The 115,343-nt window shown below is 73.3% G+C and carries 90 protein-coding genes, 1 tRNA gene and 5 pseudogenes (1 of these 96 running past the window's edge); 61 read left to right on the top strand and 35 right to left on the bottom strand.

What is annotated here, in order from left to right; translation table 11 throughout:
- Window positions 1-752: 752 nt before the first annotated feature.
- A complete protein-coding gene (locus AFB00_RS04935) occupies window positions 753-1,688 on the top strand; it encodes a hypothetical protein (protein WP_068796241.1) in 936 nt (311 codons plus the stop codon).
- A gap of 210 nt (window positions 1,689-1,898) precedes the next feature.
- Window positions 1,899-2,836, top strand: a pseudogene (locus tag AFB00_RS35995) (IS5 family transposase).
- On the opposite strand, the gene AFB00_RS04925 reads toward AFB00_RS35995, so the two are convergent.
- Window positions 2,833-4,425, bottom strand: a complete 1,593-nt coding sequence (locus tag AFB00_RS04925; RefSeq protein WP_068800018.1) for an acyl-CoA synthetase — start codon at window positions 4,423-4,425, stop codon at window positions 2,833-2,835. The pseudogene AFB00_RS35995 and the gene AFB00_RS04925 overlap by 4 nt on opposite strands.
- A 64-nt stretch (window positions 4,426-4,489) precedes the next feature.
- Complete coding sequence (locus AFB00_RS04920; RefSeq protein ID WP_068796240.1) at window positions 4,490-6,061, bottom strand: adenylate/guanylate cyclase domain-containing protein; 1,572 nt, start codon at window positions 6,059-6,061, stop codon at window positions 4,490-4,492.
- A 110-nt stretch (window positions 6,062-6,171) separates the two neighbouring features.
- Between AFB00_RS04920 and AFB00_RS04915 the strand changes: the two genes are divergently transcribed.
- Together AFB00_RS04915 and AFB00_RS04910 are read left to right on the top strand one after the other, a co-directional pair.
- The gene (locus tag AFB00_RS04915; protein WP_068796239.1) at window positions 6,172-7,131 is read left to right on the top strand and encodes a hypothetical protein; all 960 of its coding nucleotides are present in this window, start codon (window positions 6,172-6,174) and stop codon (window positions 7,129-7,131) included.
- Window positions 7,132-7,431: 300 nt separating this feature from the next.
- The gene (locus AFB00_RS04910; protein ID WP_068796238.1) at window positions 7,432-8,316 is read left to right on the top strand and encodes an alpha/beta hydrolase; all 885 of its coding nucleotides are present in this window, start codon (window positions 7,432-7,434) and stop codon (window positions 8,314-8,316) included.
- On the opposite strand, the pseudogene AFB00_RS31355 reads toward AFB00_RS04910, so the two are convergent.
- Both AFB00_RS31355 and AFB00_RS04890 read right to left on the bottom strand, forming a co-directional pair.
- Window positions 8,313-9,210 (bottom strand): annotated as a pseudogene (locus tag AFB00_RS31355) (IS5 family transposase). The gene AFB00_RS04910 and the pseudogene AFB00_RS31355 overlap by 4 nt on opposite strands.
- Before the next feature lie 1,488 nt (window positions 9,211-10,698).
- The gene (locus tag AFB00_RS04890; RefSeq protein WP_068796236.1) at window positions 10,699-11,190 is read right to left on the bottom strand and encodes a hypothetical protein; all 492 of its coding nucleotides are present in this window, start codon (window positions 11,188-11,190) and stop codon (window positions 10,699-10,701) included.
- 867 nt (window positions 11,191-12,057) lie between these two features.
- Here AFB00_RS04890 and AFB00_RS04885 point away from each other — a divergent pair.
- Window positions 12,058-13,221 (top strand): hypothetical protein, encoded by a 1,164-nt coding sequence (locus tag AFB00_RS04885; RefSeq protein WP_156819374.1) that lies wholly within the window; start codon window positions 12,058-12,060, stop codon window positions 13,219-13,221.
- A 34-nt stretch (window positions 13,222-13,255) separates the two neighbouring features.
- Entirely contained in the window at window positions 13,256-13,714 is a 459-nt protein-coding gene (locus AFB00_RS04880) for a DUF6924 domain-containing protein (protein ID WP_068796234.1), read from the top strand.
- A 66-nt stretch (window positions 13,715-13,780) separates the two neighbouring features.
- Here the strand turns inward: AFB00_RS04880 and AFB00_RS04875 are convergent, their stop codons facing one another.
- From AFB00_RS04875 to AFB00_RS04855, 5 genes are all read right to left on the bottom strand, one after another.
- The gene (locus tag AFB00_RS04875; RefSeq protein WP_068796233.1) at window positions 13,781-14,758 is read right to left on the bottom strand and encodes a lytic transglycosylase domain-containing protein; all 978 of its coding nucleotides are present in this window, start codon (window positions 14,756-14,758) and stop codon (window positions 13,781-13,783) included.
- Complete coding sequence (locus AFB00_RS04870) at window positions 14,755-15,705, bottom strand: replication-relaxation family protein (RefSeq protein ID WP_083275273.1); 951 nt, start codon at window positions 15,703-15,705, stop codon at window positions 14,755-14,757. The genes AFB00_RS04875 and AFB00_RS04870 overlap by 4 nt, the downstream gene beginning before the upstream one ends.
- A complete protein-coding gene (locus tag AFB00_RS04865; protein ID WP_068796232.1) occupies window positions 15,702-16,703 on the bottom strand; it encodes a TRM11 family SAM-dependent methyltransferase in 1,002 nt (333 codons plus the stop codon). Before AFB00_RS04865 ends, AFB00_RS04870 begins: the two co-directional genes overlap by 4 nt.
- Window positions 16,700-17,458: a hypothetical protein gene (locus tag AFB00_RS33840; protein WP_197519748.1), complete on the bottom strand. Its 759-nt coding sequence runs from the start codon at window positions 17,456-17,458 to the stop codon at window positions 16,700-16,702. The genes AFB00_RS04865 and AFB00_RS33840 overlap by 4 nt, the downstream gene beginning before the upstream one ends.
- A gap of 294 nt (window positions 17,459-17,752) precedes the next feature.
- Entirely contained in the window at window positions 17,753-18,583 is an 831-nt protein-coding gene (locus tag AFB00_RS04855; protein WP_068796054.1) for an HARBI1 family protein, read from the bottom strand.
- A 920-nt stretch (window positions 18,584-19,503) separates the two neighbouring features.
- Between AFB00_RS04855 and AFB00_RS04850 the strand changes: the two genes are divergently transcribed.
- From AFB00_RS04850 to AFB00_RS35990, 8 genes and pseudogenes are all read left to right on the top strand, one after another.
- Window positions 19,504-20,415 (top strand): hypothetical protein, encoded by a 912-nt coding sequence (locus tag AFB00_RS04850; protein ID WP_156819373.1) that lies wholly within the window; start codon window positions 19,504-19,506, stop codon window positions 20,413-20,415.
- A 62-nt stretch (window positions 20,416-20,477) separates the two neighbouring features.
- On the top strand, window positions 20,478-20,831 hold the full coding sequence (locus AFB00_RS04845) for a pilin (RefSeq protein ID WP_156819372.1): 354 nt from the start codon (window positions 20,478-20,480) through the stop codon (window positions 20,829-20,831).
- A 296-nt stretch (window positions 20,832-21,127) separates the two neighbouring features.
- Entirely contained in the window at window positions 21,128-22,936 is a 1,809-nt protein-coding gene (locus tag AFB00_RS04840) for a hypothetical protein (protein WP_068796228.1), read from the top strand.
- Window positions 22,933-23,961 (top strand): PrgI family protein, encoded by a 1,029-nt coding sequence (locus AFB00_RS04835; RefSeq protein ID WP_068796227.1) that lies wholly within the window; start codon window positions 22,933-22,935, stop codon window positions 23,959-23,961. The genes AFB00_RS04840 and AFB00_RS04835 overlap by 4 nt, the downstream gene beginning before the upstream one ends.
- The gene (locus AFB00_RS04830; protein WP_068796226.1) at window positions 23,958-25,940 is read left to right on the top strand and encodes a VirB4 family type IV secretion system protein; all 1,983 of its coding nucleotides are present in this window, start codon (window positions 23,958-23,960) and stop codon (window positions 25,938-25,940) included. The genes AFB00_RS04835 and AFB00_RS04830 overlap by 4 nt, the downstream gene beginning before the upstream one ends.
- 62 nt (window positions 25,941-26,002) lie before the next feature.
- The gene (locus AFB00_RS04825; RefSeq protein ID WP_068796225.1) at window positions 26,003-28,411 is read left to right on the top strand and encodes a type IV secretory system conjugative DNA transfer family protein; all 2,409 of its coding nucleotides are present in this window, start codon (window positions 26,003-26,005) and stop codon (window positions 28,409-28,411) included.
- 1,031 nt (window positions 28,412-29,442) lie between these two features.
- On the top strand, window positions 29,443-30,078 hold the full coding sequence (locus AFB00_RS04820; RefSeq protein ID WP_068796224.1) for a recombinase family protein: 636 nt from the start codon (window positions 29,443-29,445) through the stop codon (window positions 30,076-30,078).
- A gap of 273 nt (window positions 30,079-30,351) precedes the next feature.
- A pseudogene (locus tag AFB00_RS35990) lies at window positions 30,352-31,812 on the top strand (recombinase family protein); the annotation flags it as partial.
- 636 nt (window positions 31,813-32,448) lie between these two features.
- Here AFB00_RS35990 and AFB00_RS04815 read toward each other — a convergent pair.
- Together AFB00_RS04815 and AFB00_RS04810 are read right to left on the bottom strand one after the other, a co-directional pair.
- A tRNA-Arg gene (locus AFB00_RS04815) sits at window positions 32,449-32,520 on the bottom strand.
- 65 nt (window positions 32,521-32,585) lie between these two features.
- Window positions 32,586-34,703 carry a hypothetical protein gene (locus AFB00_RS04810; protein WP_083275270.1) on the bottom strand — a complete coding sequence of 706 codons (2,118 nt, stop codon included), beginning with the start codon at window positions 34,701-34,703 and terminating at the stop codon, window positions 32,586-32,588.
- 139 nt (window positions 34,704-34,842) lie between these two features.
- Between AFB00_RS04810 and argS the strand changes: the two genes are divergently transcribed.
- The 22 genes from argS to AFB00_RS04700 all read left to right on the top strand — a co-directional run bounded on the left by argS (window position 34,843) and on the right by AFB00_RS04700 (window position 59,088).
- Window positions 34,843-36,492: an arginine--tRNA ligase gene (argS, locus tag AFB00_RS04805; protein WP_068796223.1), complete on the top strand. Its 1,650-nt coding sequence runs from the start codon at window positions 34,843-34,845 to the stop codon at window positions 36,490-36,492.
- 5 nt (window positions 36,493-36,497) lie between these two features.
- On the top strand, window positions 36,498-37,946 hold the full coding sequence (gene lysA, locus AFB00_RS04800; RefSeq protein WP_068796222.1) for a diaminopimelate decarboxylase: 1,449 nt from the start codon (window positions 36,498-36,500) through the stop codon (window positions 37,944-37,946).
- 122 nt (window positions 37,947-38,068) lie between these two features.
- On the top strand, window positions 38,069-39,463 hold the full coding sequence (locus tag AFB00_RS04795) for a homoserine dehydrogenase (protein WP_068796221.1): 1,395 nt from the start codon (window positions 38,069-38,071) through the stop codon (window positions 39,461-39,463).
- Window positions 39,464-39,630: 167 nt separating this feature from the next.
- Entirely contained in the window at window positions 39,631-40,647 is a 1,017-nt protein-coding gene (gene thrC / locus AFB00_RS04790) for a threonine synthase (RefSeq protein ID WP_231974399.1), read from the top strand.
- Window positions 40,647-41,549 carry a homoserine kinase gene (gene thrB, locus AFB00_RS04785; protein ID WP_068796220.1) on the top strand — a complete coding sequence of 301 codons (903 nt, stop codon included), beginning with the start codon at window positions 40,647-40,649 and terminating at the stop codon, window positions 41,547-41,549. Before thrC ends, thrB begins: the two co-directional genes overlap by 1 nt.
- Window positions 41,550-41,905: 356 nt before the next feature.
- Window positions 41,906-44,182, top strand: a complete 2,277-nt coding sequence (gene rho / locus AFB00_RS04780) for a transcription termination factor Rho (protein WP_068796219.1) — start codon at window positions 41,906-41,908, stop codon at window positions 44,180-44,182.
- Between the two features lie 147 nt (window positions 44,183-44,329).
- A complete protein-coding gene (rpmE, locus tag AFB00_RS04775; RefSeq protein WP_068796218.1) occupies window positions 44,330-44,551 on the top strand; it encodes a 50S ribosomal protein L31 in 222 nt (73 codons plus the stop codon).
- A gap of 115 nt (window positions 44,552-44,666) precedes the next feature.
- Entirely contained in the window at window positions 44,667-45,743 is a 1,077-nt protein-coding gene (prfA, locus tag AFB00_RS04770) for a peptide chain release factor 1 (RefSeq protein ID WP_068796217.1), read from the top strand.
- Between the two features lie 13 nt (window positions 45,744-45,756).
- On the top strand, window positions 45,757-46,629 hold the full coding sequence (prmC, locus tag AFB00_RS04765) for a peptide chain release factor N(5)-glutamine methyltransferase (RefSeq protein WP_068796216.1): 873 nt from the start codon (window positions 45,757-45,759) through the stop codon (window positions 46,627-46,629).
- A 33-nt stretch (window positions 46,630-46,662) separates the two neighbouring features.
- Complete coding sequence (locus tag AFB00_RS04760) at window positions 46,663-47,325, top strand: L-threonylcarbamoyladenylate synthase (RefSeq protein WP_197519747.1); 663 nt, start codon at window positions 46,663-46,665, stop codon at window positions 47,323-47,325.
- Window positions 47,326-47,392: 67 nt separating this feature from the next.
- Entirely contained in the window at window positions 47,393-48,676 is a 1,284-nt protein-coding gene (glyA, locus tag AFB00_RS04755; protein WP_068796215.1) for a serine hydroxymethyltransferase, read from the top strand.
- Window positions 48,677-48,714: 38 nt separating this feature from the next.
- Window positions 48,715-50,442, top strand: a complete 1,728-nt coding sequence (locus tag AFB00_RS04750) for a glycosyltransferase family 4 protein (protein WP_068796214.1) — start codon at window positions 48,715-48,717, stop codon at window positions 50,440-50,442.
- A 305-nt stretch (window positions 50,443-50,747) separates the two neighbouring features.
- Window positions 50,748-51,203, top strand: a complete 456-nt coding sequence (locus AFB00_RS04745) for a hypothetical protein (RefSeq protein ID WP_068796213.1) — start codon at window positions 50,748-50,750, stop codon at window positions 51,201-51,203.
- A 337-nt stretch (window positions 51,204-51,540) separates the two neighbouring features.
- Window positions 51,541-52,314, top strand: coding sequence for a F0F1 ATP synthase subunit A (gene atpB / locus AFB00_RS04740; RefSeq protein WP_068796212.1), 774 nt, complete (start codon window positions 51,541-51,543; stop codon window positions 52,312-52,314).
- Window positions 52,315-52,413: 99 nt separating this feature from the next.
- Entirely contained in the window at window positions 52,414-52,662 is a 249-nt protein-coding gene (locus AFB00_RS04735) for an ATP F0F1 synthase subunit C (protein ID WP_068796211.1), read from the top strand.
- A gap of 52 nt (window positions 52,663-52,714) precedes the next feature.
- The gene (locus AFB00_RS04730) at window positions 52,715-53,260 is read left to right on the top strand and encodes a F0F1 ATP synthase subunit B (RefSeq protein WP_083275269.1); all 546 of its coding nucleotides are present in this window, start codon (window positions 52,715-52,717) and stop codon (window positions 53,258-53,260) included.
- Window positions 53,260-54,090 carry a F0F1 ATP synthase subunit delta gene (locus tag AFB00_RS04725; RefSeq protein WP_068796210.1) on the top strand — a complete coding sequence of 277 codons (831 nt, stop codon included), beginning with the start codon at window positions 53,260-53,262 and terminating at the stop codon, window positions 54,088-54,090. The genes AFB00_RS04730 and AFB00_RS04725 overlap by 1 nt, the downstream gene beginning before the upstream one ends.
- A gap of 73 nt (window positions 54,091-54,163) precedes the next feature.
- Window positions 54,164-55,801 (top strand): F0F1 ATP synthase subunit alpha, encoded by a 1,638-nt coding sequence (gene atpA / locus AFB00_RS04720; protein WP_068796209.1) that lies wholly within the window; start codon window positions 54,164-54,166, stop codon window positions 55,799-55,801.
- A 12-nt stretch (window positions 55,802-55,813) separates the two neighbouring features.
- Entirely contained in the window at window positions 55,814-56,797 is a 984-nt protein-coding gene (locus AFB00_RS04715; RefSeq protein WP_068796208.1) for a F0F1 ATP synthase subunit gamma, read from the top strand.
- Window positions 56,797-58,230, top strand: coding sequence for a F0F1 ATP synthase subunit beta (atpD, locus tag AFB00_RS04710; protein WP_068796207.1), 1,434 nt, complete (start codon window positions 56,797-56,799; stop codon window positions 58,228-58,230). Before AFB00_RS04715 ends, atpD begins: the two co-directional genes overlap by 1 nt.
- Window positions 58,231-58,247: 17 nt before the next feature.
- A complete protein-coding gene (locus tag AFB00_RS04705) occupies window positions 58,248-58,619 on the top strand; it encodes a F0F1 ATP synthase subunit epsilon (RefSeq protein ID WP_068796206.1) in 372 nt (123 codons plus the stop codon).
- 22 nt (window positions 58,620-58,641) lie between these two features.
- On the top strand, window positions 58,642-59,088 hold the full coding sequence (locus AFB00_RS04700) for a DUF2550 domain-containing protein (RefSeq protein ID WP_068800013.1): 447 nt from the start codon (window positions 58,642-58,644) through the stop codon (window positions 59,086-59,088).
- Between the two features lie 35 nt (window positions 59,089-59,123).
- Here the strand turns inward: AFB00_RS04700 and AFB00_RS04695 are convergent, their stop codons facing one another.
- Window positions 59,124-59,720 carry a cob(I)yrinic acid a,c-diamide adenosyltransferase gene (locus tag AFB00_RS04695; protein ID WP_068796205.1) on the bottom strand — a complete coding sequence of 199 codons (597 nt, stop codon included), beginning with the start codon at window positions 59,718-59,720 and terminating at the stop codon, window positions 59,124-59,126.
- A 122-nt stretch (window positions 59,721-59,842) separates the two neighbouring features.
- Here AFB00_RS04695 and murA point away from each other — a divergent pair, with 122 nt between their 5' ends.
- Window positions 59,843-61,111: a UDP-N-acetylglucosamine 1-carboxyvinyltransferase gene (gene murA, locus AFB00_RS04690; protein WP_068800012.1), complete on the top strand. Its 1,269-nt coding sequence runs from the start codon at window positions 59,843-59,845 to the stop codon at window positions 61,109-61,111.
- A gap of 228 nt (window positions 61,112-61,339) precedes the next feature.
- On the top strand, window positions 61,340-62,191 hold the full coding sequence (locus tag AFB00_RS04685; RefSeq protein ID WP_068796204.1) for a DUF1206 domain-containing protein: 852 nt from the start codon (window positions 61,340-61,342) through the stop codon (window positions 62,189-62,191).
- A 3-nt stretch (window positions 62,192-62,194) separates the two neighbouring features.
- Here the strand turns inward: AFB00_RS04685 and AFB00_RS04680 are convergent, their stop codons facing one another.
- On the bottom strand, window positions 62,195-62,533 hold the full coding sequence (locus AFB00_RS04680) for a hypothetical protein (protein WP_068796203.1): 339 nt from the start codon (window positions 62,531-62,533) through the stop codon (window positions 62,195-62,197).
- A gap of 215 nt (window positions 62,534-62,748) precedes the next feature.
- On the opposite strand from AFB00_RS04680, the gene AFB00_RS04675 reads away from it, so the two are divergent.
- Window positions 62,749-64,779, top strand: coding sequence for a protein meaA (locus AFB00_RS04675; protein WP_068796202.1), 2,031 nt, complete (start codon window positions 62,749-62,751; stop codon window positions 64,777-64,779).
- Window positions 64,780-64,789: 10 nt separating this feature from the next.
- Here the strand turns inward: AFB00_RS04675 and AFB00_RS31340 are convergent, their stop codons facing one another.
- The 3 genes from AFB00_RS31340 to AFB00_RS04660 are packed head-to-tail and all read right to left on the bottom strand — an operon-like array spanning window position 64,790 to window position 67,509.
- Complete coding sequence (locus tag AFB00_RS31340; protein ID WP_083275267.1) at window positions 64,790-65,776, bottom strand: hypothetical protein; 987 nt, start codon at window positions 65,774-65,776, stop codon at window positions 64,790-64,792.
- Window positions 65,777-65,810: 34 nt separating this feature from the next.
- Window positions 65,811-66,692 carry a transporter substrate-binding domain-containing protein gene (locus AFB00_RS04665; protein WP_068796201.1) on the bottom strand — a complete coding sequence of 294 codons (882 nt, stop codon included), beginning with the start codon at window positions 66,690-66,692 and terminating at the stop codon, window positions 65,811-65,813.
- 43 nt (window positions 66,693-66,735) lie between these two features.
- Window positions 66,736-67,509, bottom strand: coding sequence for an enoyl-CoA hydratase-related protein (locus tag AFB00_RS04660; RefSeq protein ID WP_068796200.1), 774 nt, complete (start codon window positions 67,507-67,509; stop codon window positions 66,736-66,738).
- 49 nt (window positions 67,510-67,558) lie between these two features.
- Between AFB00_RS04660 and AFB00_RS04655 the strand changes: the two genes are divergently transcribed.
- Both AFB00_RS04655 and AFB00_RS04650 read left to right on the top strand, forming a co-directional pair.
- Window positions 67,559-68,323, top strand: a complete 765-nt coding sequence (locus tag AFB00_RS04655) for a TetR/AcrR family transcriptional regulator (RefSeq protein WP_068796199.1) — start codon at window positions 67,559-67,561, stop codon at window positions 68,321-68,323.
- Between the two features lie 35 nt (window positions 68,324-68,358).
- Window positions 68,359-69,600, top strand: coding sequence for a cytochrome P450 family protein (locus tag AFB00_RS04650; protein ID WP_068796198.1), 1,242 nt, complete (start codon window positions 68,359-68,361; stop codon window positions 69,598-69,600).
- A 24-nt stretch (window positions 69,601-69,624) separates the two neighbouring features.
- On the opposite strand, the gene AFB00_RS04645 is transcribed toward AFB00_RS04650, so the two are convergent.
- Window positions 69,625-70,116, bottom strand: coding sequence for an NUDIX domain-containing protein (locus AFB00_RS04645; RefSeq protein WP_442965861.1), 492 nt, complete (start codon window positions 70,114-70,116; stop codon window positions 69,625-69,627).
- A gap of 87 nt (window positions 70,117-70,203) precedes the next feature.
- On the opposite strand from AFB00_RS04645, the gene nucS reads away from it, so the two are divergent.
- The gene (gene nucS, locus AFB00_RS04640; protein WP_068800010.1) at window positions 70,204-70,863 is read left to right on the top strand and encodes an endonuclease NucS; all 660 of its coding nucleotides are present in this window, start codon (window positions 70,204-70,206) and stop codon (window positions 70,861-70,863) included.
- A 15-nt stretch (window positions 70,864-70,878) separates the two neighbouring features.
- Here the strand turns inward: nucS and AFB00_RS04635 are convergent, their stop codons facing one another.
- Entirely contained in the window at window positions 70,879-71,796 is a 918-nt protein-coding gene (locus AFB00_RS04635; RefSeq protein ID WP_068796196.1) for an aminoglycoside phosphotransferase family protein, read from the bottom strand.
- Between the two features lie 305 nt (window positions 71,797-72,101).
- On the opposite strand from AFB00_RS04635, the gene AFB00_RS34585 reads away from it, so the two are divergent.
- On the top strand, window positions 72,102-73,682 hold the full coding sequence (locus AFB00_RS34585) for an HNH endonuclease (RefSeq protein ID WP_068796195.1): 1,581 nt from the start codon (window positions 72,102-72,104) through the stop codon (window positions 73,680-73,682).
- Window positions 73,683-73,705: 23 nt separating this feature from the next.
- On the opposite strand, the gene AFB00_RS04625 is transcribed toward AFB00_RS34585, so the two are convergent.
- The gene (locus tag AFB00_RS04625) at window positions 73,706-74,431 is read right to left on the bottom strand and encodes a sulfite exporter TauE/SafE family protein (protein ID WP_156819371.1); all 726 of its coding nucleotides are present in this window, start codon (window positions 74,429-74,431) and stop codon (window positions 73,706-73,708) included.
- Between the two features lie 332 nt (window positions 74,432-74,763).
- Between AFB00_RS04625 and AFB00_RS04620 the strand changes: the two genes are divergently transcribed.
- The 5 genes from AFB00_RS04620 (at window position 74,764) to AFB00_RS04600 (ending at window position 79,302) form a co-directional block, all read left to right on the top strand.
- Complete coding sequence (locus AFB00_RS04620; RefSeq protein ID WP_068796194.1) at window positions 74,764-75,126, top strand: YidH family protein; 363 nt, start codon at window positions 74,764-74,766, stop codon at window positions 75,124-75,126.
- Complete coding sequence (locus AFB00_RS04615) at window positions 75,123-75,446, top strand: DUF202 domain-containing protein (RefSeq protein WP_068796193.1); 324 nt, start codon at window positions 75,123-75,125, stop codon at window positions 75,444-75,446. Before AFB00_RS04620 ends, AFB00_RS04615 begins: the two co-directional genes overlap by 4 nt.
- A 120-nt stretch (window positions 75,447-75,566) precedes the next feature.
- Window positions 75,567-77,045, top strand: a complete 1,479-nt coding sequence (locus AFB00_RS04610; RefSeq protein WP_068796192.1) for an aldehyde dehydrogenase family protein — start codon at window positions 75,567-75,569, stop codon at window positions 77,043-77,045.
- Window positions 77,046-77,179: 134 nt separating this feature from the next.
- Entirely contained in the window at window positions 77,180-78,964 is a 1,785-nt protein-coding gene (locus AFB00_RS04605; RefSeq protein WP_068796191.1) for a 3-hydroxyacyl-CoA dehydrogenase family protein, read from the top strand.
- Between the two features lie 23 nt (window positions 78,965-78,987).
- The gene (locus AFB00_RS04600; protein WP_068796190.1) at window positions 78,988-79,302 is read left to right on the top strand and encodes a hypothetical protein; all 315 of its coding nucleotides are present in this window, start codon (window positions 78,988-78,990) and stop codon (window positions 79,300-79,302) included.
- Between the two features lie 16 nt (window positions 79,303-79,318).
- Here AFB00_RS04600 and AFB00_RS04595 read toward each other — a convergent pair whose 3' ends face one another.
- From AFB00_RS04595 to mce, 3 genes are all read right to left on the bottom strand, one after another.
- Complete coding sequence (locus AFB00_RS04595; protein WP_068796189.1) at window positions 79,319-80,602, bottom strand: hypothetical protein; 1,284 nt, start codon at window positions 80,600-80,602, stop codon at window positions 79,319-79,321.
- 132 nt (window positions 80,603-80,734) lie between these two features.
- Window positions 80,735-82,066, bottom strand: a complete 1,332-nt coding sequence (gene ccrA, locus AFB00_RS04590; RefSeq protein WP_068796188.1) for a crotonyl-CoA carboxylase/reductase — start codon at window positions 82,064-82,066, stop codon at window positions 80,735-80,737.
- A gap of 160 nt (window positions 82,067-82,226) precedes the next feature.
- Entirely contained in the window at window positions 82,227-82,694 is a 468-nt protein-coding gene (gene mce, locus AFB00_RS04585) for a methylmalonyl-CoA epimerase (RefSeq protein WP_068796187.1), read from the bottom strand.
- A 140-nt stretch (window positions 82,695-82,834) separates the two neighbouring features.
- Between mce and AFB00_RS04580 the strand changes: the two genes are divergently transcribed.
- Window positions 82,835-84,022, top strand: coding sequence for an acetyl-CoA C-acetyltransferase (locus AFB00_RS04580; protein WP_068796186.1), 1,188 nt, complete (start codon window positions 82,835-82,837; stop codon window positions 84,020-84,022).
- 42 nt (window positions 84,023-84,064) lie between these two features.
- Complete coding sequence (gene meaB / locus AFB00_RS04575) at window positions 84,065-85,021, top strand: methylmalonyl Co-A mutase-associated GTPase MeaB (protein WP_068796185.1); 957 nt, start codon at window positions 84,065-84,067, stop codon at window positions 85,019-85,021.
- Window positions 85,022-85,043: 22 nt separating this feature from the next.
- Here the strand turns inward: meaB and AFB00_RS32930 are convergent, their stop codons facing one another.
- Window positions 85,044-85,991 (bottom strand): helix-turn-helix domain-containing protein, encoded by a 948-nt coding sequence (locus AFB00_RS32930; protein WP_068796184.1) that lies wholly within the window; start codon window positions 85,989-85,991, stop codon window positions 85,044-85,046.
- A gap of 98 nt (window positions 85,992-86,089) precedes the next feature.
- On the opposite strand from AFB00_RS32930, the gene AFB00_RS32925 reads away from it, so the two are divergent.
- Complete coding sequence (locus tag AFB00_RS32925; RefSeq protein ID WP_068796183.1) at window positions 86,090-86,287, top strand: hypothetical protein; 198 nt, start codon at window positions 86,090-86,092, stop codon at window positions 86,285-86,287.
- Between the two features lie 22 nt (window positions 86,288-86,309).
- Here AFB00_RS32925 and AFB00_RS04560 read toward each other — a convergent pair whose 3' ends face one another.
- Window positions 86,310-86,813 carry a MarR family winged helix-turn-helix transcriptional regulator gene (locus tag AFB00_RS04560; RefSeq protein ID WP_068796182.1) on the bottom strand — a complete coding sequence of 168 codons (504 nt, stop codon included), beginning with the start codon at window positions 86,811-86,813 and terminating at the stop codon, window positions 86,310-86,312.
- Between the two features lie 78 nt (window positions 86,814-86,891).
- Between AFB00_RS04560 and AFB00_RS04555 the strand changes: the two genes are divergently transcribed.
- Together AFB00_RS04555 and AFB00_RS04550 are read left to right on the top strand one after the other, a co-directional pair.
- Window positions 86,892-87,206, top strand: coding sequence for a thiamine-binding protein (locus AFB00_RS04555; protein ID WP_068796181.1), 315 nt, complete (start codon window positions 86,892-86,894; stop codon window positions 87,204-87,206).
- A complete protein-coding gene (locus AFB00_RS04550; RefSeq protein WP_068796180.1) occupies window positions 87,203-88,096 on the top strand; it encodes an esterase/lipase family protein in 894 nt (297 codons plus the stop codon). The genes AFB00_RS04555 and AFB00_RS04550 overlap by 4 nt, the downstream gene beginning before the upstream one ends.
- Window positions 88,097-88,211: 115 nt before the next feature.
- Here the strand turns inward: AFB00_RS04550 and AFB00_RS04545 are convergent, their stop codons facing one another.
- Window positions 88,212-88,463 carry a hypothetical protein gene (locus AFB00_RS04545; RefSeq protein ID WP_156819370.1) on the bottom strand — a complete coding sequence of 84 codons (252 nt, stop codon included), beginning with the start codon at window positions 88,461-88,463 and terminating at the stop codon, window positions 88,212-88,214.
- Between the two features lie 312 nt (window positions 88,464-88,775).
- On the opposite strand from AFB00_RS04545, the gene AFB00_RS04540 reads away from it, so the two are divergent.
- From AFB00_RS04540 to AFB00_RS04530, 3 genes and pseudogenes are all read left to right on the top strand, one after another.
- Window positions 88,776-89,723 carry a tetratricopeptide repeat protein gene (locus tag AFB00_RS04540; RefSeq protein WP_231974217.1) on the top strand — a complete coding sequence of 316 codons (948 nt, stop codon included), beginning with the start codon at window positions 88,776-88,778 and terminating at the stop codon, window positions 89,721-89,723.
- 377 nt (window positions 89,724-90,100) lie between these two features.
- Window positions 90,101-90,775: pseudogene (locus tag AFB00_RS35985) on the top strand (glycosyltransferase family 87 protein); the annotation flags it as partial.
- A 466-nt stretch (window positions 90,776-91,241) separates the two neighbouring features.
- The gene (locus AFB00_RS04530) at window positions 91,242-92,453 is read left to right on the top strand and encodes an MFS transporter (RefSeq protein WP_068796176.1); all 1,212 of its coding nucleotides are present in this window, start codon (window positions 91,242-91,244) and stop codon (window positions 92,451-92,453) included.
- 667 nt (window positions 92,454-93,120) lie between these two features.
- Here the strand turns inward: AFB00_RS04530 and glgB are convergent.
- The 6 genes and pseudogenes from glgB to AFB00_RS04500 form a co-directional block, all read right to left on the bottom strand.
- Window positions 93,121-95,331: pseudogene (gene glgB, locus AFB00_RS04525) on the bottom strand (1,4-alpha-glucan branching protein GlgB); the annotation flags it as partial.
- Window positions 95,332-95,488: 157 nt separating this feature from the next.
- Window positions 95,489-96,376: an alpha/beta fold hydrolase gene (locus tag AFB00_RS04520; protein ID WP_068796175.1), complete on the bottom strand. Its 888-nt coding sequence runs from the start codon at window positions 96,374-96,376 to the stop codon at window positions 95,489-95,491.
- Entirely contained in the window at window positions 96,366-97,541 is a 1,176-nt protein-coding gene (locus AFB00_RS04515) for a glycosyltransferase (protein ID WP_068796174.1), read from the bottom strand. The genes AFB00_RS04520 and AFB00_RS04515 overlap by 11 nt, the downstream gene beginning before the upstream one ends.
- A gap of 5 nt (window positions 97,542-97,546) precedes the next feature.
- Window positions 97,547-98,791, bottom strand: a complete 1,245-nt coding sequence (locus AFB00_RS32920) for a glycosyltransferase (RefSeq protein WP_068796173.1) — start codon at window positions 98,789-98,791, stop codon at window positions 97,547-97,549.
- Window positions 98,779-99,426 carry a hypothetical protein gene (locus AFB00_RS04505; RefSeq protein WP_083275262.1) on the bottom strand — a complete coding sequence of 216 codons (648 nt, stop codon included), beginning with the start codon at window positions 99,424-99,426 and terminating at the stop codon, window positions 98,779-98,781. Before AFB00_RS04505 ends, AFB00_RS32920 begins: the two co-directional genes overlap by 13 nt.
- A gap of 130 nt (window positions 99,427-99,556) precedes the next feature.
- Window positions 99,557-101,044: a maltokinase N-terminal cap-like domain-containing protein gene (locus tag AFB00_RS04500; RefSeq protein ID WP_156819368.1), complete on the bottom strand. Its 1,488-nt coding sequence runs from the start codon at window positions 101,042-101,044 to the stop codon at window positions 99,557-99,559.
- Between the two features lie 312 nt (window positions 101,045-101,356).
- On the opposite strand from AFB00_RS04500, the gene treS reads away from it, so the two are divergent.
- Window positions 101,357-103,606, top strand: coding sequence for a maltose alpha-D-glucosyltransferase (gene treS / locus AFB00_RS04495; RefSeq protein WP_231974215.1), 2,250 nt, complete (start codon window positions 101,357-101,359; stop codon window positions 103,604-103,606).
- A 218-nt stretch (window positions 103,607-103,824) separates the two neighbouring features.
- On the opposite strand, the gene AFB00_RS04490 is transcribed toward treS, so the two are convergent.
- The gene (locus AFB00_RS04490; protein WP_060714430.1) at window positions 103,825-104,598 is read right to left on the bottom strand and encodes an HARBI1 family protein; all 774 of its coding nucleotides are present in this window, start codon (window positions 104,596-104,598) and stop codon (window positions 103,825-103,827) included.
- Window positions 104,599-104,788: 190 nt separating this feature from the next.
- Between AFB00_RS04490 and AFB00_RS04485 the strand changes: the two genes are divergently transcribed.
- Window positions 104,789-106,420, top strand: coding sequence for an ABC transporter ATP-binding protein (locus tag AFB00_RS04485; protein ID WP_197519746.1), 1,632 nt, complete (start codon window positions 104,789-104,791; stop codon window positions 106,418-106,420).
- 33 nt (window positions 106,421-106,453) lie between these two features.
- Here the strand turns inward: AFB00_RS04485 and AFB00_RS04480 are convergent, their stop codons facing one another.
- A complete protein-coding gene (locus tag AFB00_RS04480; RefSeq protein ID WP_068800006.1) occupies window positions 106,454-108,445 on the bottom strand; it encodes an alpha-1,4-glucan--maltose-1-phosphate maltosyltransferase in 1,992 nt (663 codons plus the stop codon).
- Between the two features lie 277 nt (window positions 108,446-108,722).
- On the opposite strand from AFB00_RS04480, the gene glgP reads away from it, so the two are divergent.
- On the top strand, window positions 108,723-111,332 hold the full coding sequence (glgP, locus tag AFB00_RS04475; RefSeq protein WP_068796170.1) for an alpha-glucan family phosphorylase: 2,610 nt from the start codon (window positions 108,723-108,725) through the stop codon (window positions 111,330-111,332).
- A gap of 40 nt (window positions 111,333-111,372) precedes the next feature.
- On the opposite strand, the gene AFB00_RS04470 is transcribed toward glgP, so the two are convergent.
- A complete protein-coding gene (locus AFB00_RS04470) occupies window positions 111,373-112,182 on the bottom strand; it encodes a hypothetical protein (protein WP_068796169.1) in 810 nt (269 codons plus the stop codon).
- Between the two features lie 141 nt (window positions 112,183-112,323).
- Entirely contained in the window at window positions 112,324-114,333 is a 2,010-nt protein-coding gene (gene glgX / locus AFB00_RS04465; protein WP_068796168.1) for a glycogen debranching protein GlgX, read from the bottom strand.
- Window positions 114,334-114,445: 112 nt separating this feature from the next.
- On the opposite strand from glgX, the gene AFB00_RS04460 reads away from it, so the two are divergent.
- Window positions 114,446-115,216 carry an ABC transporter ATP-binding protein gene (locus AFB00_RS04460; RefSeq protein ID WP_068800005.1) on the top strand — a complete coding sequence of 257 codons (771 nt, stop codon included), beginning with the start codon at window positions 114,446-114,448 and terminating at the stop codon, window positions 115,214-115,216.
- A gap of 20 nt (window positions 115,217-115,236) precedes the next feature.
- On the top strand, window positions 115,237-115,343 hold the 5' portion of the coding sequence (locus AFB00_RS04455; RefSeq protein ID WP_068796167.1) for an enoyl-CoA hydratase/isomerase family protein. Its footprint extends 673 nt past the window's final position; only the first 107 of its 780 coding nucleotides appear in the window; it begins with the start codon at window positions 115,237-115,239; the stop codon falls past the right edge of the window.

The raw sequence follows: 115,343 nt of genomic DNA, 5'->3' as shown, positions 1-115,343 counted from the left end.
GTCAGAAAAACGACGTCACAGTATTGTCAGGCGCAGTCGAGAAAATGTCGAAACCGGCGAGAAAGACTCCCGGTCGACGTTAACGCACGAGCCGATGAAACATCGGTACACGCCTTGCGTGCGGGAGCCCGGAGTCGCTCCGATGGGCAGGATCGAACGGTGTAGATGTTGATCGGCCGTTGTGAGATCGAGGCACGTCGCCTACAGGGGCGCCTACGAGAGCGCCTACAGGGGCGTCTACGGGGGCGCCGTAAGCCGCCCCCGCGGTCACTGCTCCCGGCCTGGTCAGCGCCGCCCTGGGGTGGCCGGGCCCGCCCCGACTCTCGATAGAGGTAGCTGCATCCTCTATCGCGCCCCGGGCCGAACGCGCCCCGCACACCCTGCCCTTGTCCGAGTCCGCTTCATCACTCTTCCCCGCTACATCAACCGTTTCCTTTCAATTACTTCCACGGATAAATCCGTTAGCTTTCCGGTACTGGATCCACCCCGCGCGTTGGCCGCGCCCATTCGGTCGCCCATTCGGCAGTCATCGCCCATCCCGCCGAATGCGTCCCGGAAAAGACTCGGGCGGCAGCGACCTATACAGCAATGATCAACTAGCTGAAAATACTTACCTACCAATCGCCGAAAAGCATTGCGAACCCCCCGAAAAGCGACTATCGTTGTTCTTGCAACACCGGCCCGGGACACTTGTTTCCCCGGGCGACACCGCGAAAGTTGACTAAGTCGCACATTCCACGAAGGGGATAGCCATGCCCAGGTCTGCCAGCACCACCCGTCGGGCCCGTTCCGCGGCGACCGACACCAACGACACCACGACCACCGACGGTGTCGCCGTCGACGCGGCGGCCGACTCGGCCCCCGCGGTGGACGACACCACGACCGACACCGCGACCGACACCGCGACCGACACCGCGACCGACACCACGACCGACACCGCGACCGACGTTGCGGCCGGTGAGCCGGGCGACACCAACGGCGCCACCGACGCCACCGACACGGGCAGCGTCGATGATGCGGACCTGTCGTCGGCGACGTGGGCGGATGCGATCGTGTGGCTTGCCTTGCAGTCAGGTAGCCGCCCGACGATGCCCGAAGTTGTCGTGGCGCAGTCGGTGTGGGACGCGTTGCACGCGTCGCCGAACGTGTCCGCGCGGCGGATGGCGGCCGACGCCGAAGACCGCGGGGTCGTCTTGGACGTCGCCGCTGTCGACCGGGTGCTCACCCGTTTTCAGCGGGTCGGGATCGTGACCGCCGACCAGGACGGGCAGGTCACCCGGTGGGCGCCGGTCACCCCGGGCGCGATCATCGCCAACGCCCGTAAGGCCGCGACGATGGCGGCCAGCGGGGCGACGTCGTCGGCGACGGCCGGGGGTCGCCAGACCAACGACGGCGGGACCGCGCTACTGCCGGGTCAGCTCAAGACGATGGTCGCGACCCACTTGCGTGACCACGCGGGTGAGGATTGGTCGCCCGGTGAGATCAGCAAGGCGATCGGTGGCAAGAGTCCCGGGGCGATCAAGAACTCGGCCGACCGGATGGTCGACGCGGGCACGGTCGTGGTCACCGCGGACCGGCCGCGCCGCTACCAGTGGGCCGACGACGTCACCGCCGACGACACGACTGACGACACGGCCGATGACGCCGGGTCCGACAGCGAGTCGGACTCGGACACCGACGGGCAGTGACCGCACCGGGTGCGGGGGCCGGGCCGGATCCTGACCGGCCCGGTCCCCGCACCCCGGTCACGCTACAACCCGGGGGTACAGCATCCCGGGGAACCGATGTGAACGGCCCCGACTCGGCGTTGCACCGCCGGGTCAGGGCCTAGGGCGTGTCTCCCATATGGGTGTCCGGACTGCCGGCAGGATGAGCCGGTGAGTTCGTCGAGGTTCGCGCTGCTCTCGGATGCTCAGTGGCAGTTGATCGGGCCGCTGCTGCCCTCCAACGCCGGGCGGCGTGGGCACCCGTTCGGCGAGGATCGCCGCGTGGTGGAGGGGATCATCTTCCGATACCGAACCGGGATCCCCTGGCGAGATCTGCCGCGGGAGCAGTTCGGGCCCTGGCAAACGGTGTGGAAGCGACACCGCCGCTACGCCGCTGACGGCACCTGGGACACCGTGCTGGCCGCACTGTTGGCCCAGGCCGACGCCAAGGGCGAGATCGACTGGACGGTGTTGACAGGTGTCGGTGGACGCCACGATCAACCGGGCGCACCAGCACGCCACGAACACCACCCGCCCCGAGCAGGACACAGGGGGCACGGTCGAACTACACGAAATCCCCTGACGGGTTCATGCCCAGCCCGCTCGGCGGACCGCGAGAACCCGCAGGTCACGGCATCGGCCGTTCCCGTGGCGGGCTGACGACGAAGATCCATGCCGCGGTCGACCGGCGGGGCCGGCCGCTGGCGGTGGTGGTGACCGGCGGGCAGCGCAACGACGGCGCCATGCTCGAGCAGGTCCTGGCCGACATCCGCGTCCCCCGCCTCGGCGCGGGACGGTCCCGCACCCGACCCGACGCCGTGGTGGCCGACCGGGCCTACTCATCCGGGGTCAACCGGCGCGCACTGGCCCGCCGCTCGATCACCACCGTCATCCCGCAGAAACGCGACGAGATCGCCGCCCGCAAACGCCGCGGCTCCCTCGGCGGCAGACCACCCGGACTCGACGTTGAGACCTACAAGGGCCGCAACGTCGTGGAACGCCACTTCGCCCTGACCAAGCAGTGGCGCGGGCTGGCCACCCGCTACGACAAACTCGCCATCACCTATCGCGCCGCCACCGTCCTCAGCGCCTGCATCACCTGGTCACGCCTATTGGGAGACATGCCCTAGCCGTTCCCGGCGATGCCGGAGTGCTCGGCCCGCAGCTCGCGCTTGAGGATCTTGCCGGAGGGGTTCTTCGGCAGCGCGCCGGCGAACACGACGTACTTGGGGCGCTTGTAGCCGGCGAGGCGCTCCCTGGCGTGCGCGTGCACCTGGTCCTCGGTGAGCGTCACGCCGTCGCGGGGCACCACGACCGCGGTCACCGCCTCGATCCAGTGCGGGTGCGAGACCCCGAACACCGCGACCTCGGCGACGCCGTCGAGCAGGTAGAGCGCCTCCTCCACCTCCCGGGAGGCGACGTTCTCCCCACCGGTCTTGATCATGTCCTTCTTCCGGTCGACCACCGAGAGGTAGCCGTCGGCGCTCATGACGCCGAGGTCGCCGGAGTGGAACCAGCCGTTCCGGAACGCCTCGGCGGTCTTGTCCTCATCGCGGTAGTAGCCGCGCGCGGCGTGCGGGGACCGGTGCACGATCTCGCCGACCTCGCCGGGCGGCAGCTCCTCGTCGTCGTCGCCGACGACCCGGGTCTCGGCGTTCAGCGAGGCGCGGCCCGCGGACCCGGCGCGCTCCAGCTGCTCGGCCGGGGACAGGATCGTGGCCAGCGGCGACATCTCGGTCTGCCCGTAGAAGTTCCACAGCGCCACGTCGGGGAGCCGCCGGGCCAGCTCGTGCAGCACCTCGACCGGCATCGCGGCCGCGCCGTAGTAGCCCTTGCGCAGGCTGGACAGGTCCCGGGTGTCGAAGTCCGGGTGCCGCAGCAGCGAGATCCACACCGTCGGCGGGCAGAACAGCTTGGTGACCCGCTCCCGCTCGATGGTCGCCAGCAGGGTGGCCGGGTCCGGCGCGGGCAGGATGATGCTGGTCGCGCCGAGGTAGACGTCGACGGAGAAGAAGCAGTCCAGCTGCGCGCAGTGGTACATCGGCAGCGAGTGCAGCTCGACGTCGTCCGGGGCCATGCCGCCGTCGACGATGCAGGAGACGTACTGCGACACCAGCGAGCGGCTGGTGAGCACGACGCCCTTCGGCCGGGACTCGGTGCCCGAGGTGTACATCAGGCGCAGCGGGTCGTCGTCACCGACGGCGACGTCGGGCTGCCCCGGGTCGCCGGTCCCGGCGATCCACCCGTCGAGGTCCGGCCAGTCCCCGCCCGCACCGATCCGCACCCGGACCGGGACCGGCACCTGGGCGAGGGCCTGCTCGGCGGTCGGGACCAGCGTGTCCTGGACGACGAACGCCCGCGCCCCGGAGTGGTCGAGGATGTAGGCGATCTCGCCGGCGGTGAGCATGAAGTTGACCGGGACGAGCACGACGCCGAGCCGGGCGGTGGCGAACACCAGCACCCCGTACTGACGGCTGTTGCGCGACAGCAGCGCGAGCCGGTCGCCCTTGGCCAGGCCGTGGCCGGCCAGCGCGGCCGCGCAGCGGTTCACCGCGGCGTCGAACTCGGCGAACGTCCAGCGGGTGTCGCCGTCGACGACGGCGGGCTTGTCCGGGTAGCGCAGTGCCGTGCGGTGCAGCAGGTCACCGACCGAGTGCCGGCGGGCCCGCGTGAGGGCGGCGATCGTCCGTTCGCTGAACTCCGGGGCGGCGCTGCTCATGGCGGCATCGTGCCCGACGGCGGTGGCCGGCGTCACGTCCTGACGGGGGCCGCCGCCCGGTTGGTCAGGACCCGGTCCGGACGCCGTCCGACGTGCCCGAGCCGTCCGGGGCCGGCTCCCCGTCCCCGCTCGGGACCGGGGTGCAGATCCCGGTCGGAGCGTCCCGGCCGCGCAGCGTGACCGGTTCGCCGGACCGCCACCGCGCGGCCTCGGCACCCGCGGCGGCGACCGCCCGCTCGGCGGCGACCACGCCGCCCGGCACCGACTTCGCCAGCTCGGTCAACCGGGCCGCCTCGTTCACCGGGTCGCCGATCACCGTGTACTCGTAGCGGCGCGGGTCGCCGATGTTGCCGGCGACGGCGTCCCCGGCCGAGACCCCGATCCCCGCCTCGATCTCCGGCATCTCGGCCTCCAGCCGGGCACCCAGCCTGCGGGCCGCGACCAGCGCGGCGCCGGGCGCGTCGTCGAGGCCGGTGGGGGCGCCGAAGACGGCGAGCGCGGCGTCGCCCTCGAACTTGTTGATCCAGCCGCCGGACCGCTCGACGCACTCGACGACGAGGCCGAAGAACCGGTTGAGCACCGCCACGACCTCCTCCGGCGGGCGGCGCTCGGCCATCGCCGTCGACCCGACGAGATCGACGAACAGCACCGCGACCGGGCGGAGCTCGCCACCGAGACGGACCTCGTCGCCCCGGGCCGCCGCGGCCTCGGCGACGTCCCGGCCGACGTGCCTGCCGAACAGGTCGCGGATCCGTTCGCGCTCGCGCAGGCCCTCGACCATGCCGTTCGTCCCGGCCTGCAGCTGCCCCAGCTCGGTGTTGTCGTAGACCGGCACCCGGACGTCGAGATCGCCGTCGGCCACCCTGGCCAGCGCCCGGCGCACCGAGAGCACCGGATCGGCGATGGCCCGGGCGGCACCGATCGTGGTCAGCAGACCGGCGCCGATCGCCGTCCCGCCCAGGGCCAGCATCGTGATCCCCAGCTGGGTGGGCGAGGAGTCGCCGAAGACCAGCGCGAGCAGCCCGGCGAGCATCAGCCCGGCGACCGGGACGGCGGTGCCCAGCGCCCAGAAACCCACCGACCGCATCATGACGCCGGTGACCAGGCGCCGCCGGCGCGGCGGGCGGCCGGACAGCACCCGGGCCGCCGCACGTCGCAGCATCCGCTCGACCAGCAGGAACGACAGCGCGCAGGTGGTGACCCCGCCGATCGCCACCGTCGCCGTCACCGAGAACGCGAGCCGCCCCGAGTAGCGCACGTTGAGCAGGCAGAACAGCACCGCGGCGAGGAACCAGAGCACGGCGACCACCGAGGTGATCCGGCCCGGGGCGTGCAGCACCAGCCGGCGTTCGGCCGTCTCCGGGTCCGCGGAGCGCCGGCGCACGGTCAGCGCGCGGCGGCCGAACCAGATCCCGATCGGGAGCGTCACGAGCAGGTAGCCGACGAGGACGACGAGGTTGACCAGCCGGATGCCGACCGCGTCCAGCAGCTCCTCGCGGGGCAGCACGAAGGCCGCGAGCACCAGGACGACCGCCGCCCCGCCGACGTTCGCCGTCGTGACGACGAGTGCCAGCAACGCGCGGACCGACAGACCGACGACCGGGCGCCCCGCCCGGGCCTGCCGTTGCTCCGCCATGCGCCGGAGTCTAGGCCGAAAGGGTGATCCGGGCCCGCGTCCGGTGAACCGCCACGCCCGGGCGAGACGTCCGGCAGGCTCCACGGTGGACCGGAGGCGGGGGGCGCGTGGTGGGACGACGGACGACCGGTGCGGCCCGGGGCGCGCTCGGGATCGGAGCGCTGGCCGCGGCGCTCGTCCTGGTACTGGTGCTCGGGGACTGGCCGTCCGGCGTGCTGACGGAGTTCTGGGCCGAGCACGCGATGCTCACCAACGTGGTGTCGTCGCTACTGTTCCTGCTGGTCGGCGCCACGCTGGTGGAGTGGTGGATCGCCCGGCAGGACGCCCGGCGCTACCGGATCATCGAGGTCACGGCCTACGGGGCGGTGGCCCGTGCGCCGCTCGCCGCCCGGCGCGCGCTGTGGGGCCTGCTGAACGGCGGGACGGGCTCGGGCGACGCCGACTTCGGGATCCGCGAGCACGAGCGCACCGAGATCGAGGCGGCGTTCGCCCGCCGGGGCCTCGCACCGGCCTCCGAGCTGGAGATCGTGCACCGGGTCGCACCGCTGCCCCCGGACGTCGAGCGGCTCGCCGTCCTGATCGGCGACGAGCGGTGGCGGCGGACCGCGCTGACCGTGATCCGCCGGGCCATCGACTCCGCACGGGTGATCACCGCACGCTGGGCCCAGGTGATGCTGTCCGCGCAGCGCAGTGCCGAGACGCTCGGCGCGATCGGCGTGGTGATCGAGGACCTGCGCCGGGTCCGCCGGATCCTGCACGAGCTCTCCGGACCCGGTGCCGATCCCGCCGACGTGGACCGGATCCGGGCGGCCGCGATCGCCTGGCGGACGGCGTTCGTCCACGCGGCGGACGCGTACGAGCACATCGCCGACGCCGCCCATCCCGACACCCACGAGAACTGGACCGAGCTGTTGATACAGCCGGCTGACCTGCGGGTCCTGCGGGTCCGGGACGGGACGCGCGAGTCCTGGAGCCCGGTCTACGGCCCGGACCGGCCCCCGGCCGTCGACCTGGCGTTCCTGGAACCGCCGGAGGACCCGCAACCCGGGTCCGGCTCGACCGGTGACTAGGAGCCGGCCGCGGTGATCGGAGATTCGGCTGCGTCCGGTGCCGGCAGCGGCACCGGACGTCGCCGACGTTCCGATCACCATGGTCCCGGGGCCGGGGCCGGGGCCGGGGCCGGGTGCGGGGCCGGGTGCGGGATCGGCGGGCGCGGCCGCGACGGATGTCGCGTGACACCGGATCGACGGGCGACCGTCTGCCGGTGCCCGCGCGTCGATCACGACGGAGACTGGCCCCGGACACCTGTCGTGTGCCGTGGCGCCCGCCGCAGCACACCGCAGTACACCGCCGTCGCGGAAGGACAGTGGATGAGCAGCATGCTGCACGGTTGCCTCGCCGACACCGACTACGTCGAGCTCACGGCGCAGTCCGGGCGCAGTTACGGCATCTGGGTGACCATGCCCCCCGGCCACACCGACGCCACGGGCCCCCTGCCCCTGATGTACGTGCTCGACGGCAACTGGACGGTGGGCGTCACCGCTCCCCTCGTCGTCGTCCAGGCCGACCCGTACCTGACGGTCGCCCCCTACATCCAGGTCAGCATCGGCTACGCGGGCGAGGACGCCGGGCACTGGGAGCGGCTGCGCAACCGCGACTTCGTGCCGCCGGGGGAACCCGTCGCCGAGGACATGGTGTCCACCCTCGAGGCGGCCCGGGACTCGGGCGCGATGTCGCAGGAGAAGATGGCCGCCTACCTCACCGAGCTCGCGGACACCCGGGCCGATCTCTTCCTCGACTTCCTGACCGACGAGCTCCACCCGCACCTCCGGTCCCGGTACCCGGTCGCCGATTCCGGGCACGGGCTCTTCGGCTACTCCTACGGCGGGCTCTTCGCCCTCTACGCGTGGCTGCGCGGCGCGGCGCCGTTCGCCAGCTTCGGTGCGGGCAGTCCCGGCGTCATCACCCCCGCCAGCCGGATCTTCACCATGATCGACGCCCTCCCGGCACGTCCCGCGGATCCGGTCGCCCCGCGGCTGCACGTCACCGTGAACGAGCTCGAGGCACTCGGGGACGTCGCGATCTACCGCAGGCTGGCGCAGAACGTGCTCGACGTCGTCGACCGGCTGCAGCGCACGGACCGGGCGCCGGACGTCACCCGGGCGCTGTTGCGGGAGACCCACGTGACCGGGCTGCAGGCGTCGTTCCTGGACTACCTCAAGGTGTGCCACTCGCGGCCCGGGGCCGGCGACTAGGGTGTGTCTCCCAATGCGCGGAGCCAGGTGACGATCGCCTTCAGGACGGCGCCGCCGCGGAAGGTCAGGGCGAGCTTGTCGTAACGGGTGGCCAGCCCGCGCCACTGCTTGACGTGGCAGAACCCGCACTCGACGACGTTGCGGTTTCGGTAGTCGACCGGATCGAATGCGGGCGGTCGGCCACCGCGTGAGCCCCGTCGTTTGCGGTGTCCCTGCTGGTCAGAGGGCTCCGGAATGACAGCGATGATCCGGCGCTCGCGCAGGTGCCGGCGGATCGCGCGTGAGGAGTAGGCCTTGTCCGCGCGCACGCGTTCAGGCCGGGTCCGGGGTCGTCCCGGGCCCGGTCGGGCGATGCTCAGGCGCGCCATCAGGTGCGGAAACATTGGCGAGTCGCCGCCCTGGCCGGGGCCGAGGAGGACCACCAGCGGGCGGCCGTGCCCGTCAACGAGCTGGTGGATCTTCGTCGACAGCCCTCCGCGGGACCGTCCCAGCGCGTGATCTGCTGGTTCGGCGAGCAGATTCGTGTAGTTCGATCCGGCCCCCTGTGTCGCGCTTGAGGGTCGCGGCGTGCTGGTGGGCACGGATGATCGTGGAGTCCACGCTGACCGCCCACCCGAGCACCTCGGCGGCGTCGGCCTCGACCAGAAGAGCAGCCAGGATGTGGTCCCAGGTGCCGTCGCCGCTGTAGCGGCGGTGCCGCTTCCACAACGTCTGCCACGGCCCGAACTCGGCTGGGACGTCGCGCCAGGGAAGCCCGCACCGATACCGGTAGATGATCCCCTCGAGCACCCGGCGGTCATCGCGGAACGGGCGCCCGCGACGACCCTCGGAGGAGGGCAACAGCGGCGCCAGACGGGCCCACTGGACATCAGTCAGGACAGCGGTACGCGGCACCGATCAAGCATCGCGCACCCCGCTCCGCCTATCTGGGAGACACGCCCTAACCGTTCATCCTGAACAGACCAGGAGTCCCGGCTATGTCCAAGCCTGCCAGCAGCACCCCTGACGATCACACCCCCGGTGTCGGTTTCGAGTCGCCAGGGCATCGAGTCGATTCGGCTCGCCCACCGCGGCACCGGCAGCATTGGCCGCTGCCGGTGACCGGTCGCCGTAGCGTGGTCGGGCACGCTGTGGTGATCTTCCTGTGCGGGGTCGCGTTCGCCGTCGCGATCATCACCGTCGTGATCATTGTTGGGGGGTGGTGACCGTGTCCGAGTCCGACTCGCTACGACGCGCCGTCATGGATGCCATGAACGCCCACTACCGCAACGCACCCGATGAACCACACGACCCCGACCAGGGCGGGGCCGGGTGCCCTGCCTGCCAACACGGCACCGGCGACCACGCCACCCTGACCCTGAACCCGGACGACACCGGGACCGGCGACGCCTGCCCCGCGTGCGGACAGGACGCGGCGACGTTCGTGCACACCCGGTCCGGGTGGACCGGGTACATGCACCCGACGTGTGCCGCCGCCCACGACGCCCACTTGACCCCGGCGTGTGTCGGGGCCGCCGACCTGTGTGGCGCCGGGGTGGGTGAGCGGTGCGAACCGTGGTGTCCGTCTTGGGCCACCGACCCCATATTCGGCGACTGACCAGCGGGGGACACTGTCCCCGGCACCATCCCGGCCGGGCCGGACACCGCGAACACGCGGGTGTCCGGCCCGGCCGTCGGCATGCGTAGGGACCCCCGGCCGCTGGCCGAACCGGTGCCCCCGGGGGGATCGGGCGGGTGCGGGCCGCCGGGGTGTGCCCCGGGGTCCGGCCGCGCTGGCACGGGGCGGGCAGGCGTTCGGCCGCTGGCAGGGCCGGGCAGGCGTTCGGCCGCTGGCAGGGCCGGGGCCGGGTCGCCGATCCGGCCCCGGCCCTGCCGCTGGTGTAGACCCGGCGGCCCGCATGGGCGTGCGCCGGTCACGACAGCGCACCGGTTGCCGGTGGCGGGCGGGTGGACGGCACCGGGCCCGTCGATGCGACGCAGCGCGGGGACCGGGTGCCGTTGGCGCGAGTCGGTCGACGAGCCCGACTCGAACCGACTCGCCCACCGATCCGCACCAGCCGTACCGCGGGCCGACCGGGCCCGTCTGCCGACTCCGACGGGGTGAGCGCCATGTGATCCGGCGCCGACCGGGCCCGGGAGCCAGACGCCGCCCCCTCAACACTCGATGACTTGCCTCAGTCGGCGGGATCGAGTTCCGTCTCGTCGCCGCCGGCGTAGCCGAGCAGACCGAGGCGCCCGCCGTCGCGGCTACGACGGCGGGCGCCCGGACCGCGGGCAACTCGGCCGAGATCGAACGTCCCCGAGCCTCCACAAACCTAGAGTCCACAATGGACTTTAGCTTTGTGGAGGGGCTCGGTGCGCCGTTCGCGCGGGGGAGGGGTGCTACTCGGCGGGCTCGGGCAGCAGCATCGAGCCCCAGTCCATGGTTTCGGTTGCGGCGGGGATGGCGCGGCCGGTGATGATGACGCCGCCGGGGATGGGGTCGGCGCCGTCGACGGGGTCGAGCCAGGAGGCGTGCATCCGGATCGGCTCGCCGTCGATGGTGCGGGAGGTGTCCCACGTGTCGGTGAGCATGTCGAACAGTTCGTAGGTTCCGGCGGGCAGGTACACCCCGGTCCGGTCGTGGGTCATGCTCGTGTTGTAGAGCTGGCCGTAGGTGTAGAAGCCCTCGTCGAGCCGGACCCGGGCGCTGCGCACGAGCTGGCCACCCTCCTCACCGGGCCGGAACAGATCAGAGATCTCATCGGTGGCGATGTTGGTCGACGCCGGTCCGGGCGGTAGCGCGGCATGAGCGGCGGAGGTGGGTACGAGGGCGAGCGCGACAGCCGTGACGAACACGGCCAGGACGGCGGCGAGGCGCCGGAATGCGAGCATGACGAGGTCTCCGATCAACGGTGGGGTGAGTTCGGCTCCCGGGTGAGTCCCGGGACCGTTCGAGGGCGGTCGGCGCGAGCGCGCCGGGACCGCGGACGTCCAGGCCGCACTCGCCCGCGGAAGCGGTGAGAGGTGTAGGCGGGGGCCTGGCGAGTTATGGGCCGAGGGTGGCCGGCTCGACATCAGCGCGTCGAGTGTCGCTGCTTGCCGTGGCCGTCCTTCGTGACGTTCTGGTCGGGATCGTTATCTGTGCCGGTCTGAGAGCGAACGATCCGAAACAACGTGAGTTTGTACTGACCGTCCTGCGGATCTTGAAGCCTCCCCGCAGGAGTTGCAGGCTTCCTCGGAGGTCGTCGTGATGTCGGGTTTGGGTGCAGCAGCGCCGTCGGCATGACGGCTCGTGTTCGGTGGCTGCGTGCCGGGTGGAGTAGTCACTCTTCGTCCGAGAGGGCGCATCGTCTGCGTCCCGAGGCGGGATGTATTCGACGTTGCGGAGCCTGCTCGGGTCACCGAAACTCAAGATCGACACATCGCCCTTGAATGCGTTCCGTTCGCGCCAAGTGACCTGCCGGTTGAGCGGCTCAAAGGATCGTGATGATGCTGTTACCGGCTATTACTCACGGTCATAGATGGAAACACTACGCGTATAAGCGACCGCGGGTCGCAGTGTCAGTCTTCAGGGTGGCGTTGACTTCGGGGTGACGGCTTGCTTAGCGTTCGACTCGTCCCGGGGCGTGCCGCAAAAATGCGGAAGCGCCCCATCCTCATGTCCGAAGGAGATCGACGTTGCGACGTCGACGCGCATTCGTTTCAACGGTTACTCTGATTGCTCTAGCCGCGATCCCGGCGATCGGTGGTGTCCCTGCTGTGGCCGAGCCGACTGCGCTGGTAGCTCAACAGGCGGAACCGCCGTTGCCTCGACCGGATCCGAACCGGGAGCGTGACGCGCCGCCACTCGTACGTGAGCCCGACTCGGCGCGAATGGCCGAGCCGACCGAGGAGTGCACGACCAGCGAGGATGGAACGGAAACGGCGTGCATTCGCCGTCTCGACCCCGAGGCCAGCGCGCAGCTGCGTCAAAGCGCGGCGCCGTCGATGGGGGCGCGCTACCCCACGTGTCGGACTCCACGGCAGATCTACTTCTTCCGCGACGAGGTGTGCGCCAACTTCGCCTACAGCTATGTGCTGACCCGGACGGTGAACGGGACTCCGACCGTCGTCGGGCGCGCTGATTTCGAGACCTGGCGCTACAGCTACACCAGTGCAGATCTAGCGAACTGGTCGCACGAGCTGGGAATGGAGGTCGTCGCCTCCAGCGGGGAGGCAGTCGGGGCGACCCTCGACGGGTTCGCTGTGGCCGGCGGAGCTTGCTCCACGGGTGCCGACTCGACGATCGGGGGAGTGGGTCTCGGGACCGGCAAGCAGTTCATCGGGACCGGCAACATCCGATCGAACTCGACCGAGATCGGATCGTGGGGCTACTGCTCGGCGAACTGGACGGTCTCGGCCACCGCGCCGAGCGGGGTCCGTGCCTCGATCACCGATTGGAACGAGCCGGGTGTCCGTTGCGACAACTATCTCAGCTACCAGACTCGTCGCCCCGGCTGTGTCGTCCCTCAGTACCCCGAGGCGGTCAGCTACGACGCGCTGCCTGATCTGGCCAACCACGTGCTCCAGGCCCAGCAGTCCGGGCTTCCCGGAGCGACCGTCGATAACCCGCTGGTCAAGGCCGACGACGCGACCACGGCTCGAAACCGGCAGTTGGCCTGTGGTGACGCCCCGAGCATCGCCGGGCGATCGTGCGATGAGTACCCCGTAGCGACCTCGAAGCAGGGGCTCACGGCCGGAGGGGAACGTAGGACGTTCGACCAGTGCAGCTTCCCGAACATCGGCGCCGGGAGCGGTGCGTCCGGCGTCAGCGTGTGTATGGTCCCCGAGCGGCAACAGTTCTCACAGGGTGGACTCAACTCGGCTTTCTTCCGTGAATGGCGAGTGTTCGTCGACGACCCGTTCCGCGTAGTCGTTCGATAGACATGCTCGGCACTCGAAACGACAAGGAGTTTACATGGATCAGCCGGATCGACGGTTGCACGACACGTTCGGCGTCCCACTGATACGAACGAGCTTCGACGACGAATCCGCCTGGCAACGCTGTGTCGATATCGTCACGACACCCTTGGAATCTGACGAGCTCGGCGTCAGCTTCCAAGGCGCCATCACCATGATCGACGACAGGTCGTTCACTGCTAGCCCGGTCGAGGCCCTCGCGGTCTTGGCGCGCCGTGATACACCCCAACGCCGTTTCCTATTTGTCTACGACAAGCAAAGCGAAACGGCAGACGGTGACGTGTCATCGCTACTGGCGGTGGACCTTTCGACAGAGCAGTACGACCGGTTCCGCCTCGCTGCACCGGAGATCCACCTCGTAGAGAACAACCTCAGTGGATTCAATATGGACTTTCGCGAGTTCCGGCAGGCAGCAGAACGCGACGCGTCGGGAGTGTATCGAGGATTCTCCGACTGATCTGACCGAGTGAGGATGCGCCGCTGTTCGCCGGTGGGCGGCGCACCCTCACGTCACGTCGGTCCGCTAGCGGGTCGATATGTGCAGATGGTCGTAGTGGCAGCCGGTGACCTCAGCGGGGTCCGGGCAGCCGTAGATCTCGGACTCGTAGACCGCCCAGGCGGGGGCCTCGGCACTCCAGATGCGGCCCTGCCAGATGACGTAGGTGACGCCGAGCCGTGCGGCGTTGCTGGTGAGCCAGTGGGCGAGTTGCCAGCCGCGGGTGACTTCGCCCGGATCGCTCGGGCTGACGAACACGTCGCAGGCTTTCCCGAGCGGGTGGTCACTGGTCGGGTTCTGTGGGTGCTCGTCCCAGCAGGACACGCCCCCGGTCAGGGCCCCGGCCCGGTCCAGCTCGGCGTACAGGTTGGCGAGGGTTGGGGTGATGAGTCCGCCGGTGCCGCTCGGGTCGGGGACGGTCGCGGCCTGGCCGCCCACCGCCGGGGCCGTGGGTGGTGTGGTGGCGTAGCGGTGGGCTTGGTCGAGGACGTCGGCGACGTAGGCGTCGGAGTGGTTGTAGGCCCAGAGGGCTTTCTCGATGTTGCCGGGCTCGTCGGGGCCGGCGCGGGCACCGGAGTCGCACAGGTAGGCCGCCGCGGTGTAGATCGCGTCGTGCGGGTCGTAGCGGCTCGGCGGAGTCGACCCTCCCGGTGGAGGTGGGAACTCGGCGATCACGGCGGCGAACGTCGGCGCGAGGAACTGCATCGGGCCTCCGGCGCCCGCAGGATTTTCGCCGGACGCCACTCCGGGGAGCGGTGATCGGCCGTGGTCGGTCTCGACCTTGCCCACCGCGGCCAGGACCGACCAGTCGAGGCCGGGACAGGTCGAGGCCGCTCGCCGGTACAGGTCGAGCATCGGTGCCGGTATGTCCGTGGTGGCCTCGCCACTGATCCCCGTACTGCTGCCGGGGATCGCGGTGGATACCGCGGCGACGGTCGCGCCGATGAACACGACCACGACCACGAGCAGCGTCCCGGCGGCGCCGAGGACGAGGCGGGCGCTCATGGGGTGCGCCGCCGGTGCGGCGGCAGCGGCGGGGGCGGAGGAAGGGCCGAGGAGTCCCGCGACCGCGACCGGTCCGGGGCGGCGACCCGGACCGGGACGGGGCGACGTGCGGCCAGCTCGGCGACGGTGACCCGCTGCGCGGTGCGGCCGGGCGGAACGACCGGGAGCCACACCCGGTCCGCCGCCGTCGACGTCGGTCCCGCGGCGGTGGGGGTGGCGGTGTAGACGGGGACGAGGTCCGGGCGCGCCAACCCCGCGAGCGCGGTGGCGAGGGCGTGGCGGGCCGAGGGTTCGCGCCTGGGGCGGGTGAGCCAGATCGAGACCGGGGTGATGAGCCCGGTTGCGGCGGCGAGGTCGTGGTAGCCGCGGAGCTTGCCCGCGACCCGTCCCAGGGTTTCGGTGCCGGTGTCGTACTCGAGGAACGTCTCCCACCACCCAGCTTGAGCGGTCAGACACAGGTAGGCGTCCGGGCGGACGTGGGTGCCGAAGCTCCGCGCGCAGCGGGCGGGCGACCACCAGGCGGTGAGCTCGATCGTGCCGGCGGCGGCGAGTCCGGTGATGACGTCGTGGGTGGCGACGTCGTGGCCGAGGGTGGCGCGGTCGGCGACGGCGAGCGCGCGGGCTCGGCCGCGGTAGCCGATCTGGGCGACGGTGTGCCCGTGCTCGGCGGCCAGGGCGGCGGCCCCGGTCGGGCCGAGCAGGTAGTGCCACGGCGCCGTCCCGAGCGGTCTGGTGAGGACGGGGCGGAACCGGTCGACGGCCTCGGCGCGGTGCAGGGTCAGGATGCGGCGTTGGACGCGGCGCAGACTCGCTCCCCATCCGAGCGCGGCGAGTTGCGGGGTGGTGAGGACGGTGTGTTCGGCGAGCATCGCCATGAGCCACCGGTCTCGTGGGGTGAGCGTCCCGAGGATCTCGGCGAACCGGGGACCTCCGCGGTGCGCGGTCACCGGGGGTCCCCGGCGTGGGGGCGGGTGAACACCGACACGTCCTCGTGCACGACCAGGGCTTGCGGCTGGCCGAGGCGCCGGGCCCGGACGACGTTGTGCCGGGCGAAGAAACTCGCCCGCAGCACCAACCGCGCCACCGGCCCCGCACCCGCACCCGCACCCTCACCGTCGGTGCCGGTGCCGGTGCCGGTGCCGGTGTCGGTGCCGGTGGAGTCGTCGAGGCGGGCGAGCAGGGACACGGCGCGGTCGGTGGGCACGAGCCCGGCCGCGTGCGCGGACGCGGTGATCTGGCCGGGCAGGTCGACGAGGACGCCGCGGTGGCGCCACGGCCGGGACACGATCACGACGTGCCCGCCGGGGCGCAGGACCCGCACCGCCGAGCGCAGCACGGCGGTCATCGACTCGGCCAACGCGCTGGGGACGTGGGCGAGGTTCGCTCGGCTGCGCGCCGCCGGGGTCGCGTAGTGGTGGTCAAATTTGATGATCGGGTCATCGGCGATCTGGTTGGATACCTGCCCGTGGACTCCGGCGCCGTAGGGCGGGGAGGTCACGATCAGTGACACCGCGCCGTCGGGGTAGTGCTCGGCGAGGAGCCGGTGCGCGGCGCGGGCGTCACCGCGTATCACCCGTGCATCGGCGTCGAATCCGTCCTCGCGCGCCATCGTGAGATTGGTGTCGGCGAGGCGGACCCACCGCGATTCCAGCTCGATCCCGACCGCGCGGCGCCCGGCCCGCACCGCCTGCACGAGTGTCGTCCCGATTCCACACATCGGGTCCAGGACGAGTTCCCCGGGCCGGGAGTAGGTGTCGATGATCTGTGCGGCGAGATCGGGCAGCATCCGCGCGGGATGCTCGACCGAATCTGGGGTGAGCCGGTCGCGGCGCTGGGCGAGAGGACTGCGCTGGGCGGACAACCAGACCCGGCCCGCGCCGCGGTCGAGCCGCCCGCTGGCCGGGCCGGACTCGGGTTGCGTCTCGTGGTCACCGTTGATGCTCACGGGTTCTCCCCCGGGGTGCTCGACGCGGCGTCCTCGGCCGTGGCGGGGGTCTGGAACAGCGACAGGTCCGGGCCCAGCGCCCAGGCGGCTCGGTCGGTCGCGTGGCGGGTGATGGTCACGATGTGTTGCAGGTGGGCGAGCCCGGCTGCGGTGGCGGCGGCGATCAGCTCGGGCCGCGGATCGAACAACCGGCCGTCCTCGTGGTGACTGAACGTGGCAACGGCGAGAACGCCGCTCGGGCCGAGATCGGCGGCTGCGGCGGCCAGCTGTCCGGGCTCGACCGGTCCGCGGCCGAGGTCGAGCAGCACATGGCGCCGCTCCGGCGGACTGTCGGATTCGGCGGTGCGGTCGGTGCCGATCGTGGCGGCATCGGGGATGCCCGTGAGTGACGGCGTCGGGCCGATCGGGGCCGCGTGCGCCTGCTCGGCGCACCCGGTTCCGCCGGTCGTGCTCGGCGTGCAGCGGTGCCTGAGACCCCGCCCGGCGGCCAGCGCACTACAGCCGCCGAGCGACCGGCCCGTCTCGTGCTCGGTGGGGCCGGCGGACGGCGAGCCTGCCGGGCCGCCGCCTCCTGCGACAGCGGCACTTCGGGGCCCGGCCGCCGAGTAGCCCCCGCCGGTGCCGGTGCCGGTGCCGGTGTCGGGGCTCGCGGCGCGCCGGGTCGTCGCGGACGGGACGGCGAGTGCGACCTGCAGCCGGGCTCGCAGTCCCGTCGTCGTTGCCGTTGCGCCCGGGTCGAGGACCCACACCGACACCGGCACCGGCTCCCGAACGGAGTCCCGGCCGGTAGTGGCCGCGAGGCTCACCGGCTCGCGGCCCGGCCCGGTGAGACGGCCCGCCGCGCGCCGGGCCCGCCGGGCGGCCCGTGTCGGCCCGGGAGCATCGACGCGACGGCGACCCGGACCACGCGATCCGTGAACACTCTTACCCATAGTTCCTGCACCTTCCTAACGGGAATCCGCAACGAAACGAGACGGCGAGCGCCGTAGCGGATACGGCGACACCTCGCAGGCCGCACAGACATTGAGGTGTTCTCAGTAGCGTGGTGATCATGTTGTGCGGTCGTATTCGGTGTGGAGTAACACGAGCGCGGCTGCGGTGATCGCGCCGGTGCGCCAGGGACAGAGGGTGACTCGCTGTAGCGTTGCGAAGGTGGTCTTGAGCAGGGCGTTTGCTCGTTCGGCGAGTGCTCGGGTGGCTGAGTGCAGGCTGTTGACGGTGCGCTGATCGACTGTTCGGCCGCCGGCGGGGATGGGTTTGATCGGCACGGTGAGTCGGTGGGCCTCACCTTCGTAGCCGAGATCGCCCAGCGCGGCGTGGTCATCATCGATCCAGTGATCGAGGTCTTCGAGCAGACCGGGGTGGGCTCGGGCACAGGTCACGTCGTGTTCGCGCCCGGGTCTTCCCGGGGATGTCCATAGCGGCCATCCATCCGGGGCGGACACGACCTGGACGTTCCCGCCGTGGCGGTGGTGTTTACCCGACCACCACAGGTCGACCCCCGCGGTGGGGCCGAGCGCGCGGCAGCGGTCGGTGGCGATCAGGGTGCCGTCCAGGTGAACGTGGGTGTGTCCGGCGAGGCGGGCGGCGAGCAGGGCACCGTGCAGCCCGGGTGCGGCGCTGGCGAGGACGTCGATGCCTTCGTGCAGGTAGCGATAGGTGGTCGCGGTACTGATCGCGTTGTCGCGGGCCAGGTGCCGGACCCGGGTGGCGTCGCAGAACCAGCGGATCACCAGCACTGCCTGGGCGAACGGGGTCAACGCCCGCCGCCGGGGGCGGGTACCGCGGCGACAGCGTTGAGCGGCCAGAAGCCGAGCCAGGTAGGCCACGGTGTGCTCCCCGATCGGGAGGACAGCGGTGTAGGTGACAGGATCGGACATGCGGGGCCTCGGAGAGTTCGTTGATCTTGGTCGACCAACTGCTCTACCGGGGCCCTGCCCCATGTCCTAGACATCTCCACTCCCTCGGCGTGTCGCAGCGGAACGACCACCACTACTGAGAACACCTCATTGACCGGCGAGGGGGCGAGACGGTGAAACCCTCGCGCCAGAGAAAGCGCGATTTCGGGCCCGAAAGTCACACCGGCCGCGCCACTTTCTCGACCCGATCGACGAACGGTCGGTAACACCCCACAGTGGCGCCATGTCGAATCGTGCTTGCGGTCCGCAAGCACAAGTCGAGGATTCGATACGAGGCGTTGATATCGGCCGCGATCAAGATCGTTCTCAAGATTTTTTGCCTGGACCGATACAGCGACGCTCGTTGATGCCTGCTTGCGGACGGCAAGCGTCCGATCCCGCGAGCGCCGTCGACCGGGGCGAGGAGGGTGCCTCTCGCCCCGTCGATCGGGATCGCAGCATGTGAAGCACGCTTGCGCTCGGCAAGCATGCTCCGGTCGACCGACGCCGAGCACCGGTCTCACCGTGCCCGCGGCGACCGTCACGACCGGCGGCGGACGGGCGAGCCGGGAGGGCTCGGCGGGGCCGTGCAAGCACTCCACAAGCATCCAGTAAGCAATCGTTCAGCATTTTGTAAGCACGCATGGAGTCTCCTGATCCGGCGCCACCAGCCCGGAACGCGACACCGGTCGGCGAGGCGCGTCCGGCCTCACTGCTTCGTGCTGACAGGAGTTTCTTCCATGACTCGACACCCCCACCCGGCGGCCGCCCGGACCGCGTCGATTCCTCGCCCCGCCGACCCGGCGGTATCTGTGTCCGCGCTCGATGGGATCCGGGTCTCGTGGGAATGGCTGTGCGCGTCCCCGCATCCGGTCACCGTCGACGGCACCGCGATTTCCGGTGTGCCGGATCGGCGTGTCCCGCTCGACGAACTGCGGGTTCTGCTGCTCGACCCGGCCACCTCTGTGGCGGTGCGCGATGCCGCGTGGCGCTACCTGATCGCCCGCTCGCGTGGCGAGGGTGCGACGTGGACGGTGGCGTGCGCGGGGATGGCGATGCCGATGCTCGCCGCGGCGCTGCGCGAGTGCACCTCGCGTGGTGCCGGCGACCGCGAGGACATCGCCTCGGCGATCGTGACCGGGTTCGTCGGCGCGCTGTGCACGGTCGCGCTCGACCGGACCGGGATCGCCTCGTCGCTGCGGTGGGCGGCGCTGCGGGCCGGACTCGGTGTCGTCCGCGACGCCCTCGACACCCCCGCTCCGCGCCCGCATGACGAGCTGATCGCCGACGTGCTCACCGGCCACGAGCCCGGCCCCGGGGCCGGTTCGGGGCAGGGCGGGGTGCGGTCCGGGTCGGGGCCGCGGTCGATGCCGCCGCCCCCGCGCTCGGCGCATCCGGATCTCGTCCTGGCCGCCGCGGTCACCGATGGCGTCCTCACCGCCGCCGAGGCCGACCTGATCGGCGAGACCCGCCTGCAGCGGGTGTCCCTGGTCGAGGTCGCCGCCCGCACCGGTACTCCGGTCGGCACGATCAAGATGCGCCGTCTGCGCGCCGAGCTGCGCCTCGTCGGACACCTCCTCGGCGCCGACGACACCGCCCCCGACCCCGCCGCGCCCGACCGTCGGGCATCCGGACACGAGCGCTCTGTGTCGCGGACCGTGACCGCCTCGGCGGGGACACGGGCCGAGCGGCTGTCCGCGGGCGGCCCGGACGCCGCGCGTGTCGAGAGTCGACGGTCACCGGAGGTGACCGGTCGTCGACGGCGCCGGACCCGCGGCGCTCGCCGGGCCGGGGTCGGGCAGGTGACCCGATGAGCACCCCTACGTCCCGCACCGAGCCGACCACACTCCGCCGAGGAAGGGCCCGGGGTGCGGCCGTGCGGCTACTGCTCGCCGCCACGCTCGGCGCCCTGGCCGTCCTCGTGCTCGGCCCTGGCGTCGCCCTGGCTGCGGTCGAGCAGGCGGTGGTCCCGATGCAGCAGCAGGCCCCGGCTCCGGCCGAGTCCCTGGACGCGGTCCTGACCAACATCCGCAACTGGATCATGGGAATCGCTACCGCATTGGCGACCGTGTTTCTCACGGTCGGAGCGGTGCGCTACATGGCCGCAGGTGGCGATCTCGGCGAGGTCGAGAAGGCGAAGACGGCATTTCGCTCGGCGGGTTTCGGCTATGCGATCGCGGTACTCGCCCCGGTTCTGGTCGGTGTTCTTCAGGGCATCGTGGGTGCCTGATGGCGGCCCCGACTCCGGCACCGGGCGAGCTGATTCGCACCCGGGTTCGAGCGGTCACGCTGCTACTGGCTGTAGTGGCGGTGGGGCTCGTCGGGCTCGCTGCGCCGGCCCCCGCCGAGCCCACCTCGGCAGCGGGTGTGCGAGCCGAGGTGGTCGCCGCCGGGGTCGCCCAGCCCGTCCCGCCACCGCCTCCCGCCCCACCGCCTCCGGCACCGGGCGCCCCGCCGCCTCCGGCACCGGGCGAGTCGACGCCCGCAGCGCAGTCGTCGTGCGGGATGTTCGACATACCGGCGTGTGTGTCCGAGGCGTTCACCGAGATGTTGGCTACCGCGGTCACCGAGGTGCTCAACCCCGCGTTGGAGATCCTGTCCAACTCGTTGTTGCAGACTCCGCGGCCCTCGACGATCCCGCGTCTGGCGTCGCTGTGGGACACCTCGTGGCAGATCGCGATGGCGGTCTACGCGACGGTGATCTGTGTCGGCGGCCTGATCGTGATGGCGCACCAGAGCGTCCAGTCCCGCCTCGGGGTCCGCGAGGTGCTGCCCCGGTTGATGGTGGGGTTCCTCGCCGGGTGGCTGACTCTGCCGCTGGCCGATATGGCGGTGTCGATCGCCAACGCAGTATCCGACGAGTTGGTCGGGCCGGTCGATGAACAGGCCGGGGTCGCCGGTCTGGCCGGGCTCGTGCGGGCCTCGGCCGAGCACCCGGCCCGCATCGGCGGCGTTCTGCCCTGGCCGATGCTCATGGCACTGGTCGCGATCGGGCTCCTGCTGCTCGCCGTCGTCGCGGGCTACATCGTGCGCGTCGTCGCGATCATCGTTCTCGTCGCCGCCGGACCGCTGGTCGTCATGTGGCACGCCCTCCCGCAAACCGACCCGCTGGCCCGCTGGTGGTGGCGCGCGCTGGCCGGGTTGCTCTCGATCCAGATCGTGCAGGCCCTCGTGATCGCCGTCGGGCTCGCCGTCGTGCTGCCCCCGACCGACACCCCGGCCCCTGATGCCCCGACCGCCGTCCTCGGCATCCCGTCCAACACCGCGGGATGGGTGACGTTGCTGATGGTCGGCGTCCTGCTGTGGGTCGTGCTCCGCGTCCCGGGATGGGTGTGGTCCGCGGTGAAGATCAATGCTGGAGGGAAGTCGACCGTGACCAAACTCGTCACCGCCGCCCTGCTCTACAAGACCGGCGGAGCCCTGCGCGGCGCCCTCGCCGGACGAGCCGCCACCCGCTCGACCCGCCCGACCGGTACGCGCGTCCCGTCCCAAGCAGGCCGCGGCCCGGCCGCCTCCGGCGAGGTGGCTCCGATCGAGCCGACCGGGCAGTGGATGTTGCCGCTGGGCAAACTCAAACGGCGCAAGAGCAAGGCCACGGTGACGCCGTGGGAGTACCCGCGCGGCGTCGAAGGAGCCCCGCGACCCGGCCCCGGGCAACTCGCCTTCGAGTTCCCCGACACCCCCTCGCGGTCGCCGCTGCTGCCGCAGTTCCAGGCCCCGGGCGAACCCGAGCCGCCGTTGCCGCGCCGCCAGAACGAGGCACCCGCCGCGATCGTCTTCCGCGGACCGGGCCCGCAGCGGCCGGACGCGTCGAGCTGGGCACGACGCGCCACCACCGCACCCCCACAGGTCCGATTCGGCGACGGCCGCACACCCACACCTGAGCCGCCGCCTCGCCGGGTACCGACGGCGCCGCCGCCGGTGCAGTTCCGCCCGCAGGCCCGTCCGCGCCCGATCGTGCCGAGTCCACCGCGGGCCACCGGCCCGGCCCCCGCGGTGCGGTTCACCCCCGCGGCGCCCGAGCCGACCCCGCTACCGCCACGGGCCCGCCCCACCGCCGCCCCGGCCCCGGTCCAGTTCGAGGCACCGCACCCGTCCCGGGCCGTGCGCCCCACCCCGCCCGTGCCGCAGTTCCGCGAGCCGACCCCACCCCCACCCGCCGTCCGGTCACCGCGGCCGAGCGCCCCGGTCACGCCGGTTCGATTCGACCCGCCCACTCGGTCGCGGCCCGCACCGCCGACGCCACCGGCGGCGGGACCGGCACCGGTCCCGCTGTTCCGCCCACCCACACCACCGACCCGCACTGACGACACCTCGGGGGAGGGGGCCCGATGACCGCGCCGGTTCAGGTTCCCGCGAACGTCGACCGGGAGGATCAACTCCTCGGCCCGCTGACGGCGAGGCAGCTGGTGATCGTCGGCTCGGCCGCCGTCGCGGTGTACGGGCTGTGGCAAGCGCTCGGCGCGGCGCACGTCGTGGTGTTCGCGGTGCTGTCGGCGCCGATCGCGCTCGCCGCGACCGCGCTCGCTGTCGGTCGCCGCGACGGCGTCGGCCTCGACCGCCTCCTCATCGCCGCGGTCCACCACCGCGTGCAGGTGCGCTCCGCGTCCCGCGCCGTCCAGGCTGCCGCCGGAGAGGGCACCGGACGCGTGGTGTCGACGCGAGTACCGGTGCGTGGGGTGCGTGCGGTCGGTCCGGACCGGCTCGGAGTCGTTGATCTCGGGTCGGCCGGCCTGGCGGTGGTGTGCTCGGTCGCGCCGGCCAACCTGAGTCTGCGCTCGGCGACCGAGCAGCACGCCGCCGTCTCCGGGTTCGCTCGGTGGTTGCACTCGCTTGCCGGTCCGGTGCAGCTCGTGACCCGCACCCGGCGCCTGGACTTGTCGGTGCCGATCGCACGCCTGCACGCCGCCGCGCCCCGCCTGGCCCACCCGGCGCTGACCCGCGCAGCTCTCGCCCACGCCGAACACCTCCAGGCCCTCGACGCCCACGCCGAGTTGCTGGATCACGAATTCTTGATCGTGTTCCGCGATCCGGCCCCGGCCCGCGAGGGGACCGTGTCCGCGGTCGGTGACGTGTTGCGCCGCCGCGCGGGGGAAGCGGTCGGGATGCTCGGCCCGCTCGGACTGCGGGTGACCCCGCTGTCCGACGCCGAGGCCGCCGCCGTCCTCCAGCGCGCGACCGCCCCAGCGGCCGGGCTACGTCGCGGTCCGAACCCGGCCCGCCGGGCGGATCTCGATCCGCCCACGGTCGAGATCCCGCGCCCGTTCCCGCCGTGGCCCATGCCGGGCCCACCACCGACCGGCGACGACCTCGACCACGAGCACGGCTTCCACCTCGGCCCGGAGGGACACCCGCGATGAAGGCTCTCCTACATTCCCGCGCACGACGTGCCGCACCCGAGCCGGAGCCGGGTGGCTGGTTCTCCCCGGACACGGTGCGCGTCGCCGCGCGTCGGGTCGCGCTCGACGGAGTGCGGTCCTGCACGCTGGTCGTCACCGGGCTACCCCGCGAGGTCCCCGGCGCCGGATGGCTCGCGCCGCTGACCGGTCATCCCGGTCTCGCCGACGTCTCGCTCCACGTCGCCCCGATCGACCCCGCGACCGCCGCCACGAGGTTGCGACGCCAGCTCGCACGGCTCGAAGCCGGGCGCCGCTCGGGGGCCGAGCACGGCCGGCTTCCCGACCCCGAGGTCGACGCCGCCACCGAGGACGCCCATGTTCTCGCCGAACGCGTCGCCCGCGGCGAGGCGCGTCTGTTCACGGTCACGTTGACGGTGACCGTGACGGCGCCGACGGAGGCGGGGCTCGATGATGAGCTCGCCGCGATCCGTGCGCTGCTGGCCTCGCTGTTGATGACCGGGCACCCGGCGACGTGGCGGGCGTGGCACGGGTGGGAGACCGGGCTCCCGCTGGGTATCGACCGGATCGGCACCGCCCGCATCCTCGACACTGCCGCGCTCGCGGCCGCGTTCCCGTTCGCGAGCCCGGACCTCCCGCCACCGTCCGGACCGGGCGAGGAGACGTCGATCCTCATCGGCCACAACCTCGCGTCGTCGTCGCTGGTGTTCTGGGACCGGTGGAGCCTGGACAACTACAACTCCGTGATCCTCGGCCGGTCCGGGGCGGGGAAGTCGTATCTGGTCAAGCTCGACGTCCTGCGTTCGCTCTACACCGGCACACAGGTGCAGGTGATCGACCCCGAAGACGAGTACACGCGCCTGGCCGAGGCGGTCGGCGGGACCGTCGTGCGGCTCGGGGCGCCGGGGGTGCGGGTCAATCCGCTCGACCTCGACGTCCATGTCTCCGGCGACGGGGCACGAACCGCGGCACCGGACGCGCTCGCCCGCCGCCGCTTGGTCGTGCACGAGTTCTTGTCGCTGGCCTTGTCCGGCGGTGAGGCGTTGTCGGCGTCGGAGGTCGCGGTCCTGGACGAGGCGATCACCCTCGCCTACACCCGGGCCGGGATCGGCGAGGACCCCGCGACCTGGACCCGCCCCGCACCACTGCTGGCCGACCTGCGGGCCGCGCTGCTCGACCGCCCTGACACCACGCCCGGTGTGATCAGCCGCGCCCTGAACCCCACCGAGGAGAACCCCGCCGGGCCGGAGGGGAACAGCGGAGCGAACGGCGACGCGGCGCCAATGCCGGATCCGGCCCGCCAGATAGCCGAGGATCTCGCGCGTCGTCTGCGCCCCTATGCCGATGGAAGCCACGCCGCCCTGTTCGGCGGGCCGACGTCGCATCCGCCGGGCGGTGACCTGGTCGTGTGGTCGCTCAAAGAGCTACCCGAGGCACTGCGCCCGCTGGGGACGATGCTCGTGCTTGATGCGGTGTGGCGGACGGTGATCCACCCGCACGACCGGCGCCGCCGCTTGGTGGTGGTCGACGAGGCGTGGATGCTGCTCCAGCACAGCGCGGGCGCGAGGTTCCTGCTGCGGGCGGCGAAATCGGCGCGCAAGCACTGGGCGGGTCTCGTGGTGGCGACTCAGGACACCGCCGACGTCCTGGCCTCGGATCTGGGTCGGGCGGTGATCACCAACTCGGCCACACAGATTCTTCTCCGGCAGGCGTCGCAGGCCATCGACACCGTGAGCCGCGTGTTCGGGCTGTCGGCCGGTGAGCAGTCGTTCCTCCTGTCCGCCGAGCGCGGCGACGGCCTGCTGACCGGCGGCGACGACCGACGGGTCGCGTTCGCCGCACTCGCTTCCGCCGAAGAGGACGCCCTGATCACGACGGACCCGGCGCAGCTCGCCGATCAGCACGCCGCCTCGCCGTTCTGGATCGACCTCGACCGTTCCGTCGCCGCCGGCGCACCCGAGACGCAGGCTCGGCCGTGGTGAATCCCCTCGCTCCACCAACGGCCAGCGTGGTGAGTTCCCTAGCGACTATCGCCACGAGCGCATTGCCGCTGCTTGTCGCCGCGGGCGCCGTCGCCGTCGTGGCGGCGGGGTTGGTGTGGACGGTGGCGGATCGGTGGGCGGTGCGGCGAGCGTGGGCGGGTGCGGCGCGGGTGGAGATCCTGGCCCCGCCCCGGGTCGACCCGGCCGGGGCGCCGGTGTTCTGGCAGCACCTCCTCGGGCTGCTGCGCCCCCGCTGGTCGCTGCGCCGGGCCCCGCATGTGGTGTTCGAGTACCAGTTCGACGCAGGCGGTCTACGGATCTCGGTGTGGGTGCCGGGCACCGTCGCGGCCGGGCAGGTCGCCGCCGCCGCGCGCAGCGCGTGGCCGGGCGCGCGGACCACCATCACCCCCGAGCCCCACCCCATCAGCACGGGTGCGGGGGAGGTGGCGGGTGCGCGGTTGCGGTTGGCTCGGCCTGCGGCGTTGCCGATCGCGACCGAGCACCGCACGGACCCGCTGCGCGCCCTGATCGGGGCCGCCACCCCCCTCACCGCCTCCGAACAGGTCCGGGTGCAGGTTCTGGCCCGGCCGATCTCCGGGGCGCGCCTCGCGCGGCTCGCCCGACCGGGAGCGACGGTCGACACCGGCGCTCGCCTGGCGAGCGTGGTCGCGGGCGGGGCGGCGACCCTGGCACAGGAGATCGTCGCGACCGCCGTGCACGGACCCGCCCACACCACCACCCGCCACCGACCACAGGCGACCACGACCGGGGCACGGCCCTCGGGCCCTGGGCGCCTGGTCACCTCGACACAAGACCGCGCCACCGCGACCAAAGCTCACGGAGCCGGGGGAGGGCACCTGGTCACTGTCCGCCTGGTTGCCGAGGTCGCTCCGCTCGGGCACGGCCGTGACGCCGCGCAAGTGGCGCGGGCCCGGGCCGTCCGACGGGCGAGGGCCGTCGCGTCCACGTTCGCCGAGTACTCCGCGCACAACTACTTCCGCCGCTGCCGGATCCGACGAGCAGGCCAGGTGATCGGGTCTCGGCGGCTGCGGCGTGGAGATCCGCTGTCGGTTGCCGAGGTCGCCGCTTTGGCGCATCTGCCCACTGACGAGCATGTCCCCGGCCTGCGCCGGGCCGGAGCCGCCGCGATCGCCCCGCCCCCGCAGGTCCCGACCGGCGGCCCCGGCGTGCGGGTCCTCGGCGATTCCGACGCCGTCACCGCCCGCCCGATCGGGCTGTCCGTGGCCGACGCGCGCCATCACTTGTGGGTCCTCGGCGCCACCGGCAGCGGAAAGTCCACGCTGCTCGTGCATCAGATCCTTGCCGACGCTGAAGCCGGACGTGCCGCGGTCGTGATCGACCCCAAGGGCGACATGATCACCGACACCCTCGCTCGGCTCCCCGCCGCCGCCCGAGCCCGCACCATCGTCATCGACCCGAGCCACCCCGGGCGCACACCGCGGCTGAACCCGCTCGACCCGCTCGGGCTGGCGTCGGTGCCCGGTGTCGGTGACGCCACGGTCGAACACGTCGTCTCGGTGTTCTCGCGGGTGTTCGCTGCCGCGTGGGGGCACCGCAGTGAGGATCTGCTCCGGGTCGCCTGTTTGACCCTGCGCGACAGGCCCGGTGTCGCCTCGCTGGATCAGATCCCCGACCTGCTCGGGGACCAGGCGGTGCGGGCCCGCACGCTCACCGGACTGGCCCCGAGTGCCCGGTTGTCGCAGTTCTGGGACGAGTTCGACCACCTGTCCGACGCGACCCGAGCCCAGATCAGCGCACCCCTGCTGAACAAACTCCGCTCGATCCTGCTCCGCCCGTTCGCCGAACACCTGCTCTGCGGCCCGTCCACCGTGGACCTGTCCGCGGTACTCGACCGCGGCGGGCTGTTGCTGGTCCGCCTGCCCAAGGCCGCACTCGGGGAGGACACCGTGCGGCTGGTCGGGTCGCTGCTCGTGGCCCAGGTGTGGGCCGCGGCGCTCGCCCGCGCCGGCCAACCCGAGCACACCCGCCTTGACGCGGCGTTCTACATCGACGAGTGCCACAACTTCCTGAACCTGCCCTACCGGCTCGAAGACATGCTCGCCGAGTCCCGCGGCTTCCGACTGTCGCTGATCCTCGCCCACCAACACCTCGGCCAAGTCACCCCGCCGCTACGCGACGCGTTGTTGGCCAACGCGCGGAACGCGGCGTTGTTCGGGCTCTCCCCGGCCGATGCCGCCGTGCTGGCTCGCCGCACCCTGCCCGAACTCAGCGCCCACGACCTCTCCCGCCTCGACGGCTTCCACGCCGCCGCCACCCTGCTCAACGCCGGAGCACCGACCCGTGCGTTCACGTTCCGCACCCGACCACTCCCACCGGCACCCGACACCCCGACCAAACCGGCCGCACCCCACCCGTCTCGTAGCCACCAGCTGCCCGGTAAGGGGTCTGACCACTCCGACCCCCGGCACGATGCCCGACCCCACACCTGACCCGCCCCATGAGGAGTCACCGCTATGACCAGCACCCGAGGCGCCCCCTCACAGCACCGGAGCGACGCTGCTGTGGCAGCCACCGGCGACAGCCGCTCCCACACGCGCGCCCCGCCCACCGAGCTGCCCTCGACGACCCTCTCCCGAGAGTGCACAACGGGTGTTGTTCAGACTTGACAGGAAACCGCAGAGCCGTAAGGCTGCAGTGTAAAATAAGTGGTGTCAGGCGGAAGCTTCCCGCCTGACACAGGTAGCACCCCTGCCCATGCAGACTGCGACGTCGCGGCAACGACGTTGGGTCGAGGCAGAGGAGCTACCTGGCTGTCAGAACCTCGGCATGTTGCTGGTTAGCCATTCGATGAGGCTGACAATTATTCGGAGCGCAGCAAGGGCCTGAATCGCGTGACCAAAGGTTACGCGTTTCGGGTTGCGCTCAGATTTTTTTCTGTGGCGGCTGTTCAAGTGCCGATCCTCCTCTCCCTGTGTTGCACGGAGCTGAACCACTCCCTCCTGGGCTCGGGGTGAATCACACGACTGTGGTTCACCGGTGCGAGCACGCTAGCGGTGCCGACCTCCGGGCGCCACCACCGCAGGCAGTCCCCATGCGTCGCCGAGTCAGCTGCCTTCTCACCGCGCCGGACGCAGCGGCCGCATCCGGACATACCGGGTTTGAACTGACTGTCACGGCACGGGTCGTCTAGCCCGTACCGCCCGCCGTACGGCTCGTTGTCGGGGCACCACGCTGGGCGCCGACATGTGCCGCTGCTGTCCGGCCTTCTTGGTCCGAGCTGCGACGTGCCCGCGTCTGTCGGCTACCAGGCGCCCCGGCTCGTGACTTGCCCTCATCTGGCTACGACACCCCGACCGATACCCGATCCGAGTAGGAGTCCGTCATGACCCAGGCTGCACGTGCCACTCGCACCACGACCCGCACCACGCCCGAGCCCGGTAGGCGCGGCGTCACCTCGCGGCCCGGCGGTCGCGGCGACTCCCGTAGGCCGGCGACCGCGAGCCGACGAGACGGGATCAGATTGGCCGCGACCGGCCGTATCGGTGATGACCTGCGCGCCCACGTACTGCAGGACCACCATGCCGAACTCGCCGCCCGATCCCGCACGGCGATCGTGCACCGCGTCGAAGCCGGACAGATCCCGCTCACGATGCCGTTCGGCTACCGGCGGGCCGTCTCCGGCCCGACCCTCGACGGCGGTGGTCCGATCACCGCGTGGGGTGCCTACGTCCCCGACGTCGAGCCGGAGACCGAGGCGACCCGGCTCGGGCGTGCCGGGCGGGCCCCGGCCTCGACGTGGGCGCTTGACGTGCACACCGCGTGGGTGGTCGCGGTGATCTACTCGTGGGCGATCTGCGGTGTGTCCCCGGAGTCCATCGCCGTCCGGCTCCGGACGTCGTGGCCGCTGCGCCCGACCCCGGTCACCGCGACCGGCCGTCCTCTGCCGTGGACCGCCACCCGTGTGCGTGCCGTCCTGCTCGATCCGTCGTATCTCGGCCGCTCGGTGTGGGGGCGTAGCCGACCGAGGGAGTCCTGGACGGTGTCGTCGACGATCACGCATCCGCCGCTGATCACTCCGAGTACGGCCGCCGACGTCGCTGCTGCGGTGCGGCGCCGCGCCGACCTGGGTGGCGACGTGCCCGGGTGGGGTCGGTGACGTCCCGACCGCCGGGCCGGGGTCGGGGGCCGGTCGGCCCGCCCCGGGGCCGCACACGGCCGGTCAGGGCCCCGAACGGGCGGGCCCGCATCACGGCCGATGACCAGCGGATCGCCCCGCCCACACCCCATGATCACCGTCCCGATTCCCCGTCATCTAATGCCGGTAAATCGGCCATCAATTGCTACGATTCGCAGACGGAAACGGTTCATCGGGAACGCGTCGAACCTCGTGTCGGGGCGAGAAAATCCGGGCGAGTTCGGGTGATCTCGGATGATGCCAGTGGCTCGTTGTCGCCGCAGGGGGAGATTCGTTCTCCTGAATCGGAGGCCGAGGCCGCGGTCGTGCGGAACGAGCAGGCGCGGGTGTTGTGGGAGATCAACGAATGGATGCACTCCCGCCGCCGGTGACGAGCAGGGGACCGGACGGCTGGACCGGGGAGCCTGGAGCGGATGGGAAGGGGTGTGGGGTGTGAACGGTAGGCGTGGTGGTGTGGCGCCGGAGGCGTTGCAGCTGTGGATGCAGCGCGACGCGGGCCCGGAGTCGGCCGGTGTCGGAGCTGCGGGCTCGGCCGTCCGGGTGGTGTTCCTGGGGCGGACTTCGGGGGATGAGCTTCAAGACCCGGTCGGGTCGATGCAGAGGCAGTTGAGCGTGGCGATGGCGGCGTTGCCGGAGTCGTGTGTGCTGGTCGGTCATTTCTACGATGTGGAGTCGGGCCGGATCGATCTGTCCGAGCGGGGCCGCGGGGTGAAAAGCGTCGAGGTCCCGATCCCGCGGGACGGCGGTGTGCTGGATCTGTTGGCTCGCGCCGAGTCGGCCGATCCGGGGTTCGATGCGGTGATCTGCGAGCAGATCGACCGGATCGCTCGGCGGGTGTATTTCGGGACGATGATCGAACATCGCCTTCAGGCGGCCGGGATCGCCCTGTGGGCGGCGGATGAGACCATCCGCCCGGGGGGTCGGGCGGAGGATGCGTTGCCCTCGACGGTGCTCACGCGGCGGGTGAAGCAGTCGGTGGCCGAGTGGTACGCCCTGGACATGCTCTCGCGGGCCCGGGACGGGTTCGAGACTCACACCGAGCAGGGTTACGCGGTCGGGAAGCCCCCGTACGGGTATCGGGGGGAGACGGTGAGCGTGAGCGGGAAGGCCATCGACTCCACAGCTCGCGGCGGGCACCGGGGGAAGGGCCGTGACGGGGTCCGCACCAAGACTCGTCTGCTGGTGGATCCGGTGGAGGGGGAGGTGGTGCGCCGGATCTTCGCCTGGCGGGTGGGGGAGCGGGTGTCGTATCAAGCCATCGCGGACCGGTTGAACCTCGATCTGGTGACCAACCGGCCGCCGACTCCTCCGGACCCGGATCGTGCGGTCGGGGCGTGGACGGCGGCGTCGGTGCGCGAGGTTCTCGTTCAGCCCAAGCACACCGGGTACATGGTGTGGAACAAGCAGGCGACCAAGACTCGGGGCGGGGCGTGGAACCCGTTGCAGGACTGGGTGTGGTCGAGCCGGCCGACGCACGAGCCGTTGATCGAGTTGCAGACCTGGATCGCCGCCCAGGAGGTCGCGGCGCGCCGGTTCGGGTCCCGCTCGGCGGCGGGGAAGAACTCCCACCCGCAGGCCGCGCGGTCCTACCGGCTGCGGTCGTATCTGTTCTGCCAGCTCTGCGGGCGGCGGATGTATGGCAAGTCGCGGCGGGGGCGGTCCTACTACGTGTGCGCTCCCAAGCGGGGCCAGCACATCCCCGACGGGCACCCGGCGAGCCTGTGGGTCGCCGAGGAGTCGTTGCTCGACGCGATCAACGGGTTCCTCGCCGATCACGTGTTCGGCACCTACCGCGCCGAGCTTCTGGGTGCCGCGGCCGGAGAGATCGCCGCCGCGGCTTCGGCTGACCACGCCCGGCAGGTCGAGGCGGCACAGAGGGCCATCGCCGATATCGACCGGCGGCGCGGCGCGCTCGTGCGGACCTTGGAGGTGACCGAGGCGATCGATCCGGAGCTGATCGCCGATATCGGGCGTCGCCGCCAGGAACTCGGCGCGGAACGTACCCAGCTCGCCGAGCACCTCGAGGGGCTGCGCACGGTCCAGGTGCAACAGTCGAACCCGGCACTGCTCGACCTGCTTCCCGTCGGCCGCTGCGAGCTGGACCAGCTACCCGAGACGCTGGCCCGGCGCCTGTTCGAGGTACTGCGCCTGGAGGCCCACGTCGACAAGATCAGCCGGGCGGTGCGGGTGCGGATCACCCTGACCGGCAACACCGTGCAGACTGCCCATGCTGCCAGCGTCGACGCACTGAACAGTGCAGCCGACGACGCCACAGGCGGTGGGGAAAGTCCCGGAAGTGGGGGAACCGACGACCGGTTCCCATCCTTGAAGTGCCCCCGGCAGGATTCGAACCTGCGCTCCCGCCTCCGGAGGGCGGTGCTCTATCCCCTGAGCTACGGGGGCCGTGCGATGGGAGAACAGTAGCGCACCCCCGTCCGCCCCTCACGCGGGGGTCGGTCCGTCCGCGATCACTGGCTGACCCACCACCCGTAGGCCCGGTAGTCCGGGTACGGGGCCAGGAACGGATGCTCCGAGCGCGTCCGCACCGTGACCTCCGGCCCGGTCACCAGCTCCCCGGGAACGGTGAACGACGACTGCCGCCACGGCATCCCCTCCGGCAGCGTCCAGGTCCCCGCGGGGCGCCCGTCGACGTCCACGGCGATCGTGCGGGTGCGATCCCCCGGGACGGGCGCGTCGGCGCCGATCCGCCCGGTCAGGGTGGCCGGGCGCCCGGGGACGAGGCCGCGCATCGTGAACGTCTCCCCGCCGACGATCCGGCGCCCGCTGTCGGCGACCACCCGGCCCCCGGCGTCGGCCCGGTCCAGCACGCTCTGCGGCTGCAGCCCGAGCACCGGGGGATCGGGGGTCCAGCCGTGGCCGGTCTCGTCGGCCATGTCGCCGACGTCGAGGTGGTCGGCGATCCGGCCCGGTACGGCGGCGTCCGGCGTCGCGCCGGAGCCGGCGAGCGTCCAGTCCGCCCGCCAGATGCTGACCCGGTCACAGCTCAGGTCGATCTGGCAGGTCTGCGGTGCGGTCGGGGAGACCGGCCGGGCCGGGGCGGTGAGCTGGAAGGTGATCACCGGTTCCGGGCCGAGCAGCGCGGCGCGGCCCAGGTCGGCGACCGGGATGCCGCCCCACCGGTCGAAGATCGCGAACCACTGCGGCCGGTCCTGCTCGGGCAGCCGGCGCAGCTGCTCGTAGAGGGTGCCGGGACCGTTCAGCGCCGGGGCGGCGAAGCCGTTCGTCGTCAGTCCGACGAGATCCACGGTGCGGTGGCCGCCGAACCAGGCCGCGGCACCGGCGTCGTTGATCGCGACGACGTCACCGGGCGGCACGTTCCCGGCGATCCACTGCGCCACGCTGACCGGGCCCTCCCGCATCGCCGACGCCTGCTGGCCGAGCCGGATCGCCCAGGTCGGCGTCACGACGACGGTGAACAGCAGCGCCACCGCGAGCAGCACGTGCCGGACGGCCCGGTGCGTGAGCACACCGGTGCCCAGCACCGCGAGCAGCAGGAACAACGGCAGGAACGGCTGCAGGTAGCGCAGGTCCTGCCACAGCGCCGTGCTCAGGGTGGAGACGCTGAGCAGCACCAGTGCCAGCCCGGCCCCGAGGGCGACGGCCAGCGTCCGCTCCCGGCGCAGCCCCAGCACGAGCAGCCCGAGCACCGCGAAGACCAGGGTGAACGGCGCGACGACGTCTTGGCCGGAGAGCCCGGACAGCGTCGCGACGAGTGCCTGGACGTTGCGCAGCGTGTGGTCGGCGATCTCGGCGGGCTGCCGGAGCAGGCCGGCGTGCAGCCACGACTTCGCCAGCACGCCGTTCGCCTGGGAGGTGCCGGTCAGGACCCGGTAGAGCAGCAGCTGCCCGGCGAAGACGACCGGCGGGGCCAGGACGAGCGCCGTCCACCGGGACCGCCACCGGCCGGTCCGCACCAGCGTCCACAGCATCGCCGCGACCAGTGCGGCGGCGAGGAGGAAGCCCTCCGGGCGGACGAGCGCGAGCAGCGCGGCCAGCACCGGCGTCCACCGGAAAGCGGGCCGTTCGCGCAGGTAGGACAGTACCGAACCGGTCAGCAGCGCGGCCAGCGGCCCGATCTCCATCCCGCTCGCACCGCCCCAGAGCAGCGGCCCGGACAGCGCGGTGAGCGCGCCCGCCGCGATCCCCGCGGTGCGCCCGCCGAGCCGGTACCCGGTGAGCGTGGTGAACGCCGCGGCGAGCGCCACGCACACCAGCCCGGTGCCGACGGCGAAGGCGAGCAGCCACTGCCCGTGGAACCCGACGGCGTGCGCGAGCCCCAGCAGCGCGGCGTAGAGCAGGCTGGACGCGCCGGTCGTGACCGGTTCACCCGGCTGGTAGCGCAGCGGCTCGCCCAGGCCGAACTGGCGGCCGTACTGCAGGTGGATGTAGACGTCGTCGAGCGGCGGTACGAGGTTCCCGCGGTTGTAGGCGAGCGACACGGCGACGAACGCCGCGCCGAGCAGCAGCGTCAGCAGCCCGGTGGCCGCGGCGACCGGACCGGGCCGCCCGGCGGCTGCGGCGAGCCGGGCCGGTGGCCCGCCGGCGGTCGCTGGACTGTCGGGCACGGGGTACCTCCGGCCGCGTCGGAACGCGCCTGGCCTGCGGGTCGGGGAGATCCCGACGGTACGCGGACGGCCCCGCCGTACCGGGCCGGGGCCGATACCAGGATGAAGGTGGCGCACAGCACCTCCTAGAATCGGGACGGTGAATCCCGACGTGCTCGCCGCCCTGGTCCGTGACGTCGCGACGGACGTCCTGAACCGACGCGGCCTGGACGTCGCCGCCCTCCCGGCCGACGCCGGCGTCGAACGCCCGCGCAACCCCGAGCACGGCGACTACGCCACCAACGTGGCGCTGCGCACCGCGAAGGCCGCCGGGGTGAACCCGCGCGAGCTGGCCGGGTGGCTGGCCGAGGGGCTGGCGGCCCGGGACGGGATCGCCGCCGCCGAGATCGCCGGGCCCGGCTTCATCAACCTGCGGCTCGCCGCGGACGCGCAGGGCGCGATCGTCGGTGAGGTGCTGGCCCGGGGCGAGCGGTACGGCACCGGCGACGAGCTGGCCGGCATCCGGATGAACCTGGAGTTCGTCTCCGCCAACCCGACCGGCCCGATCCACCTGGGCGGGACCCGCTGGGCCGCCGTGGGCGACGCGCTGGGCCGGGTGCTGGTCGCCCGGGGTGCCGAGGTGGCCCGCGAGTACTACATCAACGACGCCGGGGCCCAGATCGACCACTTCGCCGCCTCGCTGATCGCGGCGGCCACCGGCGCGCCCACCCCGGAGAACGGCTACGGCGGGGCGTACGTGGGCGAGATCGCCCGGCAGGTGACGGCGGCCGAGCCCGGGATCCTGGACCTGCCCGATGCCGAGCGGCACCAGGCGTTCCGCCGCACCGGCGTCGCGCTGATGCTCCAGGAGATGCGGCGGTCGCTGCACGAGTTCGGCACCGACTTCGACGTCTGGTTCAGCGAGCTCACCCTGCACGAGTCCGGCGCCGTCGGGGACTCGGTGCAGCAGCTCAAGGACAACGGCAGCCTGTACGAGAAGGACAACGCCTGGTGGCTGCGCTCCACCGAGCAGGGCGACGACAAGGACCGGGTCGTCATCAAGAGCGACGGCACCCCGGCCTACGTCGCCGGTGACATCGCCTACCTGCGCGACAAGCGGGCCCGCGGCTTCGACCGGTGCCTCTACATGCTCGGCGCCGACCACCACGGCTACACGGTGCGCCTCAAGGCGATCGCCGCCGCGTTCGGCGACGACCCCGCGATCGTCGAGGTGCTGATCGGGCAGATGGTGAACCTCGTGCGCGGCGGCGAACCGGTCCGGATGAGCAAGCGGGCCGGCACGATCGTCACCCTCGAGGACTTCGTCGACGCCGTCGGTGTCGACGCGGCCCGCTACTCGCTGGTGCGGTCCTCGGTCGACTCGACGCTCGACATCGACCTGGACCTGGTGTCCAGCCGCACCAACGAGAACCCGGTGTTCTACGTCCAGTACGCGCACGCCCGGCTGGCCTCGCTGGCCCGCAACGCCGCGGACCTCGGCGTCGAGCCGGGCGACGGGTACGGCCTGCTGACCCACGACCGCGAGGGCGACCTCATCCGGACGCTCGGGGAGTTCCCCGACGTCGTCCGGACCGCGGCCGAGCTGCGCGAACCGCACCGGGTCGCCCGCTACCTGGAGGCGCTGGCCGGCGCCTACCACAAGTTCTACGACTCCTGCCGCGTCCTGCCCCAGGGCGACGAGGACGTCTCCGACCTGCACCGGGCCCGGCTCGCACTGTGCGTCGCGGCCCGCCGGGTGCTCGCCAACGGCCTCGGCCTGCTCGGCGTCGGTGCCCCCGAACGGATGTGACCCCCATGCGCGCTCACCCCGCCGGCCCGCTGCACGCCGGCATCACCCCCGCACCCGAGTCCGCAGGCCCGCGACCGGAGTCGGCCGCCGAGCTGGACGCGCTCGCCCCGGCCGTCTGGCCGCGGCACGCCGCCCGCGGCGCCGACGGCGCGCTGCAGGCGGCCGGCGTCGACGTCCGGGATCTCGCGGCGCACTACGGCACGCCGGTGTTCGTGCTCGACGAGGCCGACTTCCGCGACCGCTGCGCGGAGTTCGCCGCCGCCTTCGGCGCCACCGCCGTGCACTACGCGGCGAAGGCGTTCCTGTGCACGGAGGTCGCCCGCTGGGTCGCCCAGGAGGGCCTCTCGCTCGACGTCTGCTCCGGCGGCGAGCTCGCCGTGGCGCTGCGTGCGGAGTTCCCGCCGGAGCGGATCGCGTTGCACGGCAACAACAAGTCGGCCGAGGAGCTGGCCGCGGCCGTCGACGCGGGGATCGGCGGCATCGTCGTCGACAGCTTCGACGAGATCGCCCGGCTGGAGTCCGTGGCCGCCGCGCGCGACGCGTCGGTGCCGGTACTGATCCGGCTGACCGTCGGCGTCGAGGCGCACACCCACGAGTACATCGCCACCGCGCACGAGGACCAGAAGTTCGGGTTCTCGATCGCCACCTCGGAGACCAAGGACTCCCCGGCGCTGGAGGCCGCCCGCCGGGTGCTGGCGGCCCGGCACCTGCGGCTGGTCGGCCTGCACTCCCACATCGGGTCGCAGATCTTCGACACCGAGGGGTTCGAGGCGGCGGCCCGGCGGGTGGTCAAGGTGCTCGCCGACCTGCACGCCGAGCACGGCGGCGACAACCTCGCGGCGCTGCGCACGCTGGACCTCGGCGGCGGCATCGGCATCGCCTACCGGCCGGGGGAGACCCCGCTGTCGATGCCGGCGCTCGCCGAGGAGCTGCGCGCGATCGTCAAGCGGGAGTGCGCCGCGTCCGGGCTGGACGTGCCGGCGATCGCGGTCGAGCCGGGCCGGGCGATCGCCGGGCCGGGCACGGTCACCGTCTACGAGGTCGGGACGGTCAAGGACGTCCCGCTCGGCGGGTACGCGCGGCGCTACGTCAGCGTCGACGGCGGGATGAGCGACAACATCCGCACCTCGCTCTACGACGCCGAGTACGACGTCCGGCTGGTGTCGCGCTCGTCCGAGCGCGACTCGGTGCCGGGCGGCGCCGAGCCGGTGCTGTCCCGGGTGGTGGGCAAGCACTGCGAGTCGGGTGACATCGTGGTGCGCGACTGCTGGCTGCCGGCCGACCTCGCACCCGGTGACCTGCTGGCGGTCGCGGCCACGGGCGCGTACTGCTACGCGATGGCATCCGGTTACAACCGGCTGCCGCGCCCCGCGGTCGTCGCGGTGCACGAAGGGGCCCACCGGCCGCTGTTGCGCCGCGAGACACTGGAGGACCAGTTCCGGTTCGAGGTGTGAACACCTACCGGCGGGTAGCGCGCCGGTCCGGGTGAGAACGGCCACCCGGCACTGTCCGGGACGGCCTGACCAGGAATGATCGGCGCCCGCTGCACGTGGCGTGGGGTTGGCGAGGAGGGCTTGTGACGAGGGTCGAGAGCGGTGCGGGCCGGCCGGCCGTCCGGGTGGCACTGCTGGGGTGCGGCACGGTCGGCACCGAGGTGGTCCGGCTGATCACCGACCAGGCCGACGAGCTGACGGCCCGGATCGGCGCCCCGGTCGAGCTGGCCGGTGTCGCGGTCCGGCGGCCGCACCGGCATCCGTGGCTGACCGGGAACTTCGGCCACCTGGTGACCACCGACGCGGCCGAGCTGGTCGCCCGGGACGACGTCGACGTCGTCGTCGAGGTCATCGGCGGCATCGAGCCGGTGCGCGGCTGGCTGCTGGAGGCGCTGAAGTCCGGCAAGTCGGTCGTCACCGCGAACAAGGCGCTGCTCGCCGAGGACGGCCCGACGCTCGCCGAGGCCGCGGACGCGTCCGGCGCCGACCTCTACTACGAGGCGGCCGTCGCCGGGGCCATCCCGCTGCTGCGCCCGCTGCGCGAGTCCCTCGCCGGTGACCGGATCACCCGGGTCGCCGGCATCGTCAACGGCACGTCGAACTTCATCCTCTCGGCGATGGCGGCCGGCGGCGCGTCCTATGCGGACGCACTGGAGGAGGCCACCCGGCTGGGGTACGCCGAGGCCGACCCGAGCGCCGACGTCGACGGCTACGACGCCGCCTCGAAGGCCGCGATCCTGGCCACGCTCGCCTTCCACACCCGGATCACCGCCTCCGACGTGCACCGCGAGGGCATGCGCGAGGTCAGCTCGGCCGAGGTCGCCGCCGCGCGCCGGCTGGGCTGCACGATCAAGCTGCTGGCGATCTGCGAGCGGGTCGTCGACACCGCGGCCGACGGGTCGGTCTCGGAGTCGGTCTCGGCCAGGGTCTACCCGGCGATGGTCCCGGACTCCCACCCCCTGGCCCGGGTGGACGGCGCGTTCAACGCGGTGTTCGTCGAGGCCGAGGCCGCCGGCCAGCTGATGTTCTACGGCCAGGGCGCCGGCGGGGCGCCGACCGCGTCGGCCGTGCTCGGTGACCTCGTCGCCGTCGCGCGCAACCGGGTCGGGGGTGGCCGCGGGCCGCGCGAGTCCGCCTACGCGAGCCTGCCGGTCCGCCCGATCGGCGAGGTCCCCACGCGCTACCACGTCGACCTCGAGGTCGCCGACCGCGAGGGCGTGCTGGCCGCGATCGCCGGCGAGTTCGCCCGGCACCGCGTCTCGATCGCCGCGGTGCGCCAGACCGGCGGCGTGAACGGCGCCGTCGACGGCGACTCCGGCCAGGCCCGGCTCACCGTCGTCACGCACTCGGCGCCGGAGGCGGCGCTCTCGGCCACCGTCTCCGCGCTGCTCGACCTCGACCACGTCAAGGGCGTGGCCGGCGTGCTGCGCGTCGAGGGCCTCGGCCGCACGGTCAGTGCGCTGGGGATGGGCGAGTGAACCCGGTGTCGTCCCGACCGAAGGAGGGTCCTCCCGTGACCGGCAGTGTGCAGAACGCCCGGGGGCCGGCCGCCGGCGCGACCGGGCCCGCCCCCCAGCGTCCGGGGGCCGTCGCACCGCCGCCGCCCGGTCACTGGCCCGGGATCATCGAGGCCTACCGCGACCGGATGCCGGTCCGGCCGGACTGGACGGTGGTGACCCTGGGCGAGGGCGGGACCCCGCTGCTCCCGGCGCCGCGGCTGTCCGAGCTGACCGGCTGCCAGGTGTACCTGAAGGTCGACGGGGCCAACCCGACCGGCTCGTTCAAGGACCGCGGGATGACCATGGCGGTCACCGCGGCGCTGGCCGACGGCAAGCAGAGCGTGCTCTGCGCGTCCACCGGGAACACGTCGGCGTCGGCCGCCGCCTACGCGACCCGGGCCGGGATGACGTGCGCGGTGCTCGTGCCGAGCGGCAAGATCGCGCTGGGCAAGCTGGCCCAGGCCGTCGCGAGCGGCGCCCGGATCCTGCAGATCGACGGCAACTTCGACGACTGCCTGGAGCTCGCCCGCAAGACCACGGCCGACTTCCCGGCGATCGCGCTGGTCAACTCGGTGAACCCGACCCGGATCGCGGGCCAGGCCTCGGCGGCCTACGAGATCTGCGACCAGCTCGGCCGCGCCCCGGACGTGCACTGCCTGCCGGTGGGCAACGCCGGCAACATCACCGCCTACTGGCAGGGCTACCGCGGCTACCACGCCGACGGCATCGTCTCCGGGCTCCCGCGGATGTTCGGCTTCCAGGCCGCCGGTGCCGCGCCGCTGGTGCACGGTGCACCGGTCAGCGCGCCGGAGACGATCGCGACCGCGATCCGGATCGGCGCCCCGGCGTCGTGGAAGGGCGCCACCACCGCCCGCGACGAGTCGGGCGGTCGCTTCGCCGCCGTCACCGACGACGAGATCCTGTCCGCCTACCGGATGCTGTCCGCGCAGGAGGGCGTGTTCGTGGAGCCGGCGTCGGCGTCCAGTGTGGCCGGGCTGCTCCAGTCGCACGCCGACGGCACCCTGCCCGCGGACTCCCTCGTCGTCTGCACGGTGACCGGGCACGGGCTCAAGGACCCGGACACCGCGCTGCTCACCGCGCCGGACCCGGAGATCGTCCCGATCGACCCGGGCGCCGTCGTGGCCGCGCTCGAGCTGGCCTGATGGGCCGCCCCACCCGCGTCCGGGTCCGCGTGCCCGGGTCGACGGCGAACCTCGGGCCGGGGTTCGACTGCCTCGGTATGGCGCTGGGCCTGTACGACGAGATCGACGTCGAGGTCCAGTCGTCGGCTGGGGTGTTCGTCGACGTCGCGGGGGAGGGGGCCCGGTTCGTCCCGCGCGACGAGCGGCACCTCGTCCTGCGGGCGATGCGGCAGGCGTTCGAGCTGTTCGGCGAGGCCCCCGAGGGGCTGCGACTGCGCTGCACCAACGCCGTACCGCACTCGCGTGGGCTGGGCAGCTCGGCCGCCGCCGCCGTCGCCGGGGTGACCGCGGCCGCGGTGCTCGCCGGGCGGGACGTCGAGCTGGAGCGCGACGTGCTGCTGCAGCTCGCGGCCGGGATGGAGGGGCACGCCGACAACGCGGCCGCCAGCCTGCTCGGCGGGTTCGTCGTCGCCTGGGAGGCGCCGGGCTCGGCCCGCCGGTTCCACGCCGAGAAGCTCGACGTCCATCCGGACGTGGCGCCGGTGGCCCTCGTGCCCGGGACCGAGTCCTCCACCCGGACCACCCGGGGCCTGCTCCCGGCGCAGGTCCCGCTGGCCGACGCCGCGCACACCGGCAGCCGCTGCGCGCTCGCGGTGCTCGCGCTCACCCGGCGGCCGGACCTGCTGCTCGCGGCCACCGAGGACCGGCTGCACCAGCCGTACCGGCGGCCGGCCTACCCGGCATCGCTGCGGCTGGTCGAGGCGCTGCGCGAACACGGTGTCGCCGCCGCGGTCTCCGGTGCCGGTCCGACGGTGCTGGCACTGACCACCGACGGCGCGGTGCCGGCCGGGGTGGACACCGAGGGGTTCGCGGTCCGGCCGCTCGGGGTGGACACCGAGGGCGTCCGGGTCGAGGTGCTCTGACCACCCGGTTCGTGCAGCTCGGAACGGTTGTGCGCGATGTGTCGTGGTGACGTGATGTTCCCGACGTCATCCGTCGGCGCGTCGGGCCGGGGGGTTGTTGCCGCCCCGGGGCGATACGTCTAGTCTCGCCCGTGCATGGCGAACCACGCGACGTCGGCGCAGTCTTGCAGCCGGGCCCCGCTCGCCCGATCTCCTTTCTGACCGGATTCGGAATCCCGAACGGGCGGCCCGACTCCCGCGATGTCGTCGTGGACTCCATCCTTGTAAATGCTGCCGGTGCGGGGTCTCCGCGCCGGTCGAGCGTGCGACATCCCCTGACCTGGACAGGACAACCGGGTCGGTCAGGAAGGAACTCTGTGAGCGAGACCGATCTCGCCGGTACCGGGACCACGTCGACCGAGACGGCTCCCCGCCGTCGCGGTGGACTGTCCGGCATGGTGCTGGCCGAGCTGCGTCAGCTGGCCACCGAGCTGAACATCCCGGACATCTCCGGGATGCGTAAGGGTGACCTCATCGCGGCGATCAAGGAGCGGCAGGGCGGCGCCGCCGCGGCCGCCCCGGCTGCCACGGCCGCCCCGGCGGCTCCGGCCAGGAAGAAGTCGAAGCCGAAGGCGGGGTCGGACGGCGCCGAGGCGCCGCAGCTGCCCCTCGGCGACACCGCGGCGCCCGCGCCGGCGGTGACCGCCGACGCCCCCGCTTCGAACGGTGCGCCCGCCGCGACCGGTGCGGCCGAGGAGGCCCCCGTTCCGCGCACCCGGCGCCGCCGCGCGGCGACCCGCCCGGCCGGGGCCCCGGAGGCCGCCGCCGAGCAGGCCACCGTGTCGGCCCCGGCCGAGGTCACGGCGCCGCCCGCTGCCGCGGCGGCTCCGGCCGACGCCCCGGAGCGGTCCGACGACCGCCCGGCCGACCGGCCCGACGAGTCGCAGGACGGCGGCGGCCGCCGCTCCCGTGGCCGCCGGCGCCAGGGCGAGGACAACGGCCAGCGTGACGCCGGCCAGCGCGACGCCCAGCCCGACACGAAGCCCGAGGCCAAGCCCGACGCCGGTGACGGTGAGGGCCGCGACGGCGACGGCCGCGACGGTGGCCGCCGCAACCGCAACGGCGGCAACGGCGGCACCAACGGCGCCGACGGCAACGACGGTGGCCGTGGCGGCAACGAGCGCGCCGAGAACGGCCGTGGCGGCCGTGCCTCCGGCGACGGCAACGACGGCGGCCGCGGCGGCCGTGGCGGCCGGGGTGGCCGCAACGAGCGCAACGACCGCAACGAGCGCCCGGACCGCGCCGAGCGTGGCGACCGGAACGAGCGCAACGACCGCGGCGAGCGCAACGACCGCGTGGACTTCGACGACACCGACGACGACGGCGACGGCCGTGGCCGCCGCGGCCGTCGCTTCCGCGACCGTCGCCGGGGCCGCGAGCGCGAGCGCGGCGACGGGCGCGGCAACGGCGGCAGCGGCGGGGGTGGCGTCGACACCGAGATCCGCGAGGACGACGTCCTGCTGCCGGTCGCCGGCATCGTCGACATCCTCGACAACTACGCGTTCGTGCGGACGACCGGCTACCTGTCCGGACCGACCGACGTCTACGTCTCGATGTCGATGGTGCGCAAGAACGGCCTGCGCCGCGGTGACGCGATCACCGGTGCGGTCCGCCAGCCCCGGGAGGGCGAGCAGCAGCGGCAGAAGTTCAACCCGCTGGTGCGGGTGGACTCGATCAACGGCCGCGACCCCGAGTCGGCGCGCAACCGGCCCGAGTTCACCAAGCTGACCCCGCTCTACCCGAACGAGCGGCTCCGCCTGGAGACCGAGCCCACCCAGCTGACCACCCGGGTCATCGACCTGGTCATGCCGGTCGGCAAGGGGCAGCGGGCGCTGATCGTGTCCCCGCCGAAGGCGGGCAAGACCACGATCATGCAGTCGATCGCGAACGCGATCACGACGAACAACCCCGAGTGCCACCTCATGGTCGTCCTGGTCGACGAGCGGCCGGAGGAGGTCACCGACATGCAGCGGTCGGTGAAGGGCGAGGTCATCGCCTCCACCTTCGACCGCCCGCCGTCGGACCACACCACGGTCGCCGAGCTCTCGATCGAGCGGGCGAAGCGACTGGTCGAGATGGGGCACGACGTCGTCGTGCTGCTGGACAACATCACGCGTCTCGGGCGGGCCTACAACCTGGCCGCTCCGGCGTCGGGCCGGATCCTGTCCGGTGGTGTCGACTCGACCGCCCTGTACCCGCCGAAGCGGTTCCTCGGTGCGGCGCGCAACATCGAGGACGGCGGCTCGCTGACGATCTTCGCCACCGCGCTGGTCGAGACCGGGTCCACGATGGACACGGTGATCTTCGAGGAGTTCAAGGGCACCGGCAACGCCGAGCTCAAGCTCGACCGCAAGATCGCCGACAAGCGGATCTTCCCGGCCGTCGACGTCGGTGACAGCAGCACCCGCAAGGAGGAGCTGCTGATGTCGCCGGACGAGCACGCGGTGATGGTGAAGCTCCGGCGGGTCCTCGCCGCGCTGGACGACCAGCAGGCGATCGACCTGGTCCTGGACCGGCTGAAGAAGACCAAGACCAACATCGAGTTCCTGATGCAGGTCGCGAAGAACGCGCCGGGTTCCGGCGAGGAGCAGTAGCACTCCGCCCGCAGCGCCGCCGGCGCTGTTCACCTCCGGCCCCGGTGGGAATTCCACCGGGGCCGTGGTGGTTCAATGGGACGTCAGCTTCCGGCACCGGTTCACCCTGGCCCGCCAGGGACCCGGGGCCATCGAGAGGAGAAAGCCATGCGCGAGGGCATCCACCCTCAGTACGTCGACACCCAGGTCACCTGTGGGTGCGGCAACCAGTTCAGCACCCGCAGCACCAAGGGCAACGGTGCGATCACCGTCGAGGTCTGCTCGGCCTGCCACCCGTTCTACACGGGCAAGCAGAAGATCCTGGACTCCGGTGGCCGGGTCGCCCGCTTCGAGGCCCGGTACGGGAAGCGCCAGCGCGCCGCTCAGTAGCTCCCGTGACGGCGCCCGTCCCCTCGCTCCGGCGAGGGGGCGGGCGCCGTTTCGCGTTCCGCTGCCGGGCCGCCCCGTCCGCGTTCCGCTCCCCCCGACCCCGAAGGACGCCGTCATGACCACCCAGTCGGTCGCCTCCCTGCTCGACGAGCACGCCGAGCTGGAGCAGCGGCTCGCCGACCCCGAGGTGCTGGCCGACCAGGTGCAGGCGCGCCGGCTCGGGCGTCGCTACGCCCAGCTGGGACCGGTCGTCCGCTGCGCGCACGAGCTCGGGCAGGCCCGGGCCGACCGGGACGCAGCCCGGGAGCTCGCGGCCGAGGACCGGGCGTTCGCGGCCGAGGCCGACGCCCTCGACGGCCGCATCGTCGAGCTGGAGACCGAGCTGACCGAACTGCTGGTCCCGCGCGACCCGCACGACACCGACGACGTCCTGATGGAGGTCAAGTCCGGTGAGGGCGGCGAGGAGTCGGCGTTGTTCGCCGGGGACCTGGTCCGGATGTACAGCCGCTACGCCGAGGGCCGCGGCTGGAAGGTCGAGGTGCTCGGGGCCACCCCGTCGGACCTGGGCGGGTTCAAGGACATCACGCTGTCGGTGCGGTCCCGGGACCCGGCCGACGGGGTGTGGGCCGCGCTCAAGTTCGAGGGCGGGGTGCACCGCGTCCAGCGGGTCCCGGTCACCGAGTCGCAGGGCCGCATCCACACCTCCGCGGCCGGGGTGCTGGTGTTCCCGGACGCCGAGGAGACCCCGGACGTCGAGATCCCGGACTCCGACATCCGGGTCGACGTCTACCGCGCCTCCGGGCACGGCGGGCAGAGTGTCAACACCACCGACTCGGCGGTGCGGCTCACCCACCTGCCCACCGGGATCGTCGTGACCTGCCAGAACGAGCGGTCGCAGCTGCAGAACAAGGCGCGCGCGATGGACGTCCTGCGGGCCCGGCTGCAGGCGAAGGCCGAGGCCGAGGCGGCCGAGGCGGCCTCGGAACAGCGCCGGTCCCAGGTCCGCACGGTCGACCGTTCCGAGCGGATCCGGACCTACAACTTCCCGGAGAACCGGATCTCCGACCACCGGGTCGGCTTCAAGGCGCACAATCTCTCGTCGGTGCTCGACGGCAACCTCGCCGACGTGCTCGCCGCCCTCACCGCGGCCGAGCGTGCCGACGCGATGGCCGGGGAGGGCGCGGGCGCGTGACCGGAGGAGACCGGTGAACAGGCTGCCGCTGCGGGTGGCGATCGCCGAGGCGGAGCGGGTGCTCGCCGCGGCCGGGGTCGCGTCCCCGCGGGTGGACGCCGAGCTGCTCGCCGCGCACGTGCTCGACACGAGCCGGTCGATGCTGCTGATGACGCCGCTCGTCGACTCCGACCTGATCGAGGACCTGCGTGCGCTCGTGGCCCGGCGGGCGACCCGGGAACCGTTGCAGCACATCCTCGGCACCGCCGTGCTCGGCCCGGTCGAGGTGGCCGTCGGCCCCGGGGTGTTCACCCCGCGCCCGGAGACCGAGCTGCTGTTCGAGTGGGGGCTCGCGAGGCTCACCGGCGTCCGCCGCCCGCGGGTGCTCGACCTGTGCACCGGGTCCGGCGCGCTGGCGCTGGCCTTCGCGGTGGCCCGGCCGGACGCCGAGGTGCACGTGCTGGAGGCCGATCCCTCGGCGCTGTCCTGGGCCCGGCGCAACATCGCGGCGCACGTCGAGGGCGGCGGGCGCCCGGTCGTCCTGCACGCCGCCGACGTCCGCTGGCCGGACCTGCTGATCGAGCTGGAGGGCGCCGTCGACCTGGTCGTCTGCAACCCGCCCTACGTCCCGGACGGCACCCCGGTGCCGCCCGAGGTGGAGCGCTGGGACCCGCCGGGTGCGGTCTTCGGCGGGCCGGACGGGACCGAGCTGATCGGCTCGGTCGTCCGCGGGGCCAGCGGCTGGCTGCGGCACGGCGGATGGCTGGCGATCGAGCACGACGACACCCACGGCGAGACGGTGCCGGCGTTGCTGCGCCGCCGCCGGACGCTGGGCGAGGTCACCGAGCACCACGATCTCACCGGGCGGCCGCGCTTCGTGACGGCCCGCCGCGTGCCCTGCGGCTGACCGCGTCCGGGTGCGGTCGTATCCTTCCCGACCGTGAGCGCACCGCATACCCAGCCGCTGTTCGACTGCAGCGATCCGGTGGAGCGGCAGCGTGGGCTGGCCGCCGCCGCCCGCGCCGCCCGGGGCGGTGACCTGGTCGTGCTGCCGACCGACACCGTGTACGGGATCGGCTGCGACGCGTTCAACGGCACGGCGGTGCGGTCGCTGCTGTCCGCGAAGCGCCGCGGCCCGGACATGCCGGTCGGCGTCCTCGTCGGCTCCTGGACGACGATCGACGGCCTGGTCACCTCGGTGCCGCAGTCCGCGCGGGCGTTGATCGAGGCGTTCTGGCCGGGCGAGGTCTCCCTGGTCCTGGAGCACGCGCCGTCGCTGGCCTGGGACCTGGGCAGCACCCGCGGGACGGTGATGCTGCGGATGCCGCTGCACCCGGTCGCGCTGGAGCTGCTGCGGGAGGTCGGGCCGATGGCCGTGTCGAGTGCGAACACCTCGGGGAACCCGCCGGCGTCGACGGTGAGTGAGGCGATCGCGCAGCTCACCTCGTCCGTGCGCGTCTACCTCGACGGCGGGCCCTCCGGCGATCCGGTGGCGTCCACGATCGTCGACCTCACCGGGGCGCGGCCCCGGCTGCTCCGCGAGGGCGGGGTGACGGCCGCGCAGATCGAGGAGGTCGTCGGCAGCGGGATCGACCGCAGCTGACGAACCCGATGTGATCGCCCCATCAGGTGGGCGATCGCCACGGCCCGGCCGGGTAGCGTGTCGCGGCGTGAGTGAGCAGACCTTCTGGGGCCCGGATTTCTCCGCACTGCAGCACCAGGATCCCGAGATCGCGGGAGTCGTGCTGGACGAGCTGGAGCGCCTGCGCGGCGGGCTCCAGCTGATCGCGAGCGAGAACCTGACCAGCCCGGCCGTCCTCGCGGCGCTCGGGTCCACGCTGTCGAACAAGTACGCCGAGGGCTACCCCGGCCGCCGCTACTACGGCGGGTGCGGTGTGGTCGACGAGGCCGAGAACATCGGCAACGCCCGGGCCGGGGAGCTGTTCGGCGCCGAGCACGTCAACCTGCAGCCGCACTCCGGTGCGAGCGCGAACCTCGCCGCCTACGCCGCGTTCGCCAAGCCCGGTGACACCGTGCTGGCGATGGACCTCAAGCAGGGTGGGCACCTCACCCACGGCAGCAAGGTCAACTTCTCCGGCCTGTGGTTCGACGCGGTCTCCTACACGGTCCGTGAGGACTCCGAGGTCATCGACTACGACCAGGTCCGCGACCTGGCCAAGCAGCACCAGCCGAAGATCATCATCGCCGGGGCGACGGCGTACCCGCGCCTGATCGACTTCGCGGTGTTCCGGGAGATCGCCGACGAGGTCGGCGCCAAGCTCATGGTCGACGCCGCGCACTTCATCGGCCTGGTGGCCGGGCAGGCGATCCCGTCGCCGGTGCCCTACGCCGACGTCGTCACCGCCACCACGCACAAGGTCCTGCGCGGCCCGCGCGGCGGCATGGTGCTCTGCCGCGCCGAGCACGCCAAGGCCATCGACAAGGCCGTCTTCCCGTTCTCCCAGGGCGGCCCGCTCATGCACGCCGTCGCGGCGAAGGCCGTCGCGATGCGGGAGGCGGCGCAGCCGGAGTACCGGGCCTACGCCCGCCAGGTCGTCGCGAACGCGCAGGCGCTGGCGGCGAGCCTGGAGAGCGAGGGCATGCGCGCCGTGTCCGGCGGTACCGACACCCACCTCGCGCTGCTGGACCTGCGGCCGATCGGGGTCACCGGGTCCGAGGCCGAGACCCGCTGCGACCGGGCCGGCATCACGCTGAACAAGAACGCGATCCCGTACGACCCGGCGCCGCCGATGAAGCCCTCCGGCATCCGGGTCGGCTCGCCGAGCATCACCACCCAGGGGATGACCGAGGCGGACATGACCGAGGTCGGCTCGCTGCTGGCCCGCGCGGTCCGCGCCGAGCACGACACGACGGCCGGTGACGCGGAGCTGTCCGCGGTCGCCGAGGCGGTCGGCGCGCTCGTCCGGAAGGCACCGGCCTACCCTCGGGGGTGACCTTAAACCCCGAGTCGGACCGGAGAGGCGCACCCGACGTGCCGGTGGACCAGCTGACCTACGGACTCCCGATCCGGGAGTTCCTGCTCGTCGGGCTGGTCTCGGCCGTGGTGACGCTGCTGCTCACCGGTCCGGTCCGGATGCTGGCGCTGAAGGCGGGCGCCGTGGCCTGGCCGCGGGGGCGGGACGTGCACGTCACCCCGACCCCGCGGTGGGGCGGCCTCGCCATGTTCGGCGGGGTGCTCGGGGGCCTGCTGCTGTCGCTGCAGCTGCCCGCGCTGCGGCTGGCCTACTTCGAGCAGAGCACCGAGGTCATCGGGGTCGTCGCGGCGACCGCGCTGATCGTCGTGGTCGGCATGCTCGACGACCGCTACGACCTCGACGCGATCACCAAGTTCGCCGCCCAGGTGACGGCGGGTGGTCTGCTGGTGCTCTACGGCGTGCAGTGGTTCGCGATCTGGATCCCGCTCGGCGGCGGCGGGGTCGGGATCTCCGGCTCGACGCTGATCCTCGGGCAGAGCCAGTCGGTCCTGTTCACCGTGCTGCTGACCGTCGGCCTGGTCAACGCGATGAACTTCGTGGATGGCCTGGACGGTCTCGCCGCCGGGATCGGCCTGCTCACCACCTTGGCGACGGCGGTCTTCTGCATCGGCCTGATCAGCGACAACGGCAACGATCCCGCGGCGTTCACCCCGGCGCTGATGGCGGTCGTCGTGGCCGGGGCCTGTCTGGGGTTCCTGCCGCACAACTTCAACCCGGCCCGGATCTTCATGGGCGACACCGGGTCGATGATGATCGGGGTGATGCTGTCCGCCGCGGTCACCAGCGCGTCGGGCCGCATCCTCCCGGACGAGGGCACCGGCGCCACCGACTACCTCGCGCTGATCGCCCCGCTGTTCGTGCTCGTCGGCATCGTCTTCATCCCGGTGCTCGACCTGCTGCTCGCCGTGGTGCGCCGGACCCGGGCCGGCACCAGCCCGTTCAGCCCGGACAAGATGCACCTGCACCACCGGTTGCTGCAGGTCGGTCACAGCCAGCGGCGGGCGGTGCTGCTGGTCTACCTCTGGGTCGCGGTGATCGCGTTCGGCGCGGTCGCGCTGGCGCTGGTGCCGCGGACCGGGCTGGTGCTCTCGGCCACCGGGGTCGCGCTGCTGGTGGTGTTCGTGGCCTCGACCGTGCCGCACCGGTCGCGCAAGCGTGCCGCGGCCGCGCTGGCGCGGGCCACCGGCGGTGCGCCCGCCCCGGGTGACGCGGTGCCGACCGCGGGCGAGGTGGTCGGGACGCCCGGCGACACCGGCCCGGGCCCGGCGGGTACCGCACCGGGCCCGCCGCCCGGCGCGCCGGGCCCGCGGGCCGGGACCGCGCCCGGTCCGGGCCTGCCCGCCGGTACGGCCTCGTCGGCCCCGCCGGCCCCGTCGGCCGGACCCCTGCCGGGTACGCCCCCGCCGATCGGGGACCCGTCCGCCGGAGGCCACGTGCCGGGGCACCCGGGACCGGCCCGGACGGTGCCGGGCGCGATCCGGCCCGCCACGGCACCGGTCCCGGGGATCTCGTCCGAGCCCGGTCCGGCCGGGCCGCGGTCGTCGGCACCCGGTGCGGACGGCCCGCCCGAGCCCCCCGGCTCCCGCTCCCGGCCCGCCGACCCGCGCCGGCCCCGGATGCCGGCGGGCCCCCCGGCCCCCGGCCTGCGGGACGTCACCGAGCAACCGACGGTCCCCACCCGCGCGCACCGTCGCCCGCAGGACGGCGGCCCGGCGCACCCCTGACCGGTCCGTGCGCCCCTCCCCGGCGTGCCGCACCCGGCGCGCGGGACGCGACACGACGACCGGCGGTGCGGGCGTGCCGCGGGGATGCGGCAGGCCGGGCACCGACGCCAGTCCGGCGGGAACCGGAGCCGGACGCGGGTCCCGGCCGGACCGGGACGGCGGGGCACCGGTCGCCGGTGCGTACGCCCTGCTCGGCAGGGCTCGCCCGCACCGGAGTTACCGTGTCCGGGAACCGGCTCCGGCGGACGGGGCGGTCGACGCGGGATCGGAAGGGCGGGCGCATCGTGGGGCGACGGGGCCGGTGGGTGCTGGGGGACCGGGGCGGTCTCGCCCTCGGGCAGGCGCAGGTGGTCCGCCGGATGTCCGCCGCGATGGCCCGCGCGGCCGCCCTGGTCGGTGTCGCCGTCTCCCTGGTGTGCGTGGTCGTCGCGGCCGTTGTGGTGGGACTGCCGGGCCTCTACGGCGCCGCGCTCGGCGGGGTGCTCGCCACCGGGTCCGCGCTGCTCACCCCGGTCGTGATGCTGCGGACCACCCGGCTCGAGCCGGGCCATGTGATGCTGGCCTCATTCGCCGGTCTGGTGACGAAGGCCCTCATCCTCCTGATCGTCCTTTTCACCCTGGGGGGTGTCGACGGCCTGCACCGCATGTCACTCGCCGTCACCCTGCTCGTCGTGTTCGTCGCGACGACCGCGGCGGAGGCGTGGGCGGGCAGCACGGTCAAGGTGCTGATCGGTGTCGATCCGGACCCGTCGAGCGCCTGACCTGGGCCGAGTCGACCGGTTTGCCGGTTTCGACCGTCCGTGCGGCCGTCCGGGGGACGGGTACGCCGGGTGCCCGGGGGGCGCCGGAGGGGTCGCGCGGTCCCGGCCCGGCACGCCCGCGACCAAGATCGTTTCACTGCACCGAAGGCCCAGGTGAGGTGCGTGACAGCCCCCGACATCCTGTAGAAGTACGGCTGATAGCATCCGCCACGTAGGCGATGTGGGTGACTTCCGGTGTTTCGACCCGGGCGCCCGGAACGCATCGCATCACGAGGCACCTTGCAGGCGATCCCCCGTTCCGCGTGGCCGCGGGACGGGAGCACCGGAAGGACCCCCATTGGGTACGTTCGTACTGGCGGCCGAGGAGTTCACGCCGCCCGGCCAGGGACTGTTCAACTACCCGGCGATCTTCGGCGACGTCACCAAGCCGATGGTCCTGGCCGTGCTGTCCCTGGTCATCGTGGCTGCGGTGTTCACCCTCGGGACCCGGAAGCTGGCGATCGTCCCCGGCAAGGGCCAGTTCGCCCTGGAGTCCTTCTACAACATCCCGCGCAACACGATGGCGCGTGACCAGATCGGCTCGGCGGAGTTCCGGCGCTACATCCCGCTGATCCTCGGCCTGTTCAGCTTCATCCTGGTCAACAACCTGTTCGCGATCGTCCCGGTGATCCAGTTCCCGACGATGTCGCGGATCGGCTTCCCGATCGCGCTGGCGCTGTTCGTCTACGTCTTCTATCACTACGCCGGGTTCAAGAAGCACGGCTTCGCGGGCTACATCAAGCACGCGGCCCTGCCACCGGGCGTCCCGGTCTTCATCGCGCCGCTGATCATCGTGATCGAGCTGCTGCAGAAGTTCCTGGTCCAGCCGCTCTCGCTGGCACTGCGTGTGTTCGCCGCGATGTTCGCCGGCCACCTCATCATCGCGCTGACCGCGGTCGCCGCCGAGTTCCTGCTCTTCGCCGGCGGCGGGCTCACCGTCGCGGCGCCGTTCGCCTTCGTCGCCGGCATCGCCTTCACCTTCCTGGAGGCGCTGGTGCAGGTCATCCAGGCCTACGTCTTCGCCCTGCTCGCCGCGGTCTTCATCGGCGCGGCGATCTCGGAGGACCACTAAAGACCCCGGTGCCACCGGCACCGTGCTCCATCCGCCGGTTCGTCCGGCCCGACCCACCGAACGACCCGCACCACGCGGACCCGACGGAAGGAAACCGAAGTGAACGTCTCGCAGGTTCTGGCCCAGGAAGCCGCCAACATCAACCCGGGCCTCGCCGCCATCGGGTTCGGCGCCTCGGCCATCGGCGCCGGCATCGGCGTCGGCCTGATCTGGTCGGCCGTCATCAGCGGCACCGCCCGCCAGCCGGAGGCCCGTGGCCAGCTGATGGGTATCGGCTGGACCACCTTCGTGCTCGCCGAGCTGGTCATGCTGATCGGCCTGGTGCTGTTCTTCATCGCCGGCGGCTGATCAACCCCATGCCGGTCGGAACACCGGCGGCCACGTCAGGGAAGGACACACGGTGGATCTGATTCTCGCCGCCGAGGAACCGCTTCCGATTCTCCCGCACGGGAACGAGCTCGTCCTCGGGATCGTCGCGTTCGCGATCCTGCTCTTCGTGCTCTGGAAGTTCGCGGTGCCGCGCTTCGAGTCGCTCTACGAGGAGCGGACCGACGCGATCGAGGGCGGCCTCAAGCGTGCTCAGGAGACCCAGGAGCAGGCGGACCGGCTGAAGAAGGAGTACGAGGAGCAGCTGGCCGGCCTCCGGGCCGAGGCGGCGCGCATCCGCGACGACGCCCGTGCCGAGGGCCAGCAGATCAAGGCGGAGCTGCGCGAGGAGGCCGAGCAGGAGGCCGCCCGCATCAAGGCCCGTGGCGAGGAGCAGGTGCTCGCCTCGCGGGACGCCGCCCAGCGCGCGCTGCGTAACGAGGTCGGCGGTCTCTCGGTCCAGCTGGCCGAGCGGCTGCTGCGCGAGCAGCTCGCCGACGACTCGCGTCGCTCGGCGACGATCGACTCGTTCCTCGGTGAGCTCGACGGCCAGGCCGCCCAGCGGAGCGGGGCGAACTGATGGCGAAGGTCCTGCAGCCCGCGTCCCGGGAAGCGCTCGCCGCGCTGACCGAGCGGCTGGACGCCTCGGTCGACGGTGCGTCGGCCCGGGACCTGACCACGGTCGCCGACGAGCTGTTCGCGGTGGCCCGGTTCCTGCACGGGGAGCGCGCGATCCAGCGTCTGCTCGCCGACTCCGCCACGCCGGAGGACGCCCGCGCCGACCTGGTCGGCCGGTTGTTCGGGACCCAGCTCTCGCAGCCGACGGTCGATCTCGTGTCCGAGCTGGCGCGCAAGCGCTGGTCGACGACCCGGGACGTCGTCACCGCCGCGGAGTCGCTGGCCCGGCAGGCGGCGACCGCCGTCGCCGAGAAGAACGGGTCCCTCGACGAGGTCGAGGACCAGCTCTTCCGGTTCGGCCGCATCCTGGCCCGGGAGCCGCAGCTCAACGGCCTGCTCACCGACACGTCGACGGCCTCGGCCGGGCGGGTCGGGCTGCTGGACGGCGTCCTCGGTGACCGGGTGTACCCGGTCACCGCGACGCTGCTCCGCGAGGCGGTCCGGCTGCCCCGTGGCCGGCACCTCGACCTCGTCGCCGAGGAGCTCGCCGAGCTCGCGGCGGCCCGCCGGGACCGCTCGGTGGCGAAGGTGCGCACGCCCGTCGCGCTGACCCCGCAGCAGGAGTCGGCGCTTGCGAACACCCTAGGCCGGATCTACGGCCGCACGATCTCCCTGCAGGTCGAGCTCGACCGGGACCTCCTCGGAGGACTGGTCGTGCAGGTCGGCGGCGAGGTCATCGACGGCAGCGTGGCGGGCAGGCTCGCCGCCGCGCAGCGGTCCCTGCCCAGCTGACCTGCTCCAGTACCGACCGCCGGCCGGCGGCACGGTCGTGGAGACCACGTTCGAGAGAAGGAACGACGCAGCCATGACAGAGCTGACGATCTCCTCCGAGGAGATCCGGAGTGCGATCTCCAGCTACGTCTCGTCGCTGGAGAGCGGCACGTCCCGGCGCGAGGTCGGGACCGTGTCCGACACCGGTGACGGCATCGCCCACATCGAGGGACTGCCCTCGGCCATGACCAACGAGCTCCTGGAGTTCGACGGCGGCGTCCGCAGCGTCGCGCTGAACCTGGAGCAGAACGAGATCGGTGCGGTCGTCCTCGGCGACTACACCGGCATCGAGGAGGGCCAGCAGGTCACCCGCACCGGCGAGGTCCTCTCGGTCCCCGTCGGCGAGGGCTACCTGGGCCGGGTCATCGACCCGCTGGGCAACCCGATCGACGGTCTCGGCGACATCGAGTCCGACTCCCGCCGCGTGCTGGAGCTGCAGGCGGCCGGCGTGATGGACCGCCAGTCGGTCGGTGAGCCGCTGCAGACCGGGATCAAGGCGATCGACGCCATGACCCCGATCGGCCGCGGCCAGCGGCAGCTGGTGATCGGCGACCGCAAGACCGGCAAGACCGCGGTCTGCGTCGACACGATCATCAACCAGAAGGAGAACTGGGACTCCGGCGACCCGGCGAAGCAGGTGCGCTGCATCTACGTCGCCGTCGGTCAGAAGGGCTCCACGATCGCGGGTGTCCGGCAGTCGCTGGAGGACGCGGGCGCGCTGGAGTACACGACGATCGTCGCCGCCCCGGCGTCGGACCCGGCCGGTTACAAGTGGCTCGCGCCCTACACCGGCTCGGCCATCGGCCAGCACTGGATGTACCAGGGCAAGCACGTCCTGATCGTGTTCGACGACCTCTCCAAGCAGGCCGAGGCGTACCGCGCGATCTCGCTGCTGCTGCGCCGTCCGCCGGGCCGCGAGGCCTACCCGGGCGACGTCTTCTACCTGCACTCGCGGCTGCTCGAGCGTTGCGCCAAGCTCTCGGACTCGCTCGGCGCCGGCTCGATGACCGGTCTGCCGATCATCGAGACCAAGGCGAACGACGTGTCGGCCTACATCCCGACCAACGTCATCTCGATCACCGACGGCCAGGTCTTCCTCGAGTCCGACCTGTTCAACCAGGGCGTCCGGCCGGCGATCAACGTCGGTATCTCGGTCTCCCGGGTCGGCGGCTCGGCCCAGATCAAGGCGATGAAGACGGTCTCCGGCTCGCTGCGCCTGGACCTGTCGCAGTACCGCGAGCTGGAGGCGTTCGCCGCGTTCGGTTCCGACCTCGACGCCGCCTCGGCCGCCGCACTGGGCCGTGGTGAGCGGCTGGTCGAGCTGCTCAAGCAGGCGCAGTACTCGCCGGTCTCGGTGCAGGACCAGGTCGTGTCGATCTGGCTGGGCACCTCCGGCAAGCTCGACTCGGTCCCGGTCGCCGACGTGGGCCGCTTCGAGTCGGAGTTCCGGGAGTACACCCGCCGGCACGCCTCGGGCCCGCTGAACGAGATCGTCGACACGGGCAAGCTGTCCGACGACGCGGTCGAGACGCTGACCAAGGCCGTCGACGAGTTCAAGCGCAACGAGTTCACCGCTTCCGACGGTTCCTCGGTCGTCCCGAAGGAGAAGGCCGAGAAGGCCCTCGACTCCGACGACGTCGAGCAGGAGACCGTCACGGTCAAGAAGAACTGAGGCTGATACCCGATGGCGGCCCAGATCAGGGTGCTGCGCCGGCGTATCCGGTCGACGCAGTCCATCAAGAAGATCACCCGCTCCCAGGAGCTGATCGCGACCTCGCGGATCGCGAAGGCCAGGGCGCGGGTGGACGAGGCGCGGCCCTACGCCGAGCTGATGACGTCCACGCTGTCCGAGCTCGCCTCGCACTCGGCGCTGGACCACCCGCTGCTCGTCGAGCGTGAGCAGCCGAAGCGGGCCGCGGTCCTGGTCATCACCAGTGACCGCGGTCAGTGCGGCGGCTACAACGCCAACGTGCTCAAGGAGGCCGAGAAGCTCCAGGCCCTGCTCCGCGAGCAGGGCAAGGACCCGGTGCTGTACGTGATCGGCCGCAAGGGCGTCTCGTACTACCGGTTCCGCGGCCGGGAGATCGCCCGGTCCTGGACCGGTTTCTCCGAGCAGCCGAGCTACGAGCACGCGGCCGAGTCGGCGCGGACCCTGGTCGAGGCGTTCATGGCGGGCGAGGACGACCAGCACGGGAACACCGACGGGATCGACGGCGTGGACGAGCTGCACCTCGTCTACACCAGCTTCAAGAACATGATCACGCAGGTCCCGCAGGCACGGCGGATGGCGCCGCTCGAGGTCGAGTACGCGGCCGACTCCGCCGCGGCGGACCCGGACGGTGAGACCGGGCCGGAGGACCGTCCCGCGCGGTCGGAGAGCAAGGGTCCGGAGGCGCTCTACGAGTTCGAGCCGGACCCGGACACGCTGTTCGACGCGCTGCTGCCGAAGTACATCGGGGCCCGGCTCTACGCGGCCCTGCTGGAGTCGGCGGCGTCGGAGTCGGCGAACCGGCAGCGGGCCATGAAGGCCGCGACCGACAACGCCAACGAACTGATCCGTAGTCTGACCCTGGAGGCCAACCAGGCACGTCAGGCGCAGATCACCCAGGAGATCAGCGAGATCGTCGGTGGTGTCGACGCTCTCGCCAGCGCAGGAAGTGAGAGCTGATGACCACGACCGCCGAAACTTCGGCCGGCCCGATCACCGGGCGCGTCGTCCAGGTGACCGGCCCGGTCGTCGACGTCGAGTTCCCGCGTGACCAGGTCCCGGACCTGTACAACGCGCTGTCCCTGGAGGTCGACCTCTCCGGTGACCAGCGCAAGCTGACCCTGGAGATCGCCCAGCACCTGGGCGACAACCTGGTCCGCGCCATCTCCATGCAGCCGACCGACGGCGTCGTGCGCGGCCAGGAGGTCACCGACCTCGGCCGTCCGATCTCGGTGCCGGTGGGCGACCAGGTCAAGGGCCACGTCTTCAACGCGCTGGGCGACTGCCTGGACGACCCGAGCATCCAGTTCACCGGTGACCTGCGGTCGATCCACCAGAAGGCCCCGCGGTTCGACCAGCTCGAGGGCAAGACCGAGATGCTGGAGACCGGCATCAAGGTCCTCGACCTGATGACCCCGTACGTGGTCGGCGGCAAGATCGGTCTGTTCGGTGGTGCCGGCGTCGGCAAGACCGTGCTGATCCAGGAGATGATCCAGCGTGTCGCGCTGAACTTCGGTGGCACCTCGGTGTTCGCCGGCGTCGGCGAGCGCACCCGTGAGGGCAACGACCTCATCACGGAGATGACCGAGTCGGGCGTCATGAAGAACACCGCGCTGGTGTTCGGTCAGATGGACGAGCCGCCGGGCACCCGTATGCGCGTCGCCCTGTCCGCGCTGACCATGGCGGAGTACTTCCGGGACGCGCAGGACCAGGACGTCCTGCTGTTCATCGACAACATCTTCCGGTTCACCCAGGCCGGCCAGGAGGTCTCCACCCTGCTGGGCCGGATGCCGTCCGCGGTGGGCTACCAGCCCACCCTGGCCGACGAGATGGGCGAGCTGCAGGAGCGGATCACCTCGACCCGTGGCCGGTCGATCACCTCGATGCAGGCGATCTACGTCCCCGCGGACGACTACACCGACCCGGCGCCGGCGACCACGTTCGCCCACCTGGACGCGACCACCGAGCTCTCCCGGCCGATCTCCCAGAAGGGGATCTACCCGGCGGTGGACCCGCTGACCTCGACGTCCCGGATCCTCGACCCGCAGTACGTGGGCGACGAGCACTTCCGGGTCGCCAACGAGGTCAAGCGGATCCTGCAGAAGTACAACGACCTGCAGGACATCATCGCGATCCTCGGTATCGACGAGCTGTCCGAGGAGGACAAGCAGCTCGTCGGCCGGGCCCGCCGGATCGAGCGCTTCCTGTCGCAGAACCTGCTGGTCGCCGAGCAGTTCACCGGCCAGCCGGGCTCGACGGTCCCCCTCAAGGAGACCATCGAGGCGTTCGACAAGATCGCCAAGGGCGAGTTCGACGACGTGCCCGAGCAGGCGTTCTTCCTCTGCGGCGGTCTGGACGACCTGGAGAAGAACCGCAAGAAGCTCGAGGGCTGATTCCGATGCCTGCTGAGATGACCGTGGAGCTGGTCTCCGTGGAGCGTCGGCTGTGGTCGGGCGAGGCACGGTTCGTGCTCGCCCGCACCACCGTCGGCGAGGTCGGCATCCTGCCCGGCCACCAGCCGATGCTGGCCCAGCTCGAGGAGGCCGGGATCGTCCGGATCGACTCGACCGACGGCTCGAAGCGCACCATCGCGGTGCACGGCGGGTTCCTGTCGGTGTCGGCCGAGCGGGTGTCCATCCTGGCCGAGTTCGCCGAGCAGTCGGACGAGATCGACGTCGACCGGGCCCGGCGGGCCCGGGACGGCGCCGACGAGTCGACCGACGACGGCAAGGCGGCGATAGCGCGGGCCGACGTCCGGCTGCGCGCGGCCGAGGCCAACTAGCGACCGGGGGCCGGACACGGTGGTGGAACTCGTCGCGGCGATCGTCGGGGTTCTGCTGCTGTGTCTGGTCGTCCCACTGGTCTGGCTCGCCGTACGGCGGGTGCGACTCATGCGGAACGGCGGCGTGGACCTGTGTCTGCGCCGCCGTTTCGCTGTCACGGACTGGCACTTCGGGGTCGGCCGCTACGAGGGTGAGCGGTTCGCCTGGTACCGGCTGACCAGCTTCCGGATCGGCCCGACCGTCGTCCTGGACCGGGCCCAGCTGGAGATCGTCGACCGGCGCCCGCCGCACCGCTCGGAGGAGTTCGCGATCCCGATGGCGGTCGAGGTGCTCCGCTTCCACGCACGGATCCCGGGCGGCCGGGAGGGCGACGTGGAGCTCGCGATGTCCTCCGACGTCCGCACCGGGTTCCTGGCCTGGATCGAGGCCACCCCGCCGGGGCGCAACGGCTTCCGCGAAGCCTCCTGAGCCGTGCTGATCCGGGGCCCAGGGCGGCTCCGGGCTCAGCCGGTCCCGCCCGCGGCCGCGCCGTGCGGCCCGCCGGGCTGCCACAGGACGTCGCCGTCCGGGTTCGCGACCCGGCCCAGGATGAACAGCAGGTCCGAGAGCCGGTTCAGGTACTGCGCGGTCAGCGGGTTCGTCCGCTCCGCGTCGGCGGCCATCAACGCCCACACCGACCGTTCGGCGCGGCGGGTGACCGTTCGTGCCACGTGCAGGTAGGCGGCACCGGGCGTCCCGCCGGGCAGGACGAAGGAGTTCAGCTTCGGCAGTTCCGGGTTGAACTCGTCGCACCAGCCCTCGATGCGGGTGACGTACCCCTCGGTGACCCGCAGCGGCGGGTACTCGGGATTCTCGACGATCGGTGCGCAGAGATCCGCCCCGACGTCGAACAGGTCGTTCTGGATCTGCCGCAGCGGTCCGATCACCCGTTCGGCGAGCCCCCCGACGGTCACGGCGACGCCGATCGCGGCGTTCGCCTCGTCGGTGTCGGCGTAGGCCGCGAGCCGGGGATCGGTCTTGTGGACCCGGCTGAAGTCGCCGAGTGCCGTCGTGCCGTCGTCGCCGGTCTTCGTGTAGATCCGCGTCAGGTGTACCGCCATCCCGACAGGGTAGAGGCCCGTCCCGCGGCGACCGTCCCGTGCGCTGCGCCGGACGGCGCGGGGCGTTCACCCCGGTCGGGGTGTGGGGCCGCCCGGTGGGCCGCACCGTTACGGTTCTCGCCGTGGTGGAGCATTTCGCGGTCCGCGGCGGGGCCCGGCTGAACGGGTCCGTCGACGTCGTCGGGGCGAAGAACAGCGTGCTCAAGCTCATGGCGGCAGCCCTGCTCGCCGAGGGCCGGACGACGCTCGAGAACTGTCCGGAGATCCTCGACGTGCCGCTGATGGCGGACGTCCTGCGCAGTTTGGGCTGCACGGTCGCGATCGAGGGTGCGACGGTGCACATCGACGTGCCGGCCGACCCGGGCGCCGAGGCGGACTACCGCTCGGTGTCCCGGCTGCGGGCCTCGGTCTGCGTGCTCGGGCCGCTGGTGGCGCGGTGCCGGCGGGCGGTCGTCCCGCTGCCCGGCGGGGACGCGATCGGCTCCCGGCCGCTGGACATGCACCAGAACGGCCTGCGCAAGCTGGGTGCGACGACCGACATCGAGCACGGCAGCGTGACCGCGTCCGCGCAGGACCTGCACGGCGCCCAGATCTGGCTGGACTTCCCGAGCGTCGGTGCGACCGAGAACATCCTGATGGCCGCGGTGCTCGCGTCCGGGACGACGGTCATCGACAACGCCGCGCGCGAACCCGAGATCGTCGACCTCTGCGTGATGCTGCAGCAGATGGGGGCGAAGCTCGAGGGCGTCGGCACCTCGACGCTGACCGTGCACGGCGTCACCGGGCTGCAGCCCACGACGCACCGGGTGATCGGCGACCGGATCGTCGGAGCCACCTGGGCCTTCGCCGCGGTCATGACCTCCGGGGAGGTGACCGTGCGCGGGGTGGACCCGCACCACATCGACCTGGTGCTGGACAAGCTGCGCACCGCGGGCGCCGAGATCACCACCGGTCGCGACGAGTTCTCCGTCGCGATGCCGGGGCGGCCGCAGGCCGTGGACTTCGTGACGCTGCCCTATCCCGGGTTCGCGACCGACCTGCAGCCGATGGCGATCGCGCTGTCCGCCGTCGCCGAGGGCACGTCGATGATCACGGAGAACGTCTTCGAGGCCCGGTTCCGCTTCGTCGACGAGATGGTGCGCCTCGGCGCCGACGCCCGCACCGACGGGCACCACGCCGTCGTCCGCGGGCGGCCGGAGCTGTCGTCGGCGCCGGTCTGGGCCAGCGACATCCGGGCCGGCGCCGGTCTCGTGCTGGCCGGGCTGTGCGCGAAGGGGACCACCGAGGTGTGGGACGTCGCGCACATCGACCGGGGCTACCCGCGCTTCGTGGAGAACCTGTCCGCCCTCGGCGCGGACATCAGCCGGGTGGCCGGCGAACCGGACCGCTGACGCCCCCGCCCCGTCCCCGCGCACCCCATCCCCGCACCGCCCCCGCTCCCCGCCCCCGCGCACCCCGCCCCGTGGCACTCATGGAGCTTCGGCCTCGTGTGGCCGGGCCGAAGCTCCATGAGTGCGGAGACGGGAGGGCTTCGTGGTGCGGGGGTCACTCGTTCGTGGCAGGCTGCGCGCAACGCCGGACCGGGCCGTGGGGGCAGGGCGGTGACGAGGAGGCCGGTCATGGTGAGCACCCCTGATGCCGCGGACGTGTCCCGGGCCAGCCGCAAGGCCGGGCGCGGGGCGCGGGACGCCGCACACTCGACGCCGGTGCGGGTCGCCGCGCGGGTCGGGATCGCCTCGAACGGCGTGCTGCACCTGCTGATCGGCTGGCTGGCCGTGCAGGTCGCGCTGGGCTCGGGTGGTCAGGCCGACCAGAACGGGGCGCTCGGTGCGATCGCGGCGGAGCCGATCGGGCGGGTGTTCCTGTGGGTGCTCGTCGTTGGGTTCGTCGCCGTGGTCGTCTGGCGTTCGGTGTCGGCCGTGTGGGGCTTCGGCTACGTCGGCAGCCGGGCCAAGCAGCTCACCAAGCGGGCCGTCTGTGCCGGTCAGGCCGTGGTCTACGCGGTGCTGGCCGTCGCGGCCGGCACGACGGCGGTGCAGGGCCGCGCCTCCTCCGGCGGCGGCGGTCAGGCCACCGCGGGCCTGCTCGGGCTCCCGGGTGGCCAGATCATCACCGCGCTCGTCGGGCTCGGCGTGCTGATCGGCGGCGGGGTGATGGTGTACCAGGGCTGGAACAAGGCGTTCCTGGAGGACCAGGACCTCTCCGGCGCCCCCTCCGGTATCCGCAGGCTCAACGCGCGGTCCGGGCAGGCCGGGTACATCGCGAAGGGGGTGGCGATCGGCGTGCTGGGCGTGCTGCTCGGCGTCGCCGCGCTCACCTTCGACCCGTCCCGGGCCAACGGGCTGGACTCGGCGCTCAAGGCGCTGCGCGACCAGCCCTACGGTGTCTTCGTGCTGGTGGCGGTGGGCCTGGGGATCGCCTGCTACGGCGTGTTCTGCTTCGTCGACGCCCGGTACCACCGGGTCACCTGAGTCTCACTCCAGCGCGCCGCGGCTGAGCACGACCTTCGCGTCCGGCACGTCCTTGTCGAACACGAGCAGGGCGTAGCCGCCGCGCTCGTCGTCGCCCCGGGCGATCGTCGACCGGATCCCGGCGGAGCGCAGCCGGGCCCGTAGCACCTGGGCCGCCGCCTCACCGGGCACCCGGGAGACCTCGGTCAGCAGACCGGTGGCGACCGGGTCGTCCGGATCGTCGGTGGGCAGGGTCACGTTCCGCTGGTGCCCGAACGTCCAGCGCAGCAGCAGGCCGATCGCGACGAGTACCACCACCAGGCCGACGAGGGTGCCCAGCCGGGGTACGACGTCGAGATCCACCCCCCGATGGTCGCACCCGGTGTGGTGGCCCGCCCTGGCCGTCGGGTGGGTGTGAACCGGTCAAGCGCGTGGTTTCCCGCGCGAAGCGCGTAGTTTGTTGCGCAGAACGGTGTGACGAGGGACGATCGGTTCCCCGCCGCAAGCTACTCGCCAGTAGTCTGTATCGGCGTGACAGTTCCGGCACCGCCGCCGGCTGAGCAGACACGGAGGTTCCGGTGCCGTACCCGACCGATCGTGAGCGCGACCGCCCCTGGGTGATCCGGACCTACGCCGGGCACTCGTCGGCGGCGAAGACCAACGAGCTGTACCGGCGCAACCTGGCGAAGGGACAGACCGGACTGTCGGTGGCCTTCGACCTGCCGACGCAGACCGGCTACGACCCGGACGACGAGCTGGCCAGGGGCGAGGTCGGCAAGGTCGGCGTGCCGGTCAGCCACCTCGGTGACATGCGCGCCCTGTTCGACGGGATCCCGGTCGCCGAGGCCAACACCTCGATGACGATCAACGCGCCGGCGATGTGGCTGCTCGCGCTCTACGTCGCCGTCGCCGAGGAGCAGGCCGAGCAGACGGGCCTGGACTACGCCGAGGTGCGGCGCAAGCTCGCCGGGACCACCCAGAACGACATCGTGAAGGAGTACCTGTCGCGGGGCACCTACGTGTTCCCGCCGGGGCCCAGCCTGCGGCTCATCACCGACATGGTCGCCTGGTCGGTGTCGGAGATCCCGAAGTGGAACCCGATCAACATCTGCAGCTACCACCTGCAGGAGGCCGGGGCGACGCCGACCCAGGAGCTCGCCTACGCCCTGTCCACGGCGATCGCGGTGCTGGACTCGGTCCGGGACTCCGGTCAGGTCCCGCCGGAGCGCTTCGGCGACGTCGTCGGGCGGATCTCGTTCTTCGTCAACGCGGGCCTGCGGTTCGTCGAGGAGATGTGCAAGATGCGCGCGTTCGCGCGGCTCTGGGACGACATCACCCGGGAGCGCTACGGCGTCGAGGACCCGAAGGCGCGCCGGCTGCGCTACGGGGTGCAGGTCAACTCGCTCGGGCTGACCGAGGCGCAGCCGGAGAACAACGTGCAGCGGATCGTGCTGGAGATGCTGGCGGTCACCCTGTCCAAGGACGCCCGCGCGCGTGCCGTGCAGCTGCCGGCCTGGAACGAGGCGCTGGGCCTGCCCCGGCCGTGGGACCAGCAGTGGGCGTTGCGGATGCAGCAGGTGCTCGCCTACGAGACGGACCTGCTGGAGTACGAGGACCTCTTCGAGGGCTCGCGGGTGGTGGAGGCGAAGGTCGCCGAGCTGGTCGAGGGCGCCCGGGCCGAGATCGACCGGGTGCAGGAGATGGGCGGCGCGGTCGCCGCCGTGGAGGCCGGCTACATGAAGGGCGAGCTGGTGAACTCGCTCGCCGAGCGGCGACGCCGGCTGGAGTCCGGTGAGGAGGTGGTCGTCGGCGTCAACAGGTTCTCCACGACCGAGCCCAGCCCGCTGCAGGCCGAGGGCGCCGAGGCGATCTTCACCGTCGACCCGGAGACCGAGCGGTCCGCGGTCGAGGCGGTCCGGGCGTGGCGCGCGGGGCGCGACCAGCACGCCGCGGACGAGGCGTTGCGGGCCCTGCGGGACGCGGCGAAGACCGAGCGGAACCTGATGCAGGTCTCGATCGACTGCGCCAAGGCCGGGGTGACCACCGGCGAGTGGGCCGGCGCGCTGCGGGAGGTGTTCGGCGAGTTCCGGGCCCCCACCGGGGTGTCCGGGGCGAGCACCTCCGGCGAGGGTGCGGTGGAGATCGCGGAGGTGCGCGAGCAGGTGCGGGCCGCCGGTGACGAGCTGGGGCAGCGGCTGCGGATACTCGTCGGCAAGCCCGGCCTGGACGGGCACTCCAACGGCGCCGAGCAGGTGGCGGTCCGGGCCCGCGACGTCGGCTTCGAGGTCGTCTACCAGGGCATCCGGCTCACGCCGGCGCAGATCGTCGCGGCGGCGGTGCAGGAGGGCGTGCACGCGGTGGGCCTGTCGGTGCTGTCCGGGTCGCACCTGGAGGTGGTGCCCGCCGTCGTGCGGGGGCTGCGCGAGGCCGGGGCCGGGGAGATCCCGGTCGTCGTCGGCGGGATCATCCCGCCCGAGGACGAGAAGCGCCTGCGCGCCGGCGGCGTCGCGGCGGTGTTCACGCCGAAGAACTTCCGGCTCACCGAGATGATGGGCGAGATCGTCGCGCTGATCCGGCAGGCGCAGGGCCTGGCCGAGCAGGACACCTAGACCGGGCCGCTCACTCGTCCTCCTTGCCGCTGCCCCGGCGGCTCAGCAGCCGGAACCCCGGGATGCCGACGATCGCCTGCCGCACCTCCTTGAGCACGTCGAGCAGCTCGTGGACGTCCGGACCGACCCGGTCCAGGGTGGCGAGGATCGGCAGGATGTCGTCGTCGAGGTGCTCGGTGAGCACCGGGAGCTGGTCGACCAGCCGGATCGCGGCGTGCACCTCCTCCTCGGAGAGCTCGTCGACGAAGCGGGTGGCCAGCGGCGCCGCCCGCTCGGCGAGCGGCCCGTAGAGGTCCAGCAGGGCACCGGCCCGGTCGCTGGTCCCCGAGGCGCTCTCGACGACCGTCCCGGCCCGCTCGGCGACGGCCCCGGCCCGGTCCACCACGCCGGTGGCCGCTCCCGTCACCTGCTCGACCTGCCCGATCAGCTCCCCGGCCCGCTCGCTGACCGTGGTGACCGTGCGGACCAGGACGTCCGCGTCCCCGGCGACACCGGAGACCCGCTCGACCAGCCCGCCGGCGTCGTCGGCGACGGTGGAGACGCGGGTGATGAGCCCCCCGGCGTCGTCGGCGACGGTGGAGACCCGCGTGATGAGTCCTCCGGCGTCGTCGGCGACCGTCGAGACGCGGGTGATGAGTCCGTCGGCGTCCCCGGCGACGGTGGAGACGTGGGTGACCAGCTCGTCGGCACGGTCCGCGACCGGGCGGACCCGGCCGACGACGTCCTTCGCCTCGGCGGCCACCGACTCGACCGTCCCGATCAGGCCCTCGGCCCGGTCCACGACGCCGTCGACCCGGTCCAGCAGCGTCTCCGCCCGGGTCGCGATCGTGCCGATCCGGCCGACCAGGGAACCGACCTCGTCGAGCAGCTCACCCGCACGGGCCGGGAGCGCGACCACGGCCCCGGCGAGCTCGCCGGTCCGGTCGACGACCGAGGCCGCGCCGGAGATCAGGTCCGACGGGCCGGGCACCGGGAGACCGGCGATGCGCAACACCATGACCGGGATCCTCGCATCCCGCGCGGCGGACGGGTCAGGAGTCGGGGGTCCGCGCGCAGAGGTCATCGATCGTCAGGCCGGGCGGCGGGAGGTTGCCGTCGGTGAAGCCGAACGGGCGGACGATCTCCAGCCAGCGCCCGGACGCCTGCAGCGCGCCCAGCCCCCGGTCGAACTCCGCGCGGAACCCCGAGTCGGCGGGCCGGAAGGCGAACGCCCCGGCGCCCACCGCCGGGCGGCCGCTGACCTCGGGCTCGAACCCCCTGGTCACCTCGACCGCGATCCCCGCGTTGCGGCGCACCTCGTCCAGCAGCGAGATGCGGGTGAGCGCACCGACCGCCACCTGGCCGCCCGCCACCCCCTGGACGAGCTGGCTCTGGGCGTCGAACACGACCATCTGCGAGCTCGGGATGCCCGCCGCGAGTGCGTACTCCTGCTCGGCGGCCCCGGAGAGCACCCCGAGCGTCGCGCCGGACCGCCGGACCCCGGCCAGCGTCTGGAGCCCGAGCGGGTTGCCGACCGGGACGACCAGACCGGTCCGCGCCACGTAGTCCGGACGCGAGAACGCGACCTGCTGGCAGCGCAGCGGCGTGACGGTGAGACCGACCGCGATGAGGTCGAACCGGCCGTCGAGCAGGTCGGGCACCAGCTCGTCGAACGCCGTCTGGACGGCGACGAGCCCGTTCCCGCCCAGCTCGGCGACGACCGCCCTGGCGACCTCCGGGCTCTCCCCGGTCGGCCGTCCGGAGCTGTCGGTGTAGCCGAACGGGCGCTCGCCGGACAGCCCGATCACGACGTCGCCGCCGGACCGCAGGCGGACGAGCGGATCGGGGTCCTCCCGGCCGCACCCGGCCAGCAGCGTGAGCCCACCGACGGCCGCGGCGGCGCCGAACAGGCGGCGCCGGCTGAGTCGGGTCATGGGCTGCACGGGGTTCACGGTCCGGCCGAGCTTAGGGCAGCGCTCAGTCCGGCCAGACCGCGGCGCGCTTGCCCAGGAACGCCGCCATGCCCTCGCGCGCGCCGCCGGACTGCGACATGGACGCCATGACCTCGGCGGCCACGCCGTACGCGTCGGCCTCCGGGCGGTCGAGCTGTGCGTAGAGCGTCTGCTTCCCGACCGCCTTGGACAACCGGCTGCCCCGCGTCGCGCGGGCGAGCAGATCGTCGACCCGGGCGTCCAGCTCGGCGTCCGGGACCGCGTAGTTGATGAGCCCCCAGTCGGCTGCGGTCGCGGCGTCGATCGCGTCACCGGTGAGCGCCAGCTCCATCAGCCGCTTACGGCCGACCGAGCGGGCGACGGGCACGGCGGGGGTGTGACAGAACCAGCCGCCCTTGCCGCCGGGCAGCGCGAACGTCGCCGACTCGGCGGCCACCGCGAGGTCGCAGGACGCGACCAGCTGGCAGCCCGCGGCCCACGCGGTGGCGTGCACGCTGGCGATCACCACCTGCGGCACCTCCTGCACGGTGCGCATGACGGTGGTGCACAGGCGCAGCAGCTCCCGTACCCGGGCCAGGTCGCGCTCCGCGACGTCGGCGAAGTCGTGCCCGGAGGAGAACGCCTTCCCCTCCCCGGCGAGCACGATCCCGGTCGCGTCGCCGCGGCCCGTCGTCTCGAACGCGTGCAGCAGCTCGCGGAGATGGTCCTCGGTCAGGGAGTTCCGGCGGTGCGGGCGGTTCATCGTGATCCGGACCGTGTCGCCGTCCTGCTCGAGACGCAGGTGCTCGTAGTCGGACATGGGGCGACGGTATCTCGACATGCGGGATACCGGGAGCTACCGTGACCACATGACCGGATCCGTCAATCGAGTCACGAGCGAGGCCGCCGGCACCGGCGACGACCGGATGGACCGCGTGCTCGACGCGGCGGCTGAGCTGCTCGTGCGCCAGGGCTACCGGCGGGTGACGATCGAGGACGTCGCGCGCCGGGCCGGGGTCGGCAAGGGGACGGTCTACCTGCATGTCCGCACCAAGGACGCGTTGCTGCTGACGGTGGTGCTGCGGTCCCAGCGGCGGCTGTTCGCCGATCTCGCGGACCGGATGGCGGCGGAACCGGAGTTCGTCCTGCCGTGGCGGATGATCGCGCTGATCTACGAGCGGATGCAGGCCGACGCCGTCACCCGGGCGATGTACCTGGGTGACGCCGAGGTGCTGGGCCGGCTGGCCCACGAGGCAGCCGGAACCCTCGGCGAGCTGGCCGGCCGCCGGGACACGGTGGTCCGGGAGCACTTCGGCGCGCTGCGCGACGCCGGGCTCGTCGACACCGACACGAGTGTCGACGACCAGATCCACACCTGGGGCGCGGTCACCTACGGCTTCTTCGTCCTGACCGGGATGTCCGAGGCGGCCGGGCAGCAGACGGCGTTCGCCCCCACCGACGCGGACCGGCGCATCGCCCTGCTGGAACGGGCGGTGCGGTCCGTCCTCACCACCGGCCTGGACGGCACCGCCGCAGCACCGCCCCCGTCCGCCGCGCTCGGCGAGCGGGTCGCGGGGCTCTACCGCCCGCTGGCCGAGCACCTCGACACCGAACTGCGCCGCCGCGTCCGGTGAGACCGGACGCGGACCACCACGGAGAGGAAACCGCCATGACCACCACCGGAACCGGCGACGTCCACGACCTCATGGCGCCGGACCTCGTCGCCGATCCCTACGCCGGCTACGGGCGGCTGCGTGAGCAGGGGCCGGTCGTCGGCATCTCGCTGCTCGGGACGCCGCCCGCGCTGCTGGTCACCCGCCAGGACGAGGTCCGTGCGGTGCTCACCGACCCGCGCTTCGTCACCGACCCGGAGCTGGTCGGCGGCGAGAACATGCGCGACCGGATGCTGGCCCAGATGAACATCACCGAGGACCTGCTGCCCTACATGAGCCGCAACATCCTCACCACCGACGGCGCGGACCACACCCGGCTGCGCAAGCTGGTGTCGCGGGCGTTCACGGTGCGCCGGGTGCAGACGCTCCGCCCGCGGGTCGAGGAGATCACCGCCGCGCTGCTGGACCGGATCGCGGAGGACGGGGCCGACGGCCGTCCGGTCGACCTCGTCGAGGCGTTCGGCTACCCGCTGCCGATCACCGTCATCTGCGAGCTGGTCGGGGTCGGGGAGTCCGACCGTGCGCAGTGGCACGAGTGGGGCCGGGTGCTGACCTCGATGGACCCGACCCGGATCCCCGGGGTGCTGCGGTCCGCCGTCGACCACGTGCAGGAACTCGTCGCGGCCCGCCGGGCGGAACCGGCGGACGACCTGATCACGGCCCTGATCGACGCGCAGGAGGACGGGGACCGGCTGACCGACACCGAGATGGTGACGATGATCTTCGCGCTGGTCGTCGCCGGTCACGAGACGACGGCGCACCTGATCTCCAACGGCGCGTACACCCTGCTCACCCATCCCGATCAGCTCGCCGTGCTCCGGGCCGAGCCGGAGCGCTGGCCGCAGGCGGTGCACGAGCTGATGCGGTTCCGCGGGCCGGTGCAGTTCACCCAGTTCCGGTACCCGACCGAGGACGTCGAGATCGGCGGTGTGGCGGTCGCGGCCGGCACGCCGCTGATGGCGGGGCTGCTGCCGGCCAACCACGATCCGCGGGCCTACGACCGTCCCGACGAGCTCGACGTGCGCCGCGACACCGGGCGCGGTGAGGGGCACGTCGGGTTCGGCCAGGGCATCCACTACTGCCTGGGTGCGGCGCTGGCCCGGCAGGAGGGCGAGGTCGCGCTGCGGATGCTGCACGAGCGGTTCCCGGACCTGCGACTCGCCATCCCGGCCGGTGACGTCACCTGGACGCCCCGGCCCGGGTTCAGCCGGGTCGACGAGCTGCCGGTGCTGATCTGACGCCGGCTCCGGCGCCGACCGGCGTCAGCGGCCGTCGTGCAGCCGGAGCAGGGTGTACGCGGCCAGGGTCTGGGCGTCGGTGAGCTCGCCCCGGCGGATCATGTCCTCGAACCCGGCGGGGGAGAACCAGGCCGCGCGCATGTCCTGTTCCTGGTGCTCGCGACGTGGCTCCCCGGCGGTCAGGCCGCTCGCGAGGTAGACGTGCCCGCGCTGGCTGGACATGCCGGGCGCGACGTCGAGCATCCCGAGGAACGTCAGGGTGCTCGCGACGAGCCCGGTCTCCTCGCCCAGCTCGCGCACCGCCAGCTCGGCCGGGTCGGTGTCGGCCCGGTCGGGCGCGGTGCCGGCGGGGAACTCCCAGCGCCGGGCCCGCACCGGGTAGCGGAACTGCTCGACGAGGTGCAGGTGCCCGCGTTCGTCCCGGGGGATGACGAGCGCGTAGGTGGGCTTGTCGACGACGCCGTAGATGCCGGTGCTGCCGTCGGGCAGGCGGACGTCGTCCTCCCGGACGGTCATCCAGCTGTTCGCGTAGACCCGGCGGGTCGAGGTCTGCTCGATCACCCGCCCAGCGTGGCCGATCGCACCCCTCATACAGTGACCCGGGTGCGTCTCGTCATCGCCCGCTGCCAGGTGGACTACGTCGGGCGGCTGACCGCCCACCTCCCGATGGCCCCCCGGTTGTTGCTGGTCAAGGCGGACGGGTCGGTGAGCGTGCACGCCGACGACCGCGCGTACAAGCCGTTGAACTGGATGTCGCCGCCGTGCTGGCTCACCGAGGAGCCGGGCGTCTGGACGGTCCGCAACAAGGCCGACGAGTCGCTCGTGATCACCCTCGACGAGGTGCTGCACGACTCGTCGCACGAGCTGGGGATCGACCCCGGCCTGGTGAAGGACGGCGTGGAGGCCCACCTGCAGGAGCTGCTGGCCGCGCACCCGGAGACCTTCGGGGACGGCTGGACGCTGGTCCGGCGGGAGTACATGACCGCCGTCGGCCCGGTCGACCTGCTCTGCCGCGACGCCGGCGGCGGGCACGTCGCGATCGAGGTGAAGCGCCGCGGGGAGATCGACGGCGTCGAGCAGCTCACCCGGTACCTGGAGCTGATGAACCGCGACCCGCTGCTCGCCCCGGTGCAGGGCGTGTTCGCCGCCCAGCAGATCAAGCCGCAGGCCCGGACGCTGGCGACCGACCGGGGCATCCGCTGCGTGACGGTGGACTACGACGAGCTGCGCGGGATGACGTCGAACGACATGCGCCTGTTCTGAGGGGCCCGGCGGTCCCTACCGGTGGGGCCGGTCCGTCCCGGGGCCCAGGACCCGGTCGAGCGCGGCCCGGCCCACCGGGCCCCATCCCGGCTTGCCGCCGGGCAGGCCGCGGTCCCCGTTCTGTCCCATCAGCACGAGGAACAGGCACCGCAGCGCGGCCAGCCCGCGGGCGCGCCGGACCGTCGCCCCGTCGGCGGCGGCGTAGGCGGTGAGGCACCGTCGCGCCGCACCGGCCGGGAGCAGCACCCAGGCGGCCGCCAGGTCCGTCGCCGGGTCCCCGGCGAACAGCTCGCCGAAGTCGACGACGCCGGCGAGCGTCCCGTCCGCGACGACGACGTTCGCGGGGTGGAGGTCGCCGTGCACCCACACCGGAGGCCCGTCCCACGCCGGGGCCGCGACGGCGTCGGTCCAGACGGCCCGGACCTCGGCGGCGGTGTCGCCGAGCCCGTCCACGGCGCCGAGGAACTGCTCGAAGCCGGCCGTGGCGTCGCGTGGGTGCGCGCCGCGGCCGGTGTCGGCCGGCGCGTCGGCCGGGGCCGGCACGTGCAGCGCCCGGAGGAACGCCGCCAGCGTGTCGGCCGCGTGCCCGGGCCGGGTGATCTCCCCGCGGTCCAGCGGCAGGCCCGGTACCCAGGTCACGACCGTCCACATCCGGTGCGACCGCTCGGAGGGCGCACCCTCGCGCACCGGGACGGGGATCGGCAGCGGCAGCCGCGGGGCGAGCACGGGCAGCCATCGACGTTCTTTGAGCTGGGGAGCGGGATCGGTGTCCATGCGCTGGATGCGCACGGCCAGGTCGTCGCCGAGGCGCCACATCTGGTTGCCCCAGCCGCCCTCGACCTCGCGCAGCGGCAGCCCGGCGAGGTCCGGATGCTGGTCGTGCAGCAGATCGCGGACGAGACCCGAGGTGATCTCCGTGCCGGTCCCGGTCATGCGGAGCGACGCTATCGGGTCCGGGCGCGGCCCGGTCTCCCGCCGCCCGGCCCGGCTCCGGCCGCCCGGCCCGATCCCGGCTGCGGCCCGATCTCCCGCCGCCCGGCCCGGCCCCGGCTGCCCGACCCGGCCCTGGCTGCGTGCCACGGCTCCGTGCTCGGGCCTCCGGTCCCGTGGATCGGGGCGGATCGGCTCCCGCGCCGTGACGCTGCGCGCGGTGCCGGCGCCGAACTCGTCCTGGAGGAGGGTCAGTTCGGTGGCATAGAATCGAACACATAGTCGATTCCGGTGTTCTCGACGTGTCGATGGCCGTCCGCGACGAGCCGGTCGGTCATGCCCTGGCGTCGCGGTGCGAGGCCGCCGGTGCCGAGCCCGGTGACCTGACCGACACCGAGGTCCTGGACGTTGTGGCCGGCGCGGAGCGGCTGGTCCGGTGGGCGTCGGCGTTGCGGGCCCGGATGCTGGGGGAGTTCGCCGCCCGCCATCCCCCCGGTAGCCGCGCCGCCCCGCCGGATGCGGATCCGCGGGCGGTCACCGACGTGTCGCGGTGGTTGCCCGACCAGGTCGCGCTCGTGCTCGGGGTCAGCCGGGAGGAGGCCCGTGGCCTGCTCGCCGAGGCGCAGCGGTTCCGCGGCGTGCTGCCCGCCACCCTCGCCGCCTGGGAGGCGGGGCGATTACCGGGGCGCACGGCGGTCGCGATCGCCTCGGCCACGGTGGTCCTCGACGATCCGGCGGCGCGGGCGGTCGAGGCCCGGGTGCTGCCCGCGGCCACCGACGGGATCCCGTACCGGCTGGTGCGGGAACGGCTCCGGCGGGCGATCGCCCGGGTCGATCCCGACGGTGCGACCCGGCGCCACCGGCGCGCTGCGGCGGACCGGCGGATGTCGATCAGTCGTGCCGAGGAGGGCATGGCGGCCTTGTGGCTGGGCGGGACCGCCGCGCAGGCCGAGGCGTCGTGGCGGTGCGTCGACCGCCTCGCCCGATCGTTGCCCGGGACCGATCCCCGCACTCTCGACCAGCGACGGGTCGATCTGGCCCACCAGCTGTTGCAGGGCACGATGACGCTGACCGACCTCGACGTGGTGCGCGCCGCCACCGACACCGTCCTCGCCGCCACGGCGACCATCACGGGCGGCGGGCCCGCCTCGCCTGCGCCCGCCGGCCCGACCGGGCATGCCGGAGCCGACGCAGCCGCTGGAGCCGACGCCGTTCTCGCTGCGGTCCGCACCGTGCTGGCGGCCAAGCCCGATCCCACCTCCGCGATCGGGCGCATCCCGCTGATCCACGTCGTGGTCGGGCTCGACACCCTCCTCGGCGCCGACACCCCCGCCGAGCTCACCGGTCACGGCCCCGTCCCCGCCACCACCGCCCGGGCCCTCGCCGCGGGCGGAACCTGGAAACGCCTGGTCACCGACCCCCTCACCGGAACCTGCCTCGACCTCGGCCGCACCACCTACCGGCCGCCCGACGCACTCGCCGACCTCGTCCACGCCCGTGACCACACCTGCCGCGGTCCCTCGTGTCCCAAACCCGTCCGCGACCTCGACCACCACATCCCCTGGGCCCGCGGCGGCACCACCAGCGCCGACAACCTGCACGGTCTCTGCCGTGGGCACCACAAGCTCAAGGACGCCCCCGGATGGCAGGTCGTCGCCACCCCCGACGGCGGGCTCACCTGGATCAGCCCGTGCGGCTGGTCGGAGACGACCTTCCCCGAGGACTACCGACGCTTCACCGGGAGGGTGCCGTCAGCTCCCGGGTCCGGCGCGACGACCGGTCCGACCACCGACGCGGCGGCCGCCCGAGCCGCCCGAGCCGACGGAGCCGCCGGAGCCGCCCGAGCCGACGGAGTCGCCGAGGGAGGCTCGGACGAGCCGCCGTTCTGATCGCGCGGGGCCGGATCCCGGCGTCAGGACAGGATCGTCGCGATGCCGGACGCGATGACCAGCAGCTTGACGATCGTCGCGAAGGTCGCGGCCGGTACCCGGCTGGTGAGCAGCCCGCCCAGTCGGTTGCCGACCAGCGCCGCGACCACGAGCACCGGCAGTACGGGCCACAGCACCCCGGCCGGGATCCGGTGCTGCGCGCCGAGCAGCGCCAGCGAGACCGCGTTCGTGACCAGCGCGTACCCGGCGAAGTCCGCGACGAACGCGGTCGGGGTGAGCCGGCAGCGGTCGAGCAGGACGGCGACCGGGGGCCCGTTCAGCGACGTCGTGGTCGACAGGAAGCCGCCGAGGAGCCCGGTCGCCGCGGTGGCCGGAGTGCCCGGCCGCGTGGAGATCCGGCGCCCGCCCAGCAGCAGCACCAGACCGGCGATCGTGACGACCACCCCCGTGCCGATCCGGAGGGCCTGCTCGTCCAGCCTGCCCAGCACCGCCACCCCGGCCACGGCGCCCGGGACCGAGCCGGCGGCCAGGAGCAGCACCCGTCGGCGGTCCACCTGGCCGCGCAGCCGGATCAGCACACCGATCCGGGTCACCAGGGTCGCGGTCAGGTTGACCACCACCACCTCCGGCACGCCGAACCCGAGGAACAGCAACGCCGGGGTGGAGACGAGGGACGCGGCGAAGCCGGTCATCCCGCCGATCGTCGACGCCACGAACAGCGCCACGGCGCCGATCGCCAGCTGCTCCACCTGATCCCGCCCCGTTCCGTTCGCTCGTCTGCCCGTGACCCGTGACCCGTGACCCGTGACCCGTGACCCGTGACCCGTGACTTGTCGCCGTCGTCCCGTGCCCGGGCGGCGCGTCGCGGGGCCGCGCGGTCGTACCGGCGGGTCGAGTGGTGCCGAGTGGCCCACGGATCCCGGCGAGCCAGGGGACCACGAGCCGCGGCCGGTGGTGCCGGGCGGGTCGGCACCGCACGGAGCGGGTCCGCGGGTGCGGACGGGGCGGGGAGCAGGAGGTGCGGGCGGGGCCGGGAGCAGGCGGGTGCGGGCGGGTGCAGGCGGGCGCGGACACTGGGGCCGTGACCGCCCGCCGTTTCCCCGCCCGGCTGTACGACCGCGGGACCGAGCCCGATCCCCGGTTCACCCTGGCCAACGAGCGGACCTACCTGGCGTGGATCCGGACCGCCGTCGCGTTGCTGGCGGCGGGGGTGGCACTGGAGGCGCTCGACGTCCCGGCCCAGGCGGGGCTGCGCAGTGCCGCGTCGCTGGTGCTCCTCGGTGGCGGGATCCTGCTGCCGCTCTCGGCGTGGCGGAGCTGGTTCGTGACCGAGCGCGCGTTGCGGGCGGGCCGGCCGTTGCCGTCGTCGGGGCCGGGGGTCCCGCTCGCGGTGCTGGTCGGGGTGGTGGGGGTCCTGCTGGTGCTCGGAACGGTCCTCGGGTGACGTCGTTCGATCCCGGTCTGCAGCCGGAGCGGACCGCGCTCGCCTGGCGCCGGACCGGGATCTCGCTGGCGGCGGCGTCACTCGTCGCGGCCAGGGTGACCGCGCCGGCCGCGGGGGTCACGGGCGTCGTGCTGTGCCTGGTGGCCTTCCTCATCTGTGCGGTGGTGGTCCTCGGGAGCCAGCGCCGGTACCGGCGGGTGGCCGGGGCGCTGCAGGTCGACGGGTCCCGGCTGCCGACCGGGGGCGGCACCGTGAGCCTGGTGACGGTGGCTGTCGTGCTCCTCGGCGTCGCCGCGGCGGTGGCGGTGCTCGCCGGCTGAACGCGGCCCCGCGGGGCCAGCGCGGGCCCGGTCGGACCGGGGCGCCCGGTCTACCCTGACCGCGTGAGTGCCGTCACTGCAGACACCTCCGGTGCCCCCTCCGACAACGAGGGCGAGAGCATGACCTTCGCCTCGCTCTCCCCGCGCACCGGCGCCGAGCTGGCCCGCTACCCGGTACACGACGGCGAGCACGTGCGCGCCGCCGTCCGCGCCGCGGGCGAGGCCGCGGTGTGGTGGGACGGTCTCGGCTTCGCCGGGCGCCGTACCCGGCTCCTGGCCTGGAAGAAGGTGCTGGCCGGGCAGCTGGACCGGGTCGCCAGGGTGGTGGCCGACGAGACCGGCAAGCCGTTCGACGACGCCCGGCTCGAGGTCGTGCTCGCGATCGACCACCTGGACTGGGCGACCACGCACGCGAAGAAGGTGCTCGGCCGCCGCTCGGTCCCGCCCGGTCTGCTGATGGCCAACCAGGCGGCGTCGGTCGCCTACCGGCCGCTCGGCGTCGTCGGGGTGATCGGGCCGTGGAACTATCCGATCTTCACCCCGATGGGGTCGATCGCCTACGCGCTCGCCGCGGGCAACACGGTCGTCTTCAAGCCGTCCGAGCTGACCCCCGGGGTCGGGCACGAGATCGCCCGGACGCTCGCCGAGGCGGTCCCCGAGGTCAGGCGCTACCCGCTGCTGGGCGTCGTCACCGGTTTCGGGGCGACCGGGGCGGATCTGTGCCGGGCCCCGGGCGTCGGCAAGATCGCCTTCACCGGGTCGGCCGGGACCGGGCGCCGGGTGATGGGGGCGTGCGCGGAGAACCTGGTCCCGGTGCTCATGGAGTGCGGCGGCAAGGACCCGCTGATCGTCGACGCCGACGCCGATCTCGACGCCGCCGCGGACGCCGCCGTCTGGGGCGGGATGTCCAACGCCGGCCAGACCTGTGTGGGCGTCGAGCGCGTCTACGTCGTGGAGTCGGTCGCCGGCCGGTTCCTGGAGAAGGTGCGGGCGCTCGCGTCCAAGCTGCAGGTCGGCTCGGCCGCCCGCGAGGGCGACCTCGGTCCGATGACGATGCCGTCCCAGACCGGGATCGTCCGCAGGCACGTCACCGACGCGCTCGACCGCGGCGGACGGGCGATCGTCGGCGGTGCGGAGTCGGTCCCGGACGAGGGCGGCGCCGTGTCCCCGGTGGTGATCGCCGACGTCCCGGAGGACTCGGTCGCGGTCACCGAGGAGACCTTCGGACCGCTGCTCGTGGTCAACCGGGTGCCCGACGTCGACGAGGCGGTCCGGCGGGCCAACGCCACCGGCTACGGGCTCGGCGCCACGGTGTTCTCGGCGAAGCGCGGTCAGCAGATCGCGGACCGGCTGCGCTGCGGGATGGTGTCGATCAACGGCGTCATCTCCTTCGCCGGGATCCCCGCGCTGCCGTTCGGCGGGGTGGGCGAGTCCGGGTTCGGCCGGATCCACGGCCCCGACGGGCTGCGCGAGTTCACCCGGTCGCAGGCGATCGCCCGCGCCCGGTTCCCGATGCCGATCGCGGTCACCTCGTTCCGGCGGACCGCGAAGGTCATGCAGACGCTGGTCGGCGTCGTGCGGGCGCGGCACGGCCGGTAGGCCCGGCCTGATCCGACGACCAGGGCCGTCCCGTTCCGATGGGGTGGCCCTGGTCGCATGTTACCCAGTGGTAGCCGGTCCGATGGCAGGATCCGGCCGAGAACGACAGAGTCGTCGGACTGGGAGGTTCCACCGTGGCACGCGAGTTCCGCACGGTCGGTGTGGTCGGTCTGGGCACCATGGGCGCCGGCATCGTCGAGGTCGTCGCCCGCACCGGGATCGAGGTCGTCGCCGTCGAGGTGGACGCGACGGCGGGTGAGCGCGGCCGCGAGCACCTGGCCGCGTCGACCGGGCGCGCGATCGAGCGCGGCAAGCTCACCCGTGAGCAGGCCGACGAGCTGCTCGGCCGGATCACCGTCACCACCTCGGTGTCCGACCTGGCCGGGGCCCAGCTCGTGATCGAGGCGATCCCGGAGAGCCTGGCGGCGAAGGCCGAGGTGCTCGCCGCCGTGGACGCCGTGGTGGGGGAGGACGCGATCCTCTGCTCGAACACCTCGTCGCTGTCGGTCACCGAGCTGGCCGTGCGCACGACGCGGCCCGGCAAGGTCGTCGGGATGCACTTCTTCAACCCGGCCCCGGTGCAGAAGCTGGTCGAGGTGGTGCGCACCGTCGTCACCGAGCCGGACGTGATCGACGACGTGCAGGCCTTCGCCCAGGCGATCGGGAAGGTGCCGGTGGTGATCGGCGACCGGGCCGGTTTCATCGCGAACGCGCTGCTGTTCGGCTACCTCAACCACGCCGCGAAGATGTACGCCGAGCGGTACGCCAGCCGCGAGGACCTCGATGCCGCCATGCGGTACGGCTGCGGCTACCCGATGGGCCCGCTGGCCCTGCTCGACCTGATCGGCCTGGACACCGCCTACGAGATCCTCGAGACGATGTACGGCGAGTCGCGCAACCTGCTGCACGCGCCGAACCCGGTGTTCAAGCAGATGATCACCGCGGGGCTGCTCGGCCGGAAGGCGGGGCGCGGCTTCTACACCTACTCCGCGCCGCACAGCTCGACCGTGGTCGACGACGGGGAGACCCCGGCCTCGGCGGTGCCGGACGGCGTCACGCTGCGCGAGGTGGGCAAGGTCGGCGTGGTCGGCACCGGGACCATGGCGTCGGGGATCGTCGAGGTGTTCGCCAAGGCGGGGTACGACGTCGTCGTCCGCGGCCGCAGCGCGTCCAAGGCCGAGGGCTCGGTCGCGACGGTGCGCCGGTCACTGGACAAGGCGGTCGCCCGCGGCCGGCTCGACGAGGCCGGCCGGGACGCGGTCCTGGGCCGGATCACCGCGACCACCCGGCTGGAGGACATGGCCGATGTCGACCTGGTCGTCGAGGCCGTCGCGGAGGAACTGGACGTGAAGCGGGCGATGTTCGGCGCGCTCGACGACATCTGCAAGCCCGGCGCGATCCTCGCCACCACGACGTCGTCGCTGCCGGTCGTGGAGTGCGCGGCCGCCACCCGCCGCCCCGGAGACGTCGTCGGGATGCACTTCTTCAACCCGGCGCCGGTGATGAAGCTGGTCGAGATCGTCTCGACGATCGGCACCTCGCGCGACGTCGCCGCCACCGTCCTGGGGGTGACGCAGAACCTGAAGAAGGTGCCGGTCAGCTGCGGCGACCGGGCCGGGTTCATCGTCAACGCGCTGCTGTTCCCGTACCTCAACGACGCGGTCAAGATGCTGGAGGCGCACTACGCGACCGCCGACGACATCGACGCCGCCATGAAGACCGGCTGCGCACTGCCGATGGGCCCGTTCGAGCTGCTCGACGTCGTCGGCCTCGACGTCTCGCTGGCGATCGAGCGGTCGCTCTACGCCGAGTTCCGCCAGTCCGGGTTCGCTCCGGCGCCGTTGCTGGAGCACCTGGTGACCGCGGGCCGGCTCGGTCGCAAGACCGGGCACGGCTTCCGGGACTACACGCGAGCCTGACGGCCGGCTGGGACACTGGCCGCATGGCCCGCGGACGCACCAGACGGCCCCGCCCCACCGAACGGGGACGGGGCCGTCCGGTCGCGACCCCGCTCGGCAGCGGCATGACGACGTCGCGGGAGACCGGCAGCGACGGCGAGTGGAACGTACGCCGGGTGCCCGGCGGCGCGTCGGTGAAGAACTACCGCTGCCCGGGGTGCGACCAGCTGCTGCCCTCGGGCACCCCGCACGTGGTGACCTGGCCCGCCGACGAGACCGGCGGTGTCGAGGACCGCAGGCACTGGCACCTGCCCTGCTGGAACGCCCGGGACCGGCGCCGGGCCGGTTTCCGCCGGTAGCCCCGGACGGCGAACCTCAGCGGGACCGGGCGGTGTGCCGGGTACGGCCGTAGGCACCCCGCCGCGGCGTCGGTGACGGGCGGTCGGCGGCGGTGTCCGCCCCGGACGGATTCGTGGCGCCCGGAAGCCCGGTGCCATCGCCGTCGGTCCCGGGGATGGGACTCCCCGGTTCCGGGGTGCCGCCGGAGCCGGCTGCCCGTTCCGGCTGCCCGGTGCCGTCGCCGATCCCGGCCGGGTGGGCGGAGTCGGTCGGGTGCCCCTCCGGCGCCCCGGTCGCGGCACCGGTGCCGTGGCTCCCGGTGCCGGTGCCGGTGCCGGTGTCGGTGCCGGGCCCGGTGCTGTCGGTGCCATGGCCCTCGGCGTCGGCGACGGCGTCGGCGAGGCCCACGGCCTCGGCGTCGATCAGCGCGCGGGTGGCGTGCAGCTGCCCGGCCACCCGGCGGCGCAGGTCGGTGAGCTCGTCGACGCGCCGGCGCGCCCGGCCGGTGGTCTCCTCGGCGTCGGCACGGGCCTCGGCGCGGATCGCCTCGGCCTCGGCCGCGGCCTCGGTGTGCGCCTGCCGGATCTTCTCGTCGGCCTCCGCACGCCGCCGGGCGATCTCGTCGGTCAGCGCGTGCCGCTCGGCGAGCAGCGCAGTGAGCGCCTCGGTCCGCCGCTGGTCCATCGCGATCCGGAAGTCGTGCTCGACCTGCTCGCGGTTCTCCCGGGCCTCGGTGTCGGCCCGGGCGATCCGCTCGGTGACCGCGCGTTCCCGCTCGGCCAGCGCGCGCTCGGTCGTCGACCGCAGCTCGGCCAGGTCGGACTCGATCCGTTCCCGCTTGAGGTCCAGCTCCCGGTCCCGGTCCAGTGCGGCGCGCTCCAGGTCCGTCCGCTGCACCTCCAGCCCGGCGGCGAGCTGGTCGGTCCGGGTCTGGGCAGCGGTGATGACCTCGTAGGCATGGTCGTCCGCCTGCTGGCGCCGCTCGGCGATCTCCCGGTCGGCCTTGGCGTGCATCTCGGCGACCTCGTCCTCGGCGAGGCGGAGCATCGACCGCAGCCGCTCGCTCATGCCCTGGACGCTCTGCGGCGGCCCGGCGAGCCGGTTCACCTGCTGCTGCATCGCCTCGGTACGGGTGCGGGCGTCGTCGAGCTCGCGGCTCAGCCGGGTGTTCTGGGCGACGGCCGCGTCCCGGTCCGCCGCCAGCATCCGCACCTCGGCGTCGAGCCGGCGCAGGTGACTGTCGACCTGGGCCTGCTCGTAGCCCCGCCGGGCGATCGAGAAACCGGTCCGGGGTACGGGTACGTCGTGGTCGCCGGCCATGGGCTCACCGTACCGGCGGCGGCGTTGCCCGGCCGTGAGTTCCCCGCCCCGCGTCGCGGTGCTCACCCTGGTGTGGACAGGTGGCGTCCCGGTGTGCGACAGGGCCCGGGACGGGCGGCGGGGGCACCGGGCTCAGACCCCGCGGAACCGGTTGATCCCGGCCAGGTGCCGCTCGCGCTTCTCCGGGTTCGCGACGCCGAGGCCCTCCTCCGGGGCCAGCGCGAGCACCCCGACCTTGCCCTGGTGGACGTTGCGGTGGACGTCGTGCGCGGCCTGCCCGGTCTCGTCCAGCGGGTACACCCGGGACAGCGTGGGGTGGATCATGCCCTTCGCCACGAGCCGGTTGGCCTCGTAGGCCTCGCGGTAGTTCGCGAAGTGCGAGCCGACGATCCGCTTGAGGTTCATCCACAGGTAACGGTTGTCGAACTCGTGCATGTAGCCCGACGTCGACGCGCAGGTGACGATCTGGCCACCCTTGCGGGTGACGTAGACCGACGCGCCGAAGGTCTCCCGGCCCGGGTGCTCGAACACGATGTCCGGGTCCTCGCCGCCGGTCAGCTCCCGGATCCGGGCCCCGAAGCGCTTCCACTCGCTCGGGTCCTGGGTCTGCGGGTCGGACCAGAACCGGTAGCCCTCGGCGTTGCGGTCGATCACGAGCTCGGCGCCCATGTCCCGGCAGATCTGCGCCTTCTCCGCCGAGGACACCACGCACACCGGTGTGGCCCCGCCGTTGAGCGCGAACTGGGTGGCGTAGGAGCCGAGGCCGCCGGAGGCTCCCCAGATCAGCACGACGTCGCCCTGCTTCATGTCGGCCCCGTTGCGCGACACGAGCTGCCGGTAGGCGGTGGAGTTGACCAGGCCGGGGGACGCGGCCTCCTCCCAGGTGAGGTGGTCCGGCTTGGGCATCAGCTGGTTCGACTTCACCAGGGCCAGCTCCGCGAGCCCGCCGAAGTTGGTCTCGAAGCCCCAGATCCGCTGCTCCGGGTCCATCATCGTGTCCGAGTGCCCGTCCGGGCTCTCCAGCTCGACCGACAGGCAGTGCGCGACGACCTGGTCGCCGGCCTTCCAGGCGTTGACCCCGGGGCCGGTCCGGACGACGACGCCGGCCAGGTCCGAGCCCACGACGTGGTACGGGAGGTCGTGCCGGGCGGTGAGCGGGGAGAGCCGGCCGTAGCGGCGCAGGAAGCTGAACGTGGAGACCGGCTCGAAGATCGACGTCCACACGGTGTTGTAGTTGATGGCGCTGGCCATGACGGCGACCAGTGCCTCGCCCGGGCCCAGTTCGGGGACCGCGACGTCGTCGACCCGCAGGCTCTTGCGCGGATCCTTCTCCGCCGTGCTCAGGCCCGCGAACATGTCGGCGTCGGCGGCCCGGACGGTGACGGCCCGGTAGTGCTCGGGCACGTCCAGGCCGCCGACGTCGGCGAACTGACCGGCGAGGATGGCGTCGCGGATGTCCTTCACTGCTGGCCTCCGATGGCGACGTTGCTCAGGGAGTGTGCTTGCTTGGGATACCGTAAGTTACCGCGTAGTATGTATACCGCAGATGTGCGGTGGAAGAGATACCCCGAACAGGCTTCGTGAGCCAGGACACCGGACGCACGTACTGACCTTCCGGTGCGGCTCAGTGCGCCGCGGACGCCCCGGACGCGGGTTCGACCAGCTCGACGAGCACCCCACCGGCGTCCTTCGGGTGGACGAAGTTGACCCGGGAGTCCGAGGTGCCCCGGCGCGGGGCGTCGTAGAGCAGGCGCAGGCCCTTGGCGCGCAGGGCGTCCGCCGCGGCGACGACGTCGGTCACCCGGTAGGCCACCTGCTGCAGCCCCGGGCCGTTGCGGCCGATGAAGGTCGCGATGGTGGAGTTCTCGTCCAGCGGGGCGAGGAGCTGGACCTTGGTCGCCCCGGGGTCCTCACCCGGAGCGCCGAGCATCGCCTCGCGCACCCCCTGCTCGGTGTTGGTCTCGGTGTGCACCGCCACCAGGCCGAGGTTCTCGGCGTACCAGCGGATGGCCTCGTCGAGGTCGGGCACGGCGATGCCGACGTGGTCCACGGCCACGACCAGCGGCGACAGGGCGTCATCGGATGTCGTCATGAGGACAGAAGGTACCGTCGCTACCGGCCGGTAGCGGGATGTGCAGCTGGTCACCCCCCGCCGTTCGGAGCGGTCGCCGGCCGCCGTGGCGTGGGTATGGTGCTTGTCGCCACCTGCCAACGGAGCTCGCTGGAGGACCCGTGTCCGGAACCGTCATCGTCGCGGGAGCACGCACCCCGATGGGCCGCCTGCTCGGTTCGCTGAAGGGGTTCTCCGGGGCCCAGCTCGGCGGGATCGCCATCAAGGCCGCGCTGGAACGCGCGGGCGTCGCCCCGGAGCAGGTCGAGTACACGATCATGGGCCAGGTGCTGACGGCCGGGGCCGGCCAGATCCCGGCGCGGCAGGCCGCCGTCGCCGCCGGTATCCCGATGGACGTCCCGGCCCTGACGATCAACAAGGTCTGCCTGTCCGGGGTCGACGCGATCGCGCTCGCCGACCAGCTGATCCGCGCCGGTGAGTTCGACGTCGTCGTCGCCGGTGGGCAGGAGTCGATGACCCAGGCGCCGCACCTGCTCACCAAGTCCCGCGAGGGGACCAAGTTCGGTGACGCCACGCTCACCGACCACATGTCCCTCGACGGCCTGTTCTGCGCGTTCGACCAGGTGGCGATGGGTGCCTCGACCGAGAAGTACAACGAGCGCTACGGGCTGACCCGCGCCGAGCAGGACGCCTTCTCCGCCCGCTCGCACCAGAACGCCGCCCGCGCCGCCACCGACGGCACCTTCGAGCAGGAGATCACCCCGGTCGAGATCCCGCAGCGCAAGGGCGACCCCGTCATCTTCGCCACCGACGAGGGCGTCCGCGGGGACACCACGACCGAGAGCCTCGCCAAGCTGAAGCCCGCCTTCGCCGCCGACGGCACCATCACCGCCGGCTCGGCCTCGCAGATCTCCGACGGCGCCGCCGCGGTGGTCGTGATGAGCCGGGCGAAAGCCGAGGAGCTCGGGCTGGAGTGGATCGCCGAGATCGGCGCGCACGGCGTGGTCGCCGGGCCGGACGCCTCGCTGCACGAGCAGCCGGCGAACGCGATCGCCAGGGCCTGCGCGAAGGAGGGCATCGAGCCCGCCGACCTGGATCTCGTCGAGATCAACGAGGCGTTCGCCGCGGTCGGCGTCGTCTCCACCCGGACCCTGGGCATCGACGAGGACAAGGTCAACGTCGACGGCGGCGCCATCGCGCTGGGCCATCCGATCGGGATGTCCGGTGCCCGGATCGCGCTGCACCTCGCGCTGGCGCTCAAGGCCCGCGGCGGCGGTGTCGGCGCGGCCGCGCTGTGCGGTGGCGGCGGCCAGGGCGACGCGCTGATCATCCGCGTGCCGAAGTCCTGACCCACGCCGGTCCCGGCTGGTCGTCGGGGGTTGGAGGAACCCGTGGCCGGAGCACCGGACCCGGTCGAGCTCGTGCGGCGGGCACGGGCCGGCGAGCAGCTCGCCGTGGCCCGGTTGATCTCGATGGTGGAGAACGCCGGTGGGCGGCTGCGCGAGGTGTCCGCCGCGCTGGCCCCGCACACCGGCCGCGCGCACGTCGTCGGGCTGACCGGGTCGCCGGGTGTCGGGAAGTCGACCTCGACGTCGGCCCTGGTCACCGAGCTGCGGGCGCGTGGCCGACGGGTCGGGGTGCTCGCGGTGGACCCGTCCTCGCCGTTCAGCGGCGGTGCGTTGCTCGGCGACCGGGTCCGGATGGGTGAGCACACCGGCGACGACGGCGTGTTCATCCGGTCGATGGCCACCCGCGGCCATCTCGGCGGGCTGTCCTGGGCCACGCCGCAGGCGCTGCGCGTGCTCGACGCCGCCGGGTGCGACGTGATCCTGGTCGAGACGGTCGGCGTCGGCCAGTCCGAGGTGGAGGTCGTCGGCCTGGCCGACAGCACCGTCGTGCTGCTCGCGCCCGGCATGGGGGACGGGGTGCAGGCCGCCAAGGCGGGGATCCTGGAGATCGGCGACGTGTTCGTGGTGAACAAGGCGGACCGCGACGGGGCCCGCCGGACGGTGCGCGAGCTGCGGAACATGCTGCACCTGCGCGACGCCGGGCCCGACGACTGGCGGCCGCCGGTGCTGTCCACGGTCGCGGCGCGCGCCGAGGGGATCGACGGGCTCGCCGACACCCTCGACGAGCACCTGACCTGGTCGGAGAAGTCCGGCGAGCGGGACCGCCGCCGGCGCGAGCGGGTGCGCCGCGAGATCGAGGCGATCGGCATGGAGCAGGTGCGCTCCCGGATGGAGCAGCTGCGCGGCGGCGCGGTGCTCGACGCGCTGACCGGCCGGGTGCTGGCCGGCCGGCTCGACCCGTGGGCCGCGGCCGACGAGCTGCTGGAGCGGTCCGGCTGAGCGGTCCGGGCGCCGCGGCCACTCACGGGGGCAGTTCCCGCAGCCGGGCGACGACCCGGGCCGATCCGCCGCGCAGGGCCAGGCTCCCCGCCCGGGCCGCGGCCTCGGTCGCCCTCTCCGGACGCCCGGCCTCGGTCGCCGCACGTGCCTCCCGCAGCGCCGCCTCGGCCCGGTCCCGCAGCGAGGGACCCTCGGCCTCGTGGAGCAGGTCGGCCACCACCGCGGCCGGCGGGTGTTGCAGGTCGGCCGCGAGCGGGCCGCCCGGGACGCCGATCTCGGCCGCCAGCCGCCACCTGCGGTGCTCGGCGGCGGTGGCCAGGTCGTCGCGCCCCGCACGCCGGGCCGCCGTGGCGGCCGTGGTGTAGGAGCGCCAGGCGAGGTCCGGGTCGTCCCGGTCGCGCTCCTGGTCGCCGGCGAGCAGTGCGGCGCGGGCGAGCAGATCGGCCAGCCGGGTGCCGATCGCCGGGTCGAGGCAGTGGCCGAGCAGGTCGCCGAGCTGGTCGACCTGGGCGCGCACCGCCGCGTGCGCCGCCGCCGTGCCGAGCCGGTGGTCGAGTGCGGCGGTGGCGCGGAGCTGGCGGTGCAGCAGCTCCGCCGCCTGCGCGTCGACCGCGGACGACCGGGCCAGCGCGGCCCGGAGCCGGTCGGCGCCACCTGCGGCGGCCGGAGCGGGGGGCGGCTCCAGGCCCAGCTCGGCGGCCGGGACGCCGTACAGCCGGGAGAGCAGGGCGCGGTGCTCGGGTGCCGGGGTCGCGTGCCCGTTCTCCCAGCGGGACAGCTGGGTCTTCAGGCTGCCCGCACGCGGGGCGGCGCCGGCCGGATCCGCCGCCCCGGCCGCGAGCCCGGCCAGTTCCCGGGCGGCCTGCGACTGCGACCAGCCGCGCCCGAGCCGGGCCGCGCGCAACGGGGACCGGTCGGCCCGGTCGGCCCGGTCTGCGCGGACCGGGTGCGGTGCGGGTTCGTCCTCCACGGGACCGATCCTGTCGGTGCCGGCCCCTACTGTCAACGCCGTTGCCGCACCACCCCGTCAACCCCGCCGTCCGTCCCGTCAATCCCGTGGAGCGAGTCATGGAGCTGGTCGACTACCTGGTGTGCGTCGCCCTGTCCGGCACGTCCGGCGCGATCGCCGGATGGGGGACCGTGCGGCGGATGCTGCGCACGCCGCGCCCGCCCCGGGGCACGGTGATGCGTGACTGGCCCGGCCACGGCCACGGTGGGCCGCCGGGCGGCCGGCGGGCCCGCCGGCGCCGCCGGAGACCCCGGTGAACCGGGGACCGCGGCGCGGCGCTCAGTCGAAGTCGCCCGCGGACCTGCGGATCCGGCGCAGCAGCGTGGTCAGGGTCTCCTGCTCGCCGTCGTCGAGGCCGGTGAGCCCGAAGTCGATGGAGGTCACGGCGACCGTGGCCTTGGCGAGCCGGTCCCGGCCGTCCGGGGTGAGCTCGACCAGCGTCGCGCGCCGGTCGGTGGGGTGCGGGAGGCGGCGGACCAGCCCGTCGCCCTGCAGCCGGTCGACGATGTTGGTGACGCTGGTGGGGTGCAGCTGCAGCCGCTCGCCCATGACCCGCATCGGCAGGCTGCCCCGCCGCGCGAAGTCGAGCAGGACCAGCGCCTCGTACCGGGCGAAGGTCAGCCCGTGCGGCTTCAGCGCGCCGTCCACCTCGGAGAGCAGGATCTGCTGGACCCGCATCACGCTGGTGACCGTGGCCATCGTGCGCGCCGGGCCGACCCGTTCCTCCCACAGGTCGGCGGCGCGCTGGATCGGGTCGAAGGGAAGTGACCCGCGGGTAGTCATGTCCGGAACGCTAGCAAGCGGGAGTCGCCCGGCCCATGATCGCCGGACGGGCGGCCCGGGGCGTGGCACTGTGGCGGCATGCTCTTCGCGTTCAGCATCGCGCCGTCGGGATCCGCGTCGGAGGACGGCGGGGTCGGTGCCGCCGTCGCCGAGGCGGTCCGGGTCGTCCGCGAGTCCGGCCTGCCCAACGAGACGACGTCGATGTTCACCACCATCGAGTCCGAGACCTGGGACGAGGGGATGGCGGTGGTCAAACGGGCCGTCGAGGCGGTGGCGGCGGTCTCGCCGCGGGTCAGCCTGGTCCTCAAGGCCGACATCCGGCCCGGGCACCAGGGGCAGCTGCGGGCGAAGGTGGACCGGGTCGAGCAGCACCTGCGGGAGGGCACCGGGTGACCCCGGGGGAGCCGGCGCGGGTCGTCCTCGTGCACGGGGCCTGGCACCGGGGCGCGTGCTGGGCGCCGGTCGCCGCCGAGCTGGAGCGGTCCGGGGCGGCGGTGGCCGCGCCGGACCTCCCGTCGGACACGCCGCGGGCCGGGCACCGCGAGTACGTCGACGCGGTGCTCGCCGCCATCGGGCCGGGAACGGACGGCCCGCCCGTGGTCCTGGTCGCGCACTCGCTGGGCGGGCTGGTCGCCACGGTCGCCGCGGACCGGCTGGGCCCGCGGCGGGTGCGCGCGCTCGTCCTGGTCGGGGCGTTCCTGCCCCGGCCCGGCCGGGCGTTCGCCGAGGTGCTGCGCGCCGAGCCGGACCTGCTCGTGCCCGGGTACGACGCGGGCGTCCGGCGCGGCGAGGGGCGGACGACCCGGTGGCCGGACGCGGCGACCGTGGCGGCCGGTCTCTACCGCGGCGTGGCCGACGAGCTGGCCGCCGGAGCCGCCGGGGCGGTCGCCGGGCCCGCCGCGACGGTCGCCGGCCCCGCAGGAACGGCCGTCGCTCCCGCCGGGGCGGTCGCCGGTCCCGCTGCGGCCGTCGCTCTCGCCGCGGACGCCGATGCGGTGGTCGCGGGCGCGGCGGGCGGTCTGCGCGCGCAGGACTGGACCCTGCTCACCGAGCCGTGCCCGCTCGCGGCGTGGCCGCGGGTCCGCACGGTCGCGGTGGTGTGCGCGGGCGACCGCGTGGTCGCCCCCGCGGCCGGGCGGCGCGCCGCCGGCGGGATCGGGCCCGGGGTGGCAGAGGTCGTCGAGCTGCCGGGTGGGCACTTCCCCATGCTCACCAGGCCGGTCGAGCTGGCCGGGCTGATCGCCGGGCTCGCCACGGACGGCGCCGCGCCCGGGTCACCGTGACGAGGACGGCCCGCGGCCGGCGATCGCGCCGCCGCCGGTCGGCGGTCGCACCGGCCGGCGGCGGGATCCGCCGCCGGCCGATGACGTGCTGCGGGCCGCATCGCCCGCGGTGGGCTCAGCCCGCGATGTAGCTGGTGAAGGTGTAGACCCCCACCAGGATCGACACGAAGCCGAGCGCCATGCCGAACTGGCCGAGCTTCGCGGTCCCGGGCTGGCGGAACGCCAGGAAGCCGGTGACGAGACCGGCGGCGCCCAGGATCCAGGCGGCGAGCGGGATCGGCAGCAGCCCGGCGATCACGCCGAGGGCGCCCAGCGCCAGCGACACGTACGCGATGACCGGCTTGGCAGCGGTCTGGACGTTGCTCATCTTCGGATGTCCTCCGTCGTTCACCGGTACTCGCGGACCGGTGTCTCACTGATCGTCTCGGGCAGGGCACATCATGGATGTACCGCGTCACACTCGTGACACAGGGTCACCGTTGGGGTGGTTCACCGTGTTCAACGAGCGTCCGGAGCCGGTGATGCTCCGCCGGTCCGGTGATCGTGGACTCGCGGGTGGGCCGGTGGGATCCCGCGGGCGCGCCACCGGGGCCGGGGCGCCGCACGGACCGGGCGGGTGCGTGGAAGGATGGTCGGCGTGTCTCGCCCAGATCCTCGTCAGGCGGCCCAGCGTGCGGCGATGTCGTCGGCCATGGCCGGAGCGGTCGATCTCTCCGGCCTGAAGGCGCGGGCCGAGTCGGCCGGCAAGCAGCCGTCCGGCGGTGCGCCGGCCGCCGGTGGCGACCAGGCCGCCGGTGGTCCGTACGTCGTCGACGCCACCGAGCAGGGTTTCCAGGACGAGGTCCTGGAACCGTCGCTGCAGGTCCCGGTCGTCGTCGAGCTGTGGGCGAGCCGGTACCCGCGCGAGGAGCAGCTGTCCGCCGAGCTGGAGCGGCTGGCCGCGGCCGGTGGCGGCGCCTGGCTGCTCGCCCGGGTCGACATCGACACCCAGCCGCGGATCGCCCAGGCGTTCCGCGTCCAGCAGGTCCCGATGATCGTCGTCCTGGTCGGCGGTCAGCCGGCCGACGCGGTCAACGGCGCCATCCCGGACGACCGGGCGGCGGAGTGGGTCGCCTCGCTGCTCGACGCGCTGCGCGACCGGATGCCCGCGATCGCCGAGGGCGAGCAGCGGGCCGCCGCCGGGGCCGACGCGTCCGCCGAGCCCGAGGAGGAGCCGGAGGACCCCCGGTTCACCGCGGCGGAGGACGCGGTGGAGCAGGGCGACTACGCCGCCGCCGAGGCCGCCTACCAGGCGATCCTGGACGCGGAGCCGGCGAACGAGCAGGCGAAGGCCGCGCTCGCGCAGGTGCGGTTCCTGGCCCGTTCCGAGCAGGCCGACCCGTCGGCGATCGAGCGCGCCGACGCCGCGCCCGACGACGTCGACGCCCAGATCGCCGCCGCCAACGCCGAGCTGGCGGCGGACCGGGTCGAGCAGGCGTTCAGCAGGCTGGTGGACACCGTGGCCCGGACCGCCGGCGACGACCGTGACCGCGCCCGCGGGCACCTCGTCGAGCTGTTCGAGCTGTTCCCGTCCGACGACCAGCGGGTGAGCACCGCGCGCCGGGCACTCGCCCGCGCGCTGTTCTGAGCCGGGCGCGGCGGGCGGTACCGGTGCCCGGGCGGCGGAGCCCCTCGCCGTGACCAGCCGGACCGTGGCCGAGCTGTGATCGGCCGGACGGTGGGAGCCGTGCCGCGGGACGGTGGCGGGGCCGCGAGCAGTGGACCCGTGAGCAGTGGACCCGTGAGCAGCGCGCCGGTGGCGGGCCCGTGAGCGGCGGGGCGGTCGCCGACGCCGGGCGGACGTCGGGCCGGTGGTCCCGACCGGGACGGGCGCACCGCGTCCGGCGGGCCGTGCACCGGATCGCGCCGTTCGTGACCGTCGCCGCCGTGGTGACCGCCGCGCTGCTGTTCCTGCTCGGCCCGGCGCCACTGCTGCGCTGGATCCCGTCGCCGGACGTCCCGACGATGCACGTCGACTTCGACACGTTCTGGCGCTCCGCCCACGCACTCGTCACCCACGGGGTCGGCGGCTCGGCGATCTACACCACCGACGCGCGGCTGCACAATCTCAACCCGCCCCTGCTCTCGGTGCTGCTGGCGCCGCTCGGAGCGCTCGACCCGGTCACCGGGTACCGGGTGCTCACCGCGCTGTCGGTCGTCCTGGTGGCCGGTTCGATCCTGCTGGTCGGCCACGAGCTGCGGCTCGGCCGGGCCCGGACGCTCGCGGCGACCGGCGCGGTGCTGGCGTCCTCCCCGCTGCACGGCTCGCTGCTGCTCGGGCAGATCTACCCGGTGCTGCTCGCCGGACTGGTCGCCGGGTGGGTCGCCGAGCGTCGCGGGCACCCGCTGCTGGCGGCCGCGTGCTACGGCGTCACCGTCGCGCTGAAGCCGTCGCTCGCCCCGCTGCTGCTGCTCGCCGTCGTCCAGCGGCGGTGGGGGCCGGCGGCGACCGGGATCGGCGCGGCGGCCGCGGCGACGGTGCTCGGGGTCGCGGTCGCCGGCTGGCCCACGGCGTTCCAGTGGCTGGCGATGGCGGCGTCCGAGCCGGTCGGGCCGACGATGGACAACGCGTCGCTGCCCGGGCAGGCGTTGCGCTGGGGGCTGCCCACGGTCGTCGGGACGGGCGTCGGTGCGCTGCTTCTGGTGGGCACCCTGGCGTACTACGCCCGGCGCACCCGGACCGCCGGAGCGATGACGGCGGCCGGGACCGGCCCGGCCGGGACCGCACCGTTCGCCGTCCTCGCCACCGGGTTGCTCGCCGCCCCGATCGCCTGGCACAACTACCTGCTGCTGCTCTGGCCGGGGCTGCTGATCCTGTTCGCGGCCGGCCGGCCGGGGGACACCCGGCGCCGGGTGGTCACGGCGGTCATGGCCGTGGCGCTGGTCCCGGTGAGCTGGGCCGACCTCTGGCCCGACGGTGGCTGGCTGACCCCGCTGGGCCGGGCGTCCTACTCGGTGGTGCTGCTCGTGACGTGGTGGGCGTTGCTCCGTCCGGCGACGGCGGCGGCCCCGGAGGCACCAGCGGGTTTCCGTTCTGCGGAAGCGGGGGCGCGCGCCGGGCTAGTCGGGCACAGTGCGCGCCACCGACGGGCGAGGAGGCGCGCGGATGACCGAACCGGGTGGAGGCGGCCGCACGGGCTGGGTGGCACCGCTGTGCTGGTCGGCGGTGGCCCTGGAGGGCTTCGATCTCGTCGTGCTGGGGGTGGTCCTCCCGTCGCTGCTGGACGAACCGGCCTGGGGCCTGACCCCGGCGACGGCGTCACTGGTCTCGACGGCCGGGCTGCTCGGCGTGATGGTCGGGGCGCTCTCGGCCGGGCCGCTGGCGGATCTTCTCGGCCGCCGGCGTGCCATGCTCGCCACCGTCGTGTCGTTCTCGGTTCTGACCCTGCTCTGCGCCGTGGCGACCGGGCCGTGGACCTTCGGTGCCCTGCGTTTCCTCGCGGGACTCGGCCTCGGCGGGGTGCTGCCGGTCGCGCTGGCGATGGTCAACGAGTATGGCCGGTCCGGCCGCGGCGGCAGCGCCACCACGGCGCTGATGACGGGGTACCACGTGGGTGCCGTCGCGACATCGCTGCTCGGGATCCTGCTCATCCCGGTCTGGGGCTGGCGGGCGATGTTCGTGGCCGGGGCGCTGCCGGCGCTCGTCCTGGTCCCGCTGCTGGCCCGGTACCTGCCCGACTCCCGGCCGCAGCCCCCGCCAGCCACGGGAGCGGCCCGGTCCCGCAATCCGGTGGCCCAGCTCGTCCGGGACGGCTACCTGCGTTCGTCGGTGGCGTTCTGGGTGGCGTCGTTCATGGGGCTGCTGCTGGTGTACGGCCTCAACACCTGGCTGCCGGAGATCATGCGGGCGGCCGGTTACGGCCTCGGGGCCGCGCTGGCCCAGCTGCTCGTGCTCAACATCGGGGCGATCGCCGGTCTGCTGGTGGCGGGGCGGGTCGCCGACCGCACCGGGGTCCGCGCCGCGACGCCGGCCTGGTTCGCGGGCGGCGCGCTGTTCCTGGCCCTGCTCGCGGTGCCGCTGCCCGGTGCCGGGATCTACCTGAGCGTGCTGCTCGCCGGGGTGTTCGTGTTCAGCGCCCAGGTGCTGGTGTACGCGCACGTCAGCCAGCACTACCCGGACCACGCGCGGGCGTCGGCGCTCGGTGCGGCCAGCGGGATCGGCCGGCTCGGGGCGATCAGCGGCCCGTTGCTCGGTGGCGGGCTGCTCTCGGCCGGGCTCGCCTACCCGTGGGGCTTCTTCGCGTTCGCCGCGGTGGCCGCGCTCGGCGCGGTCGCGGTGCTCGCCGTGCCGCGGGCCGTGCCGGCACGGGCGCGCTGAGCGCGGCGGATCGGGGCGTCGTGGCGAGGTGCTGGGTACCCGATCCCGGTCACGGGACGCGGCCGGTTCCGGACCGTGCGGGACGGCCCGGAACCGCGGAGCGTCAGTCGCGTCCGGTGCTGCCGGTCTCCGAGGTGCCGGTGCCCGACGTCCCGTTGACGAACGAGCCGTTGCGGATCGCCCGGGTCCCGACGGTGCCGTCGGCCGGGGTGACGCTGGACCGCTCGCCGGTCGCCGGGGTCCCGGACGTCGACCCGGGAGCGGGCGTCGCGTCGTCCGTGGACGGCGCATCGATGCCGGAGGGCGCATCGATGCCGGAGGCCGTCCCCGTCCCGGGCGACGTCCCGGTCACAGGAGACACCTCGGTGCCGGACGCCGCCTCGGTACCGGACCAGACCTCGGTGCCGGATGCCGCCTCGGCGCCGGACGCCGCTCCGGTGCCGGACGACGTGCCGGTGCCGGAGGGGGCCGTGGGTTCCGGGGCCGATGCGGTGTCCGGGGCCACCGTGGGGGCGGGGATGGACGCGCGGTAGCCGTCGGCCGGGGTGACCGGGGCTTCGACGTCGGTGTCGTCGGGGTCCGCGGGACGCCGCCCGGCCGGCAGCGGCGGCGGGACGGCCGACCCGGCCCCCGCGGTCGCCGCGGCGGTCGTGACGGGGCCGCCGCCCTCCTCCGGCACCAGCCACAGCACACCCGACGGCGGGAGCCGCAGCACCGCCGACGCGGGCTGCCCGTGCCACATCACCTGCTCGGCGCGGACCCGGCCGAGGTTGCCCACCCCCGACCCGCCGTAGCTGACGGCGTCGGTGTTGACCAGCTCGGTCCAGTTCCCGGCGAACGGGAGCCCGATCCGGTAGTCCTCCCGCGGGCCGCCGGAGAGGTTGGCGATGCAGGCCAGCACGGTGGGGCGGCCGTCGGCGTCGACCCCGTGGCGCAGGAACGAGAACACGTTGCCCTGGGCGTCGTTCGCGTCGATCCAGGCGAACCCGTCCGGAGTGGTGTCCCGCGACCACAGCGCCGACCGGTCGCGGTAGACCGTGTTGAGGTCACCGAGCAGCGTCGTGATCCCGCCGTGCAGCGGCTCCTCGGACTGCAGGTGCCAGTCCAGCGACCGCTGCTCGGACCACTCCCGCTCCTGGCCGAACTCGCCGCCCATGAACAGCAGCTGCTTGCCCGGGTGCGCCCACATGTAGGCGAGCAGCGCCCGGATCCCGGCGGCCTTGTTCCAGGAGTCGCCCGGCATCCGGGTCCAGAGCGAGCCCTTGCCGTGCACGACCTCGTCGTGGCTGATCGGGAGCACGTAGTTCTCGCTGAACGCGTACATCAGGGAGAACGTCATCTGGTTGTGGTGGTAGCTGCGGTGCACGGGGTTGCGCGCCAGGTAGTCGAGGGTGTCGTGCATCCACCCCATGTTCCACTTGAGACCGAAGCCGAGGCCGCCCATGTAGGTGGGCCGGGTGACGCCGGGCCAGGCCGTCGACTCCTCGGCGATCGTGACGACGCCCGGGTGCTCCCGGTAGACGGTCGCGTTCATCTCCTGCAGGAACGCCACCGCGTCCAGGTTCTCCCGGCCGCCGTGGACGTTGGGCAGCCACTGGCCGTCAGCACGGGAGTAGTCGAGGTAGAGCATCGAGGCGACGGCGTCGACCCGCAGCCCGTCGATGTGGAAGGACTCCAGCCAGTACAGCGCGTTCGCGACCAGGAAGTTGCGGACCTCGTTGCGGCCGAAGTCGAACACGAGGGTGCCCCAGTCGGGCTGCTCGCCCCGGCGCGGGTCGGCGTGCTCGTAGCAGGCCGTGCCGTCGAAGCGGGCCAGCGCCCACTCGTCACGCGGGAAGTGCGCGGGCACCCAGTCGACCAGGACGCCGTAACCGGCCCGGTGCAGACGGTCGACGAAGTACCGGAAGTCGTCGGGCGTGCCGAACCGGGACGTCGGCGCGTAGTAGGAGGTCACCTGGTAGCCCCAGGACCCGCCGAACGGGTGCTCGGCCACCGGCAGCAGCTCGACGTGGGTGAAGCCGGTGCCGTCGAGGTAGTCGACGAGCCGCTCGGCGATCTCGCGGTAGTCCAGCCCCGGGACCCAGGACCCGAGGTGCATCTCGTAGACGCTCATCGGCTCGGAGTGCGGCGTCCGCGTGGCCCGGGCGGTCATCCACTCGCCGTCGGCCCACTCGTGGACGTCCCGGGTGACGACCGACGCCGTCTGCGGCGGGATCTCGGTCGCGAACGCCATCGGGTCGGCCTTGTCCCGCCACCGGCCGTCCGGGCCCAGCACGCGGAACTTGTAGCGCCTCCCGACGCCGACGCCCGGGAGGAAGATCTCCCACACCCCCGACGTGCCCAGCGAGCGCATCGGCAGCGCCCAGCCGGCCCAGCCGTCGAAGTCGCCGGTGACCCGGACGCCGCGGGCGTTCGGGGCCCAGACCGCGAAGCTCGTCCCGGAGACCGGGCCGGACGCCGTGTCGTAGTCACGCACGTGGGCGCCGAGCGCGTCCCAGAGCCGCTCGTGGCGGCCCTCGCCGATCAGGTGCAGGTCCATCTCGCCGAGCGTCGGCAGCCAGCGGTACGGGTCGTCGACGACGTGCTCCTCGCCGTCGGCGTAGGTCACGAGCAGCCGGTAGTCGCCGCCGGAGCCGGGGACGATGCCGGAGTACAGCCCGGCGTCGTGCACCTTCGTCAGCTCGCAGGCCAGCTCGCGCTCGCCGTTGGGGAGCACGGCGACCGCGGTGGCGTGCGGCCGCAGGACCCGGACCACCGTGCCGTCGGTGTGCGGGTGCGCGCCCAGCACCGAGTGCGGGTCGTGGTGCGCGCCGCCCAGGAGCCGGTCCGTCGTCGCCTGGTCGGGCGCATGGGTGGGAGCCGGATCGGGCGCGGGCACAGGGGCCGTTGCGCTCTCTCGCAGCGTGTGCTGTGCGTGCTGCGCTTGCTGCTCTCCGGAGGTCACCTGCGGAACCGTACTGGCCCCCGCGGACCCCCGCCGACCGCGGGCGGTCACCGTTGCCGGATCGACGTCCGGGGTTCGCCCGACGGCCGCGCTACCGGTCCTCGATCGGGTCCGCCGCCCCGGCGTGCTGCGGCAGCCACCCCGCCACGGCGTCGGCGGCCTCCTCGGTCGCCTCGAAGTGGATCAGGTGCCCCACCCGGGGCAGGACGACCAGCGAGCCGTCCGGGACGAGCGCCGCCAGCGCCTCCTGGGCGGGCACCGGCCCGAGGTCGTCGCGCTCGCCGGCGACCAGCAGCGTCGGTGCGCCGAACGCGCCGGCGTGGTCGCGCACCGTCGCGTCGGTGGACGCGGCGAACGCCTCCAGGACGGGGTCGCGGCCGGCGAACATGTCGGCCTGGCGGACGTGCTCGGCGCGCATCCAGCGCCGGTGCCCGCGGTCGGTGCTCGTGGCCATCAGCTCGCTGGTCAGCACCGCGACCAGCCGGTGCGCGAGCAGGGCCCGCGCCGGCCGGGCCGGCAGCCTGCGGACCAGCCCGTAGTACAGCCGGGTGACGGCCACCGCGCCCCGGCGGTTCGCCGCCAGCGGGTCGGTGGCGATCGGATTGACCAGTACGACGGCCCGGTGCCCGATCCCGCGGGCGACGGCCGCGCCCACCACGACCGACCCGAACGAGTGCCCGAGCAGCACCGGCGGGGTGCCGAGGCGCTCGGACAGCGCGAGCAGCCAGGCGGCGTGGCCGTCGACGTCGTGCCGCCCGGGCAGCGGGGTGGACGCCCCGGCGGCCGGCAGGTCCGGGACGAGCACCCGCAGCCCCCGGGCGGCCAGCGCGCGGGCGAGCGGCTCCAGCCCGAGGTGGGTGCCGCGGAAGCCGTGCACGGCGAGCACGGCCGGTGCGTCCGGCGGCCCGTAGGCGTACACGGCGGTGCGGCTCCCGGCGGCCTCGACGACGAGCGGGGCGGGGGAGGGCTCACGCTGCACGGGGGGCTCCGGTGTCGTCGGTGTGCTCGCGGTAGAGCGCGACGAGCCGCGCGGTGAGCCGGCTCTGGGCGAACTCGGTGGGCGGGTCCGCGCCGGGCGGGCCGCTCGCGAGGGCGTCGGTGATCCCGGCGGCCAGCGCGTCCACGCCGGTGCCGGCCGCGACGTGGCACCAGGCCCGCGGCACGTCCCTGGCGATCGCCGGGTCGCGCAGCAGCACCGGCGTGCCGAGGGCGACCGACTCGTACACCGTCAGGCCCTGGGTCTCGTAGTCCAGCGAGCTCTGCACCACCAGGTCGGCGTGCCGCATCGCGCCGAGGACGGTGTCGTGCGAGACGGTCCCGGCGAACCACACCCGGTCGGCGATCCCGAGCCGGCCGGCCAGTGCGCGGCAGCGCCCGAGATCGGTCCCGCCACCGTAGACGTGCAGGTCGGCGTCGGCCCCCGAGCGGGCGAACGCGTCGAGGAACTCGTCGAGCCGCTTCTCCCGGCTGACCCGGCCCGGCCACACCAGCAGCGGACGGGGGCGCGGTGCCCGCGGCTCGGCGAGCAGCACGGCGACCCGGTCGTCGTCGACGCCGGTCGGGACGACGTGCGGGCGCCGCGGCACCCCGTAGCCGGCGAGCCGGTCGGCGAAGTGGCTGCTCGGGACGACGACCGCCGCGGCGGCGGAGTCGAACGCCCGGACGTAGCCGGCGACGTCGCGCACCGGCCCGCAGCGCAGGTGGTGCCGGTGCGCGGCGTACATGATCCGCAGCACCGCGCGCGGGAGCGGCATGACGGCCGGCAGCCCGACCTCGACGTTGGTGTGCATGGTGTGCACCACCGGCAGCCCGTGCCGCCGGGCGAACCGGTAGCCGGTCCACGCCCCCCAGAAGTCGGCCTGGACGTGCACGACGTCCACCGGGGGCCGCCCGGCGAAGCCGCGGTCGGCGGCCCGGTCGGCGGCGGCTCCGGCCACCGCGAACGAGTACTCGCCGGCCGGGGCCGCGGGCAGCAGGACGTCGTCGTCGCGCCGGTAGCGGGCCGACGGCGTCCGCCGCGCGGTGGGCGCGCAGACGGTCACGGTGTGCCCGGCCCGCTCCAGGTACTCCCGTTGCAGGCCCATCGACACCTGCAGCCCGCCGAGGGTGGCCGGGTGCTGGTCGGAGAAGAACGCGATGTGCACCCGGCTCAGCCGTCCCGGCCCGTCCGCAGCAGCCCGGTCCGGTCCGGGGCCCGCCGGCGGGTGTCCGGGAGCACGGTGGCGCGCTGCGCGGCGTAGATCGCCTCGAACGCGTCCAGGGTGGCGGGCATCGTGTGCTCGGCGACGATCCGCAGGCCCGCGTCGCCCATCCGGGCCGCGGCGGCCGGGTCGGTCAGCACCTGCACCACGCGCCGGGCGAGGGTGTCGACGTCGCCGTGCGGGTAGCGGAAGCCGTTCTCCCCGTGCCGGACGAGGTGCGGCAGCGCCCCGGCGTCGACGGCGACGACCGGCCGGGCCGTCGCCATGGCCTCCAGGGTGACCAGGCTCTGCAGCTCGGCCGTCCCGGCGTTGAGGAAGACGTCGACCGCGGCGTAGATGTCGGCGAGCTCGTCGTCGGGCAGCCGGCCGGTGAAGGTCACCGCGTCGCCGAGGTCGCAGCCGCGGACGGTGGCGCGCACCCGGTTCTCGTCGTCGCCCTCGCCGACCACGAGCAGCCGCGCGTCGGTGACGGTGCGCCGGACGACCGCGAGCGCCCGGACGATCTCGTCCACGTGCTTCTCGTGGTCGAGCCGCCCGACCACGCCGAGCAGCGGCCCGTCCGGCACGCCGTGCCGGGCCCGGAAGGCCGCGCCCCGGCCGGAGGTGTCGGGCCGGAACCGGGCGGTGTCGAGGCCGTTCGAGACCGGCAGCACCGGCCCGGGCACGCCGTGGGTCTCGGCGAGCGTCGCGGCGTGCGGGGTCGGTGCGGTGACGATGCCCGCCCGGCGCAGCACCCGGGTCGCGTCCCACCAGAACAACCGCTTGAGCTGCGACGGCGGCAGGTGCAGGAAGCTGATCGCCGGCAGGATGTTGTCCGGGATCATGTGCGTCGTCGCGACCGCGGGGATACCGAGGTCCTGTGCGGCGGTCAGCAGCATCCGGCCGAGGATCATGTGGCTCTGGACGTGCACGACGTCCGGCCGGACCCGGCGCAGCACCGCCCGGGCGGTCTGCCGCAGCCCCGGCGGCGGGCAGATCCGGAAACCGGTCGGCCGCGGGACCGGCACCGAGCGGATCCGGTGCTCGGTGATCGGCCCGACCTGCTCGGCCGGCCGGCTCCGGAACCCGACCGACGGTGCCGCGACGTGCACCTCGTGCCCGCGCTCGGCGAGCCCCGCGGCGAGCCGGCGGGCGGCGTAGCAGGCACCGTTCACGTTCGGTGTCCAGGTGTCGGCGCCAATCAGGACGCGCACGCGTTCTCCTTCCGCGAGGCCGCGGCGCGCATCCACAGTGCACGTCCGGCCATCAGGACGAGGCCGGTACCGGCCCCGACCGCCACGATGATCCAGGGCCGGTCGGCCAGCTCGGAGGCGAACCGGCCACCCACCCAGACGCCGATCCCGACCAGGACCGCCACCCGCACGGCGGCGACGCCGGAGGTCCAGGCCAGGAACCGGGGGAACCCGACGCCGGCGAGCCCGATGGCGAGGAACGCCGGGATCGCCCCCAGGTCGACCAGCTTCGCCCCGACCACGACCTGACCGAGATTCTGTCCGACCTTGGCGCGCAACGCCTCCCGGCGCCGGGCGGTGAGCCCGAGGCGCAGCAGCAGTGGTGCCACCCGCGGTCGTCGGCCGCCGCGTCCGATGAGGTAGAACACGGTGTCCGACACCACGTCCGCGGCCAGCGCGACGAGCCAGACCGCCCACCAGTCGAGCAGACCGGCACCGGCGAGCGAGCCGCCGACGACCGTGACGACGGGACCCTCGAGGACGACCCCGACCGCGATCGCGGCCAGCACGACGCCGACGGTGCCGGCCCCCGGCCCGAACGCCAGGCCGAGCACGTCGTCGGGCACCGGGGACGCGACGGTCACAGCCGACGCCATGGGAACGCCCGGGGTCGTCGTGTCATGGTCAATCCTCCTTCTCGGAGGATTCCACGATCCCGCGGCACCGTGCCCGGTGGGTCGGGCGTTGCCCGGGCGTCGAACTCGCGAAGGTCCGGTGACTGCCGGGTTACGCCGACGGCCCTTCCGTGATAGAAGCGATCGCGGCCAGCGGGATCGGCAACCAGGTCGGACGGCTGCGCGTCTCGTAGAGCACCTGGTAGACGGCCTTGTCGATCTCGAAGGCGCGCAGTAGCGCCCGCTGCTCGCGGGGGTCGGAGCCGGCCCGGTCGGCGTAGCCGGTGCAGAACGCGTCCCGGTTGCGGGCCGACCAGTCGTGCGCCGCCCGCGACCCGGCGGTGTCCGAACCGAGACCTGCGCCGGGCGTGTCGGGACGCACCAGCAGGTGGTGGAAGGCCGCGTAGTCGAACGAGAAGAGCATGCCGACGACGTCGCGGACCGCGGCGTCGGGTGCCCGGCGCTCCTGCGGGGTGGCGGCCGGCTCACCCTCGAAGTCGATGACCAGCCAGCTGCCGTCGGGCCGGCGCAGGGTCTGCCCGAGGTGCAGGTCCCCGTGCACCCGCTGGACCGCGACCGGGGCCCCGAGCGCGGCGACCTCGTCGTACACGGCGCGGATCGCCGGCACGTGCGGCGCGAGCACCGGCACCTGCCCGGCGACGGCGTCGAGCCGGGACCGCCAGTAGGCCGCCATCGCGGCCGGGTCGGCCTCGCCCGCGCCGAGCCCGGCGCGCAGGTCGGTGTGGATCGCGGCGAGCGCCCGGCCCAGCGCGTGCGCGTCACCGGTGAAGTCGGAGCCGTCGCGCACCGCGCCGGTGGCGAGCTCCCAGCCGTCCGCGGATCCCGCGGCGAACTCCTGGAGCAGCCCGTAGGTGGCGGGCTCGCCGTCCAGGGCCCCCTCGACGGCGCCCTGCAGCGACGCCACGGCGGTCGACCCGGACGCCCGGAGCGCGCGGTGCAGCTCCAGGTCCGGGTTCGGGCCGGGGGACAGCCGCCGGTAGGTCTTGAGGATGGAGCGCTCGCCCCAGCGGACCGAGGTGTTGGACTGTTCCGCGGCGACCACCCGGCCGGTCTCGGTCAGCGGCAGCTCCGCGCCGGGCTCCGGGACGAAGCTCAGGTCCCCGGTGGTCGTCGAGCCGGCGATGGCCCGCAGGATCCAGCCGGTGACGGCCGGGTGGTGCAGACCGTCGAACAGCACCGCGTGCTCGCCGCGGCCCGTGCCGGCTCCGCCGTCGGTGCCGCTCATGCCGGCTCCGCCGTCGGTGCCGGTCGTGTCGTCGGTGTCGCCGAGGGTGCCGATCGGGGCCGTGCCGTCCGGGGCGGTCCGGGCCCGGGCCAGGTGGAGCTGGTAGTGGCGGTCCGGGCCGTCGTCGTCGAAGGAGACGGCGAGCACCAGCAGGTCCAGGCCGAGCAGTCCGTCGGGGACGGGCAGCGGGTGCCGGGCCGCGATCCGGACCCCGCGCAGCGGCCGGCCCTTCTCGGCGAACCACCGGCGCTGCGGCAGCCAGTCGGCGAGCAGTCCGGTGAGGGACCCGTCCGCCACCCCTGCCGGGCCGCTGTCGGGCGTCGTGACGTGCTCGGATGCTCCGGTCGGACCCACTCGTCGTCCTCCTCCTGCCGGTTCTGGCCGGCCCGGCCGACTTCCCGCTGCGGCCGGGCGCACACGGCGGGACGGCCACGTCGTCGACCCTATCCGGAGCGGGTGGTCCGGGCCCGGTGCGGACCCGTGCCGCTGGTACTCTCCGCAACGAACGAGCTCCCGACGGTCACGGGTGATCGCCCCCTCGGACCAGCGCTCCCGCCAGGCACGTTCGTGCCCGGAAACCCATACTGAGGTCGGTGCCCGTGCCCCCGGCGTGGGTCGCCGCAGACGGCCCACCCGACACCGATACCGATCCGGAGGACCGGCGGCGTGACCGAGCGAGAGCCCATGGCCGAGAACGGGGCCACGGAGCCCACCGACGCCACCGACCCGGCCGGGGCGCCGGAGGTCAACTTCGCCGAGTACTACCACGAGGCACGGCCGAGCACGCTCCGCCACCGGGCCCGGGTGCGCTCGACGGTGCGTCGCCGGTCGGTGGCCCAGGACGGGCCGGCGTCCGGCGAGAACCCGGTCTACGTGTCCTGGCTGCTGTCCCAGTCGATGCTCGGCCACGCCGACGAGCTGGCCCGCCAGTTCTCCGGCCAGGGCTCGATGTGGCAGAACCCGTACGCCAGCCCGGGCCCCCGGCACGCGGTGGAGACGGCATCGGTGTGGTTCACCGCCTACCCGATCTCGCTGATCACCCCGCACGGGACGTCGTTCCTGGGCGCGCTCGGGGACGCCGAGCTGTGGCAGGCGTTCGAGACGATCGGCATCGAGGCCGTGCACACCGGGCCGGTGAAGAAGGCCGGCGGGCTCTCCGGATGGCAGCCGACGCCGAGCGTGGACGGCCACTTCGACCGGATCTCCAACGAGCTCGACCCGGTCTTCGGCACCGAGGACGAGTTCCGGGCCATGTGCGCCACCGCCACCTGGCACGGCGGGACGATCATCGACGACATCGTCCCCGGGCACACCGGCAAGGGCCCGGACTTCCGGCTCGCCGAGATCGCCTACGGCGACTACCCGGGCGTCTACCACATGGTCGAGATCGAGCCCGCCGACTGGCACACGCTGCCCGAGGTGCCGCCCGGCCGGGACTCGGTGAACCTCGACGCGGCCACCGAGGAGGCGCTGGAGAAGGCCGGCTACATCGTCGGGCGGCTGCAGCGGGTGATCTTCTACCGGGAGGGTGTGAAGGAGACCAACTGGTCGGCGACGACCGAGGTCACCGGCGTCGACGGCGTCGTCCGGAGGTGGGTCTACCTGCACTACTTCAAGGACGGCCAGCCGTCGGTGAACTGGCTGGACCCGACGTTCGCCGGGATGCGCATGGTGATCGGCGACGCCCTGCACTCCCTCGCCGACCTCGGCTCGGGGGCGCTGCGGCTCGACGCGAACGGCTTCCTCGGCGTCGAGAAGGCCGGCGGCGGGGCACCGGGCTGGTCCGAGGGACACCCGCTGTCCGAGGCGGCGAACCACCTCATCGCCTCGATGGTGCGCAAGGTCGGCGGGTTCACCTTCCAGGAGCTGAACCTCACCGTCGACGACATCAAGGTCACCTCCGAGGCCGGCGCCGACCTGTCCTACGACTTCATCAACCGGCCCGCCTACCACCACGCGCTGGCGACCGCGGACACCGAGTTCCTGCGGCTGACCCTGCGCACCGCGCTGGACCTCGGCGTCGACCCGGCGTCGCTGGTGCACGCGCTGCAGAACCACGACGAGCTCACCTACGAGCTGGTGCACTGGACCGCCGGGCACGCCGACGAGCTGTTCGCCTTCCGCGGCGAGGAGGTGCGCGGCGGTGACCTGGCCGACGCGATCCGCCGGGACCTCTGCGACCACCTCACCGGGGCCGGCGCCCCGTACAACCTGATCTTCACGACGAACGGGATCGCCTGCACCACGGCGACCGTGATCGCCGCGTCCCTCGGGGTGTCCGCGCTGGACGACATCGGCCCCGACGACGTCGAGCGGATCCGGCGGGTGCACCTGCTGCTGGTCATGTTCAACGCGTTCCAGCCCGGGGTGTTCGCGCTGTCCGGCTGGGACCTGCTCGGCATGCTGACGCTGCCGCCGGAGGAGGTGCCGGACCTGCTCGCGTCCGGTGACACCCGGTGGATCTCCCGGCCGGCGCACGACCTGATGGGACACCGCCCGGACGCCGAGCGGTCGGCGTCCGGGATGCCGCGCGGGCGCAGCCTCTACGGGAGCCTGCCCGAGCAGCTGGCCGACGAGACCAGCTTCGCCCGGCAGATGCAGGCCATCCTCGCGGTGCGCAGGCACTGCTCGGTGGCGACGGCGCAGCAGGTCGACGTCCCGGACGTGTCGCACCGCGGGCTGCTGGTCATGGTGCACCGCCTGGACGACGGCCGGACCCAGGCCACGGTGCTGAACTTCGCCGACGAGCACGTCGACGCGTTCGTCCGCTCCGAGGAGCTGGCCCCCGGCGCGACCGTGGTGGACCTGTTCTCCGGCGAGGAGGTCGGCACCGTCGACGAGCTGCACGGCTTCCGGATCGACATGCCCCCGTTCCGCGCCGCTGCGGTCGTCCTGGAAGCGGTCCCGGACGCGTAGTCCGCACCTCGCCTACCGGTTTCGGGCACCGGGGCAGCGCACCGATCCCTATGACCGACGGGACCGCCCGCCCGCTCGAACCGGGCGATGGCGGCCTACCGGAATCGGCGGCGGTGACGAGGACGGGCAGCCGATTCCACTCTGCTCTGTTGCTCTCCGGGCGGATTATTGAGATGATCCGACCTCTCATTGAGCCTTTCCCAGTAGGTGCTGGTTGATCATGTGGTTCGGTCGTGCTCGACGTGGAGGAGAACGAGCGCGGCGGCGGTGATCGCGCCGATCCGCCAGGGGCAGAAGCTGACCCGACGCAGCGCCTTGAAGGTGGTCTTGAGCAGGGAGTTCCCGCGTTCGGCCACAGCCCTGACGGCGGAGTGCAGCGTGTTGACGGTGCGCTTGTCCACCGACAGCCCACCGCCGGTGGGGGTCTTGAACGGGCAGGTCAGGCGGGTGTTCTCACCGTCGTAGCCGAGGTCGGCGAGCACGACGTGGGTGTCGTCGGTCCAGTCCTCGATCGCGTCGAGCAGGCCGGGGTGGCCGCGGGCGCAGGTGGTGTCGTGCTCGCGGCCCGGGCGCACCGGGGATGTCCACAACGGCCACCCGTCAGGCGCGGTGAGGACCTGAACGTTCCCGCCGTGGACGTGGTGCTTGCCCGACCACCACAGATCCACTCCCGGGGTCGGTCCGGGAGTGCGGGAGCGGTCAGTGTGGATCACGGTGCCGTCGAGGTGAACGTGGGTGTGCCCGGCGGTGCGGGCCGCGAGCAGCGCGCCGGGCAGTCCAGGCGCGGCGGCGGCCAGGACGTCGATGCCTTCGTGCAGGTAGCGGTAGGTACTCGACAGGCTCAGCTGGTTGTCGGCGGCGAGCTGGGCGACCCGGGTGGCGTCGAGGAACCAGCGCAGCACCAGCACCGCGTGGCGGTCACAGTCCAGCGCGCGGCGCCCGCGCCGGGTCCCGCGCCGGAGGCGTTCCTCGGCCAACAGTCGCGACAACATGGACGCGGTGGGCTCCCCGATCGGGAGCACGGCGGTGTAGGTGACAGGATCGGGCACGCGGGACCTCGGTGGTGAGTCGATCTTTGAGCGGACCGACCTCTTCTACCGGGGTCCCGCACCCTCGTTGAGCACCTCCACGCCCCCGGCGTGTCGCCGCCAGCCGCTCCCCACTACTGGGAAAGGCTCACTGGTGACTCCGTTGCTCGTTCAGGAGATCGTCGATCGCGTCACCACCGGTCGTGGGCTGGCCTCGCTGGTCCTCATCCTGGTCGGCGTCTTCCTCGCCGAGGCGCTGCTGAGCGCCGTCCAGAGCTACCTGCTGGGCCGGACGGGTGAGACCGTGGTGCTGCACCTCCGCCGGTCCATGGTCGGACGGCTCATCCGGTGGCCCATCGCGACGCATGACCGACACCGGACCGGTGATCTCCTGTCCAGGGTCGGTGCCGACACCGGCGCCGTCCGGACCGCGATGGCGAACTCGTTGTCCGAGATCGTGTCGGGAACGATCGTCGCAGCGGGCTCGCTGGTCATCATGGCCGTACTGGATCCGATCCTGCTCGCGCTCACACTCGGCTGCCTGCTCGTCGCCGTGGTGGCGATCGGGCTCGTCTCGGTGCGGATCATGATCGTCACGATGACCGCGCAGCGTAGCCTCGGCGCCGTGGTCGCCGGTCTGGAGCGGGCCCTGCGCGCGGTGCGGACCGTGAAACTCAGTCAGGCCGAGGACCGCGAGGACACCGCGCTGCGGAGGGACCTCGACGCGACCTACGACGCAGGGGTCCGCCAGGCGAAGCTCGAATCACTGCTGCTCCCCGCCACCGCGATCGCGGTCCAGGGTGCACTCGTGCTGGTGCTCGCGGTCGGCGGGGCCCGCCTCGCCACGGGCGACCTGGAGGCGGGCACCCTGATCGCGTTCCTGCTCTACCTGTTCACCCTCGTGGTTCCGATGACAGGTCTGTTCGCCGCCTTCACCGACCTGCAGGCGGGCCGCGCCGCATTCCACAGGGTCAGGCAGGTGCTCGACGAACCCGGTGACGAGACGGCCACGCCGCCGCGTCGGCCGGCCGGGTCGTGCACGCCGGACACACCCGCGGTGACCATGGCGGGTGTGTCGTTCGGGTATCCGGGCCGGGAACCGGTGCTGCAGGAACTGTCACTGCAACTCCCCGAGTTCTCGTGCACCGCGCTCGTGGGTCCGTCGGGGGCGGGGAAATCCACCGTCCTGGCCCTCCTCTCCACGCTCTACGTCCCGACTGCCGGGACCGTCGAGTTGTTCGGCCGCGATCTCGGCTCCATGGGAGTGTCCGAGAGCCGTACGCTGGTGGGGTACGTCGAGCAGGACAGCCCGGTCATGGCCGGGACGGTGCTCGACAACCTGACCTACGCTGCGCCACACAGCACCTCGGACGACATCGACCGCGTACTGGAACTCACGAACCTCACCGGGTTCGTCAGCCGTCTTCCCGACGGTCTGCGCACCGAGGTGGGGGACGGCGGAGCGTTGCTCTCCGGTGGCGAACGTCAACGTATCGCCGTCGCCCGGATGCTGCTCAAGCACCCACGGCTGCTGATGCTCGACGAGTCGACCTCACAGATGGACCCCGAGAACGAGCGGCTGCTGGTGCGCACCATCGCCGGGCTCCGTGCCGAGTGCACGACGCTCGTGGTCGCGCACCGGTTGTCCACCGTCCAGGACGCCGACCGGATCGTCGTGCTGGACCGTGGCCGGATCGTCGCCGCAGGACGACACACCGAGCTGTTGCGGGAATCCCCGCTCTACGTGCACATGGTCCGAGCGCAGTTCATCACCGCCGACGCGTGACGGTCGGGCCCGCCGACCCGGGGTGTGCTCGGATCAGATCAGCGGCGTGCGGGCGGGCAGGCGCAGGATGTGCGCCACGTGCTGGGCCGGGACCAGCCGGACGAAGTTGTACTCGCCCCACCTGTACGGGGTGTCGGTGACCTCGTCGACCACGTCGATCACGTCGGCGTAGTCCAGGCCCAGCGCCGGCATGTCCAGCTTGATCGTGCCCTCCTGCGGGGCGTGCGGGTCCAGGGTGCAGACGATCAGGACCTGGTCGCCGGTGGCCGGGTCGAGCCGGGAGTAGGCGATCAGGTCGTCGTTGTCCACCTCGTGGAAGTGCACCTCCCGCAGCTGCTGCAGCGACGGGTGCGCGCGCCGGATCTCGTTGAGCTGGGTGATGTAGGGCTCCAGGGACCGGCCCTGGTTCAGCGCCGCGGAGAAGTCCCGCGGGCGCAGCTCGTACTTCTCCGAGTCCAGGTACTCCTCGCTGCCCGGCTTGACCGGGGTGCCCTCGTACAGCTCGAAGCCGGAGTAGACGCCCCAGGTCGGCGACATCGTGGCGGCCAGGGTGGCCCGGATCGCGAACATCGCGGGGCCGCCGGTCTGCAGGGACTCGTGCAGGATGTCCGGCGTGTTGGTGAAGACGTTCGGCCGGCACTCGTCGGCGTGCTCAGCGTGCATCGTCGCGAAGTCGGCCAGCTCCTCCTTCTCCGTGCGCCAGGTGAAGTACGTGTAGGACTGGGAGAAGCCGAGCCGGGCGAGGCCGAACAGCCGCGCGGGCCGGGTGAACGCCTCGGCCAGGAACAGCACCTCCGGGTGCCGGCGCTTGATCTCCCAGATCAGCCAGTGCCAGAAGTTCGGCGGCTTGGTGTGCGGGTTGTCGACCCGGAAGATCGTCACCCCGTGCTCGACCCACTTCAGGGCCACCCGCAGGCACTCGGCGTAGATGCCGTCCGGGTCGCGGTCGAAGTTCAGCGGGTAGATGTCCTGGTAGCGCTTGGGCGGGTTCTCCGCGTAGGCGATCGTCCCGTCCGGGCGCACGGTGAACCACTCCGGGTGCTCGGTGACCCACGGGTGGTCCGGGGCGCACTGCAGCGCCAGGTCCAGCGCGACGTCGAGGCCGAGCTCGTTCGCGCGGGCGACGAAGGCGTCGAAGTCGGCGAAGTCACCCAGCTCGGGATCAATGGCGTCGTGCCCGCCCGCGGCCGAGCCGATCGCCCACGGCGAGCCGACGTCGCCCGGCTCGGCGTGCACGGAGTTGTTGCGGCCCTTGCGGTGCACCGTGCCGACCGGGTGGATCGGCGGCAGGTAGACGACGTCGAAGCCCATCCGCGCGACCCGGTCCAGCTCCTTGGACGACGTCGCGAGCGTGCCGTGCACCGGGCGGCCGGTCTCGTCGCGGCCGCCGGTGGACCGGGGGAAGAACTCGTACCAGGAACCGAACAGCGCGCGCCGGCGGTCGACGTGGATCTCCCGCTGCGGGCCGTGCGTGATCAGCTCCCGCACCGGGCGCTCGGTCATGATCGTGACGACGGCCTCGAACAGGGCGGGGGCGACCCGGGCGCGCAGCGGCAGGGCGGTGTCGCGCAGCGCGTTGGCGGCACCGAGCAGCAGGTCCCTGGTGTCCTGCTCGGCCGGGCGGCGGCCGACCCGGGACAGCAGCCGGGCGCCGACCTCCAGGTCGTTGGCCAGCTCGTCGGGGCCCTGGCCGGCCTCGATCTTCTTCTCGATCCCGGACCGCCAGGTGGCCCACGGGTCGCTCCAGGCGTCCACCCGGAACGTCCAGCGGCCCTCGGTGTCCGGCGCGACGAACGCGACGAAGCGGTCGGTCCCGGTGCCCTCGGGGCGCATCCGGACGTAGCGGGACTCACCGGGCTCGCCGTCGGGGCCGAGCGGGGTGAGCACGACGTTCGCGGCGACGGCGTCGTGGCCCTCGCGCCAGACCGTGGCCCGGATCGGGACGACCTCGTCGACGACGGCCTTCGACGGGTCCCCCGTCTCCACGTACGGCGTCACGTCATCGATTCCGAGCCGACCGGTCATCGGCGCCACCCCCAGCATCCGCGTCGCCGCGTCTCGTCGTCACCGTCGGTTCGCAGTCGTCCGTGCGGGAACAGTGTGGTGCCGCCCTGCGGATGCCGCCACACCTGCACGAGGAACCTGGAATGAACTCGGTCCGCGGCGTCGCGCGTCGTCCTCGGAACCGATTCGACGTGCACCGACCCAGCCGGATCTGCGATGTGCCAACCCTACCGACGCCCGCCCGCCGGGGCCGGGCGGGCAGGCGGGCGTGTCGCCGGGTCCCCGCTACTCTCGCCGGGTGAGAGCCCTCCGCAGATTCACCGTGCGTGCCCAGCTCCCCGGCCCGCTCGCCCCGCTGCAGACACTGGCCACGAACCTGCGGTGGACGTGGCACGCCCCCACCAGGGACCTGTTCGCCTCGCTCGACCCCGGTGTCTGGCAGGCGTGCGGGCAGGACCCGGTCCGGCTGCTGGGCGAGATCCCGAACTCCCGGCTCGCCGAGCTGGCCGCCGACGAGACGGTCGCCGCGCAGGTCGCGGAGCTGTCCGCGGACCTCGACCGCTACCTCACCGAGCCCCGCTGGTACTCCGCCGCCGGGGACGGTGACGGGGCGGCGGCCGGCCTGCCCTCGGCGATCGCCTACTTCTCGATGGAGTTCGGGGTCTCCGAGGTGCTGCCGAACTACTCCGGTGGCCTCGGCGTGCTCGCCGGGGACCACCTGAAGGCGGCGTCGGACCTGGGGGTCCCGCTGGTCGCGGTCGGCCTGCTCTACCGGTCCGGCTACTTCCGGCAGTCGCTGTCGCTGGACGGCTGGCAGCTGGAGCACTACCCGGCGATCGACCCGCAGGGGCTGCCGCTGCAGCTGCTCACCGAGGGCGGTCCCGGCGCCGACGGCCCGCCGGTGCTGGTCGAGGTCGCGATGCCCGGTGACCGGACGCTGCACGCCCGGGTCTGGCTGGCCCGGGTCGGGCGGGTGCCGCTGTTGCTGCTGGACTCCGACATCGAAGAGAACACGGTGGACAACACGGACGGGGCCGACCTGCGGGGCGTCACCGACCGGCTCTACGGCGGCGACCAGGACCACCGGATCCGGCAGGAGATCCTGATCGGGGTCGGCGGGGTCGGCGGGGTCCGCGCGGTGCGGGCGTTCTGCCGGGCCACCGGGCACCCGGCCCCGGCGGTGTTCCACACCAACGAGGGCCACGCCGGGTTCCTCGGGCTGGAACGGATCCGCGAGCTGTGCACCGGGTCGGCGGTGGCCTCCAACGGGGCCGGGCCGTCGTCCAGCTCGGCGGCGACGGTCTCCGGTGCCGGGCTCGGGTTCGACGAGGCGCTCGCCGCGGTCCGCGCCGGCACCGTCTTCACCACCCACACCCCGGTCCCGGCCGGGATCGACCGGTTCGGCCTGGACCTGGTCCGGCACTACCTGACCGACCGGCTGCTGCCGGGGCTGCCGCCGGAGCGGGTGCTCGCGCTCGGTGCCGAGGAGGACCCGGCCACCTTCAACATGGCGCACATGGGCCTGCGGCTGGCCCAGCGGGCGAACGGCGTCTCGCAGCTGCACGGCCGCGTCTCCCGGGAGATGTTCGGCGCGATGTGGTCCGGTTTCGACCGCGACGAGGTGCCGATCGGCTCGGTGACCAACGGCGTGCACGGCCACACCTGGGAGTCCGACCAGGTCACCGCGCTCATCGGCCCGCCGGAGGAGCCGGTCGCCGCCGTCGCCGACGCCGATCTCTGGGCGCTGCGCAACACCCTGCGCTCCCGCCTGGTCGACGAGGTCCGGCGCCGGGTCCGGGCGGCCTGGCTGGAGCGCGGCGCGGCCGAGCCGGAGCTGGGCTGGACCGGCCACGTGTTCGACCGGGACGTGCTGACCGTCGGGTTCGCCCGGCGGGTGCCCACCTACAAGCGGCTCACCCTGATGCTGCGCGACCCGGAGCGGCTGCGCGGGCTGCTGCTCGACCCGCACCGGCCGGTGCAGCTGATCGTCGCCGGCAAGTCGCACCCCGCCGACGACGGCGGCAAGGCACTCATCCAGCAGATCGTCCGGTTCGCCGACGACGCCGGCGTCCGGCACCGGATCGTCTTCCTGCCCGACTACGACATGTCGATGGCCCGGTACCTCTACTGGGGCTGCGACGTGTGGCTCAACAACCCGCTGCGCCCGCTGGAGGCGTGCGGCACGTCCGGGATGAAGTCGGCCCTCAACGGCGGGCTCAACCTCTCGATCCGGGACGGCTGGTGGGACGAGTTCTACGACGGCTCCGGTGGCTGGGCGATCCCGACCGCGGACGGCGTCGAGGACCCGACCCGGCGCGACGACCTGGAGGCGAACGCGCTCTACGAGCTGCTCGCGACCCAGGTGGGCCCGGCGTTCTACGACCGGGTCGACGGCGTCCCGCCGCGCTGGGTGGAGATGGTGCGGCACACGCTGACCACGCTGCGGCCCAAGGTGCAGGCGACCCGGATGGTCCGCGAGTACGTGCAGGACTGGTACGCCCCGGCGGCGCGGGCCGCGGCCGGGGACTACGCCGCGGCCCGGGACGTCGCCCGGTACCGGGCCCGGCTGGACGAGGCGTGGGACCGGGTGCGGATCACCGGCGTCGACGTGACCGGGCTGCCCGACACCCCGGTCGTCGGGGCGCCGATGACGGTGCGGGCCGGGGTGGAGCTGGCCGGGCTGGAGCCGTCGGACGTGGCGGTCCAGGCCGTCGTGGGCCGGGTGGACGACGCCGACGAGCTCGCCGACCCGGTCGCCGCGGCGATGGAGCACCGCGGCGACGGGACCTGGGAGGTCGCGGTCCCGCTGCCGCACGCCGGGCTCACCGGGTACACGGTGCGGGTACTGCCCGCGCACCCGCACCTGGCCTCGTCGGTGGAGCTGGGACGGATCGTGCTGGCCGGCTGACCGGTCGCCGCCGCACCACCCGGTGCGGCGGCTCCCGGGATCAGGCCGCGGGCGCCGGCGCCGGTGCGGGGGCCGGCGCCTGCTCGGTGACGGTCGCCGACGCGGTGGCGACGTGCTCGACGCCGCGCGGTGACGTCGTGGTCAGGACCAGCTCGTGCGGCCCGGGGGCCAGTCCCTCGGCGGTCAGCACGGTGTCGGCCTGCCCGCCGCAGGTGCCCGACGCCGCCGCGGCGCCGTCCACCGTCAGCTCGCACGGCCCGGAGACGTAGGGGTCGATCGGCTGCTCGCGGGTGGCGAGGACGGTCAGCGTCCCCGGCGCGGTCTGCTCGGCGGTGATCGACATGTGGATCACGCAGGTCGTGTCCGAACCCGCGGAGGCGGTCACCGCGGGGCCGGGCACCGGCGTGCCGTCCGGGCCCGGGAGCAGCGCGCGCACGGTCGCGGTGATCGGGGCCCGGCAGTAGTCGACGTAGACCGGGCCGCTCCGGGTCTCCTCGGTCGTCTCGCCGAGCAGCCGGGCGCCGTTGACGTCGGTGATCTCCACGGCGTACCCGGTGGGGGAGGCGTCCCCGTGCCCGGACGGCGGTGCCCACCGCGCCTCGACGGCGATCCCGCGGGCGCCGCCGCCCGGCACCGGGGCCAGCACCAGGTCGCGGACCGGGCCCGGCGGGACCGGGGCCGGGGCCGGCTCGCCCGGGACGGGCGCGGCCTCCGCCGCGGGCGGCGGTGGCGGCGGGACCGGCGGCACCGGTGCGGCCTGCGCGGTCGCGGCGGCCGGGACGAGCACGGCGACGGCGGCGACCAGCACGGCGGCGGCCCGGCCCGGGTGGATCAGCGTTCCGATGTGCACGGACTCCCCGATTCGACGGATGCAACGGCACCCATCCCATCGCCCAGGCCCGACGGTGCGTCACACATACGAATGAACTACGCCCTTTCGGGGCAGCGTTTCGTCACGTATCGGATCCGGGGTGGGCCCGGCCACACCCGGTCAGCGGCTGCGGAACAGCTGCACCGAGCGCGGGGGCAGGACGACCGTCCCGCCGGCCGGGAGGGCGCCGGGGTCGGCGGGCGCGCCGTCGTCGGTGGTCGAGTCCAGCACCGGGTCGAAGCCGTGCTCGGTCGGCAGCCGGCAGTCCACCGGCCCCGCCCCGGCGTGCAGCAGCAGCAGCCAGTAGTCGGCGAGCAGCACGACGAGGGTCTGCCGGCCGCCGTCGTGCCAGTCGCCCGGCTCCATCGGCCGCCCGGACGGGTCCCACCAGAGCACCTCGCCGTCGACGTAGAACTGGTCGCGGTGCAGCACCGGTGACTCCCGGCGCAGCGCCGCGACCCGGGCGGTGAACGCCTCCATGGCCGCGGTCTCGTCGGTGGCCGTCCAGTCCACCCAGGACGTCTCGTCGTCGCGGCAGTAGGCGTTGTTGTTCCCGCCCTGGGTGCGCCAGCGCTCGTCGCCGCCGGTGATCATCGGCGTGCCGATCGACAGCAGCAGGGTCGCCATCATCGCCCGCGCGGTCGCGAGCCGGGCGGTGCGGACGCCCGCGTCGTCGGTCTCGCCCTCGACGCCGAGGTTCTGCGACCGGTTGTCGTCGGTGCCGTCCCGGTTGTTCTCGCCGTTGCCCTCGTTGTGCTTGCGCTCGTAGGAGACGAGATCGCGCAGTGTGAAGCCGTCGTGCGCGGTGACGAAGTTGACCGACGCCCACGGCCGGCGCCCGGACAGCGCGTAGATGTCGGAGCTGCCGGTCAGCCGGGACGCGAGCTCGGCGACGCCGCCGTGGCCGCGCCAGAAGTCGCGCACGGCGTCGCGGTAGCGGCCGTTCCACTCCGACCAGGCGACGCCGAACCCGCCGACCCGGTAGCCCTCGCCGGTCGCGTCCCACGGCTCGGCGATGAGCTTGCAGGTCGACAGCGTCGGGTCCTGGGCGATCGCGGTGAGCAGAGCCGAGTCCGGGGAGAACGGTCCCGAGCGCGGCCGGCCCAGCACCGAGGCGAGGTCGATCCGGAACCCGTCGACGCCGTAGGCGTGCACCCAGTGCCGCATCGCGTCGCAGACCAGCCGGATCACCGTCGGCGAGCCGGCGTCGAGGGTGTTGCCGGTGCCGGTGATGTCCGCGTCGTGCCCGGAGCCACCCAGCGAGTAGTACGCCGGGGCGTCCAGCCCGCGGTAGGACAGCGTGGTGCCGCCGACCCCGCCCTCGCAGGTGTGGTTGGGCACGATGTCGCAGATGACCTCGATCCCGGCCGCGTGCAGGGTGTCGACCAGGTAGCGGAACTCGACGCGCTCGTTGCCCGGGACGGCCGCGTAGCCGGGGTGCGGGGCGAGGAACCCGAGGGTGGCGTAGCCCCAGTAGTTCGACGCGCCCCGCTCCAGCAGCGACGGCTCGGGGGCGCTCGCCTGGACCGGCAGCAGCTCGACGGCGGTGATCCCGGTGCGCTGCAGGTGCGCGACGACGGCCGGGTGGGCCAGGCCGAGGTAGGTGCCCCGGTGCGGCTCGGGCACCTCGGGGTGCAGCCGCGTCCAGCCGCGGACGTGCAGCTCGGAGACGACGGTCTCCGACCACGGCACGTCCGGTCGCGGCGGGCGCGGGCCCGGCTCGCCACCGGTGACGACCGACAGCGGCACGCTGCCGAGCGAGTCCACCGTGCTCGGCCGTCCGGACATGGGGTCGCCGTGCCAGCCGCGGGCGGCGACCACGTCGGTCACCGAGCCGGTCACCTGCCGCGCGTACGGGTCGACGAGGATCTTGTGCGGGTTGCTGCGCAGACCGTCGAACGGCCGGTAGGGCCCGTGCGCGCGGAACCCGTAGCGCTGGCCGGCGCGGACGCCGGGCACGTGCCCGTGCCAGACGCCGAAGGTGTGTTCGCACAGCTCGACCCGGCGCTCGGTGAGCGCCCCGGGTTCGCCGTCGACCAGGCAGACCTCGATGGTCTCCGCGCTGGTGGAGGCGACCGCGAAGCGGGTCCCGTGGTCGTCGGGGTGGGCACCGAGAGGGAAGACAGGCACGGTCGGCCAGGATAGGGGGGTGTCTTCCCCCGGACTCCCGCACGCGAACGGCGTCACAGAGATCACCTCCCCGACCGGCAGCCCGATCGACGACGAGGACCTGGTGATCGGGATGGACGGCGCGACCGTCCGTCGCGGTCCCACCACCCTGCTCGACGCCGTGGACTGGCGGGTCGAGCTCGACGAGCGCTGGGTCGTGCTCGGCCCCAACGGCGCCGGCAAGACGACGCTGCTGCGTCTCGCCGGTGCCGAGCTGCACCCGACGTCGGGTCTGGTGCACGTCCTCGGCGAACGGATGGGCCGGGTCAACGTGTTCGAGCTGCGCCCGCGGATCGGGCTGACCTCGGCCAACCTCGGCGTCCGGATCCCCGGCGACGAGCAGGTCGCCGACGTCGTCGTCTCCGCCGGCTACGGCGTGCTCGGCCGCTGGCGCGAGGAGTACGAGAGCACCGACACCGGCCGCGCGCGGCAGCTGCTGGAGCAGCTCGGGATGGGCGGGCTGGCCGACCGTGCCTACGGCACGCTGTCCGAGGGCGAGCGCAAGCGCACGCTCATCGCCCGGGCACTGATGACCGACCCGGAGCTGCTGCTGCTCGACGAGCCCGCCGCCGGTCTCGACCTCGGCGGGCGCGAGGACCTGGTCGGGCGGCTCGCGGACCTGGCCGACGACCCCTACGCCCCGGCGTCGGTGCTGGTCACCCACCACGTCGAGGAGATCCCGCCGAACTACACGCACGGGATGCTGCTGCGCGACGGGAAGGTCGTCGCGGCCGGCCTGCTCGACGACGTGATGACCTCGGGCCCGCTGTCGGAGACCTTCGGTCTGGCGCTGACCGTGGAACGCCGGGCCGGTGGCCGGTTCACCGCCTACCGGAGCGCCTGAACCGGGTTAGGGTCGCCCGCGTGACCGAATTCGTGAGCCTGTCCGTGGACGCCGGCGTCGGGACGATCCGGATCGACCGCCCGCCGATGAACGCCCTGAACCGCCAGATCCAGGGCGAGCTGCTGGA

This window comes from Pseudonocardia sp. HH130630-07 (assembly GCF_001698125.1).
Lineage (GTDB): Bacteria > Actinomycetota > Actinomycetes > Mycobacteriales > Pseudonocardiaceae > Pseudonocardia.
This window is presented reverse-complemented; position numbering and strand designations above follow the sequence as displayed.

Excerpts from the sequence above, each read along its gene's own strand:
- AFB00_RS04935 (WP_068796241.1), top strand. The coding sequence starts at position 753 with ATGCCCAGGTCTGCCAGCACCACCCGTCGGGCCCGTTCCGCGGCGACC.
- AFB00_RS04925 (WP_068800018.1), bottom strand. The coding sequence starts at position 4,425 with ATGAGCAGCGCCGCCCCGGAGTTCAGCGAACGGACGATCGCCGCCCTC.
- AFB00_RS04920 (WP_068796240.1), bottom strand. The coding sequence starts at position 6,061 with ATGGCGGAGCAACGGCAGGCCCGGGCGGGGCGCCCGGTCGTCGGTCTG.
- AFB00_RS04910 (WP_068796238.1), top strand. The coding sequence starts at position 7,432 with ATGAGCAGCATGCTGCACGGTTGCCTCGCCGACACCGACTACGTCGAG.
- AFB00_RS04890 (WP_068796236.1), bottom strand. The coding sequence starts at position 11,190 with ATGCTCGCATTCCGGCGCCTCGCCGCCGTCCTGGCCGTGTTCGTCACG.
- AFB00_RS04880 (WP_068796234.1), top strand. The coding sequence starts at position 13,256 with ATGGATCAGCCGGATCGACGGTTGCACGACACGTTCGGCGTCCCACTG.
- AFB00_RS04875 (WP_068796233.1), bottom strand. The coding sequence starts at position 14,758 with ATGAGCGCCCGCCTCGTCCTCGGCGCCGCCGGGACGCTGCTCGTGGTC.
- AFB00_RS04855 (WP_068796054.1), bottom strand. The coding sequence starts at position 18,583 with ATGTCCGATCCTGTCACCTACACCGCTGTCCTCCCGATCGGGGAGCAC.
- AFB00_RS04835 (WP_068796227.1), top strand. The coding sequence starts at position 22,933 with ATGACCGCGCCGGTTCAGGTTCCCGCGAACGTCGACCGGGAGGATCAA.
- AFB00_RS04830 (WP_068796226.1), top strand. The coding sequence starts at position 23,958 with ATGAAGGCTCTCCTACATTCCCGCGCACGACGTGCCGCACCCGAGCCG.
- lysA (WP_068796222.1), top strand. The coding sequence starts at position 36,498 with ATGCGCGCTCACCCCGCCGGCCCGCTGCACGCCGGCATCACCCCCGCA.
- thrC (WP_231974399.1), top strand. The coding sequence starts at position 39,631 with ATGCCGGTCCGGCCGGACTGGACGGTGGTGACCCTGGGCGAGGGCGGG.
- thrB (WP_068796220.1), top strand. The coding sequence starts at position 40,647 with ATGGGCCGCCCCACCCGCGTCCGGGTCCGCGTGCCCGGGTCGACGGCG.
- rpmE (WP_068796218.1), top strand. The coding sequence starts at position 44,330 with ATGCGCGAGGGCATCCACCCTCAGTACGTCGACACCCAGGTCACCTGT.
- prfA (WP_068796217.1), top strand. The coding sequence starts at position 44,667 with ATGACCACCCAGTCGGTCGCCTCCCTGCTCGACGAGCACGCCGAGCTG.
- AFB00_RS04725 (WP_068796210.1), top strand. The coding sequence starts at position 53,260 with ATGGCGAAGGTCCTGCAGCCCGCGTCCCGGGAAGCGCTCGCCGCGCTG.
- atpA (WP_068796209.1), top strand. The coding sequence starts at position 54,164 with ATGACAGAGCTGACGATCTCCTCCGAGGAGATCCGGAGTGCGATCTCC.
- AFB00_RS04715 (WP_068796208.1), top strand. The coding sequence starts at position 55,814 with ATGGCGGCCCAGATCAGGGTGCTGCGCCGGCGTATCCGGTCGACGCAG.
- atpD (WP_068796207.1), top strand. The coding sequence starts at position 56,797 with ATGACCACGACCGCCGAAACTTCGGCCGGCCCGATCACCGGGCGCGTC.
- AFB00_RS04705 (WP_068796206.1), top strand. The coding sequence starts at position 58,248 with ATGACCGTGGAGCTGGTCTCCGTGGAGCGTCGGCTGTGGTCGGGCGAG.
- AFB00_RS04695 (WP_068796205.1), bottom strand. The coding sequence starts at position 59,720 with ATGGCGGTACACCTGACGCGGATCTACACGAAGACCGGCGACGACGGC.
- AFB00_RS04685 (WP_068796204.1), top strand. The coding sequence starts at position 61,340 with ATGGTGAGCACCCCTGATGCCGCGGACGTGTCCCGGGCCAGCCGCAAG.
- AFB00_RS31340 (WP_083275267.1), bottom strand. The coding sequence starts at position 65,776 with ATGGTGTTGCGCATCGCCGGTCTCCCGGTGCCCGGCCCGTCGGACCTG.
- AFB00_RS04665 (WP_068796201.1), bottom strand. The coding sequence starts at position 66,692 with ATGACCCGACTCAGCCGGCGCCGCCTGTTCGGCGCCGCCGCGGCCGTC.
- AFB00_RS04660 (WP_068796200.1), bottom strand. The coding sequence starts at position 67,509 with ATGTCCGACTACGAGCACCTGCGTCTCGAGCAGGACGGCGACACGGTC.
- AFB00_RS04655 (WP_068796199.1), top strand. The coding sequence starts at position 67,559 with ATGACCGGATCCGTCAATCGAGTCACGAGCGAGGCCGCCGGCACCGGC.
- AFB00_RS04650 (WP_068796198.1), top strand. The coding sequence starts at position 68,359 with ATGACCACCACCGGAACCGGCGACGTCCACGACCTCATGGCGCCGGAC.
- AFB00_RS04645 (WP_442965861.1), bottom strand. The coding sequence starts at position 70,116 with ATGACCGTCCGGGAGGACGACGTCCGCCTGCCCGACGGCAGCACCGGC.
- AFB00_RS04635 (WP_068796196.1), bottom strand. The coding sequence starts at position 71,796 with ATGACCGGGACCGGCACGGAGATCACCTCGGGTCTCGTCCGCGATCTG.
- AFB00_RS34585 (WP_068796195.1), top strand. The coding sequence starts at position 72,102 with ATGGCCGTCCGCGACGAGCCGGTCGGTCATGCCCTGGCGTCGCGGTGC.
- AFB00_RS04610 (WP_068796192.1), top strand. The coding sequence starts at position 75,567 with ATGACCTTCGCCTCGCTCTCCCCGCGCACCGGCGCCGAGCTGGCCCGC.
- AFB00_RS04600 (WP_068796190.1), top strand. The coding sequence starts at position 78,988 with ATGGCCCGCGGACGCACCAGACGGCCCCGCCCCACCGAACGGGGACGG.
- AFB00_RS04595 (WP_068796189.1), bottom strand. The coding sequence starts at position 80,602 with ATGGCCGGCGACCACGACGTACCCGTACCCCGGACCGGTTTCTCGATC.
- mce (WP_068796187.1), bottom strand. The coding sequence starts at position 82,694 with ATGACGACATCCGATGACGCCCTGTCGCCGCTGGTCGTGGCCGTGGAC.
- AFB00_RS32925 (WP_068796183.1), top strand. The coding sequence starts at position 86,090 with ATGGAGCTGGTCGACTACCTGGTGTGCGTCGCCCTGTCCGGCACGTCC.
- AFB00_RS04560 (WP_068796182.1), bottom strand. The coding sequence starts at position 86,813 with ATGACTACCCGCGGGTCACTTCCCTTCGACCCGATCCAGCGCGCCGCC.
- AFB00_RS04555 (WP_068796181.1), top strand. The coding sequence starts at position 86,892 with ATGCTCTTCGCGTTCAGCATCGCGCCGTCGGGATCCGCGTCGGAGGAC.
- AFB00_RS04545 (WP_156819370.1), bottom strand. The coding sequence starts at position 88,463 with ATGAGCAACGTCCAGACCGCTGCCAAGCCGGTCATCGCGTACGTGTCG.
- AFB00_RS04540 (WP_231974217.1), top strand. The coding sequence starts at position 88,776 with ATGTCGTCGGCCATGGCCGGAGCGGTCGATCTCTCCGGCCTGAAGGCG.
- AFB00_RS04530 (WP_068796176.1), top strand. The coding sequence starts at position 91,242 with ATGACCGAACCGGGTGGAGGCGGCCGCACGGGCTGGGTGGCACCGCTG.
- AFB00_RS04505 (WP_083275262.1), bottom strand. The coding sequence starts at position 99,426 with ATGGCGTCGGCTGTGACCGTCGCGTCCCCGGTGCCCGACGACGTGCTC.
- AFB00_RS04490 (WP_060714430.1), bottom strand. The coding sequence starts at position 104,598 with ATGTTGTCGCGACTGTTGGCCGAGGAACGCCTCCGGCGCGGGACCCGG.
- AFB00_RS04480 (WP_068800006.1), bottom strand. The coding sequence starts at position 108,445 with ATGACCGGTCGGCTCGGAATCGATGACGTGACGCCGTACGTGGAGACG.
- AFB00_RS04460 (WP_068800005.1), top strand. The coding sequence starts at position 114,446 with ATGGACGGCGCGACCGTCCGTCGCGGTCCCACCACCCTGCTCGACGCC.